General features: G+C 44.4%; 102 protein-coding genes and 1 tRNA gene (2 of these 103 cut by a window edge). 23 read left to right on the plus strand and 80 right to left on the minus strand.

Annotation, left to right across the window (positions count from 1 at the left end):
- The 3 genes from V7S65_RS26735 to V7S65_RS26745 all read right to left on the minus strand — a co-directional run.
- Positions 1 to 120, minus strand: partial view of a DUF983 domain-containing protein gene (locus V7S65_RS26735; protein ID WP_079471116.1) — the 5' end (the start) only. It extends 342 nt beyond the left edge of the window; 120 of the gene's 462 nt are visible here — the first part of the coding sequence; the start codon lies at positions 118 to 120; the stop codon falls past the left edge of the window.
- A 15-nt stretch (positions 121 to 135) separates the two neighbouring features.
- Positions 136 to 1,014 carry a helix-turn-helix domain-containing protein gene (locus V7S65_RS26740; RefSeq protein ID WP_079471117.1) on the minus strand — a complete coding sequence of 293 codons (879 nt, stop codon included), beginning with the start codon at positions 1,012 to 1,014 and terminating at the stop codon, positions 136 to 138.
- A 131-nt stretch (positions 1,015 to 1,145) separates the two neighbouring features.
- Complete coding sequence (locus tag V7S65_RS26745) at positions 1,146 to 3,542, minus strand: S9 family peptidase (protein WP_336388979.1); 2,397 nt, start codon at positions 3,540 to 3,542, stop codon at positions 1,146 to 1,148.
- Positions 3,543 to 3,686: 144 nt separating this feature from the next.
- Here V7S65_RS26745 and V7S65_RS26750 point away from each other — a divergent pair, with 144 nt between their 5' ends.
- The 12 genes from V7S65_RS26750 to tatA all read left to right on the plus strand — a co-directional run bounded on the left by V7S65_RS26750 (position 3,687) and on the right by tatA (position 14,776).
- Positions 3,687 to 4,361, plus strand: a complete 675-nt coding sequence (locus V7S65_RS26750) for a FadR/GntR family transcriptional regulator (RefSeq protein WP_336388978.1) — start codon at positions 3,687 to 3,689, stop codon at positions 4,359 to 4,361.
- A 48-nt stretch (positions 4,362 to 4,409) separates the two neighbouring features.
- A complete protein-coding gene (locus V7S65_RS26755) occupies positions 4,410 to 5,630 on the plus strand; it encodes an MFS transporter (protein WP_079471119.1) in 1,221 nt (406 codons plus the stop codon).
- Positions 5,631 to 5,696: 66 nt separating this feature from the next.
- A complete protein-coding gene (locus tag V7S65_RS26760) occupies positions 5,697 to 6,569 on the plus strand; it encodes an EamA family transporter (RefSeq protein WP_336388977.1) in 873 nt (290 codons plus the stop codon).
- Between the two features lie 67 nt (positions 6,570 to 6,636).
- Entirely contained in the window at positions 6,637 to 7,287 is a 651-nt protein-coding gene (locus tag V7S65_RS26765; protein WP_079471121.1) for a tetratricopeptide repeat protein, read from the plus strand.
- A 111-nt stretch (positions 7,288 to 7,398) separates the two neighbouring features.
- Positions 7,399 to 9,345 (plus strand): TonB-dependent receptor plug domain-containing protein, encoded by a 1,947-nt coding sequence (locus tag V7S65_RS26770; RefSeq protein ID WP_336388976.1) that lies wholly within the window; start codon positions 7,399 to 7,401, stop codon positions 9,343 to 9,345.
- A 17-nt stretch (positions 9,346 to 9,362) separates the two neighbouring features.
- Complete coding sequence (locus tag V7S65_RS26775; RefSeq protein WP_336388975.1) at positions 9,363 to 9,956, plus strand: DUF6580 family putative transport protein; 594 nt, start codon at positions 9,363 to 9,365, stop codon at positions 9,954 to 9,956.
- Between the two features lie 193 nt (positions 9,957 to 10,149).
- Entirely contained in the window at positions 10,150 to 11,478 is a 1,329-nt protein-coding gene (locus tag V7S65_RS26780) for a DUF5074 domain-containing protein (protein WP_079471124.1), read from the plus strand.
- A 61-nt stretch (positions 11,479 to 11,539) separates the two neighbouring features.
- Positions 11,540 to 12,052 carry a bifunctional adenosylcobinamide kinase/adenosylcobinamide-phosphate guanylyltransferase gene (locus V7S65_RS26785; RefSeq protein WP_079471125.1) on the plus strand — a complete coding sequence of 171 codons (513 nt, stop codon included), beginning with the start codon at positions 11,540 to 11,542 and terminating at the stop codon, positions 12,050 to 12,052.
- An 11-nt stretch (positions 12,053 to 12,063) separates the two neighbouring features.
- The gene (cobT, locus tag V7S65_RS26790; RefSeq protein ID WP_227024668.1) at positions 12,064 to 13,110 is read left to right on the plus strand and encodes a nicotinate-nucleotide--dimethylbenzimidazole phosphoribosyltransferase; all 1,047 of its coding nucleotides are present in this window, start codon (positions 12,064 to 12,066) and stop codon (positions 13,108 to 13,110) included.
- Complete coding sequence (locus V7S65_RS26795) at positions 13,107 to 13,883, plus strand: adenosylcobinamide-GDP ribazoletransferase (protein WP_111579869.1); 777 nt, start codon at positions 13,107 to 13,109, stop codon at positions 13,881 to 13,883. Before cobT ends, V7S65_RS26795 begins: the two co-directional genes overlap by 4 nt.
- A complete protein-coding gene (cobC, locus tag V7S65_RS26800; protein ID WP_336388974.1) occupies positions 13,868 to 14,425 on the plus strand; it encodes an alpha-ribazole phosphatase in 558 nt (185 codons plus the stop codon). The genes V7S65_RS26795 and cobC overlap by 16 nt, the downstream gene beginning before the upstream one ends.
- A gap of 129 nt (positions 14,426 to 14,554) precedes the next feature.
- Positions 14,555 to 14,776: a twin-arginine translocase TatA/TatE family subunit gene (tatA, locus tag V7S65_RS26805; RefSeq protein ID WP_079471128.1), complete on the plus strand. Its 222-nt coding sequence runs from the start codon at positions 14,555 to 14,557 to the stop codon at positions 14,774 to 14,776.
- 80 nt (positions 14,777 to 14,856) lie between these two features.
- Here the strand turns inward: tatA and V7S65_RS26810 are convergent, their stop codons facing one another.
- The 4 genes from V7S65_RS26810 to V7S65_RS26825 form a co-directional block, all read right to left on the minus strand.
- On the minus strand, positions 14,857 to 16,182 hold the full coding sequence (locus V7S65_RS26810; RefSeq protein WP_079471129.1) for a DUF5690 family protein: 1,326 nt from the start codon (positions 16,180 to 16,182) through the stop codon (positions 14,857 to 14,859).
- Between the two features lie 150 nt (positions 16,183 to 16,332).
- Positions 16,333 to 17,919 carry a SusD/RagB family nutrient-binding outer membrane lipoprotein gene (locus V7S65_RS26815; RefSeq protein WP_079471130.1) on the minus strand — a complete coding sequence of 529 codons (1,587 nt, stop codon included), beginning with the start codon at positions 17,917 to 17,919 and terminating at the stop codon, positions 16,333 to 16,335.
- Between the two features lie 26 nt (positions 17,920 to 17,945).
- Complete coding sequence (locus V7S65_RS26820; RefSeq protein WP_336388973.1) at positions 17,946 to 21,158, minus strand: SusC/RagA family TonB-linked outer membrane protein; 3,213 nt, start codon at positions 21,156 to 21,158, stop codon at positions 17,946 to 17,948.
- Between the two features lie 101 nt (positions 21,159 to 21,259).
- Complete coding sequence (locus tag V7S65_RS26825; RefSeq protein WP_336388972.1) at positions 21,260 to 21,844, minus strand: helix-turn-helix domain-containing protein; 585 nt, start codon at positions 21,842 to 21,844, stop codon at positions 21,260 to 21,262.
- A gap of 88 nt (positions 21,845 to 21,932) precedes the next feature.
- Here V7S65_RS26825 and V7S65_RS26830 point away from each other — a divergent pair, with 88 nt between their 5' ends.
- The 5 genes from V7S65_RS26830 (at position 21,933) to V7S65_RS26850 (ending at position 26,767) form a co-directional block, all read left to right on the plus strand.
- On the plus strand, positions 21,933 to 22,499 hold the full coding sequence (locus tag V7S65_RS26830) for a MarC family protein (RefSeq protein WP_079471132.1): 567 nt from the start codon (positions 21,933 to 21,935) through the stop codon (positions 22,497 to 22,499).
- Positions 22,500 to 22,548: 49 nt separating this feature from the next.
- Positions 22,549 to 22,620, plus strand: a tRNA-Arg gene (locus tag V7S65_RS26835).
- Between the two features lie 93 nt (positions 22,621 to 22,713).
- A complete protein-coding gene (locus tag V7S65_RS26840) occupies positions 22,714 to 24,120 on the plus strand; it encodes a hypothetical protein (RefSeq protein WP_336388971.1) in 1,407 nt (468 codons plus the stop codon).
- A 345-nt stretch (positions 24,121 to 24,465) separates the two neighbouring features.
- On the plus strand, positions 24,466 to 25,578 hold the full coding sequence (locus tag V7S65_RS26845) for a DegT/DnrJ/EryC1/StrS family aminotransferase (protein WP_336388970.1): 1,113 nt from the start codon (positions 24,466 to 24,468) through the stop codon (positions 25,576 to 25,578).
- 4 nt (positions 25,579 to 25,582) lie between these two features.
- On the plus strand, positions 25,583 to 26,767 hold the full coding sequence (locus V7S65_RS26850; protein ID WP_336388969.1) for a glycosyltransferase: 1,185 nt from the start codon (positions 25,583 to 25,585) through the stop codon (positions 26,765 to 26,767).
- A gap of 64 nt (positions 26,768 to 26,831) precedes the next feature.
- Here V7S65_RS26850 and V7S65_RS26855 read toward each other — a convergent pair whose 3' ends face one another.
- The 34 genes from V7S65_RS26855 to V7S65_RS27020 all read right to left on the minus strand — a co-directional run bounded on the left by V7S65_RS26855 (position 26,832) and on the right by V7S65_RS27020 (position 62,839).
- Positions 26,832 to 28,730: an ABC-F family ATP-binding cassette domain-containing protein gene (locus V7S65_RS26855; protein ID WP_336388968.1), complete on the minus strand. Its 1,899-nt coding sequence runs from the start codon at positions 28,728 to 28,730 to the stop codon at positions 26,832 to 26,834.
- Positions 28,731 to 28,970: 240 nt separating this feature from the next.
- Positions 28,971 to 30,557, minus strand: a complete 1,587-nt coding sequence (locus tag V7S65_RS26860) for a hypothetical protein (RefSeq protein WP_336388967.1) — start codon at positions 30,555 to 30,557, stop codon at positions 28,971 to 28,973.
- A 212-nt stretch (positions 30,558 to 30,769) separates the two neighbouring features.
- Positions 30,770 to 31,849, minus strand: coding sequence for a mannose-1-phosphate guanylyltransferase (locus tag V7S65_RS26865; RefSeq protein ID WP_336388966.1), 1,080 nt, complete (start codon positions 31,847 to 31,849; stop codon positions 30,770 to 30,772).
- 1 nt (position 31,850) lies between these two features.
- Entirely contained in the window at positions 31,851 to 32,786 is a 936-nt protein-coding gene (fcl, locus tag V7S65_RS26870; RefSeq protein WP_336388965.1) for a GDP-L-fucose synthase, read from the minus strand.
- A 1-nt stretch (position 32,787) separates the two neighbouring features.
- Positions 32,788 to 33,900, minus strand: a complete 1,113-nt coding sequence (gmd, locus tag V7S65_RS26875) for a GDP-mannose 4,6-dehydratase (protein WP_336388964.1) — start codon at positions 33,898 to 33,900, stop codon at positions 32,788 to 32,790.
- A 54-nt stretch (positions 33,901 to 33,954) separates the two neighbouring features.
- A complete protein-coding gene (locus V7S65_RS26880; RefSeq protein WP_336388963.1) occupies positions 33,955 to 34,788 on the minus strand; it encodes a glycosyltransferase in 834 nt (277 codons plus the stop codon).
- 35 nt (positions 34,789 to 34,823) lie between these two features.
- Positions 34,824 to 35,726, minus strand: a complete 903-nt coding sequence (locus V7S65_RS26885; protein WP_336388962.1) for a glycosyltransferase family 2 protein — start codon at positions 35,724 to 35,726, stop codon at positions 34,824 to 34,826.
- The gene (locus V7S65_RS26890) at positions 35,723 to 36,739 is read right to left on the minus strand and encodes an EpsG family protein (protein ID WP_336388961.1); all 1,017 of its coding nucleotides are present in this window, start codon (positions 36,737 to 36,739) and stop codon (positions 35,723 to 35,725) included. The genes V7S65_RS26885 and V7S65_RS26890 overlap by 4 nt, the downstream gene beginning before the upstream one ends.
- Positions 36,740 to 36,779: 40 nt before the next feature.
- Complete coding sequence (locus V7S65_RS26895) at positions 36,780 to 37,553, minus strand: glycosyltransferase family 2 protein (RefSeq protein ID WP_336388960.1); 774 nt, start codon at positions 37,551 to 37,553, stop codon at positions 36,780 to 36,782.
- 14 nt (positions 37,554 to 37,567) lie between these two features.
- On the minus strand, positions 37,568 to 39,109 hold the full coding sequence (locus V7S65_RS26900; RefSeq protein WP_336388959.1) for a DUF4838 domain-containing protein: 1,542 nt from the start codon (positions 39,107 to 39,109) through the stop codon (positions 37,568 to 37,570).
- Positions 39,110 to 39,439: 330 nt separating this feature from the next.
- Complete coding sequence (locus V7S65_RS26905; protein WP_336388958.1) at positions 39,440 to 40,549, minus strand: polysialyltransferase family glycosyltransferase; 1,110 nt, start codon at positions 40,547 to 40,549, stop codon at positions 39,440 to 39,442.
- 17 nt (positions 40,550 to 40,566) lie between these two features.
- Positions 40,567 to 41,136: an acyltransferase gene (locus tag V7S65_RS26910; RefSeq protein WP_336388957.1), complete on the minus strand. Its 570-nt coding sequence runs from the start codon at positions 41,134 to 41,136 to the stop codon at positions 40,567 to 40,569.
- Positions 41,136 to 42,392: a lipopolysaccharide biosynthesis protein gene (locus V7S65_RS26915; protein WP_336388956.1), complete on the minus strand. Its 1,257-nt coding sequence runs from the start codon at positions 42,390 to 42,392 to the stop codon at positions 41,136 to 41,138. The genes V7S65_RS26910 and V7S65_RS26915 overlap by 1 nt, the downstream gene beginning before the upstream one ends.
- A gap of 45 nt (positions 42,393 to 42,437) precedes the next feature.
- Positions 42,438 to 43,595, minus strand: coding sequence for a sialidase family protein (locus V7S65_RS26920; RefSeq protein WP_336388955.1), 1,158 nt, complete (start codon positions 43,593 to 43,595; stop codon positions 42,438 to 42,440).
- A gap of 92 nt (positions 43,596 to 43,687) precedes the next feature.
- Complete coding sequence (locus tag V7S65_RS26925; protein WP_336388954.1) at positions 43,688 to 44,350, minus strand: hypothetical protein; 663 nt, start codon at positions 44,348 to 44,350, stop codon at positions 43,688 to 43,690.
- Between the two features lie 11 nt (positions 44,351 to 44,361).
- Positions 44,362 to 45,330 carry a Gfo/Idh/MocA family protein gene (locus tag V7S65_RS26930; protein WP_336388953.1) on the minus strand — a complete coding sequence of 323 codons (969 nt, stop codon included), beginning with the start codon at positions 45,328 to 45,330 and terminating at the stop codon, positions 44,362 to 44,364.
- On the minus strand, positions 45,315 to 46,292 hold the full coding sequence (locus tag V7S65_RS26935) for a Gfo/Idh/MocA family oxidoreductase (protein ID WP_336388952.1): 978 nt from the start codon (positions 46,290 to 46,292) through the stop codon (positions 45,315 to 45,317). Before V7S65_RS26935 ends, V7S65_RS26930 begins: the two co-directional genes overlap by 16 nt.
- 42 nt (positions 46,293 to 46,334) lie before the next feature.
- The gene (locus V7S65_RS26940) at positions 46,335 to 46,820 is read right to left on the minus strand and encodes an acyltransferase (RefSeq protein WP_339546692.1); all 486 of its coding nucleotides are present in this window, start codon (positions 46,818 to 46,820) and stop codon (positions 46,335 to 46,337) included.
- Between the two features lie 146 nt (positions 46,821 to 46,966).
- Positions 46,967 to 47,710 (minus strand): SDR family oxidoreductase, encoded by a 744-nt coding sequence (locus tag V7S65_RS26945; protein ID WP_336388950.1) that lies wholly within the window; start codon positions 47,708 to 47,710, stop codon positions 46,967 to 46,969.
- Positions 47,703 to 48,629 (minus strand): Gfo/Idh/MocA family protein, encoded by a 927-nt coding sequence (locus tag V7S65_RS26950; RefSeq protein ID WP_336388949.1) that lies wholly within the window; start codon positions 48,627 to 48,629, stop codon positions 47,703 to 47,705. The genes V7S65_RS26945 and V7S65_RS26950 overlap by 8 nt, the downstream gene beginning before the upstream one ends.
- Entirely contained in the window at positions 48,626 to 49,339 is a 714-nt protein-coding gene (locus V7S65_RS26955) for an acylneuraminate cytidylyltransferase family protein (RefSeq protein WP_336388948.1), read from the minus strand. Before V7S65_RS26955 ends, V7S65_RS26950 begins: the two co-directional genes overlap by 4 nt.
- 1 nt (position 49,340) lies before the next feature.
- Positions 49,341 to 50,384, minus strand: a complete 1,044-nt coding sequence (locus V7S65_RS26960) for a nucleotidyltransferase family protein (protein WP_336388947.1) — start codon at positions 50,382 to 50,384, stop codon at positions 49,341 to 49,343.
- Positions 50,384 to 51,058 (minus strand): PIG-L deacetylase family protein, encoded by a 675-nt coding sequence (locus V7S65_RS26965; protein ID WP_336388946.1) that lies wholly within the window; start codon positions 51,056 to 51,058, stop codon positions 50,384 to 50,386. Before V7S65_RS26965 ends, V7S65_RS26960 begins: the two co-directional genes overlap by 1 nt.
- Before the next feature lie 43 nt (positions 51,059 to 51,101).
- Positions 51,102 to 52,298 (minus strand): UDP-N-acetylglucosamine 2-epimerase, encoded by a 1,197-nt coding sequence (gene neuC / locus V7S65_RS26970; protein ID WP_339546695.1) that lies wholly within the window; start codon positions 52,296 to 52,298, stop codon positions 51,102 to 51,104.
- Complete coding sequence (locus tag V7S65_RS26975) at positions 52,288 to 53,220, minus strand: GNAT family N-acetyltransferase (RefSeq protein ID WP_336388944.1); 933 nt, start codon at positions 53,218 to 53,220, stop codon at positions 52,288 to 52,290. Before V7S65_RS26975 ends, neuC begins: the two co-directional genes overlap by 11 nt.
- Before the next feature lie 10 nt (positions 53,221 to 53,230).
- Complete coding sequence (neuB, locus tag V7S65_RS26980; protein WP_336388943.1) at positions 53,231 to 54,238, minus strand: N-acetylneuraminate synthase; 1,008 nt, start codon at positions 54,236 to 54,238, stop codon at positions 53,231 to 53,233.
- 2 nt (positions 54,239 to 54,240) lie between these two features.
- Positions 54,241 to 54,876 (minus strand): acetyltransferase, encoded by a 636-nt coding sequence (locus tag V7S65_RS26985; protein ID WP_336388942.1) that lies wholly within the window; start codon positions 54,874 to 54,876, stop codon positions 54,241 to 54,243.
- 34 nt (positions 54,877 to 54,910) lie between these two features.
- Positions 54,911 to 55,909 (minus strand): ketoacyl-ACP synthase III, encoded by a 999-nt coding sequence (locus V7S65_RS26990; protein WP_336388941.1) that lies wholly within the window; start codon positions 55,907 to 55,909, stop codon positions 54,911 to 54,913.
- 8 nt (positions 55,910 to 55,917) lie between these two features.
- A complete protein-coding gene (locus V7S65_RS26995) occupies positions 55,918 to 56,673 on the minus strand; it encodes an SDR family NAD(P)-dependent oxidoreductase (protein WP_336388940.1) in 756 nt (251 codons plus the stop codon).
- 59 nt (positions 56,674 to 56,732) lie between these two features.
- Positions 56,733 to 56,960 carry an acyl carrier protein gene (locus V7S65_RS27000; RefSeq protein ID WP_336388939.1) on the minus strand — a complete coding sequence of 76 codons (228 nt, stop codon included), beginning with the start codon at positions 56,958 to 56,960 and terminating at the stop codon, positions 56,733 to 56,735.
- 16 nt (positions 56,961 to 56,976) lie between these two features.
- A complete protein-coding gene (locus tag V7S65_RS27005; protein WP_336388938.1) occupies positions 56,977 to 58,125 on the minus strand; it encodes a LegC family aminotransferase in 1,149 nt (382 codons plus the stop codon).
- 11 nt (positions 58,126 to 58,136) lie between these two features.
- Positions 58,137 to 59,135, minus strand: coding sequence for an NAD-dependent 4,6-dehydratase LegB (locus V7S65_RS27010; protein WP_336388937.1), 999 nt, complete (start codon positions 59,133 to 59,135; stop codon positions 58,137 to 58,139).
- 100 nt (positions 59,136 to 59,235) lie between these two features.
- Positions 59,236 to 60,321 (minus strand): Wzz/FepE/Etk N-terminal domain-containing protein, encoded by a 1,086-nt coding sequence (locus tag V7S65_RS27015; protein ID WP_336388936.1) that lies wholly within the window; start codon positions 60,319 to 60,321, stop codon positions 59,236 to 59,238.
- A gap of 46 nt (positions 60,322 to 60,367) precedes the next feature.
- Complete coding sequence (locus V7S65_RS27020) at positions 60,368 to 62,839, minus strand: SLBB domain-containing protein (protein WP_336388935.1); 2,472 nt, start codon at positions 62,837 to 62,839, stop codon at positions 60,368 to 60,370.
- A 544-nt stretch (positions 62,840 to 63,383) separates the two neighbouring features.
- On the opposite strand from V7S65_RS27020, the gene V7S65_RS27025 reads away from it, so the two are divergent.
- Positions 63,384 to 63,884: an RNA polymerase sigma factor gene (locus tag V7S65_RS27025; protein WP_079471159.1), complete on the plus strand. Its 501-nt coding sequence runs from the start codon at positions 63,384 to 63,386 to the stop codon at positions 63,882 to 63,884.
- A 64-nt stretch (positions 63,885 to 63,948) separates the two neighbouring features.
- On the opposite strand, the gene V7S65_RS27030 is transcribed toward V7S65_RS27025, so the two are convergent.
- The 11 genes from V7S65_RS27030 to V7S65_RS27080 all read right to left on the minus strand — a co-directional run bounded on the left by V7S65_RS27030 (position 63,949) and on the right by V7S65_RS27080 (position 82,526).
- Positions 63,949 to 65,166, minus strand: a complete 1,218-nt coding sequence (locus tag V7S65_RS27030) for a sterol desaturase family protein (protein WP_079471762.1) — start codon at positions 65,164 to 65,166, stop codon at positions 63,949 to 63,951.
- 219 nt (positions 65,167 to 65,385) lie between these two features.
- Entirely contained in the window at positions 65,386 to 66,798 is a 1,413-nt protein-coding gene (locus V7S65_RS27035) for an RtcB family protein (RefSeq protein WP_336388934.1), read from the minus strand.
- A 12-nt stretch (positions 66,799 to 66,810) separates the two neighbouring features.
- Positions 66,811 to 67,542 (minus strand): hypothetical protein, encoded by a 732-nt coding sequence (locus V7S65_RS27040; RefSeq protein WP_336388933.1) that lies wholly within the window; start codon positions 67,540 to 67,542, stop codon positions 66,811 to 66,813.
- A gap of 99 nt (positions 67,543 to 67,641) precedes the next feature.
- The gene (locus V7S65_RS27045; protein ID WP_079471162.1) at positions 67,642 to 68,706 is read right to left on the minus strand and encodes an AAA family ATPase; all 1,065 of its coding nucleotides are present in this window, start codon (positions 68,704 to 68,706) and stop codon (positions 67,642 to 67,644) included.
- 843 nt (positions 68,707 to 69,549) lie between these two features.
- Positions 69,550 to 70,116: a DinB family protein gene (locus V7S65_RS27050; RefSeq protein ID WP_200817306.1), complete on the minus strand. Its 567-nt coding sequence runs from the start codon at positions 70,114 to 70,116 to the stop codon at positions 69,550 to 69,552.
- 580 nt (positions 70,117 to 70,696) lie between these two features.
- Positions 70,697 to 71,779: a PA0069 family radical SAM protein gene (locus V7S65_RS27055; protein ID WP_079471164.1), complete on the minus strand. Its 1,083-nt coding sequence runs from the start codon at positions 71,777 to 71,779 to the stop codon at positions 70,697 to 70,699.
- Between the two features lie 40 nt (positions 71,780 to 71,819).
- Positions 71,820 to 73,601 (minus strand): MutS-related protein, encoded by a 1,782-nt coding sequence (locus V7S65_RS27060; RefSeq protein ID WP_336388932.1) that lies wholly within the window; start codon positions 73,599 to 73,601, stop codon positions 71,820 to 71,822.
- A gap of 103 nt (positions 73,602 to 73,704) precedes the next feature.
- Positions 73,705 to 75,135 (minus strand): glycoside hydrolase family 125 protein, encoded by a 1,431-nt coding sequence (locus tag V7S65_RS27065; RefSeq protein WP_079471166.1) that lies wholly within the window; start codon positions 75,133 to 75,135, stop codon positions 73,705 to 73,707.
- A gap of 63 nt (positions 75,136 to 75,198) precedes the next feature.
- The gene (locus tag V7S65_RS27070; protein ID WP_336388931.1) at positions 75,199 to 77,628 is read right to left on the minus strand and encodes a bifunctional YncE family protein/alkaline phosphatase family protein; all 2,430 of its coding nucleotides are present in this window, start codon (positions 77,626 to 77,628) and stop codon (positions 75,199 to 75,201) included.
- Between the two features lie 135 nt (positions 77,629 to 77,763).
- Complete coding sequence (locus V7S65_RS27075; protein WP_336388930.1) at positions 77,764 to 81,165, minus strand: methylmalonyl-CoA mutase family protein; 3,402 nt, start codon at positions 81,163 to 81,165, stop codon at positions 77,764 to 77,766.
- A gap of 641 nt (positions 81,166 to 81,806) precedes the next feature.
- Positions 81,807 to 82,526, minus strand: coding sequence for an NUDIX hydrolase (locus V7S65_RS27080; RefSeq protein ID WP_079471168.1), 720 nt, complete (start codon positions 82,524 to 82,526; stop codon positions 81,807 to 81,809).
- Positions 82,527 to 82,691: 165 nt separating this feature from the next.
- Between V7S65_RS27080 and ligA the strand changes: the two genes are divergently transcribed.
- On the plus strand, positions 82,692 to 84,800 hold the full coding sequence (ligA, locus tag V7S65_RS27085) for an NAD-dependent DNA ligase LigA (protein ID WP_336388929.1): 2,109 nt from the start codon (positions 82,692 to 82,694) through the stop codon (positions 84,798 to 84,800).
- 48 nt (positions 84,801 to 84,848) lie between these two features.
- Entirely contained in the window at positions 84,849 to 85,286 is a 438-nt protein-coding gene (locus V7S65_RS27090; protein WP_079471170.1) for a nucleoside deaminase, read from the plus strand.
- Here V7S65_RS27090 and V7S65_RS27095 read toward each other — a convergent pair whose 3' ends face one another.
- The 3 genes from V7S65_RS27095 to V7S65_RS27105 form a co-directional block, all read right to left on the minus strand.
- Entirely contained in the window at positions 85,287 to 86,216 is a 930-nt protein-coding gene (locus tag V7S65_RS27095) for an SPFH domain-containing protein (RefSeq protein WP_111577358.1), read from the minus strand.
- 115 nt (positions 86,217 to 86,331) lie between these two features.
- Complete coding sequence (locus V7S65_RS27100) at positions 86,332 to 86,547, minus strand: hypothetical protein (protein ID WP_079471172.1); 216 nt, start codon at positions 86,545 to 86,547, stop codon at positions 86,332 to 86,334.
- Positions 86,548 to 86,739: 192 nt separating this feature from the next.
- Entirely contained in the window at positions 86,740 to 87,444 is a 705-nt protein-coding gene (locus tag V7S65_RS27105) for a LuxR C-terminal-related transcriptional regulator (protein WP_111577357.1), read from the minus strand.
- 291 nt (positions 87,445 to 87,735) lie between these two features.
- On the opposite strand from V7S65_RS27105, the gene V7S65_RS27110 reads away from it, so the two are divergent.
- Positions 87,736 to 88,341: a superoxide dismutase gene (locus V7S65_RS27110; protein ID WP_079471174.1), complete on the plus strand. Its 606-nt coding sequence runs from the start codon at positions 87,736 to 87,738 to the stop codon at positions 88,339 to 88,341.
- 82 nt (positions 88,342 to 88,423) lie between these two features.
- On the opposite strand, the gene V7S65_RS27115 is transcribed toward V7S65_RS27110, so the two are convergent.
- From V7S65_RS27115 to V7S65_RS27230, 24 genes are all read right to left on the minus strand, one after another.
- Positions 88,424 to 88,690 (minus strand): 3-keto-disaccharide hydrolase, encoded by a 267-nt coding sequence (locus V7S65_RS27115; RefSeq protein WP_310006348.1) that lies wholly within the window; start codon positions 88,688 to 88,690, stop codon positions 88,424 to 88,426.
- Complete coding sequence (locus tag V7S65_RS27120) at positions 88,687 to 88,905, minus strand: hypothetical protein (RefSeq protein ID WP_336388928.1); 219 nt, start codon at positions 88,903 to 88,905, stop codon at positions 88,687 to 88,689. Before V7S65_RS27120 ends, V7S65_RS27115 begins: the two co-directional genes overlap by 4 nt.
- Positions 88,906 to 88,920: 15 nt before the next feature.
- Positions 88,921 to 90,312, minus strand: a complete 1,392-nt coding sequence (locus tag V7S65_RS27125; protein WP_111577356.1) for a Gfo/Idh/MocA family protein — start codon at positions 90,310 to 90,312, stop codon at positions 88,921 to 88,923.
- 187 nt (positions 90,313 to 90,499) lie between these two features.
- Positions 90,500 to 92,173: a S41 family peptidase gene (locus V7S65_RS27130; protein ID WP_079471176.1), complete on the minus strand. Its 1,674-nt coding sequence runs from the start codon at positions 92,171 to 92,173 to the stop codon at positions 90,500 to 90,502.
- Between the two features lie 47 nt (positions 92,174 to 92,220).
- Positions 92,221 to 92,451: a membrane protein insertion efficiency factor YidD gene (gene yidD, locus V7S65_RS27135; protein WP_079471177.1), complete on the minus strand. Its 231-nt coding sequence runs from the start codon at positions 92,449 to 92,451 to the stop codon at positions 92,221 to 92,223.
- A 108-nt stretch (positions 92,452 to 92,559) separates the two neighbouring features.
- Complete coding sequence (locus V7S65_RS27140; RefSeq protein WP_079471178.1) at positions 92,560 to 92,952, minus strand: ribonuclease P protein component; 393 nt, start codon at positions 92,950 to 92,952, stop codon at positions 92,560 to 92,562.
- A 13-nt stretch (positions 92,953 to 92,965) separates the two neighbouring features.
- Complete coding sequence (gene rpmH / locus V7S65_RS27145; RefSeq protein WP_012788729.1) at positions 92,966 to 93,121, minus strand: 50S ribosomal protein L34; 156 nt, start codon at positions 93,119 to 93,121, stop codon at positions 92,966 to 92,968.
- Between the two features lie 182 nt (positions 93,122 to 93,303).
- Positions 93,304 to 93,813, minus strand: a complete 510-nt coding sequence (locus V7S65_RS27150; protein ID WP_079471179.1) for an OmpH family outer membrane protein — start codon at positions 93,811 to 93,813, stop codon at positions 93,304 to 93,306.
- Between the two features lie 57 nt (positions 93,814 to 93,870).
- Positions 93,871 to 94,386 carry an OmpH family outer membrane protein gene (locus V7S65_RS27155; protein ID WP_079471180.1) on the minus strand — a complete coding sequence of 172 codons (516 nt, stop codon included), beginning with the start codon at positions 94,384 to 94,386 and terminating at the stop codon, positions 93,871 to 93,873.
- A gap of 64 nt (positions 94,387 to 94,450) precedes the next feature.
- Positions 94,451 to 97,207, minus strand: a complete 2,757-nt coding sequence (locus V7S65_RS27160; RefSeq protein ID WP_079471181.1) for a BamA/OMP85 family outer membrane protein — start codon at positions 97,205 to 97,207, stop codon at positions 94,451 to 94,453.
- A complete protein-coding gene (locus tag V7S65_RS27165) occupies positions 97,188 to 97,949 on the minus strand; it encodes an isoprenyl transferase (RefSeq protein ID WP_181784980.1) in 762 nt (253 codons plus the stop codon). The genes V7S65_RS27160 and V7S65_RS27165 overlap by 20 nt, the downstream gene beginning before the upstream one ends.
- Before the next feature lie 220 nt (positions 97,950 to 98,169).
- On the minus strand, positions 98,170 to 99,036 hold the full coding sequence (gene porG / locus V7S65_RS27170) for a type IX secretion system protein PorG (protein WP_079471182.1): 867 nt from the start codon (positions 99,034 to 99,036) through the stop codon (positions 98,170 to 98,172).
- A 156-nt stretch (positions 99,037 to 99,192) separates the two neighbouring features.
- On the minus strand, positions 99,193 to 100,083 hold the full coding sequence (locus V7S65_RS27175; protein WP_079471183.1) for an NAD kinase: 891 nt from the start codon (positions 100,081 to 100,083) through the stop codon (positions 99,193 to 99,195).
- Between the two features lie 35 nt (positions 100,084 to 100,118).
- The gene (locus tag V7S65_RS27180) at positions 100,119 to 101,531 is read right to left on the minus strand and encodes a POTRA domain-containing protein (protein WP_336388927.1); all 1,413 of its coding nucleotides are present in this window, start codon (positions 101,529 to 101,531) and stop codon (positions 100,119 to 100,121) included.
- Between the two features lie 81 nt (positions 101,532 to 101,612).
- On the minus strand, positions 101,613 to 102,272 hold the full coding sequence (locus V7S65_RS27185) for a CBS domain-containing protein (protein ID WP_079471185.1): 660 nt from the start codon (positions 102,270 to 102,272) through the stop codon (positions 101,613 to 101,615).
- Between the two features lie 117 nt (positions 102,273 to 102,389).
- Positions 102,390 to 103,166, minus strand: coding sequence for an alpha/beta fold hydrolase (locus tag V7S65_RS27190; RefSeq protein WP_079471186.1), 777 nt, complete (start codon positions 103,164 to 103,166; stop codon positions 102,390 to 102,392).
- A gap of 71 nt (positions 103,167 to 103,237) precedes the next feature.
- Positions 103,238 to 103,780 (minus strand): CvpA family protein, encoded by a 543-nt coding sequence (locus tag V7S65_RS27195; protein ID WP_079471187.1) that lies wholly within the window; start codon positions 103,778 to 103,780, stop codon positions 103,238 to 103,240.
- A gap of 106 nt (positions 103,781 to 103,886) precedes the next feature.
- Entirely contained in the window at positions 103,887 to 104,339 is a 453-nt protein-coding gene (locus V7S65_RS27200; RefSeq protein ID WP_079471188.1) for a GatB/YqeY domain-containing protein, read from the minus strand.
- An 18-nt stretch (positions 104,340 to 104,357) separates the two neighbouring features.
- Positions 104,358 to 104,711 carry a gliding motility protein GldC gene (gene gldC / locus V7S65_RS27205; protein WP_111577354.1) on the minus strand — a complete coding sequence of 118 codons (354 nt, stop codon included), beginning with the start codon at positions 104,709 to 104,711 and terminating at the stop codon, positions 104,358 to 104,360.
- Between the two features lie 29 nt (positions 104,712 to 104,740).
- Positions 104,741 to 105,880, minus strand: a complete 1,140-nt coding sequence (locus V7S65_RS27210; protein ID WP_336388926.1) for a glycosyltransferase family 4 protein — start codon at positions 105,878 to 105,880, stop codon at positions 104,741 to 104,743.
- A 75-nt stretch (positions 105,881 to 105,955) separates the two neighbouring features.
- Entirely contained in the window at positions 105,956 to 106,387 is a 432-nt protein-coding gene (locus tag V7S65_RS27215; RefSeq protein ID WP_133256138.1) for a hypothetical protein, read from the minus strand.
- Between the two features lie 48 nt (positions 106,388 to 106,435).
- Positions 106,436 to 107,557: an ABC transporter permease gene (locus V7S65_RS27220; protein WP_079471192.1), complete on the minus strand. Its 1,122-nt coding sequence runs from the start codon at positions 107,555 to 107,557 to the stop codon at positions 106,436 to 106,438.
- A 21-nt stretch (positions 107,558 to 107,578) separates the two neighbouring features.
- Positions 107,579 to 108,721: a glycosyltransferase gene (locus V7S65_RS27225; protein ID WP_079471193.1), complete on the minus strand. Its 1,143-nt coding sequence runs from the start codon at positions 108,719 to 108,721 to the stop codon at positions 107,579 to 107,581.
- A gap of 5 nt (positions 108,722 to 108,726) precedes the next feature.
- Entirely contained in the window at positions 108,727 to 109,503 is a 777-nt protein-coding gene (locus tag V7S65_RS27230) for an alpha/beta hydrolase (RefSeq protein ID WP_159454363.1), read from the minus strand.
- 464 nt (positions 109,504 to 109,967) lie between these two features.
- On the opposite strand from V7S65_RS27230, the gene V7S65_RS27235 reads away from it, so the two are divergent.
- A complete protein-coding gene (locus tag V7S65_RS27235; protein ID WP_079471195.1) occupies positions 109,968 to 111,761 on the plus strand; it encodes an acyl-CoA dehydrogenase family protein in 1,794 nt (597 codons plus the stop codon).
- Between the two features lie 129 nt (positions 111,762 to 111,890).
- Positions 111,891 to 113,633, plus strand: a complete 1,743-nt coding sequence (locus V7S65_RS27240; protein ID WP_336388925.1) for an N-acetylmuramoyl-L-alanine amidase — start codon at positions 111,891 to 111,893, stop codon at positions 113,631 to 113,633.
- Positions 113,634 to 113,853: 220 nt separating this feature from the next.
- Here V7S65_RS27240 and V7S65_RS27245 read toward each other — a convergent pair whose 3' ends face one another.
- A protein-coding gene (locus V7S65_RS27245) for a transferrin receptor-like dimerization domain-containing protein (protein ID WP_336388924.1) crosses the window boundary here: on the minus strand, positions 113,854 to 115,343 show its 3' portion. Its footprint extends 715 nt past the window's final position; only the last 1,490 of its 2,205 coding nucleotides appear in the window; the start codon falls outside the window, past its right edge; it ends in the stop codon at positions 113,854 to 113,856.

Raw genomic sequence — 115,343 nt, forward strand, 5'->3', positions numbered from 1 at the left:
GTTTTTCAGGTCATAGGGATTTTGGGTAGTATAGATAGCCCCCCTTCTGCAACGGGCGCACTTGTTCCCCAACAGGCTTTTCAGCAGGTTGGGTTTTACATTATTTTTATCTGCACACATATAATGAAAGATTTATCAGGAAATATTTTTCCGGAACTCTTCCGGTGTTGTTCCTGCGTATTTTTTAAAAAACTTGGTGAAGTAAGAATTGTCTGCAAAATTGAGCTGGTAGGCGATAGCGGCAATACTCATATCTGCATTGATTAATAATCGTTTTGCTTCCAGCAGTACCCGGTCGCGGATAATTTCCCCGGCCGATTTCCCTAACATATGCCGGCAAAAGGCATTGAGATAGTTAGGTGTTACATACAGCAGGGCAGCATATTCTTTCGGTAACCGCAACTGCATATAATGCTGTTCCACCAGTTTGCGGAAATTGCGCAGCAGCACATAATTATGCGGCAACTCCTGCCGCGATTCCCCCTGCCTGCTGGCGCGGCTTACTGCGATAAACATTCCCAGCACCTGCAACCGCAGCATATCCTGGCTGTAAGCCTGCTCACCTTTTATTTCTTTCAGCATGCCTTCAAACTGCGCAGTTACCACGGGAATGGCGGCTTTGGGAAGTTGTACCACTCCTTCTGCACTCACCCCGCTGAAAAAAGGAAACCGTTCCACGTAGTCCGCATCCTGCAGGAAGGCATTAAAGAACCCGGCAGATACATTCATTACGTAACCTTCTATCTCACCGGAAAAAAACCAGCTATGTACCTGGCCGGGTACCATAAAATATAATTGCCCCGGCTTTACCGGGAATTTTTCAAAGTCGATCGTATGGCTTCCACTCCCGGCAGTAAAAAATGCCAGATGATAAAACGAATGCCGGTGTGGGAAATGAATATCCCGGTGTGCTGCCAGGTAATCTGAAAACCTGGCCACCAGTATATCCTCAGATGCCGGCTTCCCCATAGCCAGAGAACAGATATCGTATGTTGGAATGAGCGCCTTTGACATGATGCAACAAAGGTACAAAGGAAGTGGGAACGGGGGTTGTGGTATTAGGGGCTTTAATGGTACTTTTTACTTATGATGATAATATCTGTGATGATCCGGGCAGATCATCACAGATATTACAGGAGCGATCTTTATTGCTTTACATATTTCATCAGCCATTCGTCCATTTCCCACAGCATATGCAGGATACTTTCCTGGGCAGCATAGCCATGGCTTTCCTGTGGCAGGAATACCAGGCGCGCCGTACCGCCGTTGCCTTTAATGGCGTTGTACAGTCGTTCGCTCTGGATAGGGAATGTGCCGGAGTTATTATCGGCTTCCCCGTGAATGAGGAGGATAGGCGTTTTCAACTTATCGGCATAAGAGAAAGGCGACATTTTATAATACACTTCCGGCGCCTGCCAGTAGGTGCGTTGTTCGTTCTGGAATCCGAATGGTGTTAAAGTACGGTTATAGGCGCCACTGCGGGAAATACCTGCTTTGAACAGGTTCGTATGTGCCAGCAGGTTAGAAGTCATAAAGGCGCCGTAAGAATGGCCACCCACTGCTATACGGTCCTTATCGCCCACGCCCATTTCCGTGACCTTGTTTACGGCAGCTTCCGCATTCATCACCAGCTGGTCGATGAAAGTATCATTGGGTTCTTTATCGCCCTCCCCTACAATAGGCATTTCGGTAGCATCCATTACCGCAAAGCCGCGGGTTACCCAAAAGATAGGCGAACCATAATTTACGCGGGTAAATCTATAGGCAGAACCACGTACCTGAGCAGCATCGCTGGCAGATTTATATTCGCGTGGATAAGCCCACATCAGCACCGGCAGGCGGCCGTCTTTGGCGGAGTCATAGCCTTCCGGCAGGTATAACATAGCGGTGAGATCCACACCATCTTTGCGTTTGTATTTCAGCAGTTGTTTCTGCACGCCTTTCAGTTGTGGTTGTGGATGAGGAAATGCCGTGAGCGCCACGGATGTTTTCTTTTTCAGATTTTGCAGGTAGTAGTTTACGGGAGATGAAACCGATTCACGTGCTGTCACTACCACGAGCCTGGCAGGATCAATCACATCGGCCACCTGCTCGTAGTAAGGCGCAGCGGAGCGCCACAGGATATTTTGTTTGCCGGTATTTAAATTAAAAGAAGACAGGAATGGGCGGTCTCCTTCAGGAGAAGCACCGGGCGCCGTCATCAGCAGTTCATGTGAAGGCGACACGTATAATACAGATCGGTTGTATTGGTTCTTTATAGTTACGGGGGTTCCCGGATCGTTGTAACGGTCGTTTTCAGAACGATCGATCAGCGTAACCGGCGCCTGCGAAGGGTTAGCAGGGTTTATACGGCTCACCTTTACTTTCTGCTGCGTGCTGTTGGCATCAGATACCAGTGCGAGCTCGTTGTTGGCCCAACTGATGCCGGCAAAGCGGTTCACTGTTTTCACCAGTTCCTGCGGCGTGGCGCTGAAGGGAGCTGGCAAGGTATTCACTACATCGCGGAAGGGCACTTCCTTTTTAGGATCGCCGCCATCGAGGGCCTGTACCCACCAGATAGTGGCTGGTGCATCGTTGCGCCAGGAGAAGTAACGGGGATAGTTGCTGGTGGCATCAAAGCCTTTGGGACGTACTTCATCCAGCGGGTTGCTGGCGAGTTTCTTTACGAGTTCGCCATTCATTTTCCATATCTCTACTTCAGTAGGAAAACGGTGGGCGCCTACCAGGTAGGAATATGGGCGGTGCAAACTTTCCATCAGCAGGTATTGATTATCCGGCGATGGAGAAGCTGTTACATAAATAGCGGGTTTACCGATTACCTGTTCGCCGGTAGCGCTGATAATTACTGGTTCGGACTGAAAGTAATAATCGAACAACTGCTCGTCGTATGGATTTTTCAGCATGTCCTGGTAAGTGGCTGCCGGAGCGGCTTTACCGGAGGTTTGCTGTACAGTGGGGCCAGCCGGAGCCACTGGTTTCTCCGGTGCTTTGCCAATAGCCGCAGGTACGGCCAGCGCCAGGATGCGGTTATCATCGATCCAGGTAAATGCCGGGCCTGCAATATCGTTGAGGGCGCGGGTGCTTTGTTGTGTGGCGGCGCCGGTAGCAACATCCGCTTTCCATAAAGTAATACGGCTGTTGTCCGTGAGGGTGAAAGCAATGCTTTTCTGTGATGGCGACCAGCTGATATTGCCGATGCGCGCATTGGCGGGCAAGCCGGTTACCGCGTATTCGTTATTGCCTTTAATATTTTTAATACGGATAGCGGTGATGTAACCTGCGCGGCTGGGACCAAAGTTAGCCGGGTTGATACGCGCTCCTGCCAATTTGTATTCCGGTTGCGATAATTCTTCAATAGTCGGGTAACTGGTGCGCTCCATGATCAGCATCAAATCTCCTTTGCTGCTAAAGTCCGTTGATGGCGAAGGTGCTGCCATCGCCAGATCCAGGATACTCTTTGGAGGAGTCTGGTACTTCAGCGCATCTTGCGCATAGGTGTGGAAAGTGATGAATAAGGATAATGACAGAATAAGTTTTCTCATATAGCAGTTGATGTTAATAAGCAATCCGGCCAAAATAAACTTATTGCCACAGTCTGCAAAGCAGAAAATGATGAGCGTTACCCATCTCCCTAAAAAAGATAAAAAGAATAAAAAGTTCTATTACCTTTGCAAACATCAGATGATATGATGACTACAAATAATTCTCCTTTAAAACGACTCAGCCTGGCTGAAGAGGTGGCAGACCGCCTGCAGGAACTGATTACGTCCGGCAAATATGCAGTAGGCCAGCAGTTGCCTACAGAACCGGAGCTGATGCTGCAGTTTTCCGTAGGGCGTTCCAGCATCCGGGAAGCGGTGAAAATACTGGCTCACCGGGGACTGGTGCGGGTACAACAGGGGCTCGGCACCTTTGTGTTATCGCAATCAGGCACCGGGGAAGCGCTGTCGCAGCGGTTGCAGCGGGCCGATTTCAAAGACCTGAATGAAGTGCGCTTCCTGCTGGAAGTAAAAATTGCGGAGAAAGCCGCCATGCACCGCAATAACAAGGATATTGAAAAGATGAAAAGCTTCCTGAAAAAGCGTTTTGAATATGCATCCGGTAACCAGCTGGAACTTTGTATCCAGGCGGATATCTGCTTTCATAATGCCATAGCAGAAGCAGGCAAAAATGAAATAATGCGCGACCTGTACAGAATAGTGGCAGAGCACCTGAAAAAGTCGTTCCTCCTGCGTTATGACAACACGGATTCATTTACTGACACGCAGCATTATCACGATGCACTGCTGCAAAGCATTATAGATAAAGACCCAAAGAAGGCGCTGATTTGGGCAACGAAAATCAGTAACCACGGCAAATAATTTTTTTACCCTAAAACATCAGATGATCTGATCTTAAAAGAAGAAAAAATGGAAACAACATTACCAGAACAGCCCAAAGCCGCCGCACAACAGGCAGCACAGCAAACGGTGCTGTCTATCCTATTGGCGTTGAGTTTTACCCACTTCCTGAACGACACCTTACAATCGCTTATTCCCGCGATGTACCCGGTACTTAAAAATTCACTGAAACTAAATTTCACACAGGTAGGGCTTATCACGCTCACCTTCCAGATGTCCGCATCCCTACTGCAGCCACTGGTGGGCCTGTATACCGATAAAAAGCCACAGCCCTATTCACTGGCTATTGGCATGAGCTTCTCCTTGCTTGGACTGGTATGCTTATCATTGTCGCAGAGCTTCCCGATGGTACTGATATCTGTAGGCCTGGTAGGCGTTGGTTCTGCGGTGTTTCACCCCGAAGCCTCCCGGCTCGCACACATGGCCTCCGGCGGAAAACATGGCATGGCGCAATCCCTGTTCCAGGTAGGCGGCAACGCCGGCAGCTCACTGGGTCCATTACTGGCCGCGATGGTGATTGTTCCCTTCGGACAGTTTCATGTGATCTGGTTTTCTATAGCTGCATTGCTGGCGATTGTGGTTATGCTGAACATCAGCAAATGGTACCTTTCCAACACACACCGCATCAAACCAAAAAAAGCGGCGCTGGAGCTGAACAGGCCGAAACTATCCAATTCCACCGTGATCTTTTCACTGGGCATCCTGCTGGTGCTGATCTTCTCCAAATACTTTTACATGGCCAGCATGACCAGCTACTATACTTTTTACCTGATGGACCGTTTCCATATTTCAACGCAGGCGTCGCAGGTATACCTGTTTATCTTCCTGTTTGCAGTAGCGGCGGGCACCTTTATCGGCGGGCCTGTTGGCGACCGTATCGGGCGTAAGTATGTGATCTGGATCTCCATCCTGGGCGTGGCGCCGTTTTCATTGCTGCTGCCACATGCCACCTTGTTCTGGACGGCTGTACTCAGTGTATTCATTGGCGTTATACTCTCTTCCGCTTTCTCTGCCATTCTTGTTTATGCGCAGGAACTGGTGCCGGGTAAAGTAGGTATGATTGCAGGATTATTTTTTGGTCTTGCTTTTGGTATGGCCGGCGTAGGTTCCGCCCTGCTGGGCCGTCTTGCGGATGCCACCAGTATCTCCTATGTATACCAGGTTTGCGCTTATCTTCCTTTAATAGGGCTCCTTACCGGTTTGTTACCGAACCTTGAAAAAAAGAAATAACCACATTTAGCGGAGGCGATGGCCTCCGCTAAATTCGCATACATTCGCAGCACTAAAACAATTCTTATGTGGAAAGGCATACTGCTTGTGCTTCTGGGCGCATGCAGCTTTGGGATATTATCAACGATCGTTAAATCGGGCTATCAGCAAGGATATACATTAGGCGAATTATGCAGTGTGCAGGCGGGTTTCGGGATGCTGGCGTTATGGATCATCCAGGCATTTTCCGGTAAAAAAACAGTGGGCTTAAACAATAAAGATGCCCGCACCTGCTTTATCCTGGGCAGCTCCACGGGCCTGGTAAGCATCACTTATTATCAGAGTGTACAATATATCCCGGCCAGTATTGCTATCATATTGCTGATGCAGTTTACCTGGATGAGTATGCTGGCGGAATGGATCATCTATAAAAAGCGGCCTTCCCCGGTACAATGGCTCGCGGTGTTTTTTATTCTTGGCGGCACCCTGCTGGCCGGAGGCGTATTTAATCACACTGTAACCGCGCTAAACTGGAAAGGCATTGGTTTTGGTTTGCTGGCAGCCCTCTGTTACACGGTATTTATAGTGGTGAGCGGCCGGGTGGCCGCATCACTGGGGCCGGTGCTGAAGAGCGCCTGGATTGTTACCGGCGCATTTGTGCTCATTACCCTGATCTTTCCCCCGCTGTACCTGTTTAATGGCCGTTTTACCGGCACCAGCCTGTGGATCTGGGGTATTCCCCTCTCCCTTTTCGGTACGGTGCTGCCTCCCTTCCTTTTTTCAAAGGGGATGCCCCAAACGGGGGTGTCGCTGGGCGCCATCCTCAGCGCCGCCGAGCTGCCTGTCGCTATGCTGGCGGCTACCATTTTCCTTCATGAATCCGTATCTTCCCTGCAAATCCTCGGCGTAGCCATCATATTAAGCGCTATTGCTATGGCGAATCTGAAACGCCGGAAATGAAAACCCATGAGGTGTTTTTTTTATTTATCTTTGCACCCTCTATTAGTGATTTACGAACTGTTTTTTCATGAAAGCATTTAATTTTTTTATTCTATATCGCCTCCCGATCGGTATTGTATTACTGGCAGGTGGTATTGCGCTGGGCCTTACTGTTGGCTGGTGGGAAGCCACCATTGTGCTGGTGCTGGCACTGGTTTGTTTGGTAACACACGTGATGTTTGGTCCCATGAGAATGGTACAGGAAGCCGTGGAAGCCGGTGACATTGAAAGGGCCACCGCCCTGATGAACCAGGTGAAGTTCCCGAAACTGCTGTACAAACCCATCCGCTCTGTATATTATTTTATGCAAAGCAACATGGCTATGTATTCCAATGATCTTGATAAAGCTGAATCCACCATCCGCCAGAGCATTAACTCCGGCAGCCCGATGAAGGAATATGAGGGGATGCAGTATTTTCAGCTGGGCACTATCGCCTACCAGAAAAACGACCTGAAAACAGCCGATCAGAACCTGAAAATTGCGATGCGCAAAGGCTTGCCTGACAAGGAAAACACGGCAGCAGCCCTGTTAACCCTGGCTTCTATTGCCATGAGCCGCCGCGACTTCAAATCCGCCAAAGAATATTTCCGCAGGGCCAAAGCTCAAAAGCCTACCACTGCGCAGATCGTAAGCCAGATCAAAGAAATGGATAAATATATTTCCCGGATGCCGGGATAAGTAAATTGCCCCTGGCAATTTGCCTTTGAAAATGCAGTGGAGATAAAGTAACCTAACCTTTGTCCCTGCTGCATTTTTTATTTTGATAAACCTTCAACTAATATTTCGCGGATGCAATTTAAACTTTACACGTCCTTATTTTTATCTGTTGTGCTGTACACCGCTGCTACCGCACAGGATACCAGCCGTATCAGCCAGCTTAATGAAATTACCGTTACCGCCGTTAAAGGCCCCCAGAAGGCCGGGGAAACCGGCAAGGTTGTCACCATCCTTTCACATGAATACCTGCAGCGGAACAGCGGCAGGAGCATCGCCGGCATCCTCAACCAGCAAACCGGCCTGATCATCAACGGCGCCGAAAACAACCCGGGCACTGTACCAAACGTATATATGCGCGGAGCATCCAACGGCAACACCCTGATCCTCGTAGACGGGCTGCCGGTAAGCGACGCTTCCCAGATCAATAATACTTTTGATCTCAACTTCATTTCACCCGACCAGGTAGAACGGATCGAAATACTCCGGGGCAGCCAGTCGACCCTCTATGGCTCCAATGCCGTAGCAGGCGTGATCAACATCATTACCCGTAAAACCGGCGATAAGAAGTTCGGTGTGGGCGCTACTGCCAGCTATGGCAGCTACCACGATTTCCTGGGCAATGTAAATGTGCACGGCAATGTTAACCGCTTCTCTTACCTGGTAAGTTATAAACATGAAAAAACCAGGGGCTTCTCCGATGCCTACGACTCCACCTACAAGGCCGGATTTGATAAAGACGGCTTCCGGCAAAACAGCGTTTTTGCCAAACTGGGGCTGGCAGCAGGAAAACGCTGGAATTTTGGCTACCTGCTGAACTACAGTAACTATCGCCACGACCTGGATGAAGGTGGCTATAAAGATGAAACGGATTACAACGGCAAATCAAAATACCTGCTCAATGGCCTCACCAGCGAATACCGGTTTAAAAACGGCTCCTGGCATGTATTATACAGTTACCAGCATACCAAACGGGATATCTTAAATGATTCCGGTTACGTTGGCGTGGGCGCCTACGCCCGGTACGACAGCTCCCTGTTTACCGCCAACACCCACCAGGTGGAAAGCTATGTGAACCTGGACCTGAGCAGCCGGATAAGGCTGATCGGAGGCGCTGCCTTTAACCGCTCCGCCACCGACCAGAAAGATTTCCTGCAAAGTACCTACAGCCCCGGAATTGATACCACCACCTTATCACCGGATAGCTCGCATACCAGCCAGATCAGCGTATATGCCTCGTTCCTGCTGCACAATATGGGGGGCTTTAATCTCGAAGTGGGGGGCCGGTTTAATCACCACAGCCGGTATGGTAATAACCAAACCTTCTCCATCAATCCGTCTTACCTGATCAATCCACATCATAAAGTATTTATCAATATTTCTTCTGCCTACAGCGTTCCTACCCTATACCAGCTGTATGCAAAAGGCTACGGCAACCAGGATCTGAAGCCGGAAACCACTACCAGCTATGAAGCCGGCTACCAGGCGGATGTGGTTAACGGCAAAATAGACTTCCGGGTAACCGGTTTTGCCCGCAATACCCACGACCTGGTGATCTTTTACTTTGATCCTGTCACCTTTTTCAGCCAGTACCGCAATGCCAATAAACAAAAGGCATATGGGGCTGAAGTGGAAGCCACCTGGAGAATTACCAGGGCGCTGCAGCTAACCGCCAATTACACCTATGTAGATGGCCGTGTTACGGTGAACCAGAACGGTAAGGACTCTTCCTACTACAACCTGTACAGGGTGCCCAAACACGCTGTGAATGCCACTTTAGGCTACCAGGCCACCCAGGCGCTATATGTGGCCGCCACCTGTAAATACATAGATAAACGGTTTGAGGGAACCCGGCCAATGGGGGATTATTATACCGTGGATTTATATGGTGAATATAAATTTGGTAACTTGCTTAAAATTTTCGCCGGTTTCAGAAATATTACAGATTATCAGTATTTTGATATTTCGGGTTATAATTCACGCCGGTTCAACTTTAATACCGGTATTGTATTTAATTTGTAAACATTAAAACCAACATAATGTCTTTAAAGAATCTTAATCCACGGTTTGGCGTACTGCTGCTGTTTATACTGGCAGCTGGTGTAATACGTATCGTGTTGGGATCAGATGCAACGATGCAACCAATCGCTATGTTTACGCCGGTAGGCGCGATGGCTTTATTTGGCGGCGCTTCTTTTTCACAGAAGTGGAAATCATACGCCTTTCCTTTATTGACGCTGTTCGTTAGCGACATTATCCTGATGCAGGTTTTTCATAAACAATATGCAGAAGGTTTACTGTACAGGGGTTGGGTGTGGAACTACGCCAGCTTTGTACTGATCGTATTACTGGGTCAGCTGTTAATCAAGAAAGCAAGTGTGGCCAATATCCTGATGGGTTCTGCGGGCGCAGCACTCCTGCACTTCCTGGTATCCAACTTCGGCGTGTGGGTAAGCGGTTCCACCAACATGCTCACCGGTTTACCGTATACCAAAGATGCAGCGGGATTAGCAAGTTGCTATATCCAGGCTATTCCTTACATGTGGTATGTGCTGGTAGGTAACATCGTTTACAGCAGCATTTTCTTTGGCAGCTTTGAACTGGTAAAACGCAGACTGCGTTTTGCCCAATAATATTTTTACATTTGTTTTTTAGAGATTTGGGGCTCAGACAGATGAACACATTTGTCTGACTCTAAATCTCTAAATTATTATAGGGGATTCACTATTTCTCTCTTCTGCATAGCATTTCTGTATTAGCACCCTGGCTACAGTTTAACTGTAATACCCATACGAAAACAAGACATACGAAAATAAATCACAACACATGCGCAGCATTTCACGCAAATTTCAGGTTTCCTTTATTGTAGCAGTATTCGCTATTGCAGGATTAGCCTCCTGTTCTAAAGATAATGAGGCAGAAGTAATTGTACCACAGATTGTAGCTCCGGGCTTAAAAGACGGCAAAGATACTATCTATATCGGCGACAGCCGGGTGTTAAGTCCGCAGCTGGCAGAGGTGAAAAATCCTACCTTTCTCTGGCTGGTAAATGGCGTGCAGGTAAGTACCGATTCTACCTATACTTTCACCGCAGCAGAAAGAGGAGATTATACCATCTCTTATAAAATAATTTCCGGTAACGCACTCGCTACCTACTATTACCGCATCAAAGTACTGGGCAAATTTGAAAATGGATTTTTCCTGGTGAATGAAGGTCAGTATGGCAAGGAAAACGGTGACGTGAATTTTTACCGCAATGGGGAAGATTCCGTTTACCAGTATGTATTTAAACGTAATAATCCTGGCAAACAACTCGGTCAAACTACCGACTATGGCGCCATTTACAAGAACAAATTATACCTAGTATCCAAACAGGGCGCCTTTGTAGTAGCAGATCCCGGCACCATGAAAGAAACCGGCCGTATTGATCAGCTGCCGGCTTTTGCCAACTCTTTTTGCGGCGTGAACAGCAGCACCGGTTTGATAGGCACCGCGGATGGAGTGTATCCCGTTAACCTGCAAACACTGGCTCTGGGCACTAAACTGGCCGGCGTAACCGGACAGGTTGGTGGTATGGTAGCAGCAGAAGGCTACATCATCGTAATGTCTGAAACCCAGGGCATGGTAGCGTTGAACAATACCGATTTAAGCGTGGCAAAAATACTGGGCCCTGCAGATGTAGGCTTTACACGCACACCCGACGGCACTGTTTGGGCCGCCCGCAATAACATGTTGTTTGCCATTAATGCCAACAACCTGAAAATGGATACCGTTACAGTTCCATTCCCGGTATATGGCGCATGGGGCGCATGGAATGCCGGTATGCTGAGTGCATCCACTATTGAAAATGCCGTATTCATTGGTAAAACCAACGCCTGGGGCGCTGGTGGCAGGGAAGTATACAAATATGCAGTAGGTAATCCCAATTCCCTGAATGCACCATTTGTAACCATTCCGGCCGGCCGTGAAATGTATGGTGCAGGAGTAAGATACAATCCGGGGAACAATACCATCGTAGTAACAGATGTGAAATCCGGTTATGGCGATAATTACAAAGATAATACGCTGTACATCTATGATGCCAGCAGCGGTAGCCTGAAGAAAAGCGTGAACTTCATGGGCTTCTTCTTTCCGGCAATGCCGTTATTTAACTAATAACTTCCGGTAGTTGGCGTTTACAAAACGCCAACTACCGGAAAAGGCTAAACGCTTTTCTATGCTTCATTTAATTACAGGCGGCGCCCGTTCGGGTAAAAGCAGGTACGCACAGGAGCTGGCCTTATCACAAAGCGCTCACCCGGTATACGTGGCTACCGCCAAAGTATGGGACGACGATTTTGCACAGCGCATACAACGGCACAAAGAAGAAAGAGGACCGGTGTGGGTGAATTATGAAGAAGAACTGTATGTAAGCCGCCTCCCACTGGACGGGCATACTGTAGTGATCGACTGCATTACCCTGTGGCTTACCAATTTCTTTACCGCACATGATTATCATACCGATAATACCCTCCAGGCCATCCAGGCAGAAATACACGCACTTCACCAGAAAGCAGGTACTTTTATTATTGTAACTAACGAAATTGGAATGGGCGTGCATGCCGAAACAGAGGCAGGTCGCAAGTTTACAGACTTACAAGGCTGGGTGAACCAGTACACTGCACGTATAGCCGGTACCGTTACGCTAATGGTGTCCGGCATTCCGGTTGTAATTAAAAATGACGCGTAAAAAAATCCCTCATGATGAATGATATCCGGATAACACCCGTATCACCCGGGCTGAGAACTGCCTTACAGGATAAGATAGATCAGAAGACCAAGCCTCCCGGATCGCTGGGAAAACTGGAAGGGCTTGCCTTGCAGGCCGGCCTGGTACAAAATACACTGACGCCTTCCGTGAAGAATCCCGCTATCATTGTATTTGCAGGTGATCACGGCATTGCGGCGGATGGGCAGGTAAATCCTTTTCCACAAGCCGTTACCGCGCAGATGGTATATAACTTCCTGAATGGCGGCGCTGCCATCAATGTGTTCTGCCGGCAGCATCAGCTGGATCTGACGGTGGTAGATGCCGGAGTAAACCATGAGTTTGCGCCGCATCCGCAGTTGAAAGACCGCAAAATGGGCATGGGCACACAAAACTTTCTGCATATGCCGGCCATGTCGCTGGACCAGTGTAAACTGGCCATGCAGGCGGGCGCCGCCGAAGTAAAGCTGCTCCACGAAAAAGATTGCAATGTGATTGGCTTTGGAGAAATGGGTATTGGCAATACCTCCGCGGCGTCGTTGCTGATGAGCCATTTTACGGGCATACCGGTGGCCGAATGCACCGGTGCGGGCACTGGCAGCAATGCGCAGCAACTGGCGCAAAAAAGAGCCATTCTGCAACAGGTAATGGCCAAACATGCATCGCCTGCATCGCCGGAGCAGGCCCTCGCTACATTTGGTGGCTTTGAAATTGCCATGATCTGTGGCGCCATCCAACAGGCCGCCGCTTTAAAGATGCTGGTAGTGATAGATGGCTTTATTGTAACTGCCGCTTTGCTGGCTGCCGTGAAAATGCAACCCGCGGTGAAAGACTATTGCATCTTCGCGCATTGCTCTGAAGAAAAAGGACATAAAGCCATGCTGCAATATCTTGAAGTAGCGCCTTTGCTACAAATGGATATGCGTTTGGGAGAAGGCACCGGCGCCGCACTGGCAATTCCGCTGATCCGGAGCGCAGTAGCCTTCCTGGAAGAAATGGCCAGTTTTAACAGTGCACAGGTATCAAACCGTACGATATGAAAAAACAGTGGCAGTTACTGCTAACCGCTATCATGTTCTATACGCGTATACACGTTCCCGTTAATACCCCCTATTCTCCGGAGATGCTCAGTAAAGCTACCCGCTATCTTCCGCTGATAGGATGGATAACCGGCGCTATTATGATAGGCGTATTATACGTACTGGGCGGCATTGCCCCACCGATGGTGAGCATACTGCTGGCCATTATTGTGGGTGTATGGGTAACCGGCGCTTTTCATGAAGACGGATTTGCAGACATGTGTGATGGTTTCGGTGGCGGATGGACCAAAGAGAAAATCATGGAGATCATGAAAGACAGCCGCATTGGCACTTACGGGATGCTGGGACTGTTGCTGATCATGACGCTCAAGTACCTGTCGCTGCGGGAACTGCCGCTGTATAAAGTTATGCTGGCTATTGCCAGTGCGCAGCCATTGAGCCGTTTTGTAGCGGTAACAGTGGTGTATACCCATAAATATGCCCGTGAAAACGAAGACAGCAAAGCGAAGCCTATCGCCCAGGGCATTTCTTTGCCTGACCTGGGAATAGCCGCCATCTGGGGCTTTATTCCTTTTATTGCAGCGATGATTTACCTGCAAAACTATACCCTGCTGCTCACCATCCCTACCCTGATACTGGCCCGCTGGTACATGGTACGACTCATGCAGAAGTGGATAGGCGGCTATACCGGCGACTGCCTGGGCGCCGTACAGCAGGTATCGGAAACTGTTATTTATTTATGCTTTTGTATTCTCACATGGAAATATATCTGATCCGGCATACCACGCCGGCAATAGAAAGTGGTATTTGTTACGGTGCTTCCGATGTGGATGTGGCAGGTAGTTTTGATACCGAAGCAGCCCGTATAAAGCCGCTCCTGCCCTCCGGCCCTCTGGAGGTATACACCAGCCCTTTACAGCGCTGTGAGAAGCTTGCTGCCGCCTTATTTGGCAATAATTATGTCAAAGACGACCGGTTAAAGGAAATGAATTTTGGCAACTGGGAAATGCTGCCCTGGGATAACATCAGCAAAAATGCTTTATGCAAATGGGCGGATAACGTGGTATTTGAGCATATTCCGGGTGGAGAAAGCTATGAAGAATTGTATAACCGGAGTATTGAGGTTTTGGAAGAAATAACCGCCTCGGGAAAGGATACAGTGCTGGTTACGCATGGCGGGGTGATCCGCTGTATTGTGGCGCATGTGACCGATACCCCGCTCGTGGATGCGTTCGACATTTCGGTGGATTATGGTCATATTTCGCATTTACAAGTGGAAAACGGGGAAGTAAAAGTGATATTTTCTAATCTGTAAATAATTGTCTTTAAATCAATTATATTAATATTTTTAAATATCTCCCTAAAAAACAAAAAAACTGGTAATTCGTGCTAACTTTATGTTTACATATACCATATATAAAAGCACATAATAAAATCTGTTATAATGACAACATCTTTTCTGAACATCCCGCTTTTGTTTTTGCAGGAAATAGGTATCAAAGAATTACTGCTGATAGCATTGGTAGTATTGTTATTGTTTGGTGGTAAGAAGATACCTGAGCTGATGCGTGGTTTGGGTAGCGGCATACGTGAATTTAAAGATGCCAAAGATGAACCATCAAAGAAAGGAACTAAAGCTGACGCGCCAGACGCCAAAGCGAACTAAATTCCTGTTATAAAAACAAAAGGCAAATTGCGCATTCAGCATGCACGATTTGCCTTTTTTTATGCTTTAGCGGTCGGTAGTCAGGCCGCAATCTGTACTTCTCCTTCGAGGTTTGAAGCACTTTTATTGTTCACTGATTCATATCTTTTTTTAAAATACCAGGCGGATGCTATCATCATCACGATGCCGGTAACAGATACACCCAGTACTGCATCCATAAAAAACTGGCTCCACGACAAAGCCATACCACTGAAGTTTTTAAACAACATCACCAACACACTTCCCAGGTAGCCAAAAGAATCTGCCACATAAATTACAAACCCCACATTGCTTACGTATTTAAACACCGCGATCAAACGTTCAAAGAAAATACAGTTAAACGGAATGTATCCCATATACAATCCCAATCCGGTTAAAGTCATCCACCATACCGGGTCCAGCCGGTGCTGCTTGTATAGCAATGTGCTGATCAATGCCACCAGGAACCCCGTAATCACAATAAAATGATTCAGCATAAAGGCATGGAAATTATTCTTCACAAATACCAGTAATCCCATAATCACAATGATCGCCAAAGACACAGGAATTTCTGTTTGGGTGAAGATGCCCGCCTGGGTACCATAACCGAGATCTTTCCAGATATCAGCCGCGAAATTATCACGCATATCCCTTAACACCGTGAGCAACACATAGCTGGCAATCAACAACACTAACCCTGGTAAGAAAGTATGGAGAAAAGCTTTTCTTTCCGGTTTATTCATAGGCGCACGGCGTGTTCTCAATTGCTCATCTGCCGCTGTGGGAGGCGGTATCTGTTCCAGCAACAATATGCATATCATGATAGGCACTATAAATACAAGCCCTGTGATAAAAGGCATCCAGTATTCTGTGACGTGCCAGTTCACCACTGTCATTTTTCCCACCGACTTCACAAATCCGGAGGAAAAAATAAAGCTGACCGACAACACCGCTCCCATGAATTCCGTACTGCGCCTGCCTTCCAGGTAACTGAACACCAGTCCCCAGATCATGCCCAGCGGAAACCCGTTAAGAAATAGGAACACGATGTTATACGGCGCCGGCACCACTGCAAAACCCAACAGGGCCAGCCATGCAATTCCTATCAGCACCATAATGCTCTGCGCCCGTTTATTCCCTTTCATTTCCGCGATGAAGCGGATGCCGTAAAATTTACTGCATGCATAACCAATTGTTTGCGTAATTACCAGCCAGATCTTATAATCAATCCCCAGGAAAGTAACACCCTCAAAAATACCCGCTGTAAAGGGTTTACGAAAAGCATACATGCAGGAATAAGTACCAAAGGCCACCAGGGCGGCATACAATGAAAATGTAACATGATGTGCATGCTGCAACCGCTTCTGTATCCAGGTAATATTCAACATCGTAAACAAATGGTTTGGGACAAAGGTGCGGGTCTTATGTAAACACAATGTTAACAAATGCTGAACTTAATGTTAAGTATGGTTAAACATATGTAAACAAACAACGGCCCTCTTCCGGAGGGCCGTTAACTATAAAAAAGGGATTTCAGTTTACTTCAGCAGCCACATATCCGCGTTGATATCATCTGTAGTACCGCCAAACTGGCTCTTCAATGAAGCCGTCCAGTTGATAGTATTGGAAGAGCGATCGGAATCCGGATATTTGAAACGTTTAGGAATAATACCACTGTTACCTGTACCTGAGCCTACACTGAAAGTAGGTACACCGGTTCTTCTCCAGTTGATATAAGCCTCCCAGCCGGAGTTTTCAAAAAAGGCCAGGTACTTCTGTGTGAGGATCTGTGCAAGCCCCTGTGCATTGTTGCCTTTATACTGCACGTTCGCCTGCTTATAATAAACGTTTTCAAAGTCGAAAGGCACATCATAACGTTGACCATTATACGTTTTAGTGATGACACCCGCAGCTTCAGCCGGGATACCATAAAAAACGAGAGATGCTTTGATTCCTTTTTTATACCAGGCTTCCGCATCTGCAGTAATCCAGCCGCGGTTAGCCGCTTCTGCCAGGTTAAAGCACAGCTCCGGGAACCCAAGCAATACACCAGGCTCGGCTGCATAACTGCTGTAGTAGCGGCTGCGGCTCCGAACAGAATATACAGCATTGTTTACATCAGACATTTTTGAAGACATATTATCCAGGCTTTCACCGGAAGCGGCACCCACATAAGCAGTGATATCTGCCGGTGACTTACCCATCTTATTCACCTGTTCAGTGGCCGGTTCCGCAGTTACGTATGCACGCGGATCATTAAACGCTACCAGGGTATTGAGGTAAGTGGCAGACATATTATACCGCGTAGCATCAAAGCCCAGATTATCCGGATTGGACGGATATTTATTGATGTTGTTGTAGATAAACTGCAGGTTCTGATCAGATGATTCCATCAGTGGATATTTAGCAGGATTGCTAACAATATCTTTAAACTGCTGTGCTACTTTCAGATCGGCATCGGCTGTTTTTTTACTTAACGTAATGAGCACACGTAAACGGAAAGTATTTACAGCGCGCTGCCATTTGCCGAGGTCATTTCCATAATAGAAGTCACCTTTTAACAGCTGCCCTTCTGCGGTATTACTTTTATCCGGATTGGCGATCTGCTGCCCCAGCTGTGTGTTGGCTTCATCCAGCCATTGCAGGATCTGAACAAAAATTTTCTTCTGTTCATCATATGCAGGCGTCAGATTGTCTTTCCCCTGTAATGCATCTTTCATTGGTAAATCTCCTACCAGGTTGGTCATACGATAAAAGAACCAGGCCCGGAAAAACTTGCCCAATGCTGAATACGGATTCACTGCCTGTCCGCCTAAACGGGTGGCTTCCGCTTCCATTTTCTGCACGTTGGTCATGCTGTAATAACTGTCAAGATCTCCACCACCCCAGTCGTAACGCTGATCACCATAGTAGTTATAGTTACAGCAGTCGAACTGGTTCCAGCGCATCACATTGCTCCAGGGTTTATCCTTATTCATATCCGCCAGCACACCGCCCAACACCAGGCTGGGAGGAGTTTGTGAAGGCTTGTTGGTGTTGATGGCATAGTCATCATACTTCTTATTACAGCTACTGAGTACAGCACCTGTTAAAGCAATGAAGGTTAATATTTTGAAAGATTTCATACAATACATTGTTTTAAAGTGACAGATCAGAAGCTGAGGTTGATGTTAAAGCCATATCTCTTCGTAGTAGGCGTTTGCAGGGTAGAAGAGCCCTGGTCTGCACCCGGATACTGATCGAGATCCACATCTTTATTTTTTGCAAAATAGAGCAGGTTCCTGCCCACAAAAGATATATTGGCTGATCTGATAAAAGAGCCTCTCAGTATGGTTTGCGGCAGCGCATAGCCGATAGTTACCTCACGCAGCTTTGCAAATGTTTTGCTGATCAGGTTTGCTTCGTTGGTTCTGTAATACACGCTGATATAATCCTGCAGGAATGTTTTAGTGGTATTGGCTTCGTACTGCAGTTTATCGTAGTTGGTAACATTACCATTGTTATCATACTGGATAGGCACGTTGTTATTAATCACCACGCCCTGGCCCAGGTAAGATTTCACACCTTTATAATCCTGGTAGCGGGCCTCTCCCATTGCGCCTTCTGTAGTAAGGATATTACGTCCGCCACGGAAAGTTTGCTGCTGGATGTAATCGATCATGTTGCCACCTACACGGCCGTCGAACTGGAAACTGAGGCTGACGCCTTTATAGCTGAAGCTATTGTTGATACCCCAAACCCAGTCGGCACTCGCGTTACCGAGAAACTGTTGTGTTGGATTCACTACCGGGCGGCCATCTGTACCGTTAATGATTTGTCCGTCGGCAGCTCTTACGAACTTGGTACCGTAAATCTTATCTACGCGGTCGCCCACGCCTACAAAGGCATTCAGCTTATCTTCCCCGTCATAGATCTTTGTATATTTTTCCTGGAAGGTAGACCAGTTAGCGGTGACGTTCCAGTTAAGACCATTTGGATTCCGGAGAGGACTGCCATTCAGGGTTACTTCGTAACCTGTTTTACGGGTGTTTACGCCGTTGATACGGTTCTTGGCATAACCGGTAGAGCTAGGAATAATTACGTCGTAGATCTGCGGACCATTCTGACTGGTAAAATAAGTACCGTCAATGCCTATACGATTTTTCAGGAAACGGATATCCACGCCTGTTTCCACCACCTTGCTGGCAAATGGCTTCAGATCAGGATTGGCAATAGTTTGTGAGATATAGGCGCCTGCCTGGTTCTGATAAACCGGGGCAACATTATAGAAAGAAGTGTTATAGATAGGACCATCATAAGACGATTGGTACTCAGAGCCATATCCCAGCGGGTAAGTGGCCAGCGGCGTAGCACCGATAGTAGCCTGTGTAAAACCTCCCTTTACGTTAGCATAGGAGCCGCGCAGCTTCAGGAAGGAAACCACTTCCGGCAGTTGGATGTAATCTGACAACACGGTACTAACGGCAACAGATGGGTAAGAATATACATTATTCTGTGTCGGCAGGTTAGATGCCTTATCGATACGGTCTGTTAAGGAGATGGTGGCATATTTACCCAGGTCAATATCTATATAACCATAAGCACTCAATACCAGCATAGGTGCGTAGTAGTTGGTGGCAAATAATGGATCACGGCTGTTGGCAAATCCGTACCATCCTGGTGCGTTCAGGTAACCGGTGGATACGTAGCTGGAGTTATACCGGTAAGAGCGTGCATTACCGCCTACAGAAGCGTGGATGCCGATCTTATTGGGGAAAGTATTGGTATAAGACAACAGTACATCCGTGTTATTTTCAAACATGCTGCGTTTGTCTTCCCGGTAGTCGCCTTTCCCTTCTTCACGGCCATAGGGATGTGCAGAGAAGGGCACTTTTTCGTTCCTCATCAGATCGTAGGTAGTGATCTGTGTGCGGGCCAGCAGTTCCAGTTTATCGCTGAACTTATAGTTCAGTTTTGCATAGCCGTTTACATCTGTTTTATAGTGTCCGCGTAACCATTCGTAGGTCATGAACCAGGGGTTATGATAGCGTTGGTATTCCGCGTAAATAGATTGGATACCTTCTTTGCCCGGCTGCCAGTAGTTGCGCATGTCATCCATGCTCCAGTCGGCGCCCGCCCATATCAGGGTGTTATAAATAATACTGTTGGGGCCGTAGGTTACATCCGGGAAATTGTTGGAGTACTGGCGGTTATAGTTCATGTAGGCATCCAGTCGTAGCCGGGAGTTGAAGTTATAACCTGCGGAGATATTGAAGTTGGTAATGTTCAACGATGTATTCGGTACAATTCCTTTCTGGTAGGAATGCGACAGGGAGAAGCGCAGATCGGCTTTTTCTGTGTGGGAAGATACCGCGATGTTATTGGTGCTGAGCATACCTGTTTGGAGGAAGCGTTGCAGGTTGTTTTTACCGCGGGCGATCCAGGGGGTACCGGTACGTTTACCTGTTGCCGGATCTACCGGGCTATCGTACTGAGGGATGAGCTGACCTTCGAATTTAGGGCCCCATACATCATAGTCGCCATCATTGGTTCCACCACCTTTACCATCTACAAAAGCATATTTACCATGATCGCCGGGACCGTATTCATCCTGTACTTTTGGGATGGCATTGAATCCTTTTTCGAACATGGTACTGGAGTTAAAATCAATAGAAAGGCCGCGCTTATCTTTTGTTCCTTTTTTGGTGGTGATCATGATGGCGCCATTGAGGCCACGGGAGCCATATAACGCGGAAGCAGTTACCCCTTTCAGTACGGTATAGCTTTCAATGTCATCGGGAGAAATATTCCAGGTATCAGAATTAATGGGCACGCCATCTACTACATACAAACCTATATTATTACCGCGGAGCAATACCAGCGGGGCCGACAGCAGTTCTGCAGAAGCGCCTACCGTGAGGCCGGCCACTTTACCTGCCAAACCATTCACCGGATTGGGTTCCCGGGCTTTGATCAGATCGGCTCCTTTTACTTCCTGTACAGAATAACCCACCCTTTTTACTTCTTTTCGTATACCCAATGCCGTTACTACTACTTCGTCGAGGGCTTTTTTATCCGGCTGGAGGATAATGGTTACGTCCGAAGCGCCTTTCAACGCATACTGTTCGGGCAGGAAGCCAATAAAACTAACCTGGAGGATGTCGGTACTGGCTGCAGAGATAGCAAAGCTACCGGTGGCATCGGTAACAGCGCCGCGATTGGCGCCTTTTACTTTAACGGTGGCTCCGATTACCGGCTGGCGGTCGTCGCCAGCGATAACCTTTCCCGTAATTGCCTGCTGGGCATGTACAGATAGGGTGATGAATAGCAGCAATAACATGGCGCATAGCTGCCTTTTGAGCGCCCGATGTAGATTTGATTGCATGTAAAAGTAGGTTTGGGTAAATTATTTACATGCAAAGTTTAGAATCCTATGTGACCGGAATGTTAACCTATACTAAATTTAATGTTAAGTATTTGTAATCCCTATTTATCGTTGTCGAGGAAGAAATATACGACCAGGATCTGTGCATTATCCGAGCCTATGTTGCGGGGTTTATGTCCGAGGCGGCCGTCGAAGAAGAGGGAGTCGCCTTCCTCCAGCACATATTTTTCGTTATCAATGAGGTACTCAACGGTGCCTTTAATAATGTACTTATACTCGTAGGCATCGGTTTTTACTGTCTGGGAGCGGTGGGCGCCCTTTTTCAGCTCCAGCAAAACGATATCCACCGGGAAATTCTTTACATTTTTAGTGAGCACCCGTTTATATATAAATCCTTTGGCAGGCTCTTTTTCAAACTCCTGGTAGGCGGCTTTTTGTTTGATGATGACCTTCGCGCTCTGGGTTTGCTGATCAATTTCATTAAAGAACTCGTTCATATCCAGCCGGAGGGCCTTGATAATATTGATGAGTACCAGCAGGGAGGGTACCGTTCTGTTATTCTCTATCTGGGATATCAGCCCTTTACTCACCTCAGCCCTGTCGGCCAGCTCCTGGATGGTAATTCCTTTCGCCTTTCTCTTTTCCTTGATCTTATTACTGATCTGTATGATGATATCCTCTGTCATATTAATTGTAGTTAAAACAAATATAAGCAGAAAGCGGGCAGGATAAAAACGTTCATCATTCTCCCTATATTTACACAAAATAGCATTCATGTTCAGCATCGACCAAATTCTGGCCATTACCTTTACATTATTTGCGGTTATTGATATTGTTGGCTCTATCCCGGTACTGGTATCCCTGAAAGAAAAGCTTGGCCACATAGATGCCGGCAAAGCCACGCTGGCTTCGGGTTTCCTGATGATTTTGTTCCTGCTGGTGGGAGAACCGTTCCTTAAACTGTTGAGCGTAGACGTACACTCCTTTGCGGTAGCGGGTTCTATCGTAATATTTGTAATCGGGCTGGAAATGATCCTGGGACTGGAGTTCTTTAAAACAGACCCTGATGCCAAAGCCGGCAGCGTGGTACCCATCGCCTTTCCGCTGATAGCCGGCTCCGGTACGCTGACCACCATCATGTCGCTGAAAGCTAACTTCGGGCAGTATAATATACTGGCCGGTATCTGCCTGAACCTGGTGATCATATACCTGGTACTCCGCAGCCTGAACTACATAGAACGCATGCTGGGCAAGGCCGGGCTGATGGTGCTCCGCAAATTTTTCGGGGTGATCCTGCTGGCTATTGCAGTAAAAATCTTTAAAAGTAATATCAATCTTTAATGCAATTTGGGATTGTACATTAGAAAATGTAGATTTGCGCGAGTTTTATGGCCTCGTAGTACAATGGATAGTATAAGAGTTTCCGAAGCTCCAGATTCAAGTTCGATTCTTGACGAGGCTACTACCCAATATCCGCAAATGATTTTTTTGCGGATATTTTTTTGACTCCTTACCAGCTGAAATCATTTTTGTACCCATAACCACCCTTTCATCTATGAAAAGAAAACTTCTTTCTTTGTTTGTCGCCTGTTGCAGTGTGGCAACAGCATTTGGCCAGGATCCCTATATTAATAATCAATTAACTGCAGCACAGCCTGCAAACGCCTGGATTACTGGGAAATTCACTTCCAGTTTTATACAAACATTTACCGGAACAAGCACAAATGGAAATCGCCATCACGACTTCTTTGGCGGTACTGCTACTCCTGCCGGCGCCAATCTCAGATGGGCCTTTGCATTACAGGGAACTGAAACCAGTGGAAATATTGGTTCAGATTTCAGGATCTGGAGTTATAATGATGACGGTACTTTTCTATCCAGTCCTTTTTCTATTGCCCGGGCATCTGGGATAGTAAGCATTCCCGGTTCTCTTGCCGCTACCATTATTAACACCAACAATACTTCAGGAGCATTAAGCATTTTTGGCGGCGCAGCCAGCGTTAACAGCATGCGCGGTGCAGAAATTGGTCTTCGTGGTGGTGGATACAGCACCACTCCGGGCGAAATGACGTTCCATACAGGGCTAGGCGGTGGTGGTACATCGCAGCCGGAGAGAATGCGTATTAATGCTGGTGGGTTGGTTACGATGGGGTATGGTTTATCGTTGAATAATACCGGTTCAAATCTGATTAATTTCAATTCAGCTGGAGTTGCTCCACCGTCGTTTACTACGAGAAGCATTGGCACCAAAGTAGTATTGTTTTCGGCTTTATCTGCAACAGGAAGTGATTATGCAACAGGTATTGAATCATCTCACATGTGGTTCAGCATACCTCTCAACACAAATGTTTTGGGCTATAAATTTTACGCTGGTACCACTCAAATCGGCAGAATTGATGGTATGGGAGCCACCGACTGGGAAGGGCAAGGCAGATTTAAAGGCTGGTATACAGCCAACGGAACCGGCCCTGCTGCAGAAATAGAGATATCTGCCGGACGTGCAGCATTTATTGGTTTTGACCGGACACCCGGAGCCACAAGATATCTTCCTGTAGTACTGATTGGTGGTACCACGGCGACTAATCAAAAAACTCTTATTGTCACTGATGCAGGCGTTGGTATCGGAACCTTAACTCCCCAGTCTGAACTTTCCGTGAAAGGCACCATTACCGCACAACGGGTAAAAGTAACCCAAACCGGCTGGGCAGACTATGTATTCCATAAAAACTATCAACTTCCTTCTTTAGCCGAGGTAGAAGCCTATGTGCGCTCCAACCAGCACCTGGAGGGTATTCCTTCTGCAGCAGAAGTAGAAAAAGAAGGTATTGATGTGGGAGAAATGAATAAAAAATTACTGGCGAAAGTGGAGGAATTAACGCTATACCTGATTGAACAGAATAAGAAGATAACTGCATTGGAAGAGTGGAAGAAACAACAGGAAAAACTCCCCATTAATCCCTAATCACCAGGACATACCATTAATCTGTAAAGTACCGGCACCCTCCAGGATTGCCGGTACTTTATTTTTACAATCCTTTCGATAACGGAAAATCTTAAATATCCCAACGCCCGATTCTCAAAAATCAGGTTCCCGGTAACCGCCACTCAGACAGTTACACATAATCAAAAAATATATTCAATAAAGTGCTTTTTATAATAGAGAAAGAGTTTATTTGTATGTTAATGTTTAGCTTTGCAAGCGATTTTCCGAACTTTTAAAAGTAAATACATATACTCCTTAAGCCGTGGAAATCCATAATAAAACAACTGCTTCCGTTAAAATCATTCATCTTGATAATTATTATCCATGAATAATTATAAAATACCTGTCTACAGACCTTCTTTAGGAGAACTGGAAAAGAAAAATGTATTGGAGTGTTTAGACTCTACATGGATTTCATCCAAAGGAAAGTTTATTACCGAATTTGAAAGAGGGTTTGCCGATTATTTAGGTATGGATCATGCAGCTGCTGTTTGCAACGGCACAGTTGCCCTGCACCTCGCGTTGGTGGCATTGGGTATTGGCAGCGGAGATGAGGTGATAGTACCTACTTTAACCTATATCGCATCTGTAAACGCTATCGCCTATACAGGCGCCACACCCGTTTTTGTTGATTCAGTGGCGGAAACGTGGCAGATCAGCCCTACAGACGTGAAGAAAAAGATCACCAGCAAAACCAAGGCAGTCATTGCGGTTCATTTATACGGACACCCCTGTGAAATGGATACACTGGCAGCCATCTGTAAAGAACATGACCTTTTCCTGATAGAAGACTGCGCAGAGGCCATTGGAAGCAAATACAAAAACAAATATGCCGGCACCTTTGGCGATATCTCCACCTTCAGCTTCTTTGGCAATAAAACGATCACTACAGGCGAAGGCGGCATGGTAGTAACAAACGACCAGACCCTCTATGACCGTATGGTGCATTTCAAAGGCCAGGGACTGGCGAAGCACCGGGAGTACTGGCATGATGTGATCGGCTATAATTACCGCATGACAAATATCTGTGCTGCTATCGGAGTGGCTCAGCTATCAAGGGTGGAAGAAATTATCGCCCAAAAAAGAGAGATTGCAAAAGCATACCAAAACGCCTTTAAAGGCTCCAGTGTTACTTTTCATGCAGAAACTGAAAATACTTTTCACTCCTATTGGATGTGTTCCATCCTGGTGAAGAACGCCGATGAACGCGATGAGGTAAGGGATGTTCTTAAAAAAGCAGGCGTTGAAACAAGACCACTCTTCTATCCCGCCCATACCATGCCTATGTATTCGGGTAAATATGAAAGACATATCGTAGCTGAAGACTTAGGCTGGAGAGGTATTAATCTTCCGAGCTTCCCTGAGCTGACTTTTGAAGAGATCACATACATCACCCATCTCATTCTTAATTATTATAAAAACAGGGAGACTGTCTGAGGTTATGCAGAAAAGAAAAATAGGCATACATGCCGCAGGCTTTATCGGATGGGGAGGCGGAATTGATTTTCTCAGGATGATCATCCGGGGCATTCTTTCCACAAAAAAATATGAGGTTATTGTACTATTACCTGACCGTCTGACTTTTAAGGATAAGATAAAAAGAAGCCTGTCACGTTTCAGCTTAACAGCAAATAAAAATACTCCCCGGCAATTCAGCGATCAACGGAATTTATTCAGGGAATTTAGCCCCGAAGCGGTAAGTATTTCCTATAAAAAAAGTCTGAAGAACGCAGTAAAACGACATCATATCGACCTGCTCATTCCCTGCATAGAAGTAGTAAATCCGGATATTGATATTCCCTGGGTGGGCTATATCTACGATTTCCAGCATGAATATCTTACACAGTTCTTCACTCCCGAAGAAATTAAACACCGGCAAATACAATTTGGCAACACAGTACACACTGCCAAAAATGTGATTGTAAACTCATACGCAGTAAAAAAAGATATTGAAAAATTTTACCCGGATAGTATTGCCAAAGTCACTAATCTTCCTTTTACACCTTTATTCAACAGGCAATTACTCAGCAGTAATTTTACGGAGATAAAGAATAGATATGCTTTACCTGATAAGTATTTTATAATCTCCAATCAGTTCTGGATACATAAGTCACATATTACGGCTTTCCGTGCCCTGCAAATTTTACATTCCATATCAAATGAACGGGTGGCTATTGTATGTACAGGTGACACCGGTGATTCCAGACGCGCTGATTATTTTGATTCGCTGAAAAAAGAGATCCGGGATTTAGGAATTGAGGACAAAATATTTTTCCTGGGGTATATCTCAAAGCCGGATCAGATCCAGCTGTTATTGCATTCAGTAGCACTGATACAGCCAACTCTTTTTGAGGGTGGACCTGGCGGCGGCGCTACTTATGACGCTATTGCCTTTTCAAAGCCAGCTATTATATCCGATATAGATATTAATAAAGAAATAAATGATCCGCTGGTAACTTTTTTCCAGGTAAATAATCATGCAGACCTGGCAGATAAGATGAAAGCGGTGCTGGAACAACATAAAAGCAGCCATTGGCAGCTGGATGCTGATAAACTGGAAGAAGAAACAGCACAAAGAATAAGGATACTGGGAGATGTTCTTTCGGCGCTTATTGATGCGATTTGATTATCCTCGTTATATCTATAGAGGAAGAAGTTAGTCCTCCTCTATAGATAAGATTACTATTTATTTATTCATTTATTTCACTCAGCTCCAGCCACCGCATGCCCTTCTCATCCAGTAATTGGATAATTTCACCAATCCGGTGTGTCAAAGGCTCCATCTTATCAAAAGCCAGTTCTCCACTGGATAAGGAGGCTTCAATTTTCTTCTTTTCTGTTTCCAGCTGTTCGATTTCTTTCTCCAGTAGTTCCAGTTCCCGTTTCTCTTTAAAAGACATCTTGCGACCTTTATTTTCTGCAACCGGCGTGACTGTTACTACAGGCGGCGTTACTTCTTTTTTTGGTACAACACTCTTCTTTTTATCTTCTTCCTTCTGCCATTCACGGTACTGTGTATAATTGCCAGGATAATCACGGATTTCTCCGTCTCCTTCAAAAACGAACAGGTGTTCTACCAGTTTATCCATAAAGTAACGGTCATGGCTCACAATGATCACGCAGCCCTGAAATTCCTGTAAGAAACTTTCCAGGATACTGAGGGTTGGTAAATCGAGATCATTGGTAGGCTCATCCAATACCAGAAAGTTAGGATTGCGAAATAAGATCGATAGCAGATGCAATCTTCTTTTCTCACCGCCGCTCAGCTTTGAGATATAGGTGTATTGCTTTTCCGCCGGAAATAGAAATAGCTCCAGGAATTGTGCAGCACTTACTTTGGTGCCGTCTGCCAATGGGAAGTTCTCGGCAATGTTCTTTACGAATTCTATCACCCGCATATCTTCCTTTACCACCAGTCCTGTTTGGGAGTAATTACCAAACACGATGGTTTCCCCGATATTGATCTTACCGGAATCGGGTTGCTCCGTGCCTAACAGCATATTGAGGAACGTAGATTTTCCTACTCCATTTTTACCAACAATACCTACCCGTTCTCCCTTTTTGAAGGTATAGTCCATTCCTTTCAGGATCTTCAGATCTCCGAAAGATTTATATACTTTTTTTAATTCCAGGATTTTTCCGCCCAGGCGGGTCATCTTCACATTCAATTCCAGTTGCTGATCTGCTACTTTGGTACTGGCTTTTTCCTTCACTTCATAGAAAGCATCCTGGCGGGATTTGGATTTGGTGGTACGGGCTTTAGGCTGCTTCCGCATCCATTCCAGTTCTTTCCGGTAAAGGTTACGGGCTTTATCCACACTTGATTTTTCACTTTCTTCCCTGGCAGCCTTCTTTTCAAGATAATTCTCATAATCTCCTTTGTAAATAAAAAGCTGTTCCTGGTCCAGTTCCATCACTTCGTTACAAACGCTGTCGAGAAAATACCGGTCGTGCGTAACCAGGAGCAGGGTTACTTTTTCCTGATCCAGGTAATTTTCCAGCCACTCAATCATAGAAACATCCAGGTGGTTGGTAGGCTCATCCATGATAAGCAATACATGTTTGTGCTCAAAGCCTATTTCTATCAGTACTTTGGCCAGTGCAACTCTCTTCTGCTGGCCACCCGAAAGGGAACCAACTGGTTGATCCAGGTTGTGTATATTAAGTTTTCCTAATATTTGTTTCACTTTGGTATCAAAGTGCCATGCATTTAATTCGTCCATTTTGGCGATGGAATCGGTCAACTTATCCAGATCTGGTTCATGCCCTTCCTCGGTAAGCAACTCATATTCTTTGATGGCATTGAGTACCGGGTTATTGTGGTTGAAGATGTTTTCAATCACGGTTTTGGAGAGATCAAAGTCAGATTGTTGCTCCAGCATTACAACGGTTACGTCTTTATGGATCCAGACTTTTCCACTGTCTGGCACATCCTTTCCGCATAAAATGCGGAGCAGGGTGGATTTTCCTGTTCCGTTAAGCGCCACCAGCGCTATTTTATCTCCTTCTTCAATATGAAAAGAAATATCCCTGAATAATGGTTTGGTTCCAAAAGATTTGGTAAGCCCTTCTACTGTAACGTAATGCATGGTGCGAAGTTATAAATTATCGGCAACACTGGAAGGGAACAGGGATTATGTATTTGATATTATGATTTTTTCCGTATATTCATTATAGGATAACCAGGGGTTTCCTGTACCTGACATTTTTTTCGACAAACAGTTATTTCGGCCCTTTGTCCATTATTATCCTCCCCTCTTTGCGATGAAAAATAAAAAGCCCTTGCGCTGAAAGCGGAAGGGCTTGTGTATATTTAACCGCTTTATTGATTAAAAGTCGTAATAAAACTGGCGGAAGGTGCTACGCAGGCCTATACTGAATATCAGGTCGGTGCTTCTACCGATATCATTGCTTACCCTTCTGGCCGCCAATGAGGTTTCCAACCGGAGATTGTACTTGGGGTTAAGCACATATGCAATAGTTCCCTGCGCATACAATAAATTGGTTTTAACTCCCTGTCCGATCCAGTTACCATAATCATTTGGCCGTGTAGTGTATGGCTTGGATATATCATGGCCATAGTTGGTTTTGGCATCGGGATCATCCCCATATTTTGAGTACATTACCTCTCCGCGGCCATACCAACGCTTAATACGATATGTAGCAATACCTAATACCTCCCAAAAATTAGCTCCTAATGGATGCGCCAATGACTGATTATAATGCTCATAATTAATCAATGTGCTTTTGTAAGAATAAGTATACGGGCGAACTACGTTGAATTCACCTTGCAGGTCGAGCTTATTCACCTTAAATAAATCAAATGATCTGAAGCCCAATTGTGCAGATTGTTTGTTGGCCCACCAGCCTTTGCCGCCAAACACCTCTTTCAACTTAAATTCGTCCAAAACCAGCTGGCCATATATGGTGGTTTTGGGAAATAACTTGAATTTAGCATTCATACCTACCAAAGCATTATCGGAAGAGCCTTCCGAGAATTCAGCCGAGCGCAGGAAGATGATCGGATTCATGTAGCTCCAGTCAAATCCACGCTTACGGCCGGAAGAATCTGCATCTGGCCATATCACTGCATCAAAAAGGCCGATGGTGAGACGTTTGCTTACATTCCAGTCCAGGAAGTGAAATACACCCCATTTCTTGTAATATCCCAGGTCATCATAAGCAGTAGCGAAGCTTTGGCTATGCTTATCCATAAACTGAGCCCACATGGCGGTATACTGAACATTACCCAGGGTTCCCGTAAGCTTCAGGTATGGATAGCTGAATTGTATGTCAGACAGGATCAGCGAGCGGTAGCCGTCGCCTATAAAATTCTGTCCGTAGCCGGCTGTAATATTCAGATATTTGTTAGGAGTATAAGATAATAATGCACTGGCATAGTTATAGTCGAAAGCTTTGCCGTCGCTATAGTCTTTGATTCCTCCCTGGCCTGGCACAATCTGATTTTTACGAATGTATTGGTCGAGGTAAAAAGGAAATTTCCCCTGATTTTCGAAGAAGTAGGATTCAAAATAAAACTTCGTACCAATATTCGCCTGGATACTGGCTCCTCTTGTATTCAACCAGGTAGTTCTGCTGCCATCCCGTGATTTACCTACTTGAAAATCCGGCAGGAAATCAATAAAAACATTGTAATCTTTGTTTCGGTATTCCAACAGGTGTTCATTAAACAACTTACGGTGGAACCAGCTACGTTTAGTCGTATCCGGGTTAGCATACATTGCACTGGTATCTTCATGCAATATGGGCTTAAACGCAGTGTGGTGGTTGCTCGTATCCAGGTAAAGTTCCCGGATATCCTGCGGGTTATAAGGCACAATGACAGGCAACTTTTCCTGTGCGTTAGCTGCACCAAATAGTAACAAACCTGCTACCATCCAAACGAGATGTTTCATTAATTCTTTTTTGAGAGCTTAAAAATGTACACTGAATCAGGAGTCACAAGCATCCAAAACAGGCTTATCATAACATTTAAATACAATATGACTGGCTTGCCAGGATGCAAAGATAATGTTTTCAGTAAATCGTGGTGACAGCTTGGGGATTGATAAATGATTAGAAAAGGTAAGAATAATCCTGTCATTTTAACGACAGGATTATCAAAAAATTATAAATAATATGACTGATTATTGCCCCTGAGTGCTTCAGTAATCCTTTTGATTTCCTGTTCTTCCTGTTTGGGATAGATAAGCAACACATCATTGTCATCCACTATTATATAGTCTTTCAGGCCTCTTATCACAGCAAGTTTTTCTGCGGGCAAATGAATGATACAATTTTCAGTATCCTCCAATTGCAGGCTCGCCGCGGAAAGCGCGTTATTTCCATGTTGTTTCTCAGCAACTTCATACAGTGACGCCCACGTGCCGAGATCACTCCAGCCAAAATCCGCCGGAATGGTGTATACATTATCTGCCTTCTCTAAAATCGCGTAATCAATAGAGATATTGGGCGATTGTGGGTAGTGAGCATCAATAAAAGCCTGCTCCGCAATGGTGTTGTACACGTCATTACCTTGCTTAAACAGCGTATATATCTCAGGGGCGTACTGTTCAAACGCCTTTAATGCTGTATTCACATTCCAGATAAATATACCACCATTCCAGATATAATCACCACTTGCCAGAAACTCCCGGGCCTTATCCAACGGAGGTTTCTCTGTAAAACGGTTTACCTTATGTATTCCGTTTTCTCCTTCCTTGTTAAAATTAATATATCCGTAACCGGTATCCGGTCTGGTAGGCGTAATTCCTAAAGTAAGCAACATAGGATTCATTATCACTTCATCCAGCCCCAGCTTTACTTTTTCAATAAATATATCTTCATTAAGTATAAAGTGATCAGAAGGCGCTATCAGCATATTGGCATCCGGACACTTAGCCGCCAGCTTAAAAGTAGCATAAGCAATGCAGGGAGCCGTGTTATTTCGGGAAGGCTCACATAAAATATTGCTTTCCGGAATATCCTTCAGTTGTTCTTGTACCAATGCTTTGTATTGCACGTTAGTAACGATATAGATATTTTCAGGCTGACACAGCTTCAGGAAACGGTGATAGGTGAGTTGTAACAGCGACTTCCCAATACCCAGGATATCAATAAACTGCTTGGGGTAATTATTTCTGCTCTTGGGCCAGAAGCGGCTTCCGACGCCTCCGGCCATAATAAAAACGTGGTTGTTATTTTTCATATTATGCGGACCAGTTGTTACTTTTCACTTCTTCATAAACTTTCCGGATACCATCTGCTAATTCTGTAAAAGCTTTCCAACCATAAGAATGGAGCTTGGACACATCCATTAATTTACGTGGCGTTCCATCCGGTTTTGAAGTATCAAATACTAATCTGCCCCCGAAACCAACAATTTGCTGAATTAATCTTGCCAGATCTCCGATACTAATATCTTCTCCCACACCAATATTCACCAAACCCTGCTCGTTGTAATGCTGCATCAGGTAAAAGCAGGCATCTGCCATATCATCGGCATACAGGAATTCCCGCTTTGGTGTACCCGTACCCCAGATCACTACTTCAGAGCTATTATTTACTTTAGCCTCATGCATTTTACGCAACATTGCAGGTAATACATGAGAGTTATTCAGATCGTAGTTATCATTAGGACCATACAGATTAGTAGGCATTACAGAAATAAAATTGCTGCCATACTGTGCGCGGTAAGCATCACACATTTCAATTCCTGCAATTTTCGCAATCGCATAGGGTTCGTTCGTAGGCTCTAACGGACCAGTCAACAGGTATTCTTCTTTTAACGGCTGTGGGGCCATTTTAGGATATATACAGGATGATCCGAGGAACATCAGCTTCTTCGCGCCGGTAACATGAGCCTGATGGATCACGTTACTCTGGATCATCAGGTTTTCATAAATAAACTGACCACGGTAGGTGTTGTTAGCCATAATTCCACCTACTTTAGCGGCAGCCAGAAAAACATAATCTGGTTTCTCCAACTCAAAAAAATCGGCCACAGCAGCTTGATCACGAAGATCAAGTTCTTTGGAAGTTCTTACTATAATATTGAGAAACCCCTCTTTTTGCAATCTTCTTATGATAGCAGAACCGACCATCCCACGATGGCCGGCTACATAAATTTTATCCTGTGGATTCATACTATTCAAATTGATTCAATACTTTGTAACCTGCATCTTTTAGTAATTTTTCGCGCTGGAAAAGCTCCACATCGGCTGCCACCATCTCCTTTACCAGGGCTGGTAGATCATATTTAGGTGTCCATCCCAATTTCGTTTTTGATTTGGAGGGATCACCAATGAGTAATTCCACTTCCGTCGGCCGGAAATATCTCGGATCAATGGCAACCACTTCCTGACCTGGCTGAAGCGGACAATCAGCATTTGTATTGCTTACTACCACACCTCTCTCGTCAACACCTTCACCTTTGAACTCCACTTTTACCCCTACTTCCGCAAATGCCATGGAAATAAAATCTCTAACCGTAGTAGTAATACCTGTGGCTATGACAAAGTCTTCCGGCGTTTCCTGCTGAAGAATAAGCCACATCGCTTCTACATAATCTTTAGCGTGTCCCCAATCCCTTTTGGCGTCCAGGTTCCCCATATACAGCTTATCCTGCATACCAAGCGATAACTTCGCTACAGCACGGGTAATCTTTCTGGTTACGAAAGTTTCTCCCCTTAGTGGACTTTCATGATTAAATAAAATGCCGTTGCAGGCAAACATATTATAGGCTTCCCGGTAATTTACCGTAATCCAGAAAGCATACATTTTTGCTACCGCATAAGGCGAGCGTGGATAAAATGGTGTTTTTTCCGATTGCGGTACTTCCTGCACCAGCCCGTACAGCTCTGAAGTAGATGCCTGATAGATCTTTGTCTTCTGCGTTAATCCAAGTAACCGGACTGCTTCCAGTATACGTAAAGTTCCTATTCCATCAGCGTCCGCTGTATATTCAGGTGCTTCAAAGCTAACCTGAACATGACTCATAGCGCCAAGATTATAAATTTCGTCAGGTTGAACTTCCTGTATAATACGGATCAGATTGGTGCTGTCTGTAAGATCACCATAATGTAATTTAAAGCGCACATTTTTTTCATGTGGATCCTGGTACAAATGGTCTATTCTGTCTGTATTAAAAAGAGAACTTCTTCTTTTAATGCCATGCACTTCATAGCCTTTTTTCAAAAGTAACTCTGAGAGATATGCCCCGTCCTGGCCTGTAATCCCGGTAATAAGTGCTTTTTTCATTATTTGAATTAGTATAATTTTTTAACAAATTGAAATTGCTGGAATTAACTGTTTTTATTTTCTTAAAAACTGCTCATAAAACAGTCCTAATATACTTTGAGGTACCAACCTTAAAATGGTTCTACCGATAATGCACTGATAATATTGTACCAAAGTGATAAACTTATCTTTTTTCATGATTTTGAAAAAAAATCGCTCGTTCTTTAAGTATTCAAGCCCTCTCCGCCTTCCCAGCATATTATTACCAACCCTTGCATATACGAGGGTTTCCTGCATATTATGGAGTTTGCAGCCTGACTTTATCATCTGATACCACAGATGATAGTCTTCCAGGCTTCTGCGTTCCCAATAAGCACCGGCATTTAACACTTTATCCTTTTTAAATACCACCGTCATATGATTAAACGGGCACCGGAATCTTGCCATTTTTACAATCTGTTCATGCTCCCCCGGTAGTTGTCGTAAACGTTTCATATCACCGGGAGTATCACGAAACTCCTCAATACAACTTCCTAAAAGATCAATATCAGGATGATCTACCAAAAATCTGATCTGTTGTTCAAAGCGATCGGGCAGTGCAATATCATCAGAATCCATTCTTGCTACCAGGTTATATTTGCAGGCTTTCAATCCGGCAGTCATGGTATAGCCCATTCCCATATTCTCCTTCTGTTTTATGATAATAAACAGGCCAGGAAATTCGTTTTGGTAATCTGCAATAACTTTCTCCAATTCCTCCGTGATCGGACCATCTTCAATAATAAGTATTTCTGACGGCATTAATGATTGTGTTACCACGCTCCGCAAAGCAGTATCAAAAAATGCTGGGACTTCCTTTATATATATTGGTATTAAAACAGAAAATTCGGCAACTGCAGGAACATTCATAGCCATCAAAATTTCGTTGATAATATTAATAAAAATCAAATTGTCCTGGTTTGCCGGGCTCTCATCCTGATAAGCGCTGCAGGACTTATAAAACCTACAACTGCTGCCATAAGAAACTTATAATCGAAATTATCAAGGAATGCCTTAAAATAATACACCCCAGACTTCCTATTAAGATTAAGTAAATAAGTAAATGCAAGCAATGATTCTCTTACCGCTTTCCGCTCTTTCTTTTGAGCCGCTGAAAGCTTTTCAATATCATTTACGTACTTGTCGTCTATTTGCTGAAGGGCAACATGGGCTTTAGATATATCTTTAGACAATCCACTTGAATTAGTAAATGCAAAATAATAAGAAAGTTGTTCATTCACCAACATTGTCTTCGCTCCTGCCTTTACTATCCGGATTAAAAACTCATAGTCTTCAATAGCTACCAAAGAAGCATCAAAGCCGTTCACCTTCTTAAAAAAAGTTTTCTTTACTGTAAAACAGGAGGTGCCTCCGATTACATTACCGATCAGGATATCATTATATGTAATGTTAGCCTTGGGTTTTGTAAGATAACCTACCTTTTGATTGACATACTCGCAGTACACCGGATGATATATAAGGTCCAGGTCCGGATTTTTACGGATGGCGTCTATCAAAACAGCAATTTTGTCATCCCGGTAAAGATCATCATCATCCAGAAAAGCGATCCACTCATAGTTACTCTTCCAGACTCCTGTATTTCTCGTTTCACCGGCACCCTTATTCGTTTCATTGTTGAAAACGGTTACCTGATAGTTATAACGTGATAAATCAAGATGCAAAGGATTCAGATGGTCGTCGTTAACAACCACCACTTCAAACTCTTTATTTATTTGAGTATTCAGGCTCTCCAGCGTTTTCTTCAGAGAATCAACTCTTTTATAAGTTGGTATAACTACACTGATCATTTCACTGATGTTGAGGACAAGGTTTTTTGTACGATTTCGCTTAGATAAATGGCCAACCCATATACAAAGAAAGCAAATAATGCAATTTGACGCGATGCTTTAACGGGTTTGATTTGTAATAAAATCCGGGTATATATAATAGGTTCGAGTATAAACCTTAATAATCCAGCTCTATTATATGAATAAATATTAAATATAAATAGCGTTTGTAGTAAAAAAACAACAGCTACAAACTGAAACAGCTTTTCAAAATATTTGTCTTCCAGTAATTCAAACTTCATAATGAAGAAGTAATATATAGGAAACTCTAAATATGTGGGATGTATTAGGTAGGCAAAACTACCGCCTTTAATATAAGGAGCAAGACCGGGAACGAAAGACAATACTCCCGTCATTAATACAAATGAAGTGAATAAACATCCCAACCAAATGATCGGGTAAAATTTAAAAGGAACAAATTGAATGGCATAAAAAAGCACAATAAGCATTCCTGTAAACTGATGGCAAAGAAAGGTGATAACAGCAAAAAGGAAGACCTTGCCATGATTACCGCGCTGAAAATGGTAAAAAGCCATTAAAAAGAAGGGAATAGCCAACCCCTGCCTTATTGCATTACCATATAAATTGATAAAAGAGCCTGAGAATATAACACCAATAAATGATAAATAGTGATAGTTACAATCCAGCTTTCTATAGGCCAGATAAGTAAGAAAGATTGAAAGGAATGCAGTAACAAACAGGAAAGCCTCATCAGACAAACCGCTTTTACTCAATAGCCAGGCATATCCCCAAAAGAAAGGCTCAATAGCCACTCCAAAATACTCCCTGATCAGCAGAAGCGATTGAAATAAATTTTTGTCCAGAAGATTATAAGCTGCAACATAGCCCTTTGTGTCGAAACCGGCATCCAAGGGCCGGGTACCAACGACAACCGCAGCTAATGTGATAGTAATTAAAGCGATAACTGCATTTAAATGCCGGGATTGCAAATGGATTTTAAATACGTTAATCAAATAATTAATTATATATATCAGGACCATGAATAATAGAATGTTAAGTCTTGTATCGCCTCTTAAGCTGTAACACTTTGGTGGGCACTAAATTAGACAATAAATCTTTTATCCATGCTTTCTTCTCATTTATCCTTGCCTTACCTTTAGTTATCAGCTTAAAATCAAGCAACATCCGATTCTCTTCCAGTTGATAAGCCAACCGGCTGCGATTACTAAACCCATCGCCTTCAATGATTGAAATAGCCTGATTTATATACCGGTATTTACATTTATCCAAATACAACCTGGTAATCAATTCCCGATCACCAATAATCCTGTAACTTAAATTAAAATGATATTTTTTCAGATGGCTTGTTATGATAAACACTGACTGATGGCAAAAAGGCATTGCATTATCAGAAACCGGCACCTGATCCGCTTTTTTTAATACGAGGTAAGGTCTGTGCCGGATATACGTATCACCATAAATGATATCAGGAAGCTCCTGTTGAATTTCAGGTTGATTGAAAATATCAGCCAGCACATGTTCGTTATAAAACGTATCTCCTGAATTCATGAATATAGTATATGCTCCCGTTGCAACAGCAATTCCCTTATTCATGGCATCATAAATTCCTTTATCTTTCTCAGATACCCAATAATCTATACTGCGTTCATATTTCTTGATAATATCAACAGTACCATCAACAGATGCACCATCAATAATAATAAACTCTATTTCTTTGTATGTCTGATTAACGATACTCTTAATTGTTTCTTCAATATGTGTGCAATCATTGTAAACTACAGTAATTACTGTAATAGTACTTCCCATATTCTTTTGATAATTTAGTTTTTATCAGCTTTCTTGCTATCGTTGATATAATCCTTCAGTGTTTTGTTATTCTCATTTACAGAGGTATTAGTATTGGAATACTTCTGTAGTTCCAGTATCGCCTTATTCAGTTTTTGCGGGTCACGCTGCTTTTTATTTGTTCGCTGAATTTCCACATTGGTATAGTCAAAATCCAATCTTATCTGCATCAGGTTGTCATAATAACGGCTGTTCTTCGGTACCTTTTTCAATGAATTATCCAGATTTCCATAGTAATTATCCATTTTGTCCGGAGAGAATAAGCTGGTACTCAACCGGTCGGGGGCATAATAATGATTGATATCTGTCTGCCTTCCATTGTTGATCAAATTACCGAGCAATTGCTGAACATCTGCTGAGGCTGGCCCGTAAGCATAATCTGCATACTGCTTGATTAACTTGTTTACATCTGCATCCGGGTTCCATAATAACTGTGAAGCAACATAACACCGCAGATCCGCGAACTCACCCCCTTTCTGGATATTCCCCTGCAGAAAAATTTCTTTAATTCCCAGGCTCTTATAATACTGTAGTGATTGTGCTATTGATTGAAAATTGGGATAAGGCATTAGCAAATGTGAGAAATTCACAATGTAATCCCAGATGATTATTTTCCTGGTTTGTCCCAACCAACCTGTCAGCCATTTACGCATATCGCCAAAACTCGCATCTGTAGCAATGTTTCTTCCTTTATTTCCCTGTGTTACACAAAACACAATAACCACATTGGACGCCAGCTTAAACTTATCCGGCGAAGGAGGAGGGGCAGAAAATCCATAGGCAAGTGTAGAAATAGACACATCCGGATTATCCTTAGCTAATCTGTTCACGAATTCAAAAAGGGGGCCGCCACGGGTACCCAAACGCTTTTCTGTTGCCTGGCACTTATCACATTGGCAAACATTATTATTATCCAGCTGGCTAAAGCTCCAGATCTTTTTATTAGGAGCATTCCGGATTTTGTCTCTTAAGTTTTTTAATACTATCTGGTATACGTCGTCATTGGAATAGCACAATTGAGTGGTACTTCTCTTTTGGTTAACCAGTGCAAAGTATTCAGGGTTACTCTTAAAATATTTGGGCACATCAATAAACTGGTACGCGGTGTGCACGAAATTGCCCCATTTGCTGTCTTTGGTGGCCCAGATATGATTAATCTCATTCCAATCCATGAAAGACTCGTCAAACCCGTTTTTATAATATAGGTCCCTGGACAAAAATGGTGGATTATATACAGTGGTAGTATTGGCAACAGTAAGGTTGGCAACGCGGTTAACTTTTACACCGGTGGTATCGAACACATTTGCATTGAGATACTTCTTCAGGAATTCAACTACCGGATACTCCAGGCGATCTGCAGATTTGCTGACCAGCGATATCCTGCTCTTCTTTATGTCCATTATAATCCCATCGCTATTAAGCGAGGCCTTATTTATAACAGGGTCTTCTTTAAAGTCAGTTTGTGTACCAATCGCCACACAATTGGTACAGGATACATTACCCTGTTTGATATTCATTTTAAAGCCTGTTGCCTTATTTACAACGTTCTGAAATAAAGTGGCTGCATTGGAGTAGCTTGCATCTGGTATTACTATTGCAAAATTACTCGTACTACCAGTAATTAATCTGCATTGGGCCGATGCCATGTTGTACAGAAAAAGTAGCATACATAAGCTCAAAAATACTTTTGCCTTTACCATTTTCTTAAATTTCAGGTTTCGTTATAAAATTCGCGGGAACCGGGTGTTAACCTGGCAATCATTCTCTATCTGATCCATGACATATACTGATATCCTGTAGTTCCTTGCATTGTATATGCAACAATTCGTCCAATATTGATCAGCAGGCTATTTTTTTGCTGCAAATAACTGACTTAATGTAGCGCCGTTCTCTGCCAATTCAAGCCCACAATGGTATCCTGCACGTACTCCCGCAAAATTAGCCACAAAATTATATCCTATATAATTCAAATATCCATCCATCATTTGTCCAACGGAAGAATGCTTTAACTCTGGTATTAAATGATAAAGAAAAAAAGGCTCAATTCCCTTAAAATACAAACTACGTAACGAATTTGAATAAAAAGAGGTGGAGTACTTAGGTAGTAATTGTTCTACCTGCCGCTCCACAGGAGTTTTAAAATCATCCACAAGGATCACACCGGTAAACCGGCGTGTTATTTTCTCAATTTCAGTTCTTGTCTCCAATGTTTCCCTGGGGTGAAACTTAAAATATACATTTTTAAAATTAGTAGAAAGGGTTTCCAGTATCTCCGACAAATACTTCAGATAATCCGGAAAGTTAATATTAGGCAGATTATAAATATCCTGGTTTATAAAGATAACGGTGTCATCTTTTAAACCTGATATAGGTGCTTCCTTTGCCTTTAACTGATAAACCGGGATATTCCTTTGAAACGGGGATTTAATACTCAAGCCTATTGCATCAATATATTCGTCTTTGATAACAGGTAACGGCAGTGAATTTTTCTCCGCAATTATATCCATAAAATCAAATTTATATATGGTTCGGAGTACCCATTTCTGGAAAGCATATTTTAACGAAAGCCCGGTAGAAGTCATATTGCCCACGGCAACTGTTGCCATTCCATCTTCCAGCATTACTACCTTACACCCTGCATCTTTAAACAACTTAACTATAAATTGGTTCAGTATTTCATAGTCAGTGAAAAAAATCAGCGTATCAGTGGCAACAGGCTGTATTAACTTCCTTACTTCTGCCAGGTTCTTTTTAATCCTGAAATAATAAAACAAGCTCTTAATTCCATTCACCGAAGATGTAAAAGTATATACCTTTTTAAAATTCTTAAGGTAAGCACCTTCCGGATTCAGCATGTGAGGCACTCTGATCAATACCATTTCCTGGCCATCATCAGGAGACCGGTATTTCTCAAAATCATCTATATGATAATTATTATTAACTAAAACATACATCATAACATCGTCTTAATACATCAATAAAACTGTCCTCGCTCTTTTAACCTGTTGAACAAATCAACATCTCTATATTTGATGATCCTGGCAGGATTGCCTCCAATAACAGCATAGTCCGGAACATCTTTTGTAACCACAGTATTAGCACCAATAACAACACCTTCCCCAACTGTTACGCCAGGAACTATGGATACGTTTGAGCCACACCAAACAAAGTCCTTAATGATGACAGGTTTCTTTACTACGGTTGTATCATAAGGAATATGTGTATCACTATTGTAATTATGATTGGAAGAAAAAATAGTTAACCCCTTTCCTGTATGAAAATACTTCCCGATAGTAACCCCCCCTGAACAATCTATAAATGTATCAGACTTAAGGTGACTGGTTCTGTCTATTGAAAAACCAGATAAGTCGCCATTATAACTACCAATTTGTATACCATTGAACCCCTGTGGAACAAAATTAATATGGCAGTTTGTTCTGCGGGAATACCGTTCTACTTCGGCAGATATGATGAGTCTGCGAAGCTTACCTATTATAATATCTATCTTAAAAAGTAAAATTAATTTTACTAACAGCTTATGCATTATAATATATTATTGGTGTTCAGTATTTTAATTCCATTAAAATAAGTAATAACGGACAGTACTATAAAAGCGAACAAGGTGCCAACTGCCGGCGCATATATATGCAGGTAAGGAATAAGAATAAAGGACGTACCCAGGGACACAACCGCACAAATCCAAATAACCACTGTCTTCAACTTATTGTACTTAAAATAGTCCACTACGATGCCGAGTGTCATATATATCCCAAAAAACGCCTGGGCAAAACAAAGCAGGTAAATGATAGGCAATGATGCTTCATATTTTGCTCCTAACACAAAATGCCAGGCAAAATGAATAAAAATACATCCTGCCGCCGCAATAGACATAATAATAAAAGCATACAACAGGTTCAGCTTTATAATAAAACCACGGCCCATTTTTTTATTCAGCTTCCTATATACCAGCGGAGACACCACCTTCAGCATCGTTTGGTTGAAGGTAGTAATAATTGAACTGATACCATATGCTGCAGCATAAATACCTACTTCTTTCAACGAATAGAAATGAAGTAATATAAATCTGTCTGATTGGTTTATAATCCATCCGGCAAGCACTGATATCATCAGTGGCCATCCAAATAATATAAAATATCTAAATTTTTCTTTGTTAACAACGTACTTAAATTCCCTACCTATTGAACTAAACACCCAGAAACGGAGAATCACCATTATCGCCTCGGTAAGAATTAAAGCAATGATTCTGGATTGCCAGTTCAATTTTAACAGGGATATAAAAATTACAGAAAATAAAAAAGCCAATAGTATTCCCACAAAATTGAAAATGCCAAACTGCGTTGACTTAGCATGTTGGATTAACTCTGTTGAATGTACAGATGATAATAATTGAAGTCCACCATACAATACAGAAGTAATAATAACAAAACTATAAACCGGCAGAAAAAGAAGAGTGCACAAGGCAATTCCTAAGAAAATAAGAATCAATGTAACAATGAAACTCACATATTCATTTCTAAACTTCTTATACTCACTCTCATTCAGATCTACAATATTAATCGCCTGCAGATTTGTAGCAGAAAAAGATAATAAAGCCGGCATGAAAAAAACAACCCCTAAAAAGATGCCAATCATGCCATAGTTCTCCGGCTCCAAATGAGTGGTTAAATAAGAGATAGAATAAAAGCCAATGAGCGAACCTATAATTGTAAACGCATAATAATTTACAAAATGTTTTACTTCACTTCTACCTAATAAAGATTTTATTTTCTGTACGTTCATATTTCTAAATACCTCACGCTTTTCACTTAACATTAAAATCTTATCCTAATCGTCAACATCCACCATTTTTGTAAGAATTCTCTGACTTCCATGTGGAGCAACATTATACACAATAGCTGTCTTTTTATTATTTTGAAAGAACGCAGGATAAGAATAATCTGAATTGGATAACCATTCCACATTGTAACCATCTTCCCAGGTACGTCCACGATCAGAACTAAATGCAACAGTCAAAGGAAATCTGTTGGAATATCTCACTGCAGGATCTATGAATTTATTATTGTTCCAGATAAGCGCCAGTTTATCGGAATTATCAAGCGTGCAAATGGTGCTCGGCGACTCGGGGCTTATTAAATTCGTCAGTACCGGTCTTGACCATGTCAGTCCAAGATCGTTACTTCTTGAAATCACAATCCGTCCGGCAGTAGACCTTATCACCATCAGTAATTCGGACGACTTTCCGATCTGTACAACTCCGGGTTCCATCAACGGGATGGTAGTGGCAAGCGTTTTTGATACACTCCAGGATTTCCCATGATCATCAGAATAATAACAGAATACGCCCATTCTATCGGCATATTGATTTACATCGGACGTATAACCAACAGGGATAATAATGCGCTGGTTTGCCATAATTACCCTGTTATTGTTCATCGTATTATATCCATCAATGGTATTGATTTTTGTTAAATTACCCCAGTTTTTCCCCCTGTCAGTTGAAACCTTGAAGTAAACATCACAGCTCCTTGAGCTATGCTTCACAGAAAAAAACAAACCAATTGAATCTCCTTTTATCTTTATCAGGCTGGGGGCAGCTGTTTGAATATTTCCCACATTACTTTGTATGATAATTTCCTCTCCCCAGGTTTTTCCATTATCCTGACTTTCTTTAGCTACAATATCCACTGTTCCCCAGTCAGTAACCTTGTGATACCGGCTTACAGCCATCAACAAATGATTCGAATCCAGTGCCATCACGGTAGGAAAGCCGTAGCCGTTAAATTCATCTGTATATCTGAATGGTGTTTGGTTGGTTAAAGTTCTGTTCCTGGGAGATCCAATTAACCTGATGGAGGTATCTGTTTCAAAACTTATGTAATCAAAGAGAGCATCCAATTTTTTTAAATCTCTGTCTTTTTTGCAACCTGTTAATAAAATGGGAAGGGCAATACAAAAGCAGCAGACAATGTAGACTAGTTTCATTTTATTTCTGATTTTTTAGATAAAGGGCGATCTACTTAATTTATTATGATGATGATTATTTATAAAATGTACAACCAACTTAAATGTTACAATCAACCAGCTTTATTTCTTAATTCATCAATTATTCCAGTCAGCTTCAGATAAACGTGACGGTGACCAATTTCATTAATATGATGATGGTCACTCATAATTCCTTCATCCGGCATGTCCGCCAAATCTATTACCCGGGAACCGAGAACTGATTTTAGGGCGGAATTGTAATTATTAATATTATCTGCTATTCCCGGTAACTGCTCCTCGTATACTGTTCTCGCAGGTATTATAGTAAACCATACAACTTTATCCTGTAGCAAATGGCCGAATTCTCCAACCATCTTTTCAAACTGCGCCATTGGGGTATAGGTTAGTTTCCGGACCTTCCGGATGAAGGTTGTATGCCTCTTAAATAAAACACTATAAATCTTACGGGACACGAAGTTACTGTTTATAACAGCAGCCTCCCATTTTTTCAGTGCCCGGGGTGCACAATCCACTATCCCTGCATGAACAATAACAAGATCAGGGTTTACTGGTTGAAAATAATTAAAATACTGCTCTTTAAGAGTGGCCAGTGTAGCCCCTCCAAGTGATAGGGATATGAATTTTATATCTTTATACCTATCTTTTAATTTCTCTATATAAGTATCCTCAAATTGAACACTTTCCGGAGTGCTCCGGGGCAACCCAAGTGAATCTGTTATGATTATCACCTTCATAGCGTTTACTGTTAGAATTTACCCCCGGTTAAAATCTGAGTATAATAAGTACAATTCTTAATATGTTCTGATAAAGTCACTAATTTATCGAACTCTCCAAATATAAATGCTTTTGTCTGATTGTATAATCCTGGCTTAAATTGGGTATCCAGACTATCTTCTATTGGAAAATCCTCCACCTGTACAGAACCCAACTTTTGTATTTGTAATTTTTCCAATGGCTTCAAATAAAGCCTGTGCCGGGCAGTCAGTATCTCCACTCCCCACCTTCCCGGTGCTTTCCAGTTTGCCTGATAAGCAAACAATCCGCCATTTTCAGTAATACCGGAACCAGCAAAAATTGCAACCGGATGCCACGGTAAACGATCAGCTGTGTAAGAAGACATGGCAGCGGGTGCGCCTCCAAGGTAAAACGCCAGATCAATTACATGCGTTGAATTAGCAAATAACCAATTTTCTTTAACCCCTTCCGCTTTCTGCAATGGCGTAATTACATGCGACCATTCTGTGAACTCAAAATTAAATGACGATACCCCACCATCTTCCGCTATAATTTCGCGTAAACGCTGCACTGAAGCATAAAATCTGCGGTTATAGGCAATAAATACCTGCGTTTTATGATGCTCCATTGCGGCATATAATGCCACCGCGTCTTCTATACTTTTGGCTCCTGGCTTTTCTACCAACACTTCCTTAATACCCCATTGCGCTAACTGAAGTGTGGTCTCCTTAAGCATCTCAGTGCCGGTGGCTATAATAGCGCCTGTATAAGCAGTTGCTGCATGTGTATCAATAAACGCGGAAAGACCTCCGATAACCGGCCGAACCCCGGTAGCTGCCTCGAATGCCGCAGCAGACTCCTGACCTCTCCCTACTACGTCAAACTGAACATTAAGCGCGCCCAACACTTTGGCATATGCCTGCGACATTGGACCACTACCCACCAATAAAATCTTCTTATTAACTATGTTATCGGACATAAATCTTTACTTTCTTTATTAATCAGATTAAATTTATCGATAAATGTTTGCAACAATGCGAGATGCAGGGATGCAGAAGTTGCATAAGAAGCAAGTTCGCAATATCCTTTCCTGATCAGATCATTGGCAACCTGTGTTCCTACCTGGCTTTGCATCGGAAAGCTCACTTTCTCTTTAACAAACACCCAATCATTTGCAGCCGAAGCATACTCATACTCCCTGGCTGTTTCATTGATGATCCAACAGGCCGTTGGTGTCGAAATTTTAATGATGATCGGGTGTGAACCTGTTTTGTAAGAGGTGACTTCCATGCGATGTCCTCCCACAGCTCCCAGATATAAACTACCAGAAAACTCCACGTAGCCCTGCCTCTTGGATTCAGTGTATTCGTCATCAATAGCTTCACTTAATACTGTTACTTCACTTTGGTTTACAATGAAACTGAATATATCCACAAAGTGAATACTGTTACATCCCAGTCCCCAGCCACTTCCTGTAACAGTAACATTCACCGGCCCCTGATCTTTCAATTCTGTTGCAATACTCTTATAAAGGTCGAAGGTCCTTCTGGGGCAATTAACCCATACTTTCATTTCAGGACGATCTGCCAAAACCGGGGCAACCTCTACATAATCACTCTTTCTTGGAAAAAGAAACTTTTCAAGAATAAGATGTTTTACTTCAGAACCTGCCAACAATTCTTCTATGACCTTTTTACGAATGATCGAATTCGTTGCAACTATTACAATATCAAGACTGGAAGGTAAAGCAGATATTTCATTGATATAATATACTTCATGGCTGCACGTCCCTTTTACTTCATCAAAACGGCTACGGGCTGTACTTAGAGATTCGTTATTAATGTCAGCCACGTATATGGTCAATGATGTATCTACATTTGCTAAAGCCTGCAAATGCCTGCTTCCTAATTGTCCGGCGCCAATAATCGCTACTGTTCTCATATCTGATTTAAAATATTATAAGCAATATATCCTGCTTCCTGATTAAAAATTGATGTCGCCTATTCTATTGTTATCCTCTTTTACCGGCAAGTACTTAATGATTTTTGCAGGTATTCCCCCCGCTACCACTCTCGCCGGCAAGGATTTAGTAACAACGGATCCTGCGCCCACTACTGAATTTTCTCCAATAGTCACGCCTGGTAATATTACTGCATTCGCACCTATCCAGCATCCGCTCTTTAATACTACCTGTTCGGTGGCTGTATGCCCCTGATCTATAATCTGTTTCAACGGATCATTAAACGCATGATTACCTACATAGATGTGAACCCCGCTGCCAATCAATACATCATCTTCAATAATAATACTTGTTTCCAGTTCCGGAGAAGTTCCATGTAAGTGACTGCAGGGACGTATTACCACCCGTTTGCCAATGGAAATTTTAGAGCACCCTACTGCATATGCCCCAGGCCTGAAAGCAGCTGTATCATCAAAATATTTAAATTTAGACTTACACAGTTTCAGCATGGAAGACGGAAAATGAAGTTTCCAATGTGTAAGCGGAATATCCGGGCCAATTCTGTCTGAACGCCTCCAGAATCTTATTCTTGAAAATAATTCTTTAAACCACATACGCAATCATTTGAGATATTACAGATATCGCATGCCGGATATTATATAGCTGTCCAGCCACCATCAACTAGCAAATTATGCCCGGTGATATAAGCAGCTCCCTCGCTTAATAAAAAAGCGACCGAAGGTGAAATATCCGCCGGTGTTCCCAATCTCTTCAAAGGCACCTTTTGCTCATATTGCTGAATAAATCTTTCCGGTTGATGATTGAAAATGCCACCAGGTGATACACAGTTTACCCTTACATTATACTCACCGTAAAATGCCGCTACATATTTTGTGAAATTTATAATTCCTCCTTTAATAGCTGCATATCCGGATGGATTGATAATAGGGGTACCTTCATAAATAGTAAAATCAGGCCCCGTTACGCCATAAATAGATGCAATATTTATCAAACTGCCGCTTCTCTGGATCTTCATCTGGTTCAATACTACCTGGCAACATTTTACATATCCCACCAGGTGCGATGATACATTCTTCTCAAATGACAGCATTGACTCCTCATTAAAAGGCACTTTGCCCCAATCATCCGTACGGGGATAAGCGTTATTAACCCAACCATCAATACGTCCGTGCCTGTCTAAAATCGCCTGAAGTACCTGTTTAATCGACTCCACGTCGGTTAGGTCGGCCTGCAGCGAATCCTTCTCTATATCATTCTCTGCTACTATATCAATAGAAACAACAGTGGCTCCCTCACCCCGTAAAAAGCTAACAAACTCGCTTCCTAGCTGACCATTGCCTCCCGTAACTGCTATTATTTTGTTCTCAAGACTATTCATTGCCTAAACAGATTTGTAATACATTAAAAGCTTCCTGAATATTATTCATTAAAGGCTTGTTATTATTCTTTAGTGATGAAATAAAATATTTCATCTGCTCAACGTATGTGTACTCAGGTGAGATATTTGAGGAGAAAAGCAACTCACCATTACTCCTTACTTCCTGCCGGACGAGATCCATTACAACAGTTTTATCGCAGAACACGATTTCACACACCCGTTTCGTATCCCGCCTGTAATAATTAAGTGTGATACTTACTACAAAACGATCATAGTCAAGTAAATAATTGGCGTAATCTACTGCATCTATTCCAAGAGACGAGTTGGATTTCAGTAACCGTTTCACTCCCAGCGGCTGCTTCCATAACCAGGTAACATAATCCAGTTCATGAATAAGATCAAGATGTACACCGCCACCCATATTACGATTGGCGCTATAAACCGTTTTGAAATCTACTCCGGGTCTCCAATCAGGTAAATAAGAACCCGCATAAACATTCACTTCATTTATTGCTGTTGGGTTATTTATTGCTAAGTCCTTCAGAAAAACAATGCAGGGATGAAACCTCAGATTACAAGCCACATAAGATGTAAGATTCCGCTGATTAATTTCATCAATCAACGCTTGCCCACCTTCAAGCGTATGAAAAAGTGGCTTCTCAATAAAAAGCGGAATATTGTGATAAAGGAGGCTTTTCAATGTGGCAAAATGCGCGAAAGTGGGGTTCGAAACAATCGCAAAATCGAAAGAAATCCCAGCCTCTTCGATAGATGTAATACTTACGATATCTGTAGCATCAGATGGGCGAATACCGGAAGACCTTAACGCATAGATCTGAATATCACCAGGATAAAGTGTCCTCAAAGCACTGATATGCTTCTGTGCAATGGACCCTAATCCTATTATCAGCACTTTCATAACAAAAAGTCCAGTTTATTATTGACCAGTAAATATTCCATGAAATCAAAATCTACCGGATGATCCAAGTCAAAGCAAATATGCGGAACAACATACACCAAAGATCTGCTGGTGATAGCAGTTGGATGATTACTTTCGAAAAATGCTCTTTTATAAATGTAAAACGATGCGTTCATGTCATACACTTTCGGAGCCGATTGTCTTGTTAAAAACTCGCCCTTCTTGCATAATTGGTAGTAGCCCTCATTATTGGATTCCACCATATTAAAATAAGGGTTTCGGTTAGCAGGGCTTACTGAAAAAATGTTGACTGCTGCTGTATCCTCTTCCACCATCTTTAAGGCAGTATTAAGATCTTCCTCTGTCCGGAAAGGAGCCGTAATATCAAGATCAATTAAATAATCAAACTTAATCTGTCTTTTCTCTTCTTCATAACGCATCAAATCTACAATCACAGGCATTTTTCCTATTGCATCTGTTGCCAGCTCATCAGGTCTTCTATAATCGGAACGCAGCCCGTATTCTGCAGCCACGGCAATAATTTCATCCGCATCCGTAGATAATGCAATCACACAGTTTTTCCCGGCGGCAAATTTTTTTGCCGTATCAATAGTGTAAGCAATAAGCGGTTTCCCGTTCAAAGGACGTATATTCTTACCAGGGATGCCCTTAGAGCCACCCCTCGCACAAATCGTAATTAAAATATTCATTTTAAAATTTAATATGCTTGATATCGTTCTGTGCTCTTTCAAAATCTTCATGCTTACCAATATCCAGCCAATAACCGAGGATTGGATAATGTAGTACCTTCTTCTTTTCGGATATTAACAACTCCATAAAATCAGTTGCATTGTAAAAAGATTTTTTAGGAAGCAGTTCTAACAATTTCTTCTTGAACAAATAAATACCACCATTTGAGTAGTAGCTATAGGTAGGCTTTTCATCAAAAGAAATTACCTGCCCGTTATCTATTTCTAATACAGCGTATGGCACTTTTACCTGGTAAGGTATGCTGGCAATCATCAGGTCTGCTTCTGACTCTATATAGGATTTGTAAAAATCCGCAAAATCAATATTCGTAAGCAGATCGGAATTCATCAGCAATATATTATCTGTATTAAATGAATCCACCAGACTTAATGCACCGAAAGTTCCCAATGGCTCATCTTCTTCTACATATTGAATACTTACTTCTCTTTCGGAGCCATTTCCAATATGTTCTTTGATTTGATGTCCCAGGTATCTGATAGAAATGATAATGCGATTAATACCGTAGTTAACAAGCCGGTCAATATTATGTTCTATTATTGGCTTTCCTCCAACTTTCAAAAGCGGCTTTGGACAAGTATCGGTGAGTGGCATTAAGCGTTCTCCTCTGCCTCCTGCCATTATAATAGTATCTAAAGGCAAGAGGGATATTTTCACACGCAGGTTCAATATATCTACAATCCGGTGATCTGCATCTATTATAGGAATTATCTTAAGATTCTTTTTGGAAAAGATATCCAGCTGATCAAGAGAATAATCATTTTTGAAAATGAAAATAGGGTCAGGCTGAATATATTCCATGATAGGCGTTTCAAAGGAATACCCTTTGATAAATCCCCGGCGGATGTCACCGTCTGTAAGCGATCCTATCAGCTTGTCATTTTCATCCACAACAAACAGGATGGCATCTATAGCCAACAGATTCAGCTTATTAAGTGCGTCCTTTACACTTTCGTTTTGCAGTATGAGGTGTTTACGGAATTCCATCAGTCTTTGTCAATAAATTTAATTAACTGGAAAGCTTCTGCATATTTAACGCCTACGCTTGCTCCTCTGAAGTGAGCTATGGCCCGGATGTTTTCAAGGCTTCTTGGAAAAGGATGTTCACCTAATTCTGATTCATAGATCTCCATAATTTCCAGTTTCTCATCTATGAACGGAGAAATATCTACATAGTAATTAGGCATAAAAACCCGCTCAGGCAGGGCTGGTGCGAATTCTGTTTCTGAAATACACTCATACATCAATACACGCTTAATACCCGGATAGCGGAATGATTTGGTACATGCCATTATTGCATCAAAAACAATTCTGTGGTCACTATGGGCATCAGAACGATTTAGTACATAAATATATTCAGGATTAACTTCCTTAAAAACAGCAGACACTTTAGGTACCATATCAATTATAGTAGCAGAATGCAACTGCATTGTAGGATAATCGAGTTTAAAAGTTTTTTCAACATGTAACCGGGCGGCCACTTTTTCAATCTCCTCATTCCTGCTGTCTATCCTTTCTCTTGAAAATCCATACTCTTCGTATAATCCTGTTATAATTAACCAGTAAATCTTATCTCCATTCCTGGCATGTTTCAGCATTGTTCCTCCTACGCCAATAACTTCATCATCCGGATGTGCTGAAATAACAATAATATTCGCCATAATTAATAATTCTTGATGAAAGACTGCGAAACCTGTAAGGTGTTTAAAGTTGATAAGTAATATTTTTATAAATCAGTTTGTCATCTATTTTAATAGTACGTAGCACCTCGCTGATTTTTCCTGCACTATTACCTGTTCCATACGGATTAACGATTGACTTAACACCTGCCCTGTAGGTTTCGTCAAAAATAGATTTCTGAATGGCGTTTAGAATTTCATCTTTATCATAATCTGTATAAATAACGTTACCCGCGCTGAAACGTTCCCGCTGCCGGCTGCCAATATTTACAACCGGCAGGCCAATAGAGGGGGCTTCCAATATACCTGAACTGGAATTACCAATTAAACAGGAGGCGTTCCTTAACAAATTAATATAATTAAGCCTGTCCAGATTTTTAAACAAACGGAAAATCTCAGGATATTGCTGAGAATATTGATTGATCATTTCTATAATAGCAAAATTGCCGGCATCAGAATTCGGATAATTAATAAAGCACTTTACACCGGAAGCAATCACAGCCTCCAGTGTCTGTATTATCTGGCTACCCGCATCCGCGGTTTCTGTTATAATCGGATGCTGGATCAAAACAATATATCGCTCATCTCCGTTGATAAAGTTCTCCAGTGGTTTAATCTCCTCCCTTTTTAACAACGGACAATTAATAAACTTATCCAATGAAGGATTACCAGTATTAAAAATACGGAATTCATCTTCACCTAATAGCCGGATTACTTTTGCATGCTGTTCTAAAAATGTAAAATGAATATGTGCAAACTTTGTAGTGGCATAACGTACAGCATTATCAATATTGCCATCGTTGGCAATATCCCCGCCGGCAAGATGCGCCACAGGAATACTAAGATAAGCAGCCGTCAGCGACACAGAAATAGCTTCCTCCCGGTCTCCCACCACCACTACTATATCCGGTTGTTCGCGAACGAAAGTATGCGCCAGTCCCGTGATTTGGCTACCAATTCCTGCCACTCTACCAATTTTATCTTCTGTACTGATCAGGTTGTATATTCTATCCGCAATCTCAAACCCGTCTTGTTCAATATTCTTTATTGTTTTACCAAATGTTTCCGATAAATGCGCTCCTGTTACTACCAGCTTCAAGCTCACATCTTCACATTCGTTCAGTATTTCCAATACCGGCTGCATGATATCGTATTCCGATCTTGCCCCGGTAACAAAAAGTATTTTCCGTTTATTATTCATTATTTCTTTATTAATAAACATCTGAATCTCCCATTTGAATCCACCAATTTTTATCCTGCTCCATATCCGGTAACTGGAAAGATCGGATTCCCATATAAGTAACCGGTAAATTGTTTATAAACCCAAGCTTTTCAAAATACAAATGACGCTCATCATGCAATGGCATCCAAATATTCAGCTGTTGATATCCATCTGTATAACTGCCGGCAAGATGCTGCAAAACACTCTTTGTTATCCGCTCATTTTTGGCAACGCACCACTCTATGATATCCAACTGCTTTTTTCCGGATACTCCAAATTCTTTCACCACTACATAGCCATCCACACCATCATTAATGTGCCAGATGGTATACTTATTTACGGGGTTATCCACATATCTCCAGTTCAGGTACCCGCTGTCTTTCCTGACCTTAACGCGATAGTCATCAAAAAAGGAAATCTGCGCCTGGTGATGTGTTTCGTTAAATGCTGTAATTGTTGTAACTGTATCCGATAATTTTGGGGAAAGCAGTGTGATATCACAGGTCATCATTGGCAATACTCCTACGTCTTTCCAGGATAGATTTTTTATGAATCCTCTGTGTGAATTATTATTGGGGAATCCCCATACTGCCACCATACCGTGCCGGGTTTGCATATCCTTATATAAGGATTCTGCCAGTTGCTGGAATACACCAAGTCCGGTATAGGAAGAATGGGTCATTGTAGTCATTGATAATCCGGTTAGCTGTTGGGTATGATCGATATCCAGCACCACCGGAGAAACAGCATAATGACCAACCAGCGTCTGATCATCCCACATAAGCTTTATTGCATACTTATGGGAAGGATTATTTTTGAATCGCCAGTTCCAATATTCAACAGACATAGGTTTGCCAAAAACAGACTCAAACAATTCAGTTATTTTAATTTCGTCACCTGGTGTATAATCGCGGATATCCATACGTCTATTTTTAAACGGTAATAAGCTCGTCTTCTTCAAAATCTTTGATGGCTACTTTCCCCACAATACTATCCCACTCCATTGGACTAATGCCCGTACCCGGACGCTTCGTGGTAAGATTGGCCTCAGATAAAATATCTCCTTGCTTTATCGGAGCAGCCGCAACAATACTTTTACGTGCTACCTGTTTGTTCTTCTCTTCTGTAGCCGTAGGCGCCTTAATACCTGTTCCTAATGCTTTTTCTATATTCCTGATTGCAGTTGCCATTTGCTTTAACTCCCCGGGATCAAGCGAAGCGCCATGATCAGGTCCTTCCATCCCTTTGTCAAGGGTAAAGTGCTTTTCAATAAGCCGGGCGCCAATTGCGACAGCTGCCACCGGTATTTCAATGCCTAAAGTATGATCAGAATAACCAACGGTGATGTCAAATTCGGCTTTCATCTGAAGCATTGCCTTTAGATTAACATCCTCAATTGGTGAAGGATATTCGCTTGTACAATGCAGGACAATAATATCGTCTTTATGCTTGCCTTCTTTATACAATACGGACAAGGCTGACGCTACTTCGTCCATCGTGGCCATTCCTGTCGAAAGCACTATTTTTTCAAAACTTTGCGCCATTTTCCTCAAGTAGGGTAAATTGGTTATCTCTCCGGAAGGCACTTTCCCTAGTTTGATCCCCAGCGATTTTAACAGGTCAATACTATCAAGATCAAAAGGAGTAGACAAAAACTCAATTCTTTTTTGCTTACAGTATGCTATTAACTGATGGTGGGCATCCAGGTCAAGTTCCAGTTTTTTCAGCATATTAAGCTGACTTTCGTCCTGATCATTCATACTTTGCAACTGGTAATCTGCTTTCCTTGCATGCTTACTTGCAATATTCTTGGCTTTGAAAGTCTGAAATTTAACATAATCGACCCCGGCCTCACTGGCAGCATCAATCAGCTCTTTGGCCAGTTGTATACTTCCGTTATGATTAACACCTGCTTCGGCAATTATTATGGTATGATTCATAATTATAAAATTTTTACGAAGGGAACTCCAATATATGTACCCTCTTCCTTAATATTTCTATGAATCAGGGAAGCCGCTCCTATCTTCACGTTGCTGGCAATATTTATCCCCTGATTGATAACTGCGCCACTACCTACAAAAACTTCATTGCCCGTACAACATCCCCCATTTAATACTGCTCCGGTGGAAATATGACAATGCTCACCAACTATCGTGTCATGTTCTACAATTGCATTGGTATTTATAATAGTATTACACCCTATTACAACATCAGCATTAATACGTGCCCCATGCATAATGACAGTACCTTCGTTTACAGTAGCATGCCCGGATACATAGGCAAAAGGAGATATCACCGTAGCTACCTGTGCATTCAGCGATTTCAATAAGTCCCATATGCGGACACGTATCCTGGCCGATTTGATCTGCCCAACGGCAATCAGAAAATAATGGTCATCCTTTACCAGCCCGGCTATATCATCCTCTATACCGATAACTTTATAGCCTAATGTTTCAGTTCCTACTTTTTCCGGCAGATCAATAATACCTTTAATGGTATATGACCCCTCTTGTTCAATAACATCTATACATGCTTTTGCATGCCCTCCTCCTCCTATTAAAATCAAATTTTTACTCATAAAAAATTCTCTTGAACAACGTTATATAGTAAAACTAATACTGTATAATGTTGGCTCCCCAGGAATAGCCCACACCAAATCCAGCAATCATTACCTTCATTCCCGGTTTTATCTTCTGTTGTGTTAAAGCACTTTTAAGGGCAATGGGTATAGTAGATGATACAGTGTTACCACAATCTGCGATATCAATAAAAAATTTGTCTTCCGAGATGCCTAATTTGAGTCGCAAATGTTCCAGCATATATTTATTTGCCTGATGGAATACAAATAAATCAATATCGTCCTGAACCAGATTATTTTTAGCCAGTACCTGATTTACCATGGCAGGCACTGATTTTAGGGTAAAGGCAAATATCTCTGATCCGTTCATGAATAGTTTATTGGGGGATAATCCATTCGGGGCTTCCGCAATGTCTGAATCCTCCAGATGCTGATAACGCATTCCTCCTCCCTTAACAATGAGATTATTGGCACCGGCACCATCAGTTCCGTAGGTAAACTTTAATATATTATTTCCTGTATCGGCTTTACTGATAAAAGAAGCTGAAGCTGCATCGCCGAATATCGTTCTTACACTTTTGTCTGCCTCATGTATATGTTTGCTATAGGTTTCAGATGTAATAAGAAGTACATTCTCAACTTCTCCTGAAGCAATTAAACCTTTCGCCAAACTCAAACCATATACATAACCGGAACATCCAAGATTAAAATCCAACGCCCCTGCAGTTACAGGAATACCTAATTCATGTTGCACGATACAGGCAGTGGTGGGTAAAAAATAGTCGGGACTTTGGGTACATAACAAGATAAACTGTATATCTGCAGGAGCTATTCCATATTCGTTAAATAAGTTATTGGCAGCTTTTACTGCCATTGTTGAGACAAACTCATCTTTATCAGCAATTCTTCTCTGCAGAATTCCTGTTTTCCTGGCGATCTTATCAACAGACCAATCAGGAAACAACCCGTTAAGATCATTATTGGTCAATGACATTTCCGGTAAATAATATGAAATAGCTTTAAGTGTTATCATACCTACTTTTAGACAATTGTTAATCCTCCGTCTACCACAAGCGAAGTACCTGTTACCCACTTACTGGCATCCGACAATAAATAAATAGCGGCATTAGCCACATCTTCAGGTTCTCCGTAGTCGCCCAGGGGATATTTCAACTTATCCGCTTTCACACTTTCTTCCGATACCGTTAACATCATTTCATGATACATCTCTGTTTTTATCATGCCTGGCACAATTGTATTAAAGCGGATTTTCTTTGACGCATATTCCAGGGCCATCACCTTACAAATACTGTTAAGCGCGGCCTTAGAACCTGCATACGCACCAAATCCTTTCACAGCTGTATATACACCATTCACAGAGGTTAAAAATACTACCGAACATCCTGGTAATATTTTCTTCTTATTCATTAACTGCCTTACGAGATTTACCGGTGCCAGGTAATTAACCATCGTAATCTCGCTCAATTGACCAATATCCAGTATTTTTATTGGAGCCAATTTTAAAATCCCGGCTGAATGCACAACACCATGCAACAGAGGCATATTTTCCATTACGGAAGAAAGCGCATTATCATCCGTGATGTCAACCGGAAGTACCATATGCCCACTACCTGCCAGAAGATCCAATGTAGCATTTAATTTATCGATGCCTCTGGCCAGCAGAACAACCCTAGCGCCCAATAAAGCAACAGAAATTGCTATCTGTTTGCCAATACCGGAAGATGCCCCTGTTATAAGAATTACTTTACCTTCTAAACTAAATGCAGCATTCACCATCACTGAATTATTAACCATAATAGAATAAAGTCAGACACCGTATAAAATAGTAACCTGACTTACTTATTCTTAATGATGTTAAATAAATCCTCTACAGTGGTCGATTCTATAATGTCATTCCCAGAAACCTGCTTATTAAATTCTCTGTCAACCATTGCGATAATAACAAGGCTGGTCATTGAATCCCATTCTTCCAGTTCCCGGAAATTTGTATCTGCGGTGATTGTTCCCGGCTCAACATCTTCCAGTTGCTGTTCAAACTTTTCTAAAAAATCTTTTAATTCCATTTTTTTATATTTTATACTATAACCTCACACTACTTGGGATGTTAACAACCCTTTCTTCTAGCCAACTGGCATTTGTCAGGTCTCCTGACTGACAAGATTGATACATCGTTAATTTATTCATTAAAGTCCATATAGGCCGCGTCATTACTTTACGACTATTGCTGTCTTTAAGAAAATCCTGTTGCGCTTCTTTGTCTTTAAAAAGAATGGTATTCAACCAATAATTTGCAGTAGTAGAAGCCCGTTCTTCCACAAATTCTATATCGCTTCCCCTGAAAAAGTCTTTATAAATATTACTTAATGATCGCTTATTATCAATAAACAGTTCCAGTTGTTCCAGCTGTGCACAGGCTAACGCAGCATTGAGGTTAGGCATCCGGTAATTATACGCAATTTCATCATGTACAAACTCCCAGGGATGAGGGATTTTTGCGGTAGTGGATATATGCTTTGCGCGTTGTGCAATCTCTTCATTATTTGTAATGAGAGCTCCCCCGCCACCACAGGTGACCGTTTTATTGCCGTTGAAACTAAAAATGCCGATATCTCCGAATGTCCCTGTGTGCCTGCCTCCGATGTAACTACCAAGTGACTCAGCTGCATCTTCCACCAGAATAATGTTGTATGCAGTACAGATATCGGCTATTTCCTTTATTCTCAACGGGAATCCAAAAGTATGCATGGGCAGGCAGGCAGCAATACGTTTGCCCGTATGCCTGTTTATACATTTACCATCGTCTGCCAATATACAATTGGCTTCCACAAAAGCCTTTAGTGACGCCGGCGACATTCCCAGTGTATCTATGTCTACATCAACAAAGACCGGAACACCACCAGCATGGCTGATAGCGTTGGCAGTAGCAACAAATGTAAGCGGTTGCGTTATTACTTCATCTCCATGCTTAACACCAGCCAGTACCAATGCGAGATGCAAAGCTGTTGTTCCGTTAACAGTAGCTATTGCAAACTTGCCTCCGGTTATCTGTGCCATCATTTCCTCAAACCTGTTAACATACGCTCCTACTGAGGATACGAAAGTTGATTCAATTGTGTCCAGCACATACTTTTTCTCATTACCTCCAAAATACGGCGCATGCAAAGGAATAAAAGCCTCCTTCTCATTAAATGTATCTCTGATAAAATCAATAATTAGCTTCGATTCCATTCCCGTTGTTACTAAATATTATAAATATTAGCTTTGTAGCCACGCAAATTCTCCTCTTTCTTAAACCATTCGATGGTTTCCTGCAGTCCCTGCTCTAAACTGTATTGTTGCTTCCATGAGGTATGCAAGGTTATTTTTTCCCGTGATCCAAACAAACGGAATACCTCGCTCTTTGCAGGTCTCAAACGATCATCATCCTGTACTATACGGGCAGCAGGATTGATCAGCTTTATCAAGTTGTTCGCCAGCTCTTCCACACTGATTTCTGATTGTGTGGCGATATTACAATCCTGTCCGATAAGCTCAGCAGACTTTGCAATCTCAACAAAGCCATTTACCGTATCCTTTACAAATACAAGATCGCGGGTAGGTGTGAGGTCTCCCAACTTAATTTCAGTTTTGCCATTGAGCAGTTGACTGATAATGGTAGGAATAACAGCTCTTGCCGACTGCCGTGGTCCAAATGTATTAAATGGTCGTACTATCGTAACCGGAAGATTAAAACTCCTATAAAAAGATTCAGCAATGCAATCCGCCCCTATTTTCGATGCTGAATAGGGTGATTGTGGTTGTCTTGGGTGCTTTTCATCAATAGGAACATACTGTGCAGTACCATATACTTCAGAGGTTGAAGTAACTAATATCCTTTCAGTCCCCAGATCTCTTGCAGCCTGCAAAATATTCAATGTACCTTTTATGTTCGTATCAATATAGGAATCAGGGGAGTGATAACTAAAAGGAATCGCGATTAACGCTGCCAGGTGAAATACAATTTCCATGTCTTTCATTGCTGTCCGTACACCGTTTGCATCACGGATATCGCCAGAAAAAATCTCGATACGTGATAATGTGCTTTGCGGCAAAGTATCCAGCCAGCCCCAGCTATTAAAAGAATTATAGTATACAAATGCTTTCACGATGCATCCTTCATCTAATAATCTCTCAACCAGATGACTGCCTATAAATCCATCTGCTCCAGTTATCAGAACTTTTTTCCCTTTTAATTCCATATTATTTTATACCTATTAAGCAAGTTAACTTTTATTGAGCCCGCAGAACGCCAAAAGTCGCTGCCTGGGTGGCTCTGTTATTGATCTCAGTACATTAAACTCAACTCATTATTTCAAGATAAACTTTCTTCAACATAAGGAACATCACATATAAAAAGCCTCCGGCTATACCTCCAATGACCAATCCCATCAGCTTTCCGAATCTCTTTTTCTCCAATGGAAGAATAGGCTTGTCTACAATCTGTATCACAGGTGTTTCCTGTGCCATTGAGATTTTACTAAGTTCCAGGTTCTTAATTACTTCACCATACATCGTTTGTGAAACCATTTTGTTTCGCAAAGCCAGCTCCACACCAACGCCCGCCACCTGTTTTGCCGGATTGGTATTAAGATCCTGCGCTGCGGCTGCACTATAAGTTCTTTTGTTTAATAATGCTTCCAGTGAATCTGCCTGTAACTGCAGTCTGTCTACATTGGTTTTATTGCGTTTTGTCTTTGTATCTATATAGAAATTCGTTGCTTCTGCCACTAGCCTCTCCACAAATAGTTTTGAAAACCTTTCATCTTCAATCTGACATTTGACACTTATGAAATCAAGTTTCTTATCTGTTTTTTCTACTTTCAGATTTTTCGCAATAATGATATTCCCTATAATTTTCAATACGCTATCCTGTAGCAGGGAAAATTTATCTCTGTCAGCATGCAATGGATAATGAATATTGGCTAATTCAGGCACTTTAGCCCAATCTTCCCTTAATCCTTTAAACTCAAGATATCTGTCTGCCAAACTAATGTCCTTCCCATTACTGCTAATGCTTCCGGTCAATAAGGCCTTTTCAACCAGTAATTTTGATTTTAATAACTCCAGGATATTATCTCCACTAAAAGCACCACTCCCACTACCTCCCGAAATGTCCAAGCCAAACTGACTGGCAAGACCAAGATAAGAGGAACCCATTGAATTACTTTTACTATCTTCCAGCACAAATGTAAGTTCTGCAAGATATAGTGGCTTTTTCAGGTAGGAATAAAGAACACCCAGTCCACCACCAATTAACCCGAACAAAATGACCAGTAACTTCTTTTTCCAAACATATGCCGCTATGTCTTCTACTTTATGTATAAGCTCCTTAAGTGATATCCCTTCGGGTTCTCGTTTTTCCACATGCTGATTGGATGAATCCATGTAAATCTTACTTTATATTAACTTCCGAAAATTGGCTCACAAATCATTATTTAATTCTATCCAGGAGCGTAACAATCACCAATGCCACAGTCGCCAGTCCGGATAAGATCGCTATTGACCCCTGCGCGCTCAATCCTTTTTTCTCCTTTTTAGTAGGTACAAAAATTTCAGCCCCCGGCTTTACTTTTGGATACTTATTAAAGAATAGCACTTTACGGGTATTCTTAACTTCTCCGTTGGCATACACAATATAGCTCCTTCTTTTCAGCGCCATTCCGGTATAGCCGCCTGCCCCCCGTATGTAAGTAATAAATGATTGGTTATTATCAAAACGTATCTTTTTGGGGAAATAAACTTCTCCAAAAAGCTGTACTGTCTGCAGTTTTTTAGGGATTTTAAGCACATCCCCTTCTTCCAGCATCAGATCATATTTTGACTTAGGATTCTTTAAGATTTGATCCAGACTAATTCCCAATAGCTGATACTTACGCTGCGCAGCATCCAACATATTTGTTATATCTGAACTATCCTGCAGCTTATTGTAAAACATCTGAAGTTTATATGCAATGAGCGCACTATCACTGGTATTAATATATGTTTTGCGCAACAGTACTGCCCCCTCGGGAAACGCATCATCTCTCAGCCCGCCAGCTCTTGTCACCAGATCAGAAATACGTTCCTTTCTGTTAATAATCACATAGATACCGGGATACGCAACTTCTCCATCAACTTTTACATTGGATTGCTCACTATAAGTAGGCGATATGCGAATCATCACTTCATCAAACGGTTGTAAAAAAGTATTACCATCTTCTATCTCCCTGAGATCACTACTTACATCAACTTTCTCAATAATTGTTTTAACGGTATCCTTGGGATTATATACCCCTCCTCTCACTCTGCGAGCTATTTCAACATTCTTCATGGATGCTGCATCTTTAAAGCCTCCGGCCAGCAAAATCAGGTCCTGCAGCTTCATGCTATCCGCATAGGGATATTCTCCAACCCTGTTTACTTCTCCCCGTATGGTTACAAAGTAAGTTTGATGTAAATCGAGTTTTGAAAAGACAATCACACTATCTTCTTTCTTTAAAGGTATTACCGCTTTCCCGCTAACAACATCCTCTAAATTAAAACTGATAACAGACGGCGAAAAATCATCCTTCAATCTTTTGATAATCCCCCTGTTAAGGGAAGCATCCTCCTTTATTCCATCTGCCTTCTTTATCAAATCATTGATCGTCATCCCTGCTTCCAGACCATAGCTACCCGGATGAAATACGGCTCCCCCGATAGTCACACGATTACTAAACCTGTCAAGAATAGAATCGATAAAAAACTGGTCTCCGGATTTGAGCTTAAATCCGGCTACTTTGTCTTCCGGAATATTAACCACTTCCCGCTGCTTATTATTTACCCTGTACGCCGTAATATTTTCCCGGAACGATCCATCCGTAAATCCTCCCGCAAAATCAAGGATGTGTTGTAATGTCTCGTCTTCCTTTGCTTCAAAGATGCCAGGCCGTTTAACCTGTCCCAGCAGCTCTACCCTTGTTTTGTAAGGATTAACCTTTACAATATCCTGGTCCTGCAAAACAATATTATTTGTCAGATCGCCTCGTGTAATAAAATCATACAGATCAAATGTTGCTTTTACCTGGCCGTTACGAATCACTTGTATACTTCTGAAGGATCCATTTTCACTCGGCCCGCCCGAAACATATAAAGCATTGGCAATAGTCGCTAAAGAAGGTAATGTGTAGGTGCCGGGAGACGCAATGTCTCCAATCAACAACACATGTATGCTCCGGATATTCCCCAGCGAAATCTGAACAAAGGTTTTACCGGAATTTATGGTGGAGTAAATTGTTGACAACTGTTTAGTAATCCTTGTCCTTGCTTCCTCGATGGAAAGACCGTTTACATATACAGGTCCCAGATTGGGAATCCGGATATATCCTTCCGCATTAACCGTAAGGTTATATTGTACCTCCGAATAACCGTATATATCAATCATCAATTGATCATCTGTCGATAATCTATAATTTTGGGGAGTGGGCAAACGTAAATTAGGCTCAAACGTAAAATTCTTATTATTAAATAGTTCCGAGCCAAAAATCTTTCGCCGTTTAGCAGCAGCAGGATCTCCCTGATTCTGTCTGAAAAGATCTACGTTAGCTGTATCAATACTATTAAATGCTCTGGCCTTGTATTGCGTATGAGATTGTGCATCCTCCCCATTAAATTTTGTATCTAGAATTTTGTCCAGTCCCAGCTGTTGAATACGATTTACTAACTTATCAGTCTGATCTGAAGATATTCCTCTCTTACTGGCATAGTCCCCGATATCTCCCATCGTCATATTGTTTTGCTTCATTTCAGCAACAATATTACGGATCTGATTATCTGATAAATTATCAATATTTACTTGTTTAATTTGATCCGTTGACGGAACCTGGGCCATTACACAATAACCAATAAACAGGAACAGTTGAACCAGCAATAATTTTTTGAACATGTATTAATAGGATATAAACTTCTCTAATAATTTTGGACAATTAACCGGGATCAATCGGGTAATAACTACTAATCAAGGTGCAAATCTATTAAAAATAACATATAAATGTTAGTTCCGGCAGAATTCCTAACACTTTTGCACTGAAATCATTATGAACTATCTGTTGTATGTTTAAACATCTGACCAGGAGTTATGCGTGGCGGAGTGCAAATATGCATCCAAATATCACTCAGGGCCTATTTTTAAGATAATTATAATATATATTATTTTTTAATACAAAATAATAATATTTCAAAATCCTTTTGTTATTCTTTTACGTTAATGTATATAGAGAGTCACCTGTATTTACCTGTTTTAGAAAATTTGGATCACAACTTAAACTACCACCTGTTTTACCGATCTAAGTACTGGCATAAGACGAATTGCTTGAGAATCAATTAAAATAACGGAAAAAAATCATGTATTAACTGCCCCCAAGGCATCCTTAGAAAACGTCTTTTACCCCCTTTTTTGTTTAAATTAGTTAAGGCAAAACTTAAACATTATGTCGTCTGTTGAATTTAACACCTTGCTTGTCGGAAACGCTGATTTCCTGAAACCCTTTGCTTTTACACTCACCAAAGATGCCGAACAGGCAAAAGATCTTTATCAGGAAACCCTTTTCAGAGCCCTGTCCAACCGGGAAAAATACCTGGAAGGCACAAATATCCGCGCCTGGCTATTCACCATTATGCGGAATATCTTTATAAATCATTACCGGAAAAAATTGAAACATCGCACCGTCGCAGAACCCAGCGCCAGCGAATTCTTTATAAACCACCACCAGAATATAGTCAGCAATAAAGCGGCCTCTAACTTACAAATGAAAGATATCCATGTGGCAGTCTACCATCTGCCGGGTATCTTCAAGAAGCCATTTATGCTTTACTACGAGGGTTACAAATACTTCGAAATTGCCAATATGCTGAAAGAACCACTGGGCACCATCAAAAGCAGAATACACTTCGCCCGGAAAATTCTCAAATCACAGGTCCCCAGGCAATAATCCCCTACCAGTACCGGAAATCCCAACACGCAGCTATCCAGCCCAAAACGCCGGAACAGTATTGCTATGAACGGGGATAACCATACACCAGCCGCAGATAATGCTCTTTGAGGTGCGACTGGAAATAAAAAGCCGTAATCATTATAATAGCAGCTGCACAGAGAAATGCAGGATGAGGCCAAACATAATAACCCGCCAGGCAAAATACCAGGTAACGGGCATACTCCAGGTAAAAGACCCATTTCTTCTGCTCCATAATTGCTCCACAGTTGATCAGTGTAAGCAGGATCAGCAGGGTTACGCATACCTGTATAAATACCGGCACATAATGCTCCAGCAGCAGGAAGGAAAACAATACAATCAACGTGGCCACAATCTGCCACAACACATAATTAAATAGTTTGGGCGCTTCCGTGATATGAGGATTACGCAGCAGGAACTTTTCTTCCAGGATCTTCCGTGCCCCGGGATCTACATTATCCGGTTTACCAAAAACGATCCGCAACTTGTTCCTCCAGCCTTTCGCCTGCCGGGCGGAATACAACATCTCCAGGATAAAGTGGAAATGCTGCCATAAAAAGCTATTACTTTCCAATGGCTTGGTTAAACCATACACCGGCTCCTCTTCTTCCTTTACAAAAGTGCCAAATAATTTATCCCATATTATAAATACATCCCCGTAATTCTTATCAAGGTATTGTGGATTGCTCGCATGATGCACCCGGTGATGCGAAGGCGTTACCAATATATATTCCAGTATCCCCAGCTTGCCAATAGTGCGCGTGTGAATAAAAAAAGGATACAATCCATGCACCAGCAGCATACTGGTAATCATGGCAGGAGGAAATCCGATCACCGGAAGTATGGCCCAGAAACCGGTACGTATGAAAGCCTGGAACACCGTAATCCGCGCAGATACCGTGTAATTGAATTCCTCACTCTGATGATGCACCACATGCGCACACCAGAACACGGTCACTTCATGCGCCAGCCGGTGATACCAGTACCAGATAAAATCCGTACAGATCAGCAACGCCACCCATAACAATACACTGGATTTAATATCAAAAATGGCAAAATGACGATACAGGTAGTCGTATACAAAATAAAAAAGACCTACTGTAAACATATCCAGTAAGCGCTCTGCAATACCCACACTCAGGTTGGTAATAGAATCATTAAACTTGAAATAAGTCTTTCCGTTTTTTCGCGCCACCAGGTATTCTAACCCAATAAAAGTCAGGAAAAAAGGAACTGCCAATGCCAGGTAGTTTAAATGCACTTGATATAATTTAAAATCCGGAAATCCAAATAGTAAGACATAGGCTAATACACGGTGCCAGCCCATGCATAGGTTTATTGGTAAAAACTGGTGGTGGTAAATTACCACAATGATAAGGAATAAAATTTAATTATCCTACTATTTTAATAGACTAATAAAAACGAAAGGCGGAAACAACTTTCGCCGTTATCCGCCTTCGCTTCATTGCATATATTTTTATCAGTCTTCCGGAGGTCCGCCATCAGCCATCCGCACCACTTTGGGCACAAACTGACCAATCACTTCCACCAGCGCTGTTTGTGCCGCCATTACCGTATCAATATTTTTATACGCACCTGGCGCTTCGTCTAATCCACCTCCAATCAGTGTTACACCATGTTCCTGTAACTGCTGTTTCAACACTTCGTTAGTGATAGATGACTTTGCCTTCGTACGCGACATTAATCTTCCGGCGCCATGCGAAGCCGATTGTAAACTACCCTCTTCACCCTTTCCACGCACAATGAATCCCGGCGCTGTCATGGATCCGGGGATTATCCCCAGTACTCCCTTTCCGGCCGGTGTTGCCCCTTTCCGGTGTACAATCACTTCTTTCCCCTGGTACATTTCTTTCCAGGCAAAATTATGATGATTCTCCACCCTTGCCAGCAAAGTAGCGCCCATCGCATTAATCAGCCGTTTGTGAATCAGGTGGTGACAGGCAGACGCATAGTCACCCGCCAGGTTCATCGCCAGCCAGTACTCCTGCCCTTCCTCCGTATCCAGATCCAGGTAAGCCAGGTGCTTTGCATGTTCCGGTAACGGGCAGATCTCTTTTGCAAGCTGCGTATAATGCCCTGCTATCTGCGCACCCATTCCACGCGAACCGGAATGGGATAATAACGCCACATACTCACCGGGCGCCAGCTGCCATTCATTCTGCGGATCAGTAATTGTTGCAATTCCCCATTCCACGAAATGGTTGCCGGAACCGGATGTTCCAAGCTGACCCGCCGCCTTATCAAACAGGTTCTTAACAAACTTTATCTCCTTAAATTCACTTCTCTCCAGCACCGGGTCCGCCTCCCGTTTCTTCCACTCCGCACCGGCGCCGAATTTGGTGAAGGTCATCAGCTGCTTTGTATACGACGTTTCGTTCATTAACAACGTTTGCACCGGCAAATCCAGTACGCTCAAACACATACGGCAACCAATATCCACGCCTACGCCGTATGGTATCACCGCGTTATCTGCGGCCAATACACCGCCTATCGGTAATCCATATCCCTGGTGGGCATCCGGCATTAAGGAACCAGCAACGGCAACGGGTAAACGAACAGCGTTATTCAACTGCTTCACCGCGCCTTCTTCTATATATGATTCTCCGTAAACGGAATAAGGCACAGGCGTTTCACGCAAGGCAATCACTGCCGGCGCAGCAGGAACCAGCAGTTCCTGTGCTATTTCGCCCAGTATGGCGTCATCTGCATATGCGGCAGGATCCGCCAGTACTTTGGTTAACAACGCAATTGCTTCTTCTTCCGTATAGTGTCCGTAATGTTTTTCTATAACATCCATAGCTATACGAAAAACAGGGCTTTGGGGGTAACCTATCTCCAGTAATTTTTTACCATTGATTTTTAAACTTGACATAAAGGGTTAATTTTATTCGTACCATTCTTCCTGCAGCAGCTGCTGCAGGGTATACTGCTTAAATTGATATTTTATCTTATACTCCGGCAACCATTTTCTCCAGCCGGACTGCCTGCTCCTGGTAAGGCTCCATATCTTAGGTTCCAGCTGATTCCGCTTCAGAAAATTATCCAGCTGATCTATCTCAGAACGCAGCTCCGGCGCCGTTACCCGCTGTTTGGTGATCATATTGGGACGAACCTGTAATACAAATCTCCAGGGTTCTTTTACAACAAAATACTTAATCTGATCAATACCGTTTTTACAATAACGTACCCGTTCTTCAAAACAATTCCTCTCTTTTGGGGTGAGTTTCATTTTCTTAAAATGATAATCCACGGGTTGCAACAATTGCTGTTCTCTCAGCACATGTATCTTCCTCCCTCTCCTTCGTTTTTTAACCTTAAAATCTTTACGGTGACTATAATCATACGTATTGATTTTTTTTAACAGCTCCTGGAAAAATTCACCATCCCGGCTTCTGGCCACGTCCTCCCGTAAAACAAAGCAACGCTTGTAACCTTTCATTACCGGTGGATCCAGCTCTGTATAGCCCCGCTGATTCCATGCCCGCCACAATTCCTTTTTCTTTCTGTCGTATTGCAGTAGTTGTTTGTCGTATTGTTTAAGCGCATCGCGCTTTCTGCGCCTGCACGTTCTTATCCGTGAGGCAGCCATATAATTTTCGATTTCCTGATTGTCCATAATCAGTAATTAAATTTTCAATATTGTTTACGCTGCTGATATATATGGACAATTGATTTCTTTTCATTTTTATTAATTTTTTAAGATGAATAAATAATATTACGCGATCTCTTCCAGCATTTCCCGCCTGAACCCGATCACATGTTGCCTGGTTTCAAAAGAAGGCTCATGCTGATTTGCAATTTCTGCAATGGTCATCGCCTTGTTGATCACCGTATCAAAACCCATGTGTTTTGATAACGCCTGTGCTTTAGCGGCAGACAAACGTTTGAACTCATACTTTGCGATCAGCCTGCCTTTGCGTAGCAAGGCACTGTCGATAGCAGATAAATCACTGTTGAAAGAACATACCAGTTGTATATTCAAACAATCTGCCAGTAATCCATCCGACAGGTTCAGCAGGTTGGAAACGGAGGAGTTTCCGGAAAACTTACGATCCATTATTACATTTTCGGCATCTTCAATGATCACCACGCAATTGGGATTATCGATCAGCAGCTCCATGAACTCAGGATTCATAATGTTGTTCGCCAGGTCCGGTGAAACAAAAAGCACGCGCTTTTTTATCCGGCCTATCAGGTAACGCAGGTAGGTAGTTTTACCTGTTCCAGGCAAGCCATGCAGCAACACGATCCCCTTGTCTTTATCCTTCTTCAGCCGCTGTTGTATCACCTTATCTATCTCCTTAAAATCATCTTCATAAAACTTACCTATATCCAGCTTGGTGCGTTTTATTTCCAGGCTCTTCAGCTCCAGTCCTTTACGTCCGCTGGTGATCAGGTTAATTTCATGCGGCTCCCTGCGTTGTTTCTCTTTATATCGTGTAGCCATTTCCGTTACTTCAGATACAAATGCAGGAATAGTGCCGTTGTGCAATATCTCACACCACGATTGCCAGAACGCCACCACGCTGTTATTATTCAGTACAAACAGCGTCTGGTTATGTTTATACTTTTTCTTTTTATTATCGTAATCAGTATAGCGGTGTGTATGCACAATCATACTTTCATATTTCTTCGCAAAAGCAGCGGCGGCTTTATCACCATCTACTTCATAAATGTTATTGATATCGGGAATAGCATTAAAATTAACAGTATATACTCCCTTCGGGGCAAAATGTTCGCCGTCTGTTATATCGATGTTATTATTAACTATATGCTCCATATTTCTTGATCTCTTTAATGTGATTGCCTCCTGATGATAAAGATTTCCCGGAACCAGGCCGGTCCCGGGTAAATCGTATTTATCATGGGGTAAATTACAGGTTATCCTTCTGATAACCTGATGATAAGGGGTTAAAAATGCAAACAGAGACGAAAAAAAATATCTTAAAAAGGAGATGAAAGCGGAGCAGGATTACTCCGCCTGCCTGTTTTTTATGTACCTCTTCAAATAATCTTTATACTGCCGCATAAAAAAACCCGGTCTGTTTAAAACGGACCGGGTCATATAACGTTAACGCATACACTACGTTAAGACATACCTCGTCCGTTTAGCATTAATTGAATTAATGCTATCTCTAAACCATTTGCTGCGGCGGATTTGAATCCGTTCTGTTATTTCCGGTAAACTCATCATTTCAATAAATCGATAACAAAAAAGCCCGGATCCAAAGACCCGGGCTTCTGTTATACTTACAAATATTTTTTATCTACCTGTAACCATAAAACGCCCGGAATCCGCGGCCATCTTGCCCGAGGCAGGATGTTGCGTTGTCCATATGTAGATTAATGCGTTTCATGTTTATCAATTTGTTTTATTATCAATTTTAACGATGCAAAGATAACAGGATATATTTTGAATTTGCAAATTTTTAACAAAATATTTTCAACTATTTTATTTATGCTTTCTTAAACAACACTTTCTGATTTTCAAAATCCGCGGCTGCATCTATGACCTGGAGCAGGTGTGCAAAATACAAGAGCACTAAAAAGCCGGAAGTCTTTTCACTTCCGGCTGTAGTTATGATCAGGATTAACAAAAACAGATGGTGGTGGTCGACCTAAGTTATATTAACACCGCGCTTTCTTCGAATTCCTTCTGAAGACGCTGCATCTGGCGGATATGCCGCTCAATATGCTTGGTGAGGAAATAGATGTACTGATAGATATCCAGCTTACCCAGCTGATTCACAGACATATTTGTAAATACCAGCACTCCTTCGCCGTTTTTCAGTAAAGACAGGTTGTACATGCACTGTGCATACTGTTGCTTCAGGAGGGCTTTTACTTCCTGCATATTTTTAAGTCCGGTAGGTTCCATATGTTCGGGTCTTACCCAACCAAAGGATTTACTGCCGATGACGTCTATCTGTTCTAATTTATTGGCATAATCTGCCGGGAGTATCACGGAGTGTCCGGTTTTCTTACGTTCCAGCGCACGGCGGGTACTCTTATTGATGATCAGCAGCAAAAAGTAATTGGTGAGCGTAATATGCTCCAATACTTCCCGTATGCTCCATTGATCACGGTCTGGTTTGAAATCCAGTAATGCCGGTTCTTTTTCAAACCACTGATCCAACTCCCTGAAATTGGTGAGTAAGGCCTCTCTTACAACTTGAATAACGTTTCTCATCATCTAACGTTTTTGGGATTATGCACTTTACTTTTTTGCTAATCAAACGGGTTAGCGCATAACATCTTTGAATAAATACTTTGTTTGCCATTTTTATGCCGGATTTGGCCACAAAAAAACCCGGCCGTATTTACGGACCGGGATAAATAATGTAGAGGGTTATCTCACATTACCGCATACCTTGTCCGTATGGCCTTTTTAAGGCAAGACCATTCCGTTTACACCATGAGGTGTATTTTTTTTGCATTACAGTTATCGCTTGAAATTCTTTCAATGTCGTCATTTCATTACTGCTTCAAAAGCAAAAAGTCCCACACTTTTCTCTAGTGCGGGACTCTTGTTTATATCGTTTGATAACTTTTTCTATCGTTAACAATCGGTGCAACATGCCCGCATTCCGGCCTTGACCTGCTTGTGTTGGCAGGCCATCGCTGAAATCTCGTATGTTGATATAAGTTGCACAGTTATTTTTGTTCTTGAAGCAAAGGTAATTTTTATTTTTTTTATTACACAAAAAAACACCCTACTTTTTTCCTAGACTTAACAATTAGTTTAAAGTGCAACCAAATCTCATTGATTATCAGAACAGACTTAATTGTGAATTGGGCCGGCGGAAGGCTGCTGTATTGAATTCGAAGCGTTCCTGATTCAACCCGTTCTTCTTTGTATGAATTTTAAACTGCTGCTTTATCAGGTCTGCGATGTTACCTTCTCCCCTCATTCTCCGCCCAAAATCGCTGTCATTCACCTTTCCACCGTGCATACTTTCTATATGATGCCATACTTTGTCCGCCCGGTCGGGGAAGTTTTTATAGAGCCAGTCGTTGAAAATGACCTTCACCGCGTCATTGAGCCTCACCACCGTATACCCTGCATACTTAGCCCCATTGGCCGCTGCAGCTTCCAGCAGGCGGGGAATTTCATGGTCATTGAGTCCGGGGATAAGCGGGGCTGTCATAACGCCAACGGGTATACCAAGATCACTCAGCTCCTTCACTACCTTCAGCCGTTGCGCCGCCGTGGCAGTGCGGGGTTCCATTTTTTGCCGCAGGTCTTCCTGGAGGGTGGTCACAGACAGGTACACGCACACCAGGTTCTCCTGCGCCAGCTGCTGTAACAGGTAACGATCCCGCAATACCAGTGAGTTTTTTGTGATGATGCCTACCGGCTGTTTGTATTCCAGCGCTACTTCCAGCAGCTGCCGGGTGAGCCACATCTTACGCTCTACCGGCTGATAGCAGTCCGTATTCCCCGAAAGGGAAATCGGCTTGGGATCCCATTTCTTATTATCCAGGAACCTGCGCAGCAGTTCCGGGGCGTTATGTTTTACAATAATCTTTCTCTCAAAATCCAAACCCGCACTCAAACCCCAATACTGGTGGGTGTTACGGGCATAACAGTAAATGCAACCATGCTCGCAGCCCTGGTAGGGATTCATGGAGTACCACATTCCCACATCGGGACTATCCACCTTATTGACGAGGTTTTTAGCATGTTCTTCAAACACCTGGGTAGGTACATCTGCCTGCCACCATTCATCAATACCTTCTGCATGCTCCTGCGCATATTCGTCTGCCAGGTATTTATTCTTTGGATTAATCTGTGCTCCGCGCCCTTTATAGTATGGATTTTCCGGTGCGCCCTCCTGGAATGGCAAAGTCATAGACTAAATATTTTAGTAAAAATACTAAAATATTTAGGATTTAAATAATTTCCATTTGCTTCATCAGGAAAGTGGCGTTTTTATTCCGGGCAATGCCCACCCGGATGCGGTAATCGAAGAAGAGGTGATTGTCCTGTATGGTACTTTCAAAGCAGTAGTTCCTGATCTGACCCGGATAGGCCGCTTCCAGTTGCCCCAGCTCCAGGTCGTGCGTGGCAATCATGCCCAGGCAGTTATATTGCAGGAAATGCTCTATCAGGCTACGGGAGCCCGACAATTTATCTTCAGAATTGGTGCCTTTGAGAATTTCATCTAACAAAATAAATACCCGCGCACCGGTTTTCAGGTGACGGATAATATGTTGTAACCGCAGCAACTCCGCCTGGAAATAAGAGGTGTGGCTGGCGATAGAATCCTTGATACGCATGGAAGTCATGATACGCATAGGGCTGAACACAAAACGGTCTGCACACACCGGTGCGCCGCACATGGCCAGCAACAGGTTGGAACCTACGCTCCGCAGGAAGGTACTTTTACCGGACATATTAGACCCGGTAATGATCAGGAAATGATCCTTGCTGCCGGCGGCGCCATCATTCTTCACGCATTCGCTGGCCGGGATCAGGGGATGCCCCAGCTCCGTAGCCTCCAGGATGCGGCCTTCTGCCTGCGGCGCAGGCCACGAAAATTCCGGATGATTAAAGGCATAAGTAGCCAGGCTATTCCACACTTCCAGCTGGGTAATCACATCAAACCACCGGGTGATGTGCTGCTTATGCTGCTTTTTCCATCGTTCCAAACGCAGGATGCAATGGAGATCATACAGCATCAGGGAATTGAGCCCCAGCCCCACCAAAAGGTTCAGCCGCTGATCAAATGCACTGCATACTTTAGATAACTGCCGCAGTGCCACATCGGCTTCTTTGGCCATATCCTGCTGCTGTTGCAGTAAAGCGGATTTTTTGAAACTGCCGTTTTTTATAAGATGTAATAAGATAGAGAACTTATCCAGTATCCGTTCTTTGTGGGAAATCAGGACATATTGCGCCATGATCTTTTTCTGACTGCCGCCCAGCAGCAACCAGTTCAACATAATCAGTATTAACAACGGGTAATACTTACCGGTGGTGGCATACACCACAATGGAGCCGGTTACCAGCAAAGGACTCAGCCAGATAACCACATTTATAAATTTGTTGTGCAGAAAATGGAAAGGCATTTCCAGCCAAGCGCTGATTTCCCTGCGATCGCTTTCTTCCTCTTTTGCCAGCGTGGCATTAGCGGTGAGCAACTGCCGGAACTCCAGTTCCGGTGTAAGCACCTGCAAAGCCTCCTGTGTGGCCAGTATAGCAGGAGCTTCTTCCAGCGGGTTTCTCAATGCGGCGGCCAGCTGCCGCTTGCCGGACAAAGTACCCGTGCGGTTAATATGCTGAAAAATAGAAGACGGCCCGAAAACATCCAGGTCGCTGCTGAAATCATGCTTGTCGTCCACAAACTCATTTCCATCGTTAAAGGCCGATTGCCAGGTAGTTACTACCTGCAATTCCTTCTCATTCAGCTCCAGCAGGGATTTAAAGAGCTGCAGCTTCTGCTGTGCCTTTGAATACAACACCAGTAATACTATAAACGCAATCATGCCGGCAGCTGTAACCAGCAACCACGGCGCCTCCCAGCCGCTCCGGATAAAAAACACGATGCCGGCTACTATCGCCAGGAAACAGATCAGCCGGGCCCACGACAGGCTGGCGGTTAACCGCTTCTCTTTTTTTATCGCTTCCCGGAACTGGTGGATCCTTTGTTGGTACGTATCTGCTGGTGTCATTTATCTGGTATTTATAACAAAAAAAATCAGGGATTTCATGGTGTATGTTCACAATATATTGAACATAAACCACAAAACCCCTGGTATGGACATTCCGGATTATCTATGCGTATTGTCTCTTCAACAGATCAGGATACTCCTGACTTACTTTCAGGATCAGCTCTCCAAAAAGTGTATTCACCCAGGCAAACCACGGACGGGTAAACTTCGACGGATCATCTTTATGATAAGATTCATGAATAAACCCGGTTTCACCATCGGTATTGCGTAAGGTTTTAATACAGGAAGCTATTTCCTCCTTATCATGACTGGTTAAAGCTCTCATGATAATGCTCATCGGCCAGATATAGTCGTTACCGGTATGTGGACTGCCTACCCCATCACCATATTTGCCCCTGTAAAACCAGGGCTGGAAATTGCTCCATACAAAGTGGCGGGAAGCCTGGTACAACGGATCATCAATGCCGGTATAGCCCAGGTAAGGAATAGACAGGAGACTGGGCACATTGGTATCGTCAAGGAATAAACGGTTACCGAAACCATCTACCTCGAAACCATACATCATGCCCAGCTTGGGATGTTCCACAATAGCATGGGCCTTAATAGCGCGGTCCACTTCATCTGCCAGCGCAATACATTCATGTGCAAAGGCTGCATCTTTATAAATAGTTTCGCTGATTTCCGCCAGCTGACGCAGAGATACTACGGCAAACATATTGGATGGAATCAGGAAAGGAAATACCGTAGCATCATCAGATGGACGGAAAATAGAAACGATCAGTCCTACCGGGGAAATGGGATTACCCCAGCCTCCATTGGCAACGGTATCTGACTGTACGGGTGAATTGCGCTGAAATTTATAAGGACCGTGGCCGTCTTTACGTTGCTGTTCCTTAAATGTTTTCACGATGAGCTGAGCGGCCTGTTTGTATTTATCATCAAAGGGCGTATTGTCACCGCTGATCTTCCAGTAGTTATAAGACAGGCGAACCGGGTAGCACAGGGAATCAATTTCCCATTTGCGTTCATGCAGTTCAGGCTTCATGGTGGTCAGATCCTTATCCCATTCGCTGCCGGTAGGCCCTTCATTGAAGGCATTGGCATACGGATCAATGAGGATACATTTTGTTTGACGGTTGATGACGCCTACCACCATTTCTTTCAGTTTTGCATCATCCTTTACCAGTGGCAGGTAAGGCCACACCTGGGCAGAGGAGTCGCGCAGCCACATGGCGTTGATATCGCCGGTGATCACGAAAGTATCGGGCCGGCCGTTTTCTTTCTTAAAATTAACCGTTGTGTCGAGCGTATTAGGGAAACAGTTTTCGAACAGCCATCCCAATTTGGTATCCGCAATCTGGGATTTCACCTTTATAATTGTCTTTTCCACCGCCTCACTGGTGAATTTCCGCTTTGCCAGGGGCGGACGTTGGGAGGTATACCCATTCCAGCCAAATACTGTTTTGGGCAATCCAAGCCCAACAACGCCTGCTACCAGGGCGCTGTTCTTAAGAAAATCTCTCCTTGCAACCATAACGTTTTTGAATTTAGGAAACCCTAAAATAGAAAAGTTTTGTGGATTTGCTTAATCGATTTATCAATCGTCCTCATCTTCAGCGGCCTGCAACTTCACAAAAGCGCTTCTTCTGGGCGCCGGCATCACTGCCTGCTCGCCACGAATGGCCTTCCACACTACCTCATTCAGCTCCAGGTCCGGCACCCTGTCTTCATGTGCCAGGTCGAAGCTGGCAGACCGGCGGGCACTTTCATTCCAGGCAGTATTTCTTTCGTTGATATCCACATTCGCAGGTAATACCGTGTACGGCCGGAGATCGGGCGTAGCTGAAAATAATTCCCACATCGGAGTAGCAGCAGCATCGTACTGGCTCATAGGCGGCAAACCCAGGATCAGCTCCATTGTACGCAGCATGCCGGACGTGGAGTACATTGTATGATTTACGGTATTTCTTTTTACATACGGGCTGATCACATAAGCAGGAGAACGATGTGCATCCACATGATCAGGTCCATTCTGTGCGTCATCTTCCAGTATAAAAATGGCGCTCTCCTTCCATATTTTACTATGGGAGATGTATTCCACCAGCCGGCCCACTGCCAGATCATTGTCGGCCACAGAGGCATAAGGCGAATAGGCGCCCTTCCGCATACCGCTGGTATGATCATTCCCTAAACGGATGCTGTTAAAATGCGGCACAGCATCTATCGCCAGCAACGAATCGAAATCACGCTGCCAGATCTGTTGCCGCGCAACATCCTGTATGGTAAGATCGAATGAAGGATAGTCAGTGCAGAAATACTTTTCCAGCGATTTCAGCGTCGCCTTTCCTTTCCCCGCAAACTCGCCGTAGGTGCGGTAGCTAACACCGGCGCGCTGACAGTAATCCCAAATGAATCCTTTCTCCGGGTAAGCCACCTTGCGGCTGCCTTCATAGTCATAAGTACCACCCCGGCCACCGTAGCTGGTGGGCCACGTTTTTTCCACATAATCGGTGGCATAGGCTGCCATGCTCCAGTTATGCCCGTCGGCGCTTACTTCTGCATCTACATAAAAATTATCCAGCAATACAAAATCATTGGACAAACGATGCTGGTTCGGCGTAATGCGATCCGGGAAAATACATAAGCTGCTGTCGCCGTTGCCATGCGGCATATCACCTAACACCTGGTCATAAGTACGGTTTTCCTTGATGATATAAAATACATACTTAATGGGAGATGATTGCCCTGCAGCTCGTGGAATAGGATTCCCCGCTTCTCCGGCAGCATGCTGTTCTTTCTCTTTTGTGTAAGGCGTATTCTCATACACCTGTTTGGACCAGCGGCCCAGCAGCACTTCCCCGGGTTCGTTGAACATCGACAGCGTGCCTTTGAATAAACCGGCGATATACTGCACCGGCCTATCCTTACGGGTATTAGCCAGGTGTGATCCGCTTTCATCCTTCCTGCTCACCGGGTTGGGGCCTTCCGGGTTGGCCATAGAAGTAAAGCCCTTGCCATTGGCCACAAATAATTTTTTGCCAATCCTTCTTACACAGGTAGGATACCAACCCACCGGGATAAATCCCTCCGATCTGCTCTTTCCCGGTGTTTCCACATCAAAAACCGCCAGGCAGTTATTATCTGCATTGGCAATATAAAGCGTGTTGTTATTGGCAGATAATGCCAGGCCGTTAGTAGTGGACCCAGCCGGCGCATCCGGATACAAGGCCGTTTGCAGCGATTCAATAACCCGTTGACCGGCAGTGCTGATCACCGATACCGAATTGTCATTGGCATTGGCTACGTATAAATATTTTCCGTTGGCAGACAAAATCATTTCGTTAGGATGACTGCCCGTTTTGATAGTATTGGTAATTTTATTGGAGGCGACATCAAATACCGCCACCGCATCGCCTCCCCAAAGAGAGATGTATAACAGGTTCCTGTTTTTAGATAAAGTAACGGTGTATGCTTCCGCTCCCAGCGCCACTTTGCTGATTACTTTATTTGTGAGCAGATCAATAATATATAAACTGTTGTCTTCTTTAGTTGCTACGTATAGCCGGTTACGTGAGTAGTCGATAGCCATCCCGGTAGGACAGATTTTTTCTTTTGGCCACGACAATCCCAACCGGATACTATCTGTTACCAGTAATTTATTATTGCTGATAGTATACTGCCATATTACGTTATCATTGGCGCCGGAAGCATACAGTTTCTTTTCGTCCCTGCTGAATGCAAGTCCCAGCCAGGCTTTGGGGACACTCACTTCATCGAGTACCATCTCCTTTCCGGCATCTATCAGCTGTATGGTTTGTTTGCTTTGACCATTGTTGGTAACCGCTATCAGTTTTTCTGACGGCGATACCACCATATTCAGGGGTAAATCCCCCAGTGGCAACGAATGCCCCACCGGCGTTAAAGCCCAGCCATTGGGCAGCAACACCCGCTTTGCCGCGGTATCTGCTGTTTGGGCATTTGCCTGCAAAGCGCCCAGTAAAGCCAAACCAACAAGTATTCTTTTCATAGTAATTCCGATAAGTGAAGCTGTAAAAATAGGACAGACAGACCCGGCTGATAACGGCCATCAAAAAGGTAATACTAATATAATACAAAAAGCCTGTATCAGCTATTGATACAGGCTTTTATAATAGTGTTAAGATTACATATTTCTCCGGTACTGCCCTCCTACTTCATACAGTGCATGCGTGATCTGCCCTAATGAGCAATGCTTCACCGTTTCCATCAGTTCCGCAAAGAGATTGCCATTGCTAACAGCCACCTGCTGTAATTGTTTAAGTGCAGCGGCGCTCTTATGCTGATGCCTTTGCTGGAAGGCTTCGAGGGTATGGATCTGGAATTCCTTTTCTTCTGTGGTAGAGCGGATCACTTCTGCCGGGATAATAGTAGGCGATCCGTTTTTATTCAGGAAAGTATTTACGCCTACGATCGGGAATTCGCCAGTATGTTTCAGCGATTCATAGTACAGGCTTTCTTCCTGTATTTTGTTACGCTGATACATTCTTTCCATAGCGCCTAATACGCCGCCACGTTCGGTGATGCGGTTGAATTCCGTTAACACGGCTTCTTCCACCAGGTCGGTAAGTTCTTCGATGAAGAACGCTCCCTGTACCGGGTTTTCGTTTTTAGCGGTACCCAGTTCACGGTTAATGATGAGCTGTATGGCCATTGCCCTTCTCACACTTTCTTCCGTAGGTGTGGTAATGGCTTCATCATATGCGTTGGTGTGCAGGGAATTACAGTTATCGTAAATCGCATACAGTGCCTGCAGCGTAGTGCGGATATCGTTAAAATCAATTTCCTGTGCGTGTAAACTGCGACCGGAAGTTTGAATGTGATACTTCAGTTTCTGGGAGCGGTCGTTTCCTTTGTATTTATACTTAATGGCCTTAGCCCAGATACGGCGGGCCACACGTCCGATCACCGCATACTCAGGGTCCATACCATTGCTGAAGAAGAACGACAGGTTTGGCGCAAAATCATCGATGTTCATGCCGCGGCTCAGGTAATACTCTACGTAGGTAAAACCGTTTGCCAGGGTAAACGCCAGTTGCGTGATAGGATTGGCGCCGGCTTCTGCAATATGGTAGCCGGAAATGCTGACAGAATAGAAGTTGCGGACTTTTTGCGTAATGAAATATTCCTGTACATCCCCCATCAGTTTTAATGCAAATTCTGTAGAAAAGATACAGGTGTTTTGCGCCTGGTCTTCCTTCAGGATATCTGCCTGCACGGTGCCACGAACTGTGCTGAGAGCATGCGCTTTGATCTTTTCATATACATCTTTGTCCAGTACTTCTTCTCCCGAAATCCCCAACAGCTGTAAACCCAGGCCATCGTTACCTGCCGGCAGATCGCCGCTGTAGTGTGGCAGCGGATGATCTTTAAATTTAGTTTTGATGAGGGCCTTTACTTTTTCGGTAAGTCCCTGTTCTTTGATATATTTTTCACATTGCTGATCAATGGCGGCATTCATGAAAAACGCCAGCAGTATGGGCGCAGGACCGTTGATGGTCATGGATACCGATGTTTTCGGATCGCAGAGATCGAAGCCGCTGTATAACTTTTTGGCGTCGTCTACAGTGGCGATGCTCACACCGGAGTTGCCTACTTTACCGTAGATATCAGGGCGCACTGCCGGATCTTCGCCGTAAAGGGTAACGCTGTCGAACGCAGTAGACAGCCGCTTTGCCGGCTGGTCGAGTGATACATAGTGAAAACGTTTGTTCGTCCTTTCCGGGCCGCCTTCCCCGGCAAACATGCGGGTAGGGTCTTCTCCTTCGCGTTTCAACGGGAATACACCTGCAGCGTAAGGGAATTCACCGGGCAGGTTTTCGGTGAGCTGCCAGCGGAGAATATCGCCCCAGTCTTTATACTTAGGCAGCGACACCTTTGGAATACGGCTGTGGCTGAGACTTTCGCTGTACAGCGGTAGTTTGATCACTTTGTCTCTTACCTGGAACTCGTAAAAGTCGGCGGTATATTTCTTTACCAGTACAGGCCAGTCTTCCACCAGTTTTTTACATTCCGGGTGTAATGATTTTTCCAGGTGGGCTTTGATGTCGGCCAGTGCGGCGGCGGATGCCGGATGCAGGGCCATTACGCCTTCCACCTGGTATAGCTGTGTAGCCAGTTTGCATTGCTCATCCACCCATTTGCTGTAATCGCCGATGGCTTCGGAGATCTCCGCCAGGTAACGTACCCTCGCCGGTGGGATGATCTGTGATTTGGTAGAAGTGGATTTGATGCTTTCATGCGCCATAGGTCCGAAGCTGGCGCCGGTTTTCTCTTCCACTTTTTCCATTACTTTTTCAAACAACAGGTTGATACCTGCGTCATTGAACTGGGAGGCAATAGAGCCTACCACCGGCAATTCTTCTTCTTTGGCGTTCCAGAGGTTGTGGTTACGCTTATATTGTTTACGCACATCGTGCAGGGCATCCAGTGCGCCGGCCTTGTCAAATTTGTTGATGGCAATTACGTCGGCATAGTCCAGCATGTTGATCTTCTCCAGCTGGGAAGCGGCGCCATATTCCGGTGTCATCACATACAGCGAAACATCGCAATAGTCTGTGATGGCGGTATCGCTCTGACCAATACCGGATGTTTCCAGGATAATAAAATCGTATGCTGCCAGTTTGCAGATATCGATGGCTTCCTGGATATGTTCACTGATGGCTTTGTCGCTTTCGCGGGTGGCCAGTGAACGCATGTAGGCGCGCGGGTGGTGGATGGAATTCATCCGGATCCGGTCGCCCAGTAAAGCGCCGCCGGTCTTCTTCTTGGAAGGGTCCACCGAAATCACGGCTACGGTTTTATCGGTCGTATGATTGAGGTAGCGGCGAACCAGTTCATCTGTTACGCTGCTTTTACCGGCGCCACCTGTTCCGGTGATACCGAGTACAGGAGATCTTTCCGGATCTGCGGCGGTGTGGGTAATGTGAGTGCCGGCCGCTTCATCTACTGTAACAGCAGTTCTTGCTTTTTGCCCGGTGAGCATAGCCACCGGCATATCGTTTTCTGCCAGGCTGATAGCCCTGGCAATGATCTTAGGATTTTTGTCTGCCTGCAGTTGCGGGATGTCTTCTACGCCGGCGCCGGCAGTTAATGGTTTGATAGCAATATCGCACTGGCTGATCAGGTCTTCAATCATGCCTTCCAGTCCCATTTGCCGGCCATCGTCCGGTGAGTAGAGGCGGGCAATACCGTAGGCATGCAGTTCTGCTATTTCTACCGGGAGAATGGTACCGCCACCGCCGCCAAAGATCTTGATGTGGCCGCAACCCTTTTCCTGGAGCAGGTCGTACATGTATTTAAAGAATTCCACGTGGCCTCCCTGGTAGGAGGTTACGGCTATACCCTGTGCATCTTCCTGGATGGCACAGTCTACGATTTCTGCTGCAGAGCGGTTATGTCCCAGGTGAATCACCTCGGCTCCTTTTGCCTGCATAATGCGCCGCATGATATTGATGGCCGCATCATGCCCGTCGAATAAAGCTGCCGCTGTTACAATGCGAACCTTATGTTGTGGTGTATAAGACATATCAATTACCGGATTTTTGACCAGGGATTTCATGCTTCCTGCATGAAATCCGCGAAGAATGCAAGTTACGGAAAAACCAGCTGAACTGCCGGTATAGCGTGGGTTTGCCCAGAATTAGAATTGATTGAACAGGCGCCGGATCTTATTGCAAAATATTTAACTGATCCCGGATCGGGTTAGTATTTCCCTAAAACAACTTTCCCCTGTACATTACCTGTACAAGGGAAAGCGTAAAGTAAGACACAAGGCATTAATGCTTAGCAGTCTTATGTTTCATAACGTGGAACTATAAAATCAAACTAGTGATAAATGATTTATAGTCTTCAAATCTGTTAAATGGAATTTTCTACATACGGCAATAAAACAAACGAAAAAAATGCTTTTGGCGAACAAGTTAAATTTTGGTTTTATAACTGACGGTTGTTTGCTTCTTAAGATGTGTATATCTTACACAATCTTACTTAAAATTTTGTTAAAAACAAACTTTTTTTTCTATTTAGATAGAAAATTAACACAGCTGTTTTTGGGCATGCGAGAGCAATGTCAAATCCTCCGTGGCAGAGGATTTTGGCCTCATTTAAATTAACCGAAATGGCAGAGATTGCAAAAGTGAGGGAGAAAAAAATATTACAACAGCAGTTTTAGAAGCCTATCCCGAGATAACGCTTCTTTCTTTGGTCATATTTATCAAAATTAAATTTATAGAGCTTTGCCGGACGATGAGGCACATCTTCTTCTTCTTCATTCAAATCCATCAGTAAATCCATCGATAAAAACTTCTTCCTGAAATTACGACGGTCCAGTTCCATGTCCAGGATAGCTTCGTAAAGGTTCTGTAACTCGCGGAGGGAAAATTTGCGGGGCAACAGGTTGAACCCGATAGGCTGTACCAGCACCTGCTGTTTAAGCCGCTCGTGACAGGTATCCAGGATCTGTTTGTGATCAAAGGCCATTTCATGCAGCTCTTTCACGCTGTGCCAGTGCAGTTCATTATTACTCATTTTCAGCTCCACATGCTCAATGTTCACCAGCGAATAATAGGCCACGGTAATCACCCGGCCTGCAGGATGCCGCTCCACCGCCCCAAAGGTTTGTACCTGCTCCATGTATACATTATCCAGCCCGGTGCGCGCTTTAAGCACCCGGTAAGCTGCTTCATCCAGCTCCTCTTCCGGCCGTACAATGTCGCCCAGCAACGACCACTTCCCCTTAAACTCTTTGAGATCCGATTCTATTAACAGTACTTTCAACTCATCGTTGTTGAATCCGAAAATAACGCAGTCAACCGAAATGGCTACCTTGAAATAATCCTTTATTTCAACGAGGTGCGTGTTGAGGTTCTTGGTGTACATAGACATCATAAAGACGTGGAATTACAGTAAACTCAGTTAATTCGATAACGCGTGGAACTATATTCAAATGAAAGAAAAAAATATCACATTTAAAACAAAAGTGCCCGGATTTTTTTCAACAGATATCCCTAACCTGAAAGATAAGTTTAAATTTACGGCTCAGTTATACCAATTATGTACACAAAGGAGATAGAAATAACCCTGACGCAGCTGGCCAAAAAGCTGCTCAGCCATTTACAGCAGGAAAAACTGCTGCAATCCATTGATGAAACCCTGGATGCCCTTCGTCGTGTAATCAGTTATAACGACTGGCGCTACTACGTGGAAAGTGAACCCGTGATCAGCGACTATGAATACGACCAGTTGTTTGCCTGGCTGAAAAAACTCGAACTGGAACATCCGGACCTTGTTACATCCGACTCTCCCACCCAGCGGGTAGCACAGGGACTCACCAAAGAATTTATCACCGTACCACACCTGGTACCCATGCTCAGCCTGGAAAACTCCTACAATGCAGATGACCTGCTGGATTGGGACCGCAAAGCACGCGAAAGCGCCGGCCTTAATGAAATTGAATACTGCATTGAACCCAAGTTCGATGGCGCCAGTATTTCACTGATCTATGAAGACGACCGGCTGACACGCGGCGCTACCCGCGGCGATGGCGTTGCAGGAGAAGACATCACCACCAATATCAAACAGATCCGCTCTATCCCCCTGTCGGCCTCCTTCTCAAAATATGGCATTCACCAGATAGAAATACGCGGGGAAGTGCTCATCAATAAAAACACCTTCAAAGCCTTTAACGATAAACGCATCGCCGACAACCAGCCCCCGCTGGCCAATCCACGCAATGCTGCCTCCGGCTCATTGCGGATGGTAGATCCCAATGAAGTAGCCAAACGCGGACTGGAAGCTTTCCTGTATCACATGAGTTACCATAACATGAACCCGGGAAAAGCAGAACCCGATGCACTCAAAACGCATAGCGGTACGCTGGAACTATTATCTACCCTCGGTTTCCGCAGCCCTGCCAAAGAAAAGAAAGTGATAAAAGGCATACAGGGCGTTATTGACTACGTGCTGAAATTTGAAACAGAACGTGATAACCTGCCGTATGAAATAGATGGCATGGTGATCAAAGTAAACGACTATAACCTGCAGGACCGGCTGGGTATGACCACCCATCACCCGCGCTGGGCTATTGCCTATAAATTCAAGGCCAGGCAGGCCACCAGTAAACTCCGCAGTGTGGAGTTCCAGGTGGGCCGCACCGGCTCTATCACGCCCGTGGCAAAGATCGACCCTGTGCCCATTGGCGGCGTAACCGTAGGTTCTATTTCCCTTTTTAATGAAGAAGTAATTAAAGAGAAAGACCTGAAACTGGGAGATACCGTGCTGGTGGAAAGAGCAGGAGACGTGATCCCTTATATCGTGAAATCCGTGGCCGGCCTCCGCGATGGCAGCGAGCAGGACATCATCTTTCCTACACACTGCCCCGTATGTCATGATAAGCTCGTAAAGCCGGAAGGGGAAAGCGTTTGGCGCTGCACCAACATCAGCTGTGAAGCACAGGTAGTAGAAAGAATGATTCACTTCGTGAGCAAGGATGCAATGGATATCAAAAGCTTTGGCGAAAGTAATGTGCGCAAATTCTTTTCATTAGGACTACTAAAAGATATACCCGGTATTTATGAACTGGATTTTGAGAAGATAGGCGCGCTGGAAGGCTTTGGTAAAAAATCACTGACCAATCTTCAATCGGCTATTGAGCAATCAAAAACGCAGCCGCTGCACCGCCTGATATTTGGCCTGGGTATCCGTTATGTAGGTGAAACCACCGCCAAAACACTCGCCAATGCAGTGAACCATATCATGGACCTGCAAAACTGGACGGAAGAACAGATCCTCGCGCTGGAAGATATAGGACCGAAAGTAGCGGGTTCTATCCGGCTGTTTTTTGCCAACAATGATAATATTGAAATGCTGAACAGGCTGGCAGCCTTAGGTATCAGCATGACGAATACAAAAAAGGAAACACATACCTCGGGTAACCTCAACGGCCAAACGTTTTTATTTACCGGCACCCTGCATAAGCTGAAACGCACCGAGGCAGAGGAAATGGTGGAACAGGAAGGCGGTAAAATAGTGAGCGGTGTGAGCAGCAAACTCAACTACCTGGTAGTAGGCGATGATGCCGGCAGTAAGCTGGAAAAGGCCAAGAAAATTAATACCATTAAGATCCTGTCGGAAGACGAGTTTCTGGCAATGATCAACAAATAATTTTTAGCCTTTGGTTGTTTTGCAATCAAAGGCTGAACACTAACAGTTATGACAGACGAACATTTTATGCGGCAGGCGATGCAGGAAGCACGCAAAGCCTTTGAAGACGGAGAAGTACCCATTGGTGCGGTAGTAGTGCTGAACAACCGCATTATTGGCCGTGGCTATAACCATGTGGAAAGATTGAACGACTGTACCGCACACGCAGAAATGATTGCGCTGACGGCCGCATTCAATACGCTCGGTAGTAAATACCTGATGGAAGCTACTTTGTATGTAACAGTGGAACCCTGCCTGATGTGTGCCGGGGCGCTATACTGGAGTAAAATAGGCAGGATTGTTTATGCCGCGGCAGATGACAAGAACAGCTACCGGAGAGCTACCGGCGACCGGTCCCCGTTTCATCCCAAAACAAAACTGGAGGCCGGTCCGTGCAGCGAAGAAAGTTTACAGCTGATGAAAACCTTCTTTGAACAAAGGAGATAATTACTTTTTGGTGGAATCCATCAGCTTATTCATGCCCATCATTTGCTTCATGGTATGATCCATCCCTTCGGAAGAACCATCCAGGAAGATGACGTTTCCTTTTGAGTTTTCGGCAAAGTGTTTAATGGCTTCAGTCCACATGGAGAAGAGGATTACCGAGGTATCCAGGTTGGCCTGCTGCATTTCTTTGGCGGCCATACTCATACCCTTGGCTACTTCTTCACGGAACAAAGCCACACCCATACCGCGCAACTGCGCGGCCTGGCGCTCTGCTTCTGCTGCAATCTTGATCGCATTACCATCTGCTTCTGCCGCTTTTGTTTTGGTGATCAGTAAAGCCTGACCTTCATTTTCAGCGGCTGCTTTCAGGTTATTGGAAGCCACTACCTGCGCCATCGACTTCATGATCACTTCATCAAAAGTAATGTCATTCATCTGCAGATCCAGCAGGTGGAAACCCCATTCTTCCAGGGTTTTGTCGATCTGTTCTTTTACGTGTTCCGTAATATCTTTACGGAGTCCTAACACCTCTGCCTGTCTTTTAGTAGCTACAAATCCACGGATAGAACCTTCAATGGTGCGAACCAGCGCCTGCATGAAGCTTCTTTCATCCATAAATTTGAATGCCACGTTCTTAATTGTTTCTTCTTCCTGGTTCCACACGGCATACAGCAGCATGGCTTTAAAATACACATTGGCCTGGTCAATGGTGATAGCCTGGAATTCCAGTTCCACGGATCTGTTCTGGATGGATACCCTTTTAAATACCTTTTCAATGATGGGTATTTTCCAGTTCAGTCCGGGGAAAAGCACCCGGTTGTATTTTCCGAAGATAGTAGTGACAGCAATATTTCCCTGCTGCACCGTTACAAACGATGATAGTATGACGACTAAAGCCAGTACTATCAAAACGATCAAGATAACATTCATAGAATGATTGTTTAGGTAGGGTTTAGGCTGGTAAATATAATGAATTAAAGCCAACGGGCAGATGAGGGCATAGTTTTCCCTGTGGATATATAAAGGAAGAATACCGGTGGTTCTGTTATATTCTTTGTTTCCTTCTGAAATATATAAATACGTCGTCCAGTTCTATTTGTTTCAACTGGTACGCCAGCCGTGTTCTCAGGTCTTCCGTTTCATCTTTTATTTTTCTGTATTGATCTTTAAGGATTTCGTAGCGTGCCACAATTTCGTCCGCAGTTGCAGATTCTTCCAGTTGTAAGATGTCAAATGCTCTTTCCTCGGTTATCATAGTCATAGGGGTGTTTCAGCTAATAATCATAGCGGATGTTTAAAAAACACATGTAATATTTAATTCACTAAATTAGTGGAGTTTGAAAAACGAGCAAATACCCAATGTTGGGTATTTTTGAAATATTTAGCAATTTTTAGCAAATATTCTGCAACCAGATATTTCTCCTTAAAAGTTGGCTATCAGGAAAATACAATTTTATTCAAATCCTATCTTACGGGCAATTGCTACCAGTTCTGAGGTGTTACGCACTTTCAGTTTCAGCCGGATGTTTTTCCGGTGGGTTTCCACGGTATAACGGCTAAGGTTCAACGATTGGGCTATTTCTTTGTTGTTCAGTCCTTTTACAGCCATTCCTAATACATCTTTCTCCCGCGGGGTGAGTTTGTTGAAAAGGGTTTCATTCTGGCGGCGCATGATGGCTGCCAAAGCTTCAGACAATTGAGCATTGGTATCAATGGCATTGGTGAGATCTAAAAAGGCACAGATGATTTCCACCACCCTTCCGTTCTTATCGTGCGTAAATGGCACTTCCAGCCCAAGCAGCCACCGGTAGTCAATTTCTCCTTTTTTGCGGATGCGGGCCAGGCCGCCAAACTGTGCTTTGTTATTAATAAAGGATTGCTGTGCTACAGCTGCCAGTTTGAAGTCTTCAGGATGCATGATGTGCCGGAAAAATTCTATTCCCATACCGGTCATCTCATCAGCAGAAAAACCAACCGTTTCTGCGAGACGGTCGTTGCACCATGTCACACTTTTATTATTGTTATCGTAACTGTAAATCATGGCGGGTACATGATGTAAAACGCTCTCCAACCAATGGATACGATTTTTTAAATGCTCATTTTCCTTCTGTAAGGCATTGAGGGAAAAATGTAGCCCCGAGTCCGAGCCTGTCTGCATACTATAAGTTTTAAACAAACAATAGGTAAACAACAACTGGGCATACCTGAAAAATATGCCTGATGTTACGTCCTGTTAAACCGAGTATCCGTAAATATAAAATAATTTTCCATATGATCAAGCCCAGGCATTGATTGATTTCACTAATTATCCGGTTACCCCATTCCCTTTTTACAGTCGCCTGCAAAACATGTGGTTAACTTAATAATAAATATCTAAATTTTAACGGATTGGCAGTAAATTTGGCGACTATCAAGAAATCATATTTTAAAACCCATAAAAATTAGAGTTATGGCATTTACACTTCCGAGCTTACCCTACGCTACCGATGCGTTAGAGCCGAATTTCGATAAACTGACAATGGAAATTCATCATGGTAAGCACCACCAGGCTTATGTAGACAATCTGAACAAAGCAGTAGCAGGCACAGAAAACGAGAACAAATCGCTGGAAGAACTGGTAGCTAACGCCGGTAAAATCAGCCCGGCTGTAAGAAACAATGGCGGTGGTCACTGGAATCACAGTTTCTTCTGGACCAGCCTGGCGCCAAACGCAGGCGGTGCACCAACCGGTAAACTGGCAGATGCTATCAACAGCACCTTTGGATCTTTCGAAGCATTCCAGGAAAAATTCAGCACTGCCGGCGCTACCCGCTTCGGCTCTGGCTGGGCATGGTTAACCGTAAAGGATGGCAAACTGGAAGTTTCTTCCACGCCAAACCAGGACAACCCGCTGATGGATGTAGCTGAAGTAAAAGGCACGCCTATCCTCGGTGTAGACGTATGGGAGCATGCTTACTACCTGAAATATCAGAACCGCCGTCCGGAATACCTGAAAGCATTCTGGAACGTTGTAGACTGGAACGCCATCAGCAAACGCTACGAAGCAGCTGTATAAGCTCTCCCCAGTTCATCAAACTGTATAAAAAAATCCCGCCAGGTAAACCTTGACGGGATTTTTTATATGCTTGACCAATTGTTTATAGTTCCCTGATCTTTAAATTTTTGAACCATATTTCGCTGCCATGATCCTGCAACGCAATGTGGCCTTTTTTTGACAACCCATAACCTTTGGCATCTTTCCATTTGCCTTCCTCCTTGTGTTTCTTCCATTCAGGCGTCCACAACTCGTAGTCGGCCGTTTTCTTCCCGTTCAGCCAATGTTCCACATGACCTTTGTTCACAATGATCTTTGTGGTGTTCCATTCACCAATGGGATTGGCAGCATCTGCCAAAGGAGGATTCATAGCGTAGTTGGCGCCTGTGCGCTGCCAGGGCTCCAGCTTCTCCGGGAAATAAACAACAGTTGCCAGCCTTCCGCCTTTTCCGCCTCACTTAACACAGCCCCCGTAGAATCCGCAAGCGCAATAGCGTTCTTGTTATCGTTACTTACTGTATTGCTTCCGCAAGATGCGGCCGCAATAGTTAATACCGACAACGCAGGAACCAAAAGGTGCTTCATATATACCGTGTTTAATTACTTGTTCACTACTTTCAGATTCTTCGGATCCCAGTGGATGATCTTATTATCGAAATAGCTTTCGTTACACAGCAGCGCCGGTGCGGCAGCACGGAAACCAAATGTAGGATCTTCCGCTACTTTGCCATTGGTACGCATTGCATTAAACAGGTTGTAGAAGTGATCAAAGTGCGCGCCTTTGTACCCTTTCTCTGCTTCATAGATCATCTTTTCAGGATCCAGCATGTTCGCACGGTGATAGGCATACGATTTTCCATTGTTGGAAGCAGCTGCATTGGCAGCAGCCAGCGGATCATTTTCATCTACCTGTACGTTATTGCGGAACAGGGTTACCTTATCCCATTCTACCGTCATGGAGCCTTCGCTGCCTACCATGCGCAGGTAGTTGGTACCACCGGTACCATCCACAAAGTTTACGCGGAGCGACAGATTAAATGCAGGATGTATTTCTGTTTCAGGATAATCAAACATTCCGAGCATAATATCCGGTACTTCCCTGCCGTCTTTCCAGTAACGTAATCCACCGGTAGCCATTACTTTGTTGGGCCCGAGGGAACCGGTTACCAGGTGAAGACTGGAAAACAGATGAACAAACAGATCGCCGGAAACGCCGGTACCATAGTCTTTATAATTACGCCAGCGGAAGAAACGTAACGGGTCAAAATCGCGCTTGGGCGCATTTTTGAGGTAAGCGGTCCAATCTACTGTTTTAGTGGAAGCATCTGCAGGAATAGGATATTGCCATGCGCCGGTGGGCGACATACGTGCCCAGAAGCCTTCTGCATAATTAAGTTTACCGATAGCGCCATCTTTCAGCAGCTGCCGGGCTTTTTCATTACCCAGGGAGCTCATACCCTGGCTGCCTACCTGGTATACTACCTTTCCGTTGCGTTGCTGCGCTTCCACTACTGCAGGGCCTTCGGTGATATCATGTACCATCGGCTTTTCGCAATACACGGATTTGCCTTTATTCATAGCTGCCACAGAAATATCTTTGTGCCAGAAGTCCGGCACTGCGATGATCACGGCATCAATGTCTTTTCTGTCCAGGATATCCTGGTAACTGCGGGTAGTGTAAATATCATTACCCCATTTCTTTTTTGCATCAGCCAAACGGCCATCATACAAATCACAGGCGGCTATCAGCTTTACACCGGGCACGGTGATCGCCGTATTGGCATCTGCTGTTCCCATACCACCGGCACCTATCAGTGCAATCTGTATCTGGTCATTCGGACTGTATTTTTCTTTCAGGCGGGAAAGTGATTGAATGTTTCTTTGCTTATCAGCTGCGGTCAGGATACTTGGCAGCAGTGACGCTCCTACTACTCCCTTGGCAAATTTACTGATGAAACTCCGGCGAGAGTCTTCATTGGAATTTACTGGCATGATAACCCATTTAGATTGAGAAATGATATGTGTTTATTATTCACTGGACTCTCAAAATATAATTATTCTACGGGAATTCATAATTTATATGAGAATTGGAAAAGGAGGAATAATGAAGCCTGCAAACAAACTCCGGTGACAACCGGGGCATGTTTGCAGGCTTCAATGTTATCAGCAACGGGGGCGATTACTTCGCTACCGCAAGCAGTTGCTTATATTTTGATGGATTATGCAATAAGTCGATAGCGGTATTTACTTCGTTATCCCATTCGAGCGACCTGATAATACGGCCTCTCTGCAAATAATAGCGGTTCACTATTTCTTCTTCCAGTAACCGTTTTATTTCTGTTTTATTCTTCAGCAGATCCTGCTTCTTATCGTGTTTCATTTTCGCTTCGAGTGTTTCCAGCTCTTTGGCGATGGCATCATAATACTTCTCTTTTTTTGCGGTGCTTTTGAAAGAATCCAGGGCTTCTTCGCTACGTGTTTTATAGCTGTAATCTTTGTTCTCAAGATAGCGCTCAAAATCTTCGAAGTCGCTTTCAGAGAGCGCAAAAGAGCCGGCAGCAGCTATTTTCGGATGACGATAGTAGTAGCTGGTGGCGTAATCAAAAATAAATTGTTTGCGGATGAGGGTAATGGCTACCTGGCTGATGTAGGTAGGATCTACTTTGGCATCCGGTTCAATGCCGCCGCCATCTTTTACGGCGCGGCCACCTGCGGTGGTAAATGACTTACGCAGGGAATCCGGCACATAGTCTACACTGCCATCATCGTTGCGGTGTGAGTAGTCGATAGCCTGGATACAGCGGCCACTTGGCGTATAATATTTAGCAGTAGTTACTTTTAGTTTGGTATTGTAGGGCAGCTGACGGGTGGTTTGCACCAGGCCTTTCCCGTAGGAGCGTTGTCCTATTACCAGTCCGCGGTCGAGATCCTGTACGCTGCCGGCCACTATTTCAGCGGCAGAAGCAGAGGAGTGATTGGTGAGCACAGTTAACGGGAGGTGCAGGTCTACCGGTTGTTCGGATGTTTCGTAGTTACGGTCCCAGTTCTTTACTTTTCCTTTGGTGCTTACAATGAGTTTATTTTTATCTACAAAGATGTTGGCTACCACAACGGCTTCATCCAGTAATCCGCCGGGGTTGCCGCGCAGGTCGAGGATCATGCCTTTTAAAGCGGGGTTGGTTTGTTTCAGTTGTTCCACCGCTTTGCGTACCATAGCGCCGCTGTTCTCTGTGAACTGGGTCATTTTGATATAGCCGATATCATTTTTCAGGATGCCTGCATAGCTGACAGCCTTCACATTAATTTCCTCGCGGATGATTTTTTTAGGGGTTTCCACACCGGTTACCGGGTTGCGGAACACCATGTCCAGCGGGGTACCGGCAGCGCCTTTAAGCTGCCTGCTGATTTCTTCCTGGGCTACATTTTTGCTGGACTTGCCATCCATACTCACGATAATATCGCCTGGTTTTACGCCGGCCCTGTCCATAGGGCTGCCTTCGTATACATCGGTGATGGAGGTCCATTCGCCGCTGGTGTTGATGGAGGCGCCTACACCGCCGTATTTACCGGTGGCCATAAATTTAAGATCGTCCAGGTTTTCTTCGGAAACAAAATCTGTAAATGGATCTGTTTCTTCCAGCATAGCTTCAATGCCTTTCCGCATCACTTTTTCAGGAGGGAGGTCATCTACGTAATACGTATTCAGTTCCCGGTAGAAAGCGGCGAATATGTCCAGGTTTTTGGCAATCTGGAAATACTTATCGTTTTCATTGAAAGCGAAGATCCCTGCTGTTGTAATGATCAGGAGCAGAGCCGCTGTCAGTTTCCTTCTTTTATTAAAAAACGCACGCATGCAACGAGTGTATAAGATGAATGATAGTAGTTGGCAACCGGTAATAATTATGGTACCGGATCATATCCATGTCCACCCCAGGGGTGGCATGACAAGATACGCTTTATGGTGAGATAGCCGCCTTTGAAAGGGCCATATTTTTTAAATGCTTCCAGCCCGTATTGTGAGCAGGTGGGGGTATAACGGCATTTACTGCCCAGAAGGGGCGAGATAAACCATTGATAAATTTTTATCAGGAAGATAAAAGGGAAACTAAGCCAGCGCACAACACGATTCATAAGCAGCTTTTAGCAGTTAGCTTTTCGCCAGTAAAAAATAAGCGGGCCATTTAACGGAATGTCAAATACCGGTTTTGCTGCAATCAGCTAAAAGCTAACTACTAAGTACTAAATGCTGGTTTGCAGCTTTTTTAAAATTACCGAAATTTTGTCTTTCAGGGTAGAAAAACCGGCGATTTTTTTGTCGGTGTAGATGAGGAAAACGGCGATCTGTTTTGATTCAGACCGGAGGTGGTCGTAGAGTTCCTGCTTTTGCAGGCGCCAGGCTTCACGGCCCAGGCGTTTGATGCGGTTCCGGTCTACCGCATGGGGAAACCGGCGGGTAGCGGCGCTAAAGCCTACCTGCACGGGGTATTTACCCGGTTCTTTCAACGGCATGTAAACAACCCGGTAGGGAAAAACAGAAAACGCTTTTCCTTCACGAAAAAGCGTTTCAATAAGTTTTCTGCTTTTTAACCTTTCTTCCTTAGTAAAAGAATAAGTTTTTATGGCAAATAGTATTTAGCTACTACAATTATTTCAGCTTACGCTCGTCAGAAACAGTCAGCTTCTTACGACCTTTTGCTCTACGGGAAGCCAATACCTTACGGCCATTAGCAGTTTCCATTCTCTTTCTGAAGCCGTGAACGCTCTTTCTGCGTCTGTTATGCGGTTGAAAAGTACGTTTCATTTCTTTTTTTTGTTTTTACCTGTACTATACTAAAACTCCCGTGTTAAAGGATTGTGGTTTTTAAAACGGAAGGCAAAGGTAGCAGAAAATATTTGAAAAGTAAAATTAAAATACGAATTCTTAAATGTAAAGGTGGAATGCAGCTTTCACCACATTCCACCTTTAAGTATTAAGAATTTTAATTATTTAACTCCCAGTTTGGTCTTTACAGCAGCCAGGATATCGTCTGCAGCAGGAGAAACCAGCAGCATACCGGCAGAGCTGTCGATTACGTAGTTGTAACCTTTTTCTTTTGCTACATCTTCAATTGCCTTACGGGCTTTATCGTAGATGGGTTTCAGCAGTTCCTGCTGTTTAGCCTGTACTTTCTGTTCAGCGCCTTCACGGTAGTCCTGGATACGTTTCTGGGCATCCTGGATTTCACGGCCTTTGATTTCTTTCATGTTGTCGGTCATAGTGGCCGCTTTATCATCGAATTCCTTCATTTTCTTCGTATACTCATCTACCAGTGCTTTTCCATCACCTTCCAGTCCCTGTGCAAAAGTTTGCAGATCAGTTTCTGCCTTTTTGGCTTCCGGCATGCTTGCTACCAGTGCCTGTGCATTGATATGCGCTACTTTGGATTGTGCCATTGCATTCACGCTGAACAAACCGGTAACCGCCACAAAAGCAATAATTACATACTTCTTCATGATGTTGTCTGTGTTTAAAAAAATTTAAATACTTATAGTTAAAAAATAGGTACGGGTTTATTTCTTGACTCCCAATGATTTCAGAATTTCTTCGCTTTTATCCAGCTTGGGATCAGAAAATATAACGGTGGCGCCTGCAGCCTTATCCAGTACAAAATCATACATCCTGCCCGCAGAAAGCTTCTGCACCGCATTGTAAATCTTATCCTGAATGGGCTTTACCAGTTCTTCCCTCTTTTTGAAAAGATCACCTTCGTAACCGAAACGCTTCTTCTGCAAATCCTTTGCCTCTTTTTCCCGGGCTACTATTTCATCCTCCCGTTTACGTTTCAATTCTTCTGTGAGCATTACCTGTTCTGCCTGGTAAGACTTGTACATCTTATCCACTTCCTGGAACTTAGCGTCAATTTCCTTCTGCCATTGCTCCGCAACTGCGTCCAGCTTTTTCTGTGACTCCTTGTATTCCGGAATGCTTTCCAGGATATATTTTGTATCTATCACGCAATAGCGCTGTGCACTTGCTGCACCGCCCATAGCCAGCACAATAGCGGCTGTAATAAATAATTTCTTCATGCTACAATAATTTTTCGCAAAACCAAATGACGGTTAAACTTGCAATATATAATTATTTTCCACATTATTCTGGTTCAAACCCGAGCATAAATGTAAACTTAGCAGCGTCTTTTAAACCACCACCCGGCTGGAGACGGTCAAACCCGATACCATAGTCAAATCCAAGCAATCCAAACATCGGCAGGTAGAAACGCATACCAATACCAGCCGAACGGCGTAATCTGAACGGGTTGTACTCATTCAGGTCTTTATAACCGTTGGCTGCTTCCAGGAAGGCCAAACCAAAGATGGTGGAGCTGGGATTTAAACTGAACGGATACCGCAGTTCCATCACATACTTATTAAATACGGTGAAGCCGGAATAGTTGGCAGGCTGACCGTTTTCAGGATTGATGCTCGGATCGGAGGTGTAATACACCGGGTAACCTCTCTGGGAGATGATATCACGGTCGTAGATAGCGAAGTTACTCAAACCATCACCACCCATTTCAAACCGGCCGAAAGGCGACAGGGTTGTACGGTTGTTGTAACGGCCGATGTAACCAAATTTCGCAGCTACTTTCAATACAAACGTTTTGTTATCGCTACCCATCGGACGGCTCAAAGGCACGTACCACTCTGCGTTAAAGCGGTATTTCTGGTACTCAATAAATTTAAACTGCTCAGAAGCCGGCTCCTTGGAGTAATCCTTGTCGGGATTAAACAGGGAGTATGGCGGCGTATACTGCGCAGATACCATGAAGTTGGAACCACTGCGCGGGAAGATCTGCTGATCCACAGAAGAACGGGACAGCGTCAGTTTGATGTTGACGTTGTTGGACGTACCGCTTTCAAACCCGGGAATACCAAAGTAGTTATAGTTCTTCAGCTTATACTGCTGATAGTTCACGGAATAGATCAGGGTGAAATAGTCATCCGGCCATTTCAGCTGTTTACCCAGTGATACAGAGGCGCCCAGCACTTTAAAGTGACCATTTGTAGAGGTGGTGGTATCGCCCGGCAGCTTATAATAATCGTTGTATGCGTAAGGGTTCTGGTAACTGCTGTAGAGACTTACAGAAAACTGGTTCCTTTTTTTACCTCCCAGCCACGGTTCTGTGAAGGAGAAGTTGTAGGAACGGTATGCTTTACCATTGGAAGATACACGTACAGAGAGTTTCTGTCCGTCGCCGCTTGGCAATGGATCCCAGGTTTCTTTTTTGAAGATATTACGCAGGGAGAAGTTGTTGAAGGTAACACCGAGGGTACCGGTTAAACCGATATAACCACCCCAACCGGCTGATAGTTCCAGCTGGTCATTGGCTTTTTCTTCCACGGTATAATCAATATCCACGGTACCATCCTGAACGTTTGGTACGGGGTTCATGCCGATCTTTTCCGGGTTGAAGAAGCCGAGGTTAGCAATTTCACGGTTGGAACGGATCAGATCCTGGCGGCTGAATTTTTCACCCGGAATGGTACGCAGTTCACGGCGGATAACGTGTTCGTTGGTCTTCTCGTTACCGGCTATACGTACTTCCTTGATGGTTGCCTGCGGTCCTTCACGTAAACGGATTTCGTAATCGATGGTATCGCCACGGATGCCGATTTCCACCGGATCAATCTGGAAGAAAAGGTAGCCATAGTCCATGTAGTAGCCGCTGATATCGCCGCCTTCCTGTGACATTTGTTTACCGATTCTTTTTTCCAGCAGTTCCAGGTTATAGATATCTCCTTTTTTGATGCCGAGGATACGGGTCAGTACGGAGTCGGAATAACGGGTATTTCCTTTCCAGGTAATATCACCGAAATAATATTTTTTACCTTCAGAAATCTGCATGTCTACATTCAGATTCTGTGAGTGGGTTTTATAGGTGGTATCTCTTACAATCACCGCATCACGATAACCTTTGGAGTTATAGAGCCCGATCACTTTACCTTTATCTTCGAAGTATTTGTTTTCGTTGAATTTGGCAGAGCTGAACAGTTTAAAGCGGAAATAAGGATCCAGTTTCTCAAATGCGCGGGTAGGCTGCAGGAAGCCATAGGTTTGCCAGAAATCATCCGGCTGGGCCAGGGAATCCACATATACGTGTTCCATATCCGGGTGAAGCGTGAAGCGGGAACGTTCTTTGGTTCCTTTCATCTTCTTCTTGATCTTGGAGTCGGCTATGCTTTCGTTACCTACTATGTTGATATCCTGGATACGTACTTTACTGCCTTTGGTAACGTTAAAGATCAGGTGTTTGGAGTTTACCTGGCCGGTATCCCCTCTTTCCTCGATTTTCACGGTAGCATTTCCGAATCCTTTATCTGCATAAAATTTATGAACTACCCCGATTACGTTTTGTTTCAGGGCCTGTGTGATCACATTTCCCTTACGTAAACCGGCTTTGGTGGTGATATCGTCTGCTTCTGTTTTTTTGATTCCCCTGAAAACGAAGGAGGACATGCGGGGCATTTCCGTTAATCCTATTTCCAGCCAGATCTTATTGTCTTCTATTTTGGTCACATAAATGGTTACATCGGCAAACAGTCTTTGTGACCAGAGGCTCTGAATTGCCTTTGTGAACTGGTCACCGCCCGGATAAGTAACCTTATCGCCGACAGTGAGGCCGGAGAGCGACAACAGCAGTGATTTATCCAGGTATTGAGTACCGGCAACGGTGATATCGGCAATTTCGTACTGTTGCGGAATACCTGTGTTGATAGGAGAAACGGCCGGCGGATTAGCAGGGGGCTGCGTAGGAGGCACGGTATCTTTTTGCTGAGCGGATACACGAATGCCTGCACTGCAACATAATGCTATAGCCAGAAGGCCCTTAGGAAATAATTTCTTCATTCTGCTGAATTTGTTCGCTTGTTTTGCCAAAGCGCCGTTCTCTGGTTTGGTAATTTAAGATGGCTTGGTAAAGATGTTCATTGCGGAAGTCCGGCCAGCGGGTATCTGTAAAATACAGTTCCGCATAGGCCAGTTGATATAGTAGGAAGTTACTGATCCTGCATTCTCCACTGGTACGAATCATTAATTCAGGGTCCGGCAGGCCGGCGGTACAGAGATATTTTTCCCATACCTCTGGCGTCACAGCTACCGGGTCCAGGGCTCCATTTTTCACATCCAGGGCTATTTTCCTGGCTGCATTCACGATTTCCCACCTTGCACTGTAGCTAAGAGCCATAATGAGATTGAGGCCGGTATTCTGGCTGGTAAGGGCAATGGCCTCCTCCATTTCCCGCTGGCATTGGGGAGGTAACATTTCCATGTCGCCTATTACGCTCAGCCGGATATTATTTTTTGATAACGTATTCACTTCCATGCGGATAGTGTTTACGAGTAGTTCCATGATGCCATTAACTTCATAAACCGGGCGGTCCCAGTTTTCAGTAGAAAACGCGTATAGGGTCAGATAACCTATTCCCAGTTCTGCACAGGTGGTCACTATATTACGCACACTTTCTACCCCTTCGTGGTGCCCGTACAGCCTGTCTTGTCCCCGCTCCTTTGCCCAACGGCCGTTCCCGTCCATAATAATGGCTATATGGCGCGGCAACCGTTGTAAGTCCAATTTTTCCTTCAAGCTCATTTGTGTCAGGCGTATTATAACAGATTATAACAGATTAACTAAAAGGGTGCAAAGATACAAAAATAGAGTAATGACTTTTTTGGCAAAGCCTAAGAAGTTGTTTTAACGTAGTTTTAACAGCGAATTCAATACCAGTGGGGATTTTAGCAAATTCGGAGACTTATCATGGCGGTTGGCAGGTACGGAAAGGCCACCCGCAGAAAGGATTTTTTATTGTAAATTAAAATTTACAGTTGTAAGAAGTGAAAAGAATGCTGATCGTTAATTCGATGGTCACGAACTGATCCTTATCCCGGCTGTTTCCTCTTTGCCGTCCTATCACCCCGATGGGACTGCCTTTTACAGACGACCTGTCCTGCAACTGAGCCGCCACCGTGGGCTGGCCGTTGGGAAGCGCAGGGAAAGCCGCAGGGCCGGCATAAGTAGTGCTTACGTCGTCGAGATAATCCGTTTGGGTGAAGCGGTATAAAGCTTCCAGGCCCACATTTACCTTTTTGGAAATATTATATTTAAACCCTCCCCCGATCAGCCAGGCATAGGAAACCAGGCTATAGGGCTTTCGGTCCGGATACAGGGCCGTGCCTTGCCCTTCCGTGCCCAGGGGCTGTAAAAAATATTTAACCCCGTTCAGATAGGCATACGGATTATAGTGAAAAATACTGGCGCCCCCCGTCAGATAGGGCGAAAAACGTTCATATAAGCTGCCCGGTTCAAACCGGAAAAAATTAAAATCCCCCTGGAGCGACAGCTCCCATAAATTAGTATTGAAACTGAGATTCCGGCGGTTCTGGAACTCATTTTTATTATAAACATCGGAATAGCCAAGTTGCATAAACCGGGCATGAGCGCGGAGGCCCACATAGTCGTTCATGTATTTGCGGTAGTAAATCCCAATGGCTGGCTTCAGGGTGTTTAAAGCCCCCCGGGTGTTCAGGTCCCCGAAATATTGCGCGCCTCCCACGGAAAAACCCAGCTCTCCCACATATTCCAGCTCATTTTGTGCAGCAGCACGTTCCGCAAACAAACAACCGGCCGACACCAGCCATATAAAAACGATGTATTTGGAATATAGAATAGGTTTCAGCATAAATCAGTTCTACTTAAACGCTAAAATGCCGGATTTATTTAATGTATGGCTGATGATTATGCTTACTTATTTGGCGTTTGCTTTCCTCACGGGGCATAATTTCTATTACAATCAGCATGAAATGTATTTGTAAATGTAACAATATATTTTACATTTCTATATTTTAATCGTGTTCCGGGCGTCAATGCCCCAGAGTAATTTATTGCGGAGGGTGTGCAGGAAATTGCTGTCGTCCAGCCGGAGCAGGCTCAGTTTGAACTCTTCTTTTTTCACGGCCAGCTGCACCCGGTTATCGATGGTTTCCATGCGGCTGTCGAGGGTACAGAGAAACTGATCACTACGCCCTTCCACTTCAAAGGAAATGATATTGTTGTTGGGAACAATGATGGGCCGTACGTTCAGGTTATGCGGCGCCACAGGCGTGATCACAAAGTTGCCGGCGTCGGGGAATACGATGGGGCCGCCGCAGCTCAGGGAATAGCCGGTGGAGCCGGTGGGGGTGGCTACAATTAATCCATCGGCCCAGTAGGTGTTCAGGAATTCGCCGTTCAGGTAAGTATGGATCTTTACCATGGCGGAAGTATCCTTTTTATGGATGGTAAACTCGTTGAGGGCGTAAGGTACATCGCCAAATAAGGGGATGTTGGCATCCAGGTGGAGCAGCGACCGCTGGTCTACCACATACGTGCGGTTCAGCAGTGCCTGTACCAGTGCATGGATCTCTTCTTTACCGATGCTGGCCAGGAAGCCGAGGCGGCCAAAGTTGATCCCTATTACGGGAATATTGGTATCGCGTACATAACAAACGGTATCCAGCAGGGTACCGTCTCCACCGAGGCTCACCAGGAAGTCTATTTTCCCCGGCAGGTCTTCCGCGGAAGAAAACAGCGTTGGTGCGTTATCGAAAGGAATGTGTTGCTCCAGCGTATGAAAAAAAGGCTCATAAATGATGGCCTCTATCTCTGCCCGCTTTAATTCCTCCAGCAATAAGCGGATGTTTGAAATATCTTCTGTAATAAATCCCCTGCTATAAAGTGCTACCTGCATAATTTTTTAAGCTTTTTACGATCGGCTCTGAAGTGCTACATATCCACGCTCGTGTGTAAAAATAGTCCTTTTTGCCCTAACTGGTTAAAGCTGTATTCGATCCGCAGGCAGGTATCATAGAAGGAAACAATGTCCAGCCCGATGCCGCCGGTATACAGGAAACGGTTATTGAGGAAGCTGTCGCCGGGGAATTTGTTATAGGCGTAACCGGCGTCGCCAAAGGCTTTGGCGAAGATGCGCACCGGAACGGTATTAAATTTCTTTGGAACAATGGGCAGCTTTACTTTAAAAGAAAGGAGTTCCTGCCGGAGCGTTGATTTGAGAATGGCAAAGCTGGTACCGTCTATCACGTAATATTCCAGTCCGCGCAGGTAATCATCGCGGTAGCCCAGCGCCTGCTGGTTAATATACGGCTGTTCATTGGAGAGTTTGGCCACACTGCGGATACCCAGTGCTGCAAAGGTTTTGGGCCGCAGCTGCCAGTACTTGGCCATATTGAGCCGGAAATGAACATCATCCACATCATTGAGGGAGCCTATGCCTTTTTTGCCTGCTTCTGCCAGTATCCGGAATCCTTTGAGGGGATACACCCAGCTATCTGCCTTAATATAAGTAAAACGGTAGGTGATATCTATGAAACGTACGTTGGTGCGGCCTTTCCCCAGGTAGTTGGGGTTGATGATGGCTACTGAATCCGCTACTTTTTCATAGTTATAATTTACAAATACCTGGTGCCGGGTGTTGATGGCCCGGCGGTAGCTATAGTTAAGCCCGATGGTGTATACCTGGCGCAGGAAATCATCTTTCCGGAAAAACTGCTGTTTATTATTGCTGGTGCTGTCGTTCACCTCACGGTTACGGTTATAGGACGCGATGATACCGAGGCCGTGACGGAAACGTTTATCGATATACGGTATATTATACTGGAGGGCGAAGCGCTGGGTGTAACCGAACTGCAGCGCGGCGTTCAGCGCATCGTTTCGGCCGGTCAGGTTTTCCTGGGTGCCGCTTACGCCAAGATTGATGCGGCTAAGGCTGTGATTTTTTTCCACCCACCACTGGTTGAAGTTACGGTCTGCCAGTTTGAAAATGGGATAGGCGAAGGTGTACCAGCGTTCCCATACTTCAAATACCAGGTCGGCTTCGTTACCGGTCCAGTTTTTTACGTTGGCGGTAACATTGAGGAAGAGGGAGGTATTAAGTAATTGTTTTCTTCTTTCTTCCAGGGTAGTGGAGAGGTCGCGGAGATAGATGGTATCTCCGGGCACGGTGTTTATTTCCCGGAGAATGATGGACGTCCGGGTTTTCCTATTACCGGAAACGAGAATGTTACGCACTACCAGGTAGCTGGTATCCATTACAGACACAGACTGTCCTTCAGCATTTTCCGGTATCACAATTCCCAACAGGCAGACCAGGGCCAGCAGGTAGTAACAGCATCTCAGCATGTAGGTCCTTAAAACATTTTAAAAGTTGACAATAGCCAAATATAACAAAAACCAATGGCGGAAATTGTCTTTCTGAGGATTTTACATACCGATATAATTCATCAGCAGGTCGTAGTTTTTCTTCAGCAATTCTTCTTCCGGCTCTTCTGCAAAAATGTATTTGATCACATAGTTGAAGCGTTCGAAAGTGGCTACCAGACCTTGCAGTTCCTGCCGGTTTGTTTTCAGTACCACTTCGAGTTTACCGGTAACGGGGTTGGTGATGGTGTTTACGCTCAGGAGGGTCACATCATTTGATTCAGCGATACGGGCAATTTCGCTGAGGGCGTAATCGCGCGGATCTACTTCAAACGCGATGATACCACCGGGTTCCTTCACCCCGTTATATCTTGCTAAAGCTGCCAGCAGGTTATCTTTGGTAATGATACCGAGGTATTCATTTTCCTTGGTTACTACCGGGAGGGCAGACAATTTAAAGTCGTAAAAAAGTTTGAGTGCTTCAAAGAGATGAGCGTATTCCATGACAGCCGGGCGGGTACTGCTGTACTCCATAGATTCCAGGGGTACATCCGGATCTTCGAGATCCATGATATCGTCTTCTTCCACCAGGGCCAGGTATTTGCTATCTACCACCATTGGGAGCTGCGTAAGATGATACTCGTTCATCAGGCGCAGTGCCTTTGTTCCTGAATCCGAGGGATGCAGAACAGGTACTGAAGATATGAGTTCTCTGGCGATCATGTTAGCGTATTCTGATACAATAATAGTAAAGAATATGCCAACAGAAAAAGAAATTACATGTACGCGAAATCACTGCACCTGTTGGTACAGTTACCGGGATGCCGGGAAAGTGCCGGTTTAACTGGCAGGTTGAAACTTCAGTTTCTCCAGGAAAGCGTGCAGAATTTTGTTGAATTCTTCCGGCACCTCCATCATGGGAGCGTGTCCGCATTTATCAATAAACTGCAGTTCAGAATTAGGTATCAGCTTTTTAAATTCTTCGCCTACCATAGGAGGAGTAACGGTATCGTTCTGGCCCCAGATCAGTAAGGTTGGTTGTTGGATATCTTTCAGTTCATCTCCCAGGTTGTGGCGGATGGCTGATTTTGCCAGGGTGATGATCTTGATCACTTTCAGGCGGTTGTTCACTATCTCAAACATTTCGTCTACCAGTTCTTTGGTAGCTATTTTCGGATCATAGAAAGTAAGTTCTGCTTTTTTGCGGATGTATTCATAGTCGCCGCGTTTAGGATAGGTTTCGCCCATTCCATTTTCGAACAAGCCGGAGCTGCCGGTAAGGATCAGGGATTTTACGGGTGCTTCAGGGTGTTTTAACAGGTATACGATGGCTACGTGACCTCCCAGTGAATTGCCCAGCAGGTGTACATTTTTGTATCCCCTGGCTTCAATAAACTTGTGCACATATTTGGCCAGTCCGCCTACCGATGTTTCCAGGATGTTTAAATCGTACAGGGGTAACATCGGAATCACAACCTTGTTATACTGCCGGAAATATTCGATCATGTGCGAGAAATTGCTCAAAGCACCAAAAAGTCCATGCAATAATACCAGTGGTTCTCCTTCTCCTTCTTCTATAAAATTAAACTTACCCTGTGTTTTGATTTCGTAATCCATTGCCAAATCTTGAAAGTCAATTTTACGCTAAAATAATTCTTTTTATTAATCTAAATAATCTTTGGAACGAGTTATCCAGGTTGAATATGCCGGGCTGCCTGCTCAAAAAAAGATTGTAACTCAGTGAACATATTCTTAAAAACCGGGATCACACTTCCTATATGATCCAATACCCACGGGCCAATATTCTCAATATAAGGATATACCACAGATTGCAGCTTTGTTTCAGGACTCAGCCAGTATACCTGGTTGGCCATCCACAGCACTACACTATAAATTATTATAAATATAACGCTATACAACAGTATTCCGCCCAGTTTATTCAGCCAGCCCAACATTACCAGCTCTACCAACTTCTGCAGCGCCCCGGCTCCCAACCTCACGAGTAATATTACTCCCAGGAAAAGGCACACAAAGCAGATCACAGGTACCCAGCGGGAATGCATTTCCCAGTGTTCCTGTACATATAAGGCGGTAATTGCTGTTAGTTTCAGGGCTGCCGCTAATCCCAATACGGCGGCTACCAAAGAAAATAAGGCTACTATCAAACCCCGGGTGTAGCCCCGGTAGATGGCAAAAACCATGATGATAGCAAAAATAATGTCTATAGGCATGATAGAAATATAGGGAATCTGGTATTTAACTACCTGATTTTTTAGTTTCCGGGAGATGTTTACCTGCCCGGCTACCGCTCTTCAACCAGTTAAATACCAGACCGCACTATTTAGTAAGCAGTTCTTTCACCAGGGCGGAAATGGCCTTTCCGTCGGCTTTACCGGCCAGTTGTTTGGTGGCAACGCCCATTACTTTACCCATATCAGCGGGTGAGCTGGCGCCGGTGGAAGCAATAATATCTGTAATGGCTGTACGTAGTTCTGCTTCGTCCATTTGTTTGGGAAGGAAGCGTTCAATCACTACCAGCTCCTCTTCTTCTTTCACGGCAAGGTCTTCACGGTTCTGGGCACGGAAAATTTCGAGAGAATCCTTTCTTTGCTTGGCGAGCTTCTGCAACAGCTTGGACTCGTCCGCTTCGGTAAGGTCTCCGTGGGCGCCTTCTGCTGTTTTGGCTACCAGGATAGCCGCCTTGATAGCACGCAGTGCACGCAGGTCAGCTTCCTTTTTACCCAGCATCGCAGCTTTGATTTCTGCGTTGATATTTAGTTCTAATGACATATGGTTAGGTTTAATGGATTATTTACCTGCTTCTTCGGCAGCCTGCCTGTCCTGGAATTTCTTAAAGAAATCCTTTGCAAAAGCACGCATATCGTCTGCCTGATCTTTATAAGGGGTGGCCCTTCCGTAGGTGTCAGCCATTGTCATCATGGTCTGAAAAAAGAAATCCGCCATTTCATCCACCATCATGTCTTTTGTCCACAGGTCAATACGCAGCGCAACCTTTTCAGCCGGATCCCAGAAAGATACGATCATGCCTTTGGCCTTGACCATTCTTTCTTCCTTGTTATCTGTAGCGCTCCACTCTATCGACTCGGGCACCTTCTGATCGTCCAGTCCAACCTGGATCTTTATGGTAGATACTTTACTCATGATTTTCAATTAAAGCGCAAAAATAGCCATCATTTACTGATTTTGGAAAAACCCGTGCCGGTGAGATGATTCCACAGCTGTTCCGCAGCATGCTCCCAGCTGCTGAAAGGCTTCGCCGCAGGGATCTTAGCCAGTAAACGGGATCTTAATTGTTCATCTTTATATAAAAGACTCATTTTTTCTGATAAATCATCCAAACTCGCCGGATCAGCGTATAATACCGCGTCTCCGCCTGCCTCTCGGGCAGCTGCCCCCTCCAGGGCAATCACCGGCACCTCACACCGCTGCGCGGCATATACCGGCAGGGCAAGCCCTTCCAACCTCGACGGATACACGACGGCATAAGCGCCACCGGTGAGCCGGGCAAGGGTACCTTCATCCGCATCTTCTATACACACCACATCCTGCCTGAACTTATAGCTCTGTAAAGCAGTGGCAATATCCGCTCCGGCCGGGGTTACACTCCCTGCCAGCAACAGTCTGATATTACTCCGCTGCCGTTTCTTCAGCGCTGAAAATGCTTTCAGCACCGGTATAATATTATTCCGGGGATGCATACTGCCCGTTACCAGGAAATACTCCGCCCCACCGGAAAAAGCCCGCTTCACGGTTTCGCGCTGCTCCCATTCCAGAGGCTTATACAGCTCACTGATACCGGTTTCCAGCCGGACCAGCTTATCTTTTACACCGGGTGCGTAACGCAGCACCTCATCCTGTGCTGCATCCGACAACACGGCTATACGCCGCGCCCGGTCGAGGTACTTCGTGATATTGTTTTTAAGCGACCGCTGTTGCACACCCGGCTGCAAACCGGCATCACGTAAAAACGAAAGATCTCTCAGCAACAGTCCCGCAGGAATTTTACTGCGCAAAGGCAGCGTGCCATCCAGCCCCAGGAACAGGTCCGGGCGGAATGGCTTCATAGCCCGTACCAGCTGCCACTCCTGCCACCAGTACAAATGCCAGGGCTTATTGCCTTTCAGGGGCAACACCACATTGGTCACATTAGCCGGTACCTTCAAACCGGCAGGTACTTTTCCGTCAAAAAAAAATGTGAACTGATGCGCTGGCTGCTGCCGGCACATCGCCAGTATTATTTCCGTTGCCACATTCCCGGTATCGGCAGGCATGTCCTGTCGTAAACAAGCGGCATTAACAGCAATTTGCATAAACGATTCCTTTGTCTGCGAGCTTGCAAACCTACACAATTTTAGATTCGGGACTGATGGATTTTAATCGCCCGGCTATTCCGCAGACTTATTGGTAAGGAAAAACACCTGTGGAGGAGTTACATTGCCGGTGTTACCCAAAGACGCCAGCCTGATAGTTACCTCGTAGGTTTTTAATGGCTTCAGATGACGGAGCGTAATAGTAAAGGGAGTAGTGCTGATATCCGCTATATCGTCCTGCGGCAGCGGGATAAGACCTGTTTCTGTGGCTACATTCAGCGTTACCTTCACCCCCTTCTCAGGCAGTTTGCTGGTAACATTTACTTTCAGGGCATAGGTGCTGTCCTGCGCCATGTTATACTTCCCTACCTGTACTTCGGGCAGTTCGAAAGCCAGTGTTTCTTCCTGCACATTGGGTGCAGGATTATCTTTTTTCTTCTTTTTACAGGAAGAAAAAGTAAGCATTGCAATAGCTAAGAAGACAGGGAGACAGGTTTTCAATAACATATTTCTAGTTATATAGGAGCATGAAATTAGCTTTTTTTAATATGCAAATCAAATTTTACTTCTTACATCCAGCGCATCCCGCAATCCATTACCTAACAGGTTGAAAGCCAATACCAGCAGCATAATCGCAACGCCCGGCGCCAATGCCAGCAGGGGATTATGGGTGATAATGAAATTGTAGTTCTCTTTGATCATCAGCCCCCACGATGGCTGTGGCGGCTGCACCCCCACCCCCAGGAAGCTGAGTCCCGCCTCCACCACAATAGCGGTGGCAAAATTACCGGCGGCTACTACCATCACCGGCCCCATGATATTTGGTAAGATATGTTTCACAATAATCCGTACATGTCCATAACCCAATGCCCTCGCGGCTTCCACGTATTCCAGCTCCCGGATGCCCAGCACCTGCCCGCGGATAATACGGGCAACGCCCACCCACATAGTGAGTCCCACGGCAATGAACACCTGCCAGAACCCCTTTCCCAGCGCCAGCGTGAGCGCAAACACCAGCAGCAGCGTTGGCATGGACCATACCACGTTCACCAGCCACATCACCACATCATCGGTACGGCCTTTGAAATAGCCGGCTATGGCGCCCAGCAGCACGCCAATGCTCAGGGAAATGACTACAGCAATACAGCCTACGCCTAAACTTACCCGCGTGCCAATCAGCAACCGGCTCAGGATATCCCGGCCAAACTTGTCGGTACCCAGCCAGTAGGTGCGGGAGAAAATCCGTTCAGCCAGTATCTTCTCCTGCAACGCTTTTGATGACAGGGGGTTGGCTGGCGCATTGCCATACCAGATCTTCGTGAGAGCATAGGTTTCTTCCCGGCTGGTAGATTCATCCACATACCGCTGCACGACCAATATGCTGTCCCTGAACTGCCACGACCGGATAGGTATCCAGTTGAGATCGGATTCCTGGCCGTACAGCAACCGCTGGTAAACGGATACCTTTTTCACAGGCTGCTCTTTCCACACCGCCAGCATATTGATCCGGAAACCAGGGTGTTGCCCCTCTATTTCCAGCACCATCCTGTTGGCATTGGGCGTATGATCCGGCGCAATAAAATAGGCAGTGATACTGATAAACACTGCCACCGCAATGACCAGTAAACCGGCCACCGCACCTTTATTCCGGTATAACTTTTTCCAATAAGGCTGCATGTCTGACAAAGGAACCAGGATTTAATTTACCTGCCGGCCTTTCCACTGATAACTGCCAAACTTCCCAAGCCACCCGGCAACAACAATATAAGGAATATGAAATATCTGTCCCGGAATAAACCATAACAGCAGTTCTGTTTTATTAAAAAACCTGGCTACGGGGAGCAGGAAATAAAGCTCCAGGGTTATTTTGAATAGTAAAATAATAAGGAACCACGGCCACCATACCGGCAGAAACACGGCCATTACCGCCAGCGCCAGCAAGCCGGCGTTGAACAGGTATACCAGCAGCAGTACCCAGGTGAGTCGTTTATCTTCATACTTATCTGCTTTAGACGACCAGCGGATCCGCTGGTTCATAAAGTCTCTCAGCGTATCCACCGCGAGTGTACGCACTACTGCGTCTTCACACTTCAGGTAGCTCACCTTATCGGGGTAGGCGCTGTAAATTTTATACATCAGCAGCATATCATCGCCGGAGGCGATATTATCGATGCCATTGAAGCCGCCTACTTCCAGGAAGGCTTTTTTCTCATAGGCCAGGTTAGCGCCATTACACATGGTACCGGAGGCCAGTTGTGCAGCTGCGCCGGTAATGCCCTGCATGGTCATGAAATCGAGCGACTGTAAGCGCTTAAAAAAGTTATGTTCTTTATAGAAGCTGACCGGTGCGGCTATAAATTTAGGTTGATGATGTTCGTAAAACTGTACCAGTGTTTCAATCCAGCGCGGCCCCATTACACAATCGGCATCGGTGGTTACAATAAGGTCGCCGGTGGCTTTTGAGATCGCAATTTCTATGGCTTTTTTCTTGAAAGAATTCAGCCGTTCTTCTTCATTGAGATACTGTTTTAATTCCAGCAGGTGAATATTTTCTGCCGGGAAATTGCGCACCACTGCCGCTGTTTCATCTGTAGAAAAATCATCTATTACTATCACTTCCAGCAAGGCCGGGTTATAGGTTTGCTTCTTCAATGCTTCCAGCAGGGCCGGCAGATTGGCGGCTTCATTCCTGGCAGGAATGATCACGGTAACGGCAGTACGGCAGGCCGATGGCGCTGCCGGTGAAAAACTTTTCAGGCGCTTCCAGCCCAGGCTATACCATAACATCAGTATACCATACCCTAAAGCCAACACCAATAATATAATTACAAAAAGATACATCCGGGTTAAAGATTTGTTTTGATGATAAGCCCCAGTTGAGCAGAAATCAGCTGATGGCCTTTTTCCATTACCAGTATTTTGCAGGGAAAAGAACCATCTGAAAAACGGGTACCCAGCACAGGTGGAATTACACGGTCGTATTTCCCGAATATCAGGAGAGTTAGAACGTTATATCTGGATAATAATTGTTTACACAATTTTTTATCCGGCATCATCCGCCGCAAATTGGTCCATACGTTGTACACCAATTCCCTTTTTTCCGTTTCATTCATACGGTGCAGCGCAAATTTGTACACGCTCTGGTTCAGCAACCCCAATCTTCTCCAGGTATGCAATAACGTAAAAAACAGCCTGGGATGGTAGGTATTATATTTAAACAGCCTGTTTCCGGCAGCGGTTTGGGTTACAAACATATGCCAGGGGTTATTTCTCAGGCCATCTCCGGCAGCGATGATCAGGTGATTGATTCTGTCAGCCATCCTTTCCACGAGGCAAAGCGACAGTCGCCCGCCCATGCTGTAGCCGAGCAGGGAAAAGCGCTCCTTCCCGTGCTGCTGCAGTAATAACTCCACCAGCGCCACCAGGTCGTCTTTCTCCAACACCCGGTTTTCCTCCCATTGGGTGCTGCCGTGCAGGGGCATGTCCAGCGCCACTAAAGTGAAGGTATCCCCCAATGTGGCGGTTAACGGGTGAAAATGGGCCGCACTTTCGCCAAAACCGTGTAAACAGATCAATAGCTCCTCCCCGGCACCTTCCACGGTGCCGTGAAACCGGCTTTTCAAATATGACAGATAAAAATCAGGCATAAAGGGCAACAATGATACAGAATAAATGCCTAATGACGATGGATATGATTATAGGGAAAGGCATTGATCCGGCTATAAGGCGGCACACCCCCGGGATAATTACTATGTGACTTCCCTGGTTGCATTCATATTATACCAGTAATAAAGACAGTGATAAGCCATAGATAACCAGCATCTTTAAAGATACGGGTTATCTACGGCTTAAATACGGCTCATATACGGCTTATCTACGGCTTATCCCTAAATGGCGGGTACCTGGCACCCGGCAGTCCATTTATTTTTTGTTAAAAATAGCGGCCTCTCAACAGGAGTGCCGCATTTAACTTACATTCAGTAAGTTAATACAGCAGGTATCAGGGAAATCAGCTTAGCCCTCCCGGTGACCGGTTTTGCTTAATGCTTTTTTCAGTAAATTACAGAACTACCAAAAATACAGTAACATGGACGCAACAGTTGAAAATAAGACTGCGTTAAAAGGCGCAGAGTTCCTGGTTAAGGAGAGTGCTCCTGAGGAAGTGTTTACTCCCGAAGATTTTTCGGAAGAACAGCTGATGATTAAAGACATGGCAGATCAGTTCATCAGTAAAGAGATAACACCGATAGTGGAGCGGATAGATAAGCTGGAAGAAGGATTGATGCCCTCGTTGTTGGAGAAAGCGGGCGAACAGGGATTGCTGGGCGCTTCTTTCCCGGAGGAATATGGTGGTTTAGGTAAAGATTTTGTGACCGCAACAATCATCAACGAAGGACTGGGTGCGGGTCACTCTTTCTCCGTTGCTATGGCGGCCCACACGGGCATCGGCTCTTTACCGATCCTTTACTTTGGTACTGCAGAACAAAAACAAAAATATATACCCAAGCTGGCTACCGGTGAAATGAAAGGCGCTTATGCCCTCACAGAGCCTGATTCCGGCTCCGATGCACTGGGTGCTAAAACCACCGCCAAATTAACGGACGATGGTAAATACTATATTTTAAACGGGCAAAAAAGCTGGATCACCAACTCCGGTTTCGCTGACGTGTTTACCGTGTTTGCAAAAATTGACGGGGATAAGTTCACCGCCTTTATTGTGGATAAAGGTACTCCCGGATTCACGCTGGGCGCAGAAGAACACAAAATGGGAATCAAAGGATCTTCTACCCGCCAGATCTATTTCCAGGACGCTAAAGTACCGGCAGAAAATGTGCTGGGCGTAATTGGCAAAGGCCACCTCATTGCTTTCAACATCCTGAACATAGGCCGTTTGAAACTTTGTGCAGCCGCTCTGGGCGCCTCCAAAAAATGTATCAATACCTCCGTACAATACGCCAATACCCGTACACAGTTTAAACAACCGATCGCCAACTTTGGCGCTATCAAACATAAACTGGCGGAAATGGCTATCCGTACCTGGACATCAGAATCAGCCCTGTTCCGCACGGCACAGCTGATCGATGAAAAGGAAAAAGAACTGCTGGCAGAAGGCAAACCCTTCAACGAAGCCTTGCTGGGCGCCGCGGAAGAATATGCAGTGGAATGCGCCATCCTGAAAGTAAACGGCTCTGAAGTGCTGGACTACGTAGTGGATGAAGGCGTACAGATTCACGGTGGTAACGGTTTCAGCGATGAATACATCATTTCAAAAGCCTACCGCGATTCCCGTATCAACCGCATCTTTGAAGGCACCAATGAAATCAACCGGTTACTGACCCTGGATATGACACTGAAACGTGCCCTGAAAGGTAAACTGGACCTGATGACGCCTGCCATGAATGTAATGAAAGAACTGATGAGCATTCCCGACTTCGGCAACGATGATGAAAGTGCTTTCAGCAAAGAAAGGAAGATGATCGTTAACTTCAAAAAAGCCATCCTGATGGCTGCCGGCGCCGCTGCGCAGAAACTGATGGTGAAGCTGGAAAACGAACAGGAAATCCTGATGGATATTGCCGATATGGCCATTGAAACCTTTGTGGCTGAAAGCGCCCTGCTGCGCTTAATCAAGCTTACCAACAGCAAGGGCGAAAGCGCCGCTTCACTCCAGGCAGATATTGTACGCACCTTTATTTATGATGCGGCCGACCGTATCAATAAATCCGGTAAAGATGCCATCAACGCCTTTGCAGAAGGCGATGAACAACGTATGATGCTGCTGGGCCTCAAACGCTTTACCAAAGCAGAACCATTTAATGCAAAAGATGCCCGCAGAAGAATTGCGGACAAACTGATTGCAGATAACAAATACAGCTGGTAACAACCAGCTTTAAGCGCCTGAAAAAATGCAGCGGAGTACCTTATTTCGCTGCATTTTTTCTAAATGCTTTTTTCCTATTCCCCTCACCTGCTTATCTTTACCATCTTTCAAAGATATTGATGACAGGGTATGACGCTATCAGCAAAGTTTTTTTCTACGTTTCTTATTACCATTGCGATCCCCTTTCTTGCAAGCAGTCAGGCAACACTGCGTATCAGTCAGCCTTCAAGGGATCAGAATAATGTAAGCACACCCAGACAATTTATTGCCGGCCGCACCTGTGTTGGCTGTACGGTAAGGATTAATAACGATACCGTACACGTTTATACCACCGGCACTTTTGCCGCAAAATATGAACTGACAACCGGCAGAAATTCCTTTTCCGTTACCGCTACTACTCCTAACGGAGAAACATATACGAAGAACATCACCTATTACTATAATCAGCCACCGGCGCCTGCTGCCACCAGTATTTTCCGGATAGATTTTATAGAGATATCGCCCTCCGGGAACCTTCAGCTTTCAGAAGGAGATACGTTGCGGATAAAGATGAAAGGCTATCCCGGCCAAAGCGCCAGCTGGTTCAACGACGTACCACTGAAGGAAATGCCCGTTTCGCAAACAGGCGGGGTACCGGGCTATTACAGCGGCAGTTACATCATACAACCGCGCGACTCCCTGCTGAATGGAAAAATTATGGTGCGCCTCCGCAAACAAAGCGGCGAAACTGCAATACTGGGCAGCACTTACCGCTACAGCGTAATGCACAATGAAATACCATTCACCGGCCGGACCATCGACAATATGACCTACCTCACTGCCAGTCCGAATGGCGACCGGCTGGGACCCGACAAAATCGGCTACCTGGATAAAGATGTGCTTTTACATATTGTAGGCAGACAGGGAGACTATTACAAAGTAAGGCTATCCTCCCGCACCACCGCCTTTATTCCGGAGCCATTAGTGGACACGGAGATCCCCCAGGAAGAGCTTCCCGTAAGCATTGCAGACGATGCCAAAATATGGGGAGATGAAAAGTATGATTATGTGTCGGTGGCCTTATCTGATAAACTGCCGTATACTTCCACGCAACTGGTTTCTTCCAAAAAGATCATCATCGATATACATGGCGCTTATGCAGAGAAAGGACTGAACGCTTTGTTGCAAAACACCAAAGAAATCACATCTGTAGCGTGGGGGCAGCCATCGCCCGATGTATGCCGCATGGTAATTTCCCTGCAACACGCCCCCTGGGGCTACCAGGTGTATTACGATAATAACCGTATAACGGTAAAGGTTAAACGTGTGCCGCAAAACCTATCGCTGAAAAACCTGGTGATAGGTCTGGACCCTGGCCATGGTGGCGGCAACCCGGGAGCTACCGGTCTTACCGGCGCCGTGGAAAAAAACATGACCCTGGTGCTTTCGCTACAACTGAAAGCCCTCCTGGAAAGAGAAGGAGCTACCGTGATCATGTCGCGCACTACAGAGAAATTTGTTGCCAACGAAGACCGGCTTTCTTTTTTCCGCAGGGCCAACCCTGACCTGCTGCTGAGTATTCACCTCAATGCGTCCGGCAACCCTGTTGATGTATATGGCACTGCCACCTACTATAAACAACCTTTCTGCGAACCACTCAACGCAGCCATCCATGAGCGTTTGCTGCAAACCGGTCTTTATGATTTCGGCAATAACTCCGGCTTCAATTTCATCCTTAACAACCCTACCGAGTTCCCGGATGCTTTAGTGGAAACGCTTTTCCTCAGCAACCCCGGCGACGAAGAAAAAGTGCTGGACCCTGCGTTTCAGCGGGAACTGGTTACAGGCATCGTGGAAGGCGTGAAGGATTACCTCCGCGAAGCGGTGAAATAATGCGGAGGACCGCCTTCGGCGGTGGTAAATTGTCTTGGAGCAGGATTATATTGATTATACTGATTACTAAGATTTGATCATATTTGATTTTAACAGATTAAGGGAGATATAAGCGAATAGATTCGCCTGTATCTCCCTTAATCATTATAGTAAAAATCCGGTTAATCACGGTTAATCAGTGTAATCCTGCTCCAAGACAATTTACTACCGCCTTCGGCGGTTAATGAATGTTCCCTAAGTAAGCAGACAGCCGGTTGATGGCCGCAGCTACTATTCCAATCTGTTCCTGTGCTTCCTTCCAGCGGCGTTGCTCAATAGCTTCTCTTACACCGGGAATAGTTTTAACGCCATAGCCGGTATAAAATCCGGGAGCATACAAGGTATGCTTATACCAGCTGCGTGCAGGCAGGCCGGTATCGTTAAGCAGTTGTTGCTCGCCCTGGTACAGCGCTTTGTTGGCGGCGGCGGAGAGTTGTTTCCTCGCAGCAAGCAATGTGGTAACGGTGTCTAAACCGGTGAGGGCATTCTGCAAAGGAGAAAAATCGAGATACGGTACTTCTGATTTGAGAAGTGGAGGCGACAAATGTTTGGCGGTATCCGTAGTGAGCTGGTATTTGCGGTCACGGATCAGTTGATTTTCGATAGTGGTAGACTCGCGCAGGCTGCTGGTGAGTTCCGTTAACTCATTCACATAACCGTTTACGGTTTCATAGAGCTTGCGGTAATCGAACGGCAGGGTAACGGTGTTGGCTACACGCAAAGCCGTATGACCTGCAGTTTGTGAAAGTGCCACGCCGTAATTAAAGCCGGGATCTTTAAACCGGGTATAGTCGTCGTAGGAATCGTAGATGGAGTGGTATTCGCCGCCTGCATCTTCTCCCCCAAAACCAAAATCAAGAGAAGGTACGCCCAGGTGCTGGAGAAAAGAAGAATAGTCGGAACCCGAGCCCATAGCGCCGATTGCGATGCCTTGCTTTGCCAGCTTTTCCTTTTTCAGTTTAGGCGTAGCGGCCTTTAACACCTCTGACGCCTGTTTGCGGGCAAGGATGCTGACCTGTGTTTGCGGATCGGTAATATCACGCGCCACTTCATTCACGAGGGTTTCCAGGGCATGAGAGCCACTGGCATTGAGGAAACCACGGCCATTGTTATCGGAGTTGATGTATACCACTGCTTTTTCCTTCAGTTCGGCGGCATGGTCTTCCACCCATTCGGTAGAACCCAGCAGGCCGGGTTCTTCTCCATCCCAGGCGCAGTAAACCAGTGTACGTTTTGGCTGGTAGCCTTGTTTATGCAGCGCGCCGATGGCTTTGGCTTCTTCCAGGAGAGCGGCCAGTCCGCTGATAGGATCGGCGGCGCCGTTTACCCAGGCATCGTGGTGATTACCGCGGATCACCCATTGGTCGGGTTGTTCGCTGCCTTTCAGTTTGGCGATTACATTATAGCAGGGGCGTATCTGCCAGTCGAACGACAGCTTCAGGTGTACCCTGGCTTTACCGCCGCCAATGTGATAGGTAAATGGGAGGGCGCCTTTCCATTCGTCCGGTGCCACGGGGCCTTCCAGTGCCTGCAGCAGTGGTGTAGCATCGTGGTAGCTGATGGGCAGTACCGGTATTTTCAGGAGATTGGGCGCCTGCAGGCGATCGAGCCGTTGCGCGTTGGCGGTAGCGCCGGTGTTGGGCGTGAGCGGATCGCCGGGATAGATTACGA

The organism is Chitinophaga sp. CCNWYY40, from assembly GCF_037483205.1.
GTDB classification, from domain to species: domain Bacteria; phylum Bacteroidota; class Bacteroidia; order Chitinophagales; family Chitinophagaceae; genus Chitinophaga; species Chitinophaga ginsengisegetis.

Coding starts and splice junctions, on each gene's coding strand:
- V7S65_RS26740 (WP_079471117.1), bottom strand. CDS start 1,014: ATGTCAAAGGCGCTCATTCCAACATACGATATCTGTTCTCTGGCTATG.
- V7S65_RS26745 (WP_336388979.1), bottom strand. CDS start 3,542: ATGAGAAAACTTATTCTGTCATTATCCTTATTCATCACTTTCCACACC.
- V7S65_RS26750 (WP_336388978.1), top strand. CDS start 3,687: ATGATGACTACAAATAATTCTCCTTTAAAACGACTCAGCCTGGCTGAA.
- V7S65_RS26755 (WP_079471119.1), top strand. CDS start 4,410: ATGGAAACAACATTACCAGAACAGCCCAAAGCCGCCGCACAACAGGCA.
- V7S65_RS26760 (WP_336388977.1), top strand. CDS start 5,697: ATGTGGAAAGGCATACTGCTTGTGCTTCTGGGCGCATGCAGCTTTGGG.
- V7S65_RS26765 (WP_079471121.1), top strand. CDS start 6,637: ATGAAAGCATTTAATTTTTTTATTCTATATCGCCTCCCGATCGGTATT.
- V7S65_RS26770 (WP_336388976.1), top strand. CDS start 7,399: ATGCAATTTAAACTTTACACGTCCTTATTTTTATCTGTTGTGCTGTAC.
- V7S65_RS26775 (WP_336388975.1), top strand. CDS start 9,363: ATGTCTTTAAAGAATCTTAATCCACGGTTTGGCGTACTGCTGCTGTTT.
- V7S65_RS26780 (WP_079471124.1), top strand. CDS start 10,150: ATGCGCAGCATTTCACGCAAATTTCAGGTTTCCTTTATTGTAGCAGTA.
- V7S65_RS26785 (WP_079471125.1), top strand. CDS start 11,540: ATGCTTCATTTAATTACAGGCGGCGCCCGTTCGGGTAAAAGCAGGTAC.
- cobT (WP_227024668.1), top strand. CDS start 12,064: ATGATGAATGATATCCGGATAACACCCGTATCACCCGGGCTGAGAACT.
- V7S65_RS26795 (WP_111579869.1), top strand. CDS start 13,107: ATGAAAAAACAGTGGCAGTTACTGCTAACCGCTATCATGTTCTATACG.
- cobC (WP_336388974.1), top strand. CDS start 13,868: ATGGAAATATATCTGATCCGGCATACCACGCCGGCAATAGAAAGTGGT.
- tatA (WP_079471128.1), top strand. CDS start 14,555: ATGACAACATCTTTTCTGAACATCCCGCTTTTGTTTTTGCAGGAAATA.
- V7S65_RS26810 (WP_079471129.1), bottom strand. CDS start 16,182: ATGTTGAATATTACCTGGATACAGAAGCGGTTGCAGCATGCACATCAT.
- V7S65_RS26815 (WP_079471130.1), bottom strand. CDS start 17,919: ATGAAATCTTTCAAAATATTAACCTTCATTGCTTTAACAGGTGCTGTA.
- V7S65_RS26820 (WP_336388973.1), bottom strand. CDS start 21,158: ATGCAATCAAATCTACATCGGGCGCTCAAAAGGCAGCTATGCGCCATG.
- V7S65_RS26825 (WP_336388972.1), bottom strand. CDS start 21,844: ATGACAGAGGATATCATCATACAGATCAGTAATAAGATCAAGGAAAAG.
- V7S65_RS26830 (WP_079471132.1), top strand. CDS start 21,933: ATGTTCAGCATCGACCAAATTCTGGCCATTACCTTTACATTATTTGCG.
- V7S65_RS26840 (WP_336388971.1), top strand. CDS start 22,714: ATGAAAAGAAAACTTCTTTCTTTGTTTGTCGCCTGTTGCAGTGTGGCA.
- V7S65_RS26845 (WP_336388970.1), top strand. CDS start 24,466: ATGAATAATTATAAAATACCTGTCTACAGACCTTCTTTAGGAGAACTG.
- V7S65_RS26850 (WP_336388969.1), top strand. CDS start 25,583: ATGCAGAAAAGAAAAATAGGCATACATGCCGCAGGCTTTATCGGATGG.
- V7S65_RS26855 (WP_336388968.1), bottom strand. CDS start 28,730: ATGCATTACGTTACAGTAGAAGGGCTTACCAAATCTTTTGGAACCAAA.
- V7S65_RS26860 (WP_336388967.1), bottom strand. CDS start 30,557: ATGAAACATCTCGTTTGGATGGTAGCAGGTTTGTTACTATTTGGTGCA.
- V7S65_RS26865 (WP_336388966.1), bottom strand. CDS start 31,849: ATGAAAAATAACAACCACGTTTTTATTATGGCCGGAGGCGTCGGAAGC.
- fcl (WP_336388965.1), bottom strand. CDS start 32,786: ATGAATCCACAGGATAAAATTTATGTAGCCGGCCATCGTGGGATGGTC.
- gmd (WP_336388964.1), bottom strand. CDS start 33,900: ATGAAAAAAGCACTTATTACCGGGATTACAGGCCAGGACGGGGCATAT.
- V7S65_RS26880 (WP_336388963.1), bottom strand. CDS start 34,788: ATGAATGTTCCTGCAGTTGCCGAATTTTCTGTTTTAATACCAATATAT.
- V7S65_RS26885 (WP_336388962.1), bottom strand. CDS start 35,726: ATGATCAGTGTAGTTATACCAACTTATAAAAGAGTTGATTCTCTGAAG.
- V7S65_RS26895 (WP_336388960.1), bottom strand. CDS start 37,553: ATGGGAAGTACTATTACAGTAATTACTGTAGTTTACAATGATTGCACA.
- V7S65_RS26900 (WP_336388959.1), bottom strand. CDS start 39,109: ATGAATATCAAACAGGGTAATGTATCCTGTACCAATTGTGTGGCGATT.
- V7S65_RS26905 (WP_336388958.1), bottom strand. CDS start 40,549: ATGATGTATGTTTTAGTTAATAATAATTATCATATAGATGATTTTGAG.
- V7S65_RS26910 (WP_336388957.1), bottom strand. CDS start 41,136: ATGCATAAGCTGTTAGTAAAATTAATTTTACTTTTTAAGATAGATATT.
- V7S65_RS26915 (WP_336388956.1), bottom strand. CDS start 42,392: ATGAACGTACAGAAAATAAAATCTTTATTAGGTAGAAGTGAAGTAAAA.
- V7S65_RS26920 (WP_336388955.1), bottom strand. CDS start 43,595: ATGAAACTAGTCTACATTGTCTGCTGCTTTTGTATTGCCCTTCCCATT.
- V7S65_RS26925 (WP_336388954.1), bottom strand. CDS start 44,350: ATGAAGGTGATAATCATAACAGATTCACTTGGGTTGCCCCGGAGCACT.
- V7S65_RS26930 (WP_336388953.1), bottom strand. CDS start 45,330: ATGTCCGATAACATAGTTAATAAGAAGATTTTATTGGTGGGTAGTGGT.
- V7S65_RS26935 (WP_336388952.1), bottom strand. CDS start 46,292: ATGAGAACAGTAGCGATTATTGGCGCCGGACAATTAGGAAGCAGGCAT.
- V7S65_RS26940 (WP_339546692.1), bottom strand. CDS start 46,820: ATGCTGAAACTGTGTAAGTCTAAATTTAAATATTTTGATGATACAGCT.
- V7S65_RS26945 (WP_336388950.1), bottom strand. CDS start 47,710: ATGAATAGTCTTGAGAACAAAATAATAGCAGTTACGGGAGGCAATGGT.
- V7S65_RS26950 (WP_336388949.1), bottom strand. CDS start 48,629: ATGAAAGTGCTGATAATAGGATTAGGGTCCATTGCACAGAAGCATATC.
- V7S65_RS26955 (WP_336388948.1), bottom strand. CDS start 49,339: ATGAATATTTTAATTACGATTTGTGCGAGGGGTGGCTCTAAGGGCATC.
- V7S65_RS26960 (WP_336388947.1), bottom strand. CDS start 50,384: ATGGAATTCCGTAAACACCTCATACTGCAAAACGAAAGTGTAAAGGAC.
- V7S65_RS26965 (WP_336388946.1), bottom strand. CDS start 51,058: ATGGCGAATATTATTGTTATTTCAGCACATCCGGATGATGAAGTTATT.
- neuC (WP_339546695.1), bottom strand. CDS start 52,298: ATGTTTATTAATAAAGAAATAATGAATAATAAACGGAAAATACTTTTT.
- V7S65_RS26975 (WP_336388944.1), bottom strand. CDS start 53,220: ATGGATATCCGCGATTATACACCAGGTGACGAAATTAAAATAACTGAA.
- neuB (WP_336388943.1), bottom strand. CDS start 54,238: ATGAATCATACCATAATAATTGCCGAAGCAGGTGTTAATCATAACGGA.
- V7S65_RS26985 (WP_336388942.1), bottom strand. CDS start 54,876: ATGAGTAAAAATTTGATTTTAATAGGAGGAGGAGGGCATGCAAAAGCA.
- V7S65_RS26990 (WP_336388941.1), bottom strand. CDS start 55,909: ATGATAACACTTAAAGCTATTTCATATTATTTACCGGAAATGTCATTG.
- V7S65_RS26995 (WP_336388940.1), bottom strand. CDS start 56,673: ATGGTGAATGCTGCATTTAGTTTAGAAGGTAAAGTAATTCTTATAACA.
- V7S65_RS27000 (WP_336388939.1), bottom strand. CDS start 56,960: ATGGAATTAAAAGATTTTTTAGAAAAGTTTGAACAGCAACTGGAAGAT.
- V7S65_RS27005 (WP_336388938.1), bottom strand. CDS start 58,125: ATGGAATCGAAGCTAATTATTGATTTTATCAGAGATACATTTAATGAG.
- V7S65_RS27010 (WP_336388937.1), bottom strand. CDS start 59,135: ATGGAATTAAAAGGGAAAAAAGTTCTGATAACTGGAGCAGATGGATTT.
- V7S65_RS27015 (WP_336388936.1), bottom strand. CDS start 60,321: ATGGATTCATCCAATCAGCATGTGGAAAAACGAGAACCCGAAGGGATA.
- V7S65_RS27020 (WP_336388935.1), bottom strand. CDS start 62,839: ATGTTCAAAAAATTATTGCTGGTTCAACTGTTCCTGTTTATTGGTTAT.
- V7S65_RS27025 (WP_079471159.1), top strand. CDS start 63,384: ATGTCGTCTGTTGAATTTAACACCTTGCTTGTCGGAAACGCTGATTTC.
- V7S65_RS27035 (WP_336388934.1), bottom strand. CDS start 66,798: ATGTCAAGTTTAAAAATCAATGGTAAAAAATTACTGGAGATAGGTTAC.
- V7S65_RS27040 (WP_336388933.1), bottom strand. CDS start 67,542: ATGGACAATCAGGAAATCGAAAATTATATGGCTGCCTCACGGATAAGA.
- V7S65_RS27045 (WP_079471162.1), bottom strand. CDS start 68,706: ATGGAGCATATAGTTAATAATAACATCGATATAACAGACGGCGAACAT.
- V7S65_RS27050 (WP_200817306.1), bottom strand. CDS start 70,116: ATGAGAAACGTTATTCAAGTTGTAAGAGAGGCCTTACTCACCAATTTC.
- V7S65_RS27055 (WP_079471164.1), bottom strand. CDS start 71,779: ATGACTTTGCCATTCCAGGAGGGCGCACCGGAAAATCCATACTATAAA.
- V7S65_RS27060 (WP_336388932.1), bottom strand. CDS start 73,601: ATGACACCAGCAGATACGTACCAACAAAGGATCCACCAGTTCCGGGAA.
- V7S65_RS27065 (WP_079471166.1), bottom strand. CDS start 75,135: ATGGTTGCAAGGAGAGATTTTCTTAAGAACAGCGCCCTGGTAGCAGGC.
- V7S65_RS27070 (WP_336388931.1), bottom strand. CDS start 77,628: ATGAAAAGAATACTTGTTGGTTTGGCTTTACTGGGCGCTTTGCAGGCA.
- V7S65_RS27075 (WP_336388930.1), bottom strand. CDS start 81,165: ATGTCTTATACACCACAACATAAGGTTCGCATTGTAACAGCGGCAGCT.
- V7S65_RS27080 (WP_079471168.1), bottom strand. CDS start 82,526: ATGATGTCTATGTACACCAAGAACCTCAACACGCACCTCGTTGAAATA.
- ligA (WP_336388929.1), top strand. CDS start 82,692: ATGTACACAAAGGAGATAGAAATAACCCTGACGCAGCTGGCCAAAAAG.
- V7S65_RS27090 (WP_079471170.1), top strand. CDS start 84,849: ATGACAGACGAACATTTTATGCGGCAGGCGATGCAGGAAGCACGCAAA.
- V7S65_RS27095 (WP_111577358.1), bottom strand. CDS start 86,216: ATGAATGTTATCTTGATCGTTTTGATAGTACTGGCTTTAGTCGTCATA.
- V7S65_RS27100 (WP_079471172.1), bottom strand. CDS start 86,547: ATGACTATGATAACCGAGGAAAGAGCATTTGACATCTTACAACTGGAA.
- V7S65_RS27105 (WP_111577357.1), bottom strand. CDS start 87,444: ATGCAGACAGGCTCGGACTCGGGGCTACATTTTTCCCTCAATGCCTTA.
- V7S65_RS27110 (WP_079471174.1), top strand. CDS start 87,736: ATGGCATTTACACTTCCGAGCTTACCCTACGCTACCGATGCGTTAGAG.
- V7S65_RS27115 (WP_310006348.1), bottom strand. CDS start 88,690: ATGAATCCTCCTTTGGCAGATGCTGCCAATCCCATTGGTGAATGGAAC.
- V7S65_RS27120 (WP_336388928.1), bottom strand. CDS start 88,905: ATGAAGCACCTTTTGGTTCCTGCGTTGTCGGTATTAACTATTGCGGCC.
- V7S65_RS27125 (WP_111577356.1), bottom strand. CDS start 90,312: ATGCCAGTAAATTCCAATGAAGACTCTCGCCGGAGTTTCATCAGTAAA.
- V7S65_RS27130 (WP_079471176.1), bottom strand. CDS start 92,173: ATGCGTGCGTTTTTTAATAAAAGAAGGAAACTGACAGCGGCTCTGCTC.
- yidD (WP_079471177.1), bottom strand. CDS start 92,451: ATGAATCGTGTTGTGCGCTGGCTTAGTTTCCCTTTTATCTTCCTGATA.
- rpmH (WP_012788729.1), bottom strand. CDS start 93,121: ATGAAACGTACTTTTCAACCGCATAACAGACGCAGAAAGAGCGTTCAC.
- V7S65_RS27150 (WP_079471179.1), bottom strand. CDS start 93,813: ATGAAGAAGTATGTAATTATTGCTTTTGTGGCGGTTACCGGTTTGTTC.
- V7S65_RS27155 (WP_079471180.1), bottom strand. CDS start 94,386: ATGAAGAAATTATTTATTACAGCCGCTATTGTGCTGGCTATGGGCGGT.
- V7S65_RS27160 (WP_079471181.1), bottom strand. CDS start 97,207: ATGAAGAAATTATTTCCTAAGGGCCTTCTGGCTATAGCATTATGTTGC.
- V7S65_RS27165 (WP_181784980.1), bottom strand. CDS start 97,949: ATGAGCTTGAAGGAAAAATTGGACTTACAACGGTTGCCGCGCCATATA.
- porG (WP_079471182.1), bottom strand. CDS start 99,036: ATGCTGAAACCTATTCTATATTCCAAATACATCGTTTTTATATGGCTG.
- V7S65_RS27175 (WP_079471183.1), bottom strand. CDS start 100,083: ATGCAGGTAGCACTTTATAGCAGGGGATTTATTACAGAAGATATTTCA.
- V7S65_RS27180 (WP_336388927.1), bottom strand. CDS start 101,531: ATGCTGAGATGCTGTTACTACCTGCTGGCCCTGGTCTGCCTGTTGGGA.
- V7S65_RS27185 (WP_079471185.1), bottom strand. CDS start 102,272: ATGATCGCCAGAGAACTCATATCTTCAGTACCTGTTCTGCATCCCTCG.
- V7S65_RS27190 (WP_079471186.1), bottom strand. CDS start 103,166: ATGGATTACGAAATCAAAACACAGGGTAAGTTTAATTTTATAGAAGAA.
- V7S65_RS27195 (WP_079471187.1), bottom strand. CDS start 103,780: ATGCCTATAGACATTATTTTTGCTATCATCATGGTTTTTGCCATCTAC.
- V7S65_RS27200 (WP_079471188.1), bottom strand. CDS start 104,339: ATGTCATTAGAACTAAATATCAACGCAGAAATCAAAGCTGCGATGCTG.
- gldC (WP_111577354.1), bottom strand. CDS start 104,711: ATGAGTAAAGTATCTACCATAAAGATCCAGGTTGGACTGGACGATCAG.
- V7S65_RS27210 (WP_336388926.1), bottom strand. CDS start 105,880: ATGCAAATTGCTGTTAATGCCGCTTGTTTACGACAGGACATGCCTGCC.
- V7S65_RS27215 (WP_133256138.1), bottom strand. CDS start 106,387: ATGTTATTGAAAACCTGTCTCCCTGTCTTCTTAGCTATTGCAATGCTT.
- V7S65_RS27220 (WP_079471192.1), bottom strand. CDS start 107,557: ATGCAGCCTTATTGGAAAAAGTTATACCGGAATAAAGGTGCGGTGGCC.
- V7S65_RS27225 (WP_079471193.1), bottom strand. CDS start 108,721: ATGTATCTTTTTGTAATTATATTATTGGTGTTGGCTTTAGGGTATGGT.
- V7S65_RS27235 (WP_079471195.1), top strand. CDS start 109,968: ATGGACGCAACAGTTGAAAATAAGACTGCGTTAAAAGGCGCAGAGTTC.
- V7S65_RS27240 (WP_336388925.1), top strand. CDS start 111,891: ATGACGCTATCAGCAAAGTTTTTTTCTACGTTTCTTATTACCATTGCG.